Source organism: Haloarchaeobius iranensis (genome assembly GCF_900103505.1).
Taxonomy (GTDB): Archaea; Halobacteriota; Halobacteria; order Halobacteriales; family Natrialbaceae; genus Haloarchaeobius; species Haloarchaeobius iranensis.
On record NZ_FNIA01000004.1, the window covers coordinates 1 to 113,457 of the forward strand.

Below are 113,457 nucleotides of genomic sequence, written 5' to 3' on the forward strand. Positions count from 1 at the left end.
AGGGGTCGTGCCAATCGCTCCATACAACCCGCGAAACACTGACCACCCGAAAGATATCGAGTACAGAGTCGAAGACCGCATCACCGAACACAGCGAGGACGTTCAGCTCAAGCAGTCAGTCTTAGACGAGACGTACAACCACCGGACAGGGGTCGAACGGACCAACGACGCAGTCAAGGACTGCGGCCTCGGGCACGTCCGCGCCCGAGGCCGCGTCCACGCACGAACAGAAGTGTTCCTGGCACTGTGTCTCCGGCTCGTCATTGCTATCACCAACTACGAGCGAGGAAACGAACCGGGCTGTGAGAAACTATGAGATGGATTCTATGACACGCTCTGACGACGTTCTTCAGGAACGCGGTCATCTCGGTCTGCTGCTGTTCCGGGTCCTCGACCGCCCAGAAGTCGTGCATGAGCGGCGTGGTCACGACGAGGAACACCGCGATGGCACCCGCGCCGAGGGCCGGGTAGAACCCCAGCGCGATGGAGAGCCCCCCGAAGAGGAGCATGCCCCCGGTGAACGGGACCATCAGGCCCGGAGCCGGGACGCCCTTCATGCCGGCGTAGCCCGCCATGTCCTCGGCGTTCAGGAAGTGGTTCACGCCCATGAACGCGACGACGCCCCCGACGAGCACCCGGGCGACGAGGAAGACGACGGCCGCGGTGCCGGTTATCTCGAGCGTCATCGGTTCGCCTCCGTGCGGTTCTGGTCGGTCCGAGTCGATGCGAGTCTCGGGTCGAAATCTGGTATCATTACGTTACCTGGTTTTATTCCGAACCTATATATACTTCAGGCGACAATTGGGTAACCAGATACCATCGATGTCATCGGAAGCACTCGACTCGACGGAGAAGAACGGTACCGCCGAGAAGAACGCGGGCGCCTGCCCGGTCGTCAATTCGCTCGAACAGATCGGGTCGCAGTGGCGGCTCGTCGTCCTCCACGACCTCGCGGAGGGAGAGAAGCGGTTCAACGAGCTGAAGCGGTCGACCGGCGCGAGCTCGCGAACCCTCTCGCGCGTCCTCGACGACCTCGGCGAACTCGGCTTCGTCGAGCGCCGCGTGGAGGCCGACGCACCCATCGCGTCCTACTACAGCCTCACCGAGAAGGGTGCGTCGCTCTGTCCCGTCTTCGACGAGATCGAGAGCTGGGCGGCCGACTGGCTCTGAGATGGCTGCGGACCTCCAGGAGAAGACCGACCGGTACCACGACCTGCTCGCCGAGGCGCTGGAGGAGGTCACCGTCTCGGCACCCGGGGACACGCCGATGGGTGAGGCGGCGCTCGACTGCCTGGAGATGGCCGCCTCGTACCTCGACGACGGCGAGCACTTCCGCGAGAACGACGACCTCGTGAACGCGCTGGCGGCGTTCTCCTACGGGCACGCGTGGCTGGATGCGGGTGCCCGGGTCGGGCTGTTCGACGTCCCACGCGAGGGCCATCTGTTCACCGTCTGAAGACCCGTTCCTCCCGTCTCAGCCGTCCAACCCGCCGGAGAGCACGTCCTCGACGACGCTCTCCAGAATCGGGAGCGCCCGCTCCGCTTCGGCGACCGGGATGGACTCGTCGACGGTGTGGGCTTCGGAGAGCGAGCCCGGCCCCCAGACGACCGCCGGCGTGCCGTCCGCGACGAACTCCCGGGCGTCGGTCGCCGCGGCCATCCCCCACGGTTCGTCGGGGGCGAGGTCGCCGGTCCCGTCCCGGACGAGTTCCGCGAGTGGGTGGTTCGGCTCGATGCCCGCCGACGCGTAGTGCTGGACCGTCTCCCGTTCGGCGACGACGCCGTCCTCGCGCTCGGCGGCGGCGAGCAGATCGTCGACCTCGCGGTCGACGTCCTCGATGGACTCGTCGGGGAGGATGCGCCGGTCGAGCAGGAACTCGGCGCGGGCGGGGACGACGGCCATGTTCGACCCGGTGCCGGCCTCGAACGCGGTGACGTTCGCGTACGCCTGCCCGACGAGCGGGTCGCTGCGCTCGCGGAGTCGCGCGTCGTACTCGTCGATGCGGTCCATGACGTCCCGGGCCCCGTCGATGGCGTTCGTCCCCTCGTCCGGGTTGCTCGCGTGGGTGGACTCCCCGTGGACGCCGATGCGGTAGGTGACGACGCCCTTCGCGCTCGTCGCGACGCGGAGCTCGGTCGGTTCGAGGACGACGGCGTAGTCGCCACCGTATCCCTCCTCGATGAGGGTCCGCGTCCCGGGCAGGCCGGTCTCCTCGCCGGCGGCCGCGTGGACGACGAGCGTCCCGGGCGGCTCGGCGTCGGCGCGTTCGCGGTTCAGGGTCGCGACCATCGCCAGCGCCAGCCCGGTCTTCATGTCTGTACTCCCGCGGCCCCAGAGCCTCCCGTCCTCGACCTCGCCGCCGAAGGGGTCGTGAGCCCACTCGTCGGGGTCGTCGGCCGGTACCACGTCGGTGTGGCCGTTGAGCACGAGCGTCGGGTCGCCCGAGCCGACCGTCGCGACGGCGTTCGGCCGGTCCGTGTTCGGCGTCGGCACCAGCTCGGCGTCGACGCCGTGCTCGGTGAACCAGTCGACGACGTACTCGGCGCAGGGGCGCTCGTTCCCCGGCGGATTCTCGGAGTCGACCCTGACGAGACGGGCCGCGAGGTCGACCACGTCGTCCGGGTACTCGGCGTCGGATGCCTCGACCATGGCTCAGTCCAGTGCCACGTCGAGCGCCTGCGCCAGGTCCGCGACGAGGTCCTCGTGGTGTTCGATGCCGACGCTCAGCCGGACCAGCCCCTCGTCGATGCCGGCCTCGGCGAGCTCGTCGGGCGAGAGGTCCTGGTGGGTCATCAGCGCGGGCACCTCGACGAGGCTCTCGACGCCGCCAAGGCTCTCCGCGAGCGCGAACACCTCCAGCCCGGCGGCGAACTCGGTGACCGTCTCCCGGTCGCCGTCGAGTTCGAACGCCACCATCCCGCCGAAGTCGGCCATCTGCCGGGCCGCGACCTCGTGGTTCGGGTGCGACTCGAGCCCGGGGTAGTACACCGGGTCGACGCCGGGCTGGTCGTCGAGGAACTCGGCGACCGCGCGGGCGTTCGCGCAGTGCCGGTCCATCCGCGCCGAGAGCGTCTTCATCCCGCGGAGGACCAGGAACGAGTCGAACGGCCCGAGGATGGCGCCCCGGGTGTACTGGGTGTACTCGATGTCTTCGGCGACATCCGGGTCGTTCGTCGCGACCGCGCCGGCGAGCACGTCGGAGTGGCCGCCCTGGTACTTCGTGAGCGACTCGACGACGATGTCGGCGCCGAGTTCGAGCGGGCGCTGGAGGTACGGCGACGCGAACGTGTTGTCGTTCGCGAGCAGCGCGTCGTGCTCGTGGGCCGCTTCGGCGGCCGCCTCGATGTCGCCGACCCGCAGCACCGGGTTCGTCGGCGTCTCGAAGTAGACCAGCTCGGTGTCGGGCCCGATGGCGTCCGCGATGGCGTCGGCGTCGTTCACCGGGACGTGGGTCGTCTCGATACCGTACTCGGCGTAGACGTCGGCGAGCAGGTCGTGGGTCTCCGCGTAGAGGTTCTTCGCGGCGACGACGTGGTCGCCCGGCGAGAGGGTTGACGCGAACACGGCGTCGATGGCGGCCATCCCGCTCGCGAAGGCGAAGCCGTGTTCACCGCCCTCCAGCATCGCGAACGAATCCTCGAGCGCGCCACGGGTCGGTGCGGACATGCGCGAGTACCGGTGTTCGCTCTGCTGCTCCGTCGGCGACGCGTACTCGTAGGTGGCGTTCGCGTAGATCGGCGGCATCATCGCACCGTACTGGTCGTTTCTCGCGTGTGAGTGGACCTCCCGTGTCTCGAAGTGACGCTCGTCCATACGCCACCCACGACGGTCGCTGGTTTATACGTGTTCCCCGGAGCAGCCCCTGCCGCTGCCCGGAACACCGCCGCTCGTTGGCGATGGAATTACAAGGGGGGGCCGAGTCCAGACGTACTGATGGAGGCCGTTCTCTGGTACGTGATGACCGGAACTCGCGGCGGTGAGAACCGGGTCCGCATCCTCCGTGCCATCGACGAACGGCCGCGCAACGCGAACAAGCTCGCCGAGGAGCTGGACCTGGACTACAAGACCGTCCGACACCACCTCGACGTGCTGATGGAGAACGACATCGTCCAGAACAGCGGCGACGACTACGGCGCGGTGTACCTGCCGACGGGACAGGCGCGTGACCACTGGGACACGGTCGAACAGATCATCGAACAGGTGGAGTGAGCACTACTATGGCCGAAATTGGGAAAGAGTATTTCATTGGACCTTCCAAAGGGTGGAATAGATGAGCATCTGGGTGGACCTGGCGAAGGTTTCGACCGGCGTCAACGTGCTGTTGTTGCTGGTACTCGGCTACATCTGGGGCCGCAACTACCTGAAGTTCCGGTCGAAGCACACCCTCGGGCTGCTCATATTCTCCATCTTCCTGCTGGCGGAGAACGCGCTCGTGCTGTACTACTACCTCGTGGACCCGACGCTGTCGGGCTGGTGGCACGACCAGGTGTCGCCGGTCTGGCGCGCACAGATGATAATCCACGGGCTCCAGACGCTCGGCCTCGCCTTCCTCGTCTGGGTCAGCTGGGACTGATTCGGGGCGATACTCGGCGGGCTGAAACGACCGACTTATTACCGGAACCGTTTATGCTGCCGTTCAGTCCCACTCCGAGCGCCACCGTCAGACGGCGGCTGCCGTGATAATCGCGGGACTGCGGACATATGTGGAACGAAATTGGGTGAGAGGCGGGCCGCAGTTCGGAAAATTCCTTTTTAATACCTTCCCGTCGGTCCGGGTATGCGAGACAGATTGACGGTACTGATCGTCGTCGTCGCACTCTGCACCAGCGCGGTCGCAGGGGTCGCGGCGGCAGGCACCGACACGACGGCCGAGTCGAACCACGCCTCGGTCACGTTCGAAGCACAGACGTCCGGCGGCCACACGGTGACCGTCGACGAGGTGACGATGGCGGAGGGCGGCTTCGTGACCATCCACGACGCCAGCGTCACCGAGGGGAACGTCTTCGGCAGCGTGCTGGGTACCTCGACGTACCTGGAGGAGGGCACGCACGAGAACGTGACCATCACGCTCGACGACCCGGTGAGCGAGGACGCGACGCTCGTCGCGATGGCACACCGGGACACGGACGGCGACCGCTCGTACTCGTTCGTCGCCTCGAACGGTGAGGCGGACGGGCCGTACACGGCTGACGGCAGCGCCGTCGTCGACACGGCCGCGGTCACCGTCTCCGCGACGGTCTCGATGGACGACGGCGCCGTCGCGAACGACACGGTCGTCGTCGACCGCGTCGCGCTCTCGGAGGGTGGCTTCGTGACGGTCCACGACGCGACCGTGACCGATGGTGCCGTCTTCGACAGCATCCGCGGCACCAGCCAGTACCTCGAGGCGGGCGTCCACGAGAACGTCCGCGTCACGCTCGACGAGCCGCTGACCGAGGACACGACGCTGGTGCCGATGGCCCACGAGGACTCCGACGGTGACGGGACGTACACGTTCGAGGAGTCCGAGGGCGCCGCCGACGGCCCCTACACCGCGAACGGGAGCGCCGTCGTCGACACGGCCGCGGTCAGCATCGGCACCGAGGCGACCGTGAGCTTCGCGAACCAGTCCACCGGCGGCGAGCGCGTCGTCGTGGACGAGGTGTTCCTGCCCGAGGGCGGCTTCGTGACGGTCCACGACGCGACCGTGACCGAGGGTGCGGTGTTCGAGAGCATCCGGGGCACCTCCGCGTACCTCGCACCGGGCACGCACGAGAACGTCGAGGTCATCCTCGAGGAGCCTGTCACCGAGGACACCACGCTGGTCCCGATGGCTCACAAGGACACCGACGGTGACATGGAGTACACGTTCGAGGAGTCCGAGGGCGGTGCCGACGGCCCGTACACGGCTGACGGCGGCGCCGTCGTCGACACCGGGATGGCGACGCTCGGCGCGAGCGTCTCGATGGCCGACCAGGTCTCGGACGGCCGCACGGTCGTCGTCGAGGATGTCGACCTCGCGGAGGGCGGCTTCGTGACGGTCCACGACAGCTCGCTGTTCGCCGGAGCGGTGTTCGAGAGCGTCGTCGGGACGTCCGAGTACCTCGAGGCCGGCCACCACGAGGAGGTGACGGTCACGCTCGACCAGCCGGTCCGCTCGACGGGGACGCTGGTCCCGATGGCACACATGGACTCCGACGGTGACGAGACGTACACCTTCGCCGAGACCGAGGGTGAGGCGGACGGTCCGTACACGTACGACGGCGGCGCGGTGGTCGACACCGCCCGCGTCCAGGTCGGCGCGTTCGTCAGCATGAGCGACCAGGAGACCGACGGCACGACGGTCGTCGTCGACTCGGTGACGCTGCAGGACGGCGGCTTCGTGACGGTCCACGATGCGACCGTGACCGAGGGCGCAGTGTTCGAGAGCATCCGGGGTACCTCCGCGTACCTCGGTCCGGGCACGCACGAGGACGTCGAGATAACGCTCGACGCCCCCCTCGAGGAGGACACGACGCTGGTCCCGATGGCCCACTACGACAGCGACGGTGACGGGACGTACACGTTCGAGGAGTCCGAGGGCGCCGCCGACGGCCCCTACGTCTCCGCCGGCGGCGCTGTCGTCGACACCGCCAGTGCGACCGTGACCGGCGGGATGGACGACGGGACCGAGACGACGACGACGGACGACGACTCGATGGAGACGACCGAGATGGACGACGGGACGACGATGACGGAGGAGACGACCGCGATGGACGGCACGGAGATGGACGGTGAGGGCGAGTCCGACGACGGTGGCTCGCCCGGCTTCGGCATCGCCGTGGCGCTCGTGGCGCTCGTCGCGGCTGCCGGCATCGCGCGGCGGCGCGCAGACCGGTAAGGCAGCCAACCGGCACCCAACCCTTTTATACCAGCACGTCAGCGAGTGGCATGGCAATATATAAGGCTTTCACCGTCGAGCGGTATCGAGATGTACTCATCGGTGCTATACTTATAAACTAGGGCTAAAGTTTATATACTTGCCGCACTAACTAAGGGTGAAGAGTACTCCGACGAGGGCGTTCTTTCTTTCTGGCCCGAACGGAGGCGAGCTTCAGGAGATCAACATGAGCGATTCAATAACCACCCGTTTCACAGAGGAGACACAGACGACAGAGACGAACGAGCGAACACGGACGGAGACGAGCGAGGCCGAGATGACCTGCCCCGAGTGTGGCGGTGACGTGCGGTTCGACGCCGAGCACGGCGAGACCGTCTGCACCGACTGCGGGCTCGTCGTCGACGACCAGAACATCGACCGCGGGCCCGAGTGGCGTGCGTTCGACGCGAGCGAGCGCGACTCGAAGTCCCGCGTCGGCGCGCCGACGACGAAGATGATGCACGACGACGGCCTGTCGACGAACATCGGCTGGCAGGACAAGGACGCCTACGGGCGCTCGCTGTCCAGTCGCCAGCGCAAGAAGATGCAGCGCCTGCGCACCTGGAACGAGCGCTTCCGCACCCGCGACAGCAAGGAGCGCAACCTCAAGCAGGCCCTCGGCGAGATCGACCGGATGGCCAGCTCGCTCGGTCTCCCGAAGAACGTCCGCGAGACGGCGTCGGTCATCTACCGCCGCGCACTCGCGGAGGACCTGCTCCCCGGCCGCTCCATCGAGGGCGTCGCCACCGCCGCGCTGTACGCCGCGGCACGCCAGGCCGGCACGCCGCGCAGCCTCGACGAGATGGCGGTCGTCAGCCGTGTCGACAAGATGGAGCTGACCCGGACGTACCGCTACGTCGTCCGCGAGCTGAAACTCGAGATCCAGCCCGCCGACCCCGAGAAGTTCGTGCCGCGGTTCGCCAGCGACCTCGACCTCAGCGACGAGGCCGAGCGCCGGGCGCGCCAGCTGCTCGAGAACGCCCGCGACGCGGGCATCCTCTCGGGGAAGTCGCCGGTCGGGCTCGCCGCGGCGGCCATCTACGCGGCCGCCCTGCTGACCAACGAGAAGGTCACCCAGAGCGAGGTCAGCGAGGTCGCGAATATCTCCGAGGTCACCATCCGCAACCGGTACAAGGAGCTGCTGGAGGCCTCGGATACGGGCTTCGCTTCCGCCTGATCGGGCGGGTCTCCCACGAATCGCTCCGGCTTCGGGGTTAGCCTCAACCTTTTTCTCCCCAGGTGGTGTTATCCCGTGCCATGGTGGAAACCTACGTCCGGCTTCTCTGTCCTGAGTGTAACAAGGAGTGGGAGCTGGGACCGGACGAGCTCCCCGGCCCGAAGCGTAACTACAGCTGCCCGACCTGCCACGCGACGCGTCGCGTGGCGGAGTTCATGCGGACGGAACGCGACCTCGAGACGCTGAAACAACTCCGGTGACTACAGGTCGGGGACCGCCGAGAGCGCCCCGCACGCATCGCACTTCAGTACCGTCGTCCCCTGCTCGGTGACGAGCCGCGTGTCCGGCGAGGCACACTCCGTACAGCGGACGAACGAGTCGACGTACTCGGCGAGCGCGTCGGCGATGCGGTCCTGGCGGAACTCGCCCTTGAGCCGCGCCCGGCCCCGTTCGTCGATGTGGCCACTGGTCCCCAGTTCGTCCTGGAAGAACTTCATCACGTGCGACGGCTCGCGGTTCAGGGTGTCCGTCGTCGCCTTGAAGTTCTCGTAGACGGTCATCTTTCCCTCCTGCCGGACCTCGGCGTCGGGGACGCTGAAGCGCTCGCCCGTGGAACTGATCTCGGGCGTCTCGTCCATCGCGCGGTCCAGTTGGTCCTCGTAGTCCATACCTACAGGGACGTGCCGACGGAACTAAAATTGCTTCGTACTTCGAGCGGAACGGCTACGGACCGTCGCCGAACCGCTCCTGCAACCAGTCGAGCTGCCGGGTCAGCTCCGTGGAACGCTGTCGCTTGATGACCGTCGCGTCGAGCACCTGCCCGACGATGGCGACATCGAGCGCGAACTCGGTCTCGGCGGTGACCTCGCACGATTCGGTATCGCCGGTGACGGTGTACCAGGTGGTCATCGACTCGAAGATGCCGTCGCGTTGCTCCAGCACCAGCGTCTCGGGGTCGTCCCTCGTCACGACGAGTTCGAGCTGAATCTCCAGCAGGCCGACGTGGTTCGTGATGGTGACGACGTCGTCCTCGACGGTCACCCCGTCGAAGCCGGCGGCCTCGGTGAACGCCTGGAGGTCGCCCACCGCGTCCCTGACGGCGTCCGCCGACCCGTCAATCGACCGCGTGAGACTGACCGTGTTCATGAACGACCCTCCTCGCCCCGGCTACAAAGCTTCGAGGGCGGCCCGAACATATTCGAGTCGTCTGGTTTCAACCCGTGGACCGGCCGGGTCGCGCGGCACTCAGTACGCCGCTTCGAGCACTGCTTCGATATCCGACTGTGTCGCGTCGAGCCCCGGTGGCGCGTTCCTCATGAAGGAGTCCGAGAGGATCGCCTCCGCGACCGCCGGGAACTCCGTTGGCTCCGGCCCGTCCACGTCGCGGAGCTGTGTCGGCAGGTCGAGCGCGTCACGGACCGCGGTGACGGTCTCGACGACCGCAGTCGCCGGCTCCGCCGCGTCCCCGACGCCGAGCGCGTCGGCGAGGAGCTCACGCCGGGCATCGACGTGCTCGAACAGGTACTCGAGGACGTGGGGGACGACGACGGCGTGGGCGACGCCCTGCTGGACGCCGTAGCCCCGCGTCAGCCCGTGCCCGAACGCGTGGACGACCGAGAGCGTCGTCTCGGACGGGCGCGAGATACCGTACTGGACGAGCGTGATGCCCTCCACGACGGGGTCGAGGACGGCCGGTGTCGCGCCCTCGCGTCCGAGCCGCGGGAGGTGCTCGGCGAGCAACCGGAGGCCGCGACCCGCGGTGCCGTCGGTCACCGGCGTCCGGGTGCTCGCGTACAGCGTCTCGACGCCCTTGTCGAAGCCGTTCATGGCCGAGCCGACGAGCACGGACTCGGGCGTCGTCGCGACGAGTTCGGCGTCACCGACGACGGCGGTCGGCATCAGGCGCTCGTCCCAGACGCCGCCGGCGACGAACGCATCGACCAGGCTCGACGACGGGTGGGCCGTGATGCCGGCCACCTGCGAGAGGTCGGCCCCGGCCAACGTGGTCGGCACCGCGAACACCGGCGCGAGGTCGCCGTCGGGAATGGAGACGGTGCCGGTCTCGGCGAGTTCGGCACCGACCCGGTCCGGAGGGCGTTCGTCGGCGTGCAGGACGCTCATCACTTTCGCAACGTCGATGCTGCTCCCGCCACCCACCGCCACGAGTGCGTCCGCGTCGTGTCGTTTCATCGCAGCCACCCCGTCGTACGCGGTCGAGAGCCGTTTGTCGGGTGTCGTCTGCGGGAACTCGCCGGCGAGGCGGTCGCCCAGGCCCGTACGGACCGGCTCCATCACGGCGGCAGTCCGGCCGACCGTCGAGCCACAGACGACCAGCGCACGCTCACAGCCAGTCGACGCGAGCTCCGGCCCGAGGGAGGCGACCGACCCGGACCCGAGCCGGAGCGTCGGCCCGTCGTACTCGAACCGGACGCCGCCGGGGGTGTCGTGATGCATGGTGGCCAGACGTACGTGCCCCCGCCGTATGTCGCTTCGCCCACCGGCGACGCTGGACCAGTGGCGGGCTACAGTTGCACCGCCGACACATCTCCCACGCCTCCTTCTACCAACCGTTTACGCCTGGCGGCCGCCGAAGCGGGGGCCGCGGTGGCAGCGGTCGTCCACCTCCACGCCCGGAACCCGAACCTCCGACAGCCGGGGCACCGCTCAGCGGGACCGCCACAAGTTACCTACGGCGTGACTGTCAAGAGGTATCTAACCGCAGACGCGGTGCACGCCACGATGGGAGACGACACACTACAGACCGACCTGGAGGGCCTCGTCCAGCACGCGCCGGGGCTCGCGATGGTCATCGGCCGGGACGCGCGTATCCGACGGACGAGCGAGCCCGTCGAACAGGTGCTCGGGTACGTCCCGGCGGAGTTGACCGACCGTCACCTCGGCGAGTACGTCCACCCGGCCGACCGGGCGGCGGCCATCGCCACCGTCTCCGAACCGGGGGACCCGACCGACGAGCCGACGGAGTGCCGTCTGGCGACCGTCGACGACGGCTGGGCCCGCGTGCGCGTCGTGCCGAGCGCCGGGCCGAACGGTGGCTACGTCATCGTGGACGGGACCGACACGGGCCAGCCCGACGACGGCCGGACGGCACTGCCCGAGGGGACGAGCGACGGCTTCCTCGCCGTGGACGGCGACCGGGTGGTCACCCGGCTCGACGACCGGGCGGTCGAACTCCTGGGACGCGGCCGGGAGCAACTCGTCGGCGATGCCCTCGCGACCGGACTGCAGGACGAAGCGGGCGAGACGCTCGACGACCGTCTCGCGACCGCAATAGCGACCGGCGACTCGGCCTCGTTCGACCTCGACTACGGCCCCACGGGCTCGCTGCTCGCGGTCCAGGTGTACCCGTCCGGGGACGGGGCGACCGTCTCCCTCCGCGACGTGACCGAGGAGCGACGGGTGGCCACGGAACTCGAGGAGAGCGTAGCGGCGCTCCATCAGCTCTACAAGCTGGCGTCGAACACGGAGCTCAGCTTCGAGGAGAAACAGTCGCGGGTGCTCGAACTCGGCCGCTCCTACCTCGGCCTCCCGTACGGCTTCGTCTCGAAGACCGACGATTCGACACAGCACATCGTCACCGCGACGGGCGACCACGAGCTGCTGCAGCCGGGGGAGAGCTGTCCGATCGAGCGGTCCTACTGCCGGAAGACCGTCGAGACCGACGGCATCCTCGCGATGCACGACGCCCTCGCGGCCGAGATAGGTCCCGACGACCCGGCCTACGAACTGTTCGAGCTCGGCGCCTACGTCGGGGGGAAGCTCGTCGTCGACGGCGGGCTGTACGGGACGCTCTGCTTCGCGGCGACGGCACCCCGCGACCGCGAGTTCACCGGGAGCGAGCGGGCGTTCGTCGAGGTCGCCAGTCGCTGGCTCGCCTACGAGGTCGAGCGCCACGAGTACCAGGCACAGCTCGAGGAGCGCAACGAACGGCTGGCGGAGTTCGCGAGCTTCGTCAGTCACGACCTCCGGAACCCGCTGAACGTCGCCGAGGGCGAACTCGAGCTCGCGATGACGGCGGTGGAGAACGAACACCTCGAGGAAGTGGCCTGGGCCCACGAGCGGATGCGCGAGCTCATCCAGGACCTCCTCTCGGTGGCCCGCGGCGGCGACGAGGTCCAGGACCCCTCGACGGTCGACCTCCCGTCGTCCGTCGACGTCTGCTGGCGGAACGTCGAGACGGACCAGGCGACGCTGGTCGTCGAGGCCACCGGCGTCGTCGAGGCCGACGAGGGGCGGCTCCGCCAGCTGTTCGAGAACCTCTTCCGGAACGCCGTGGAACACGGGTCCTCGGACGCTGGTTCGGCGACGCGCGACGCCGAGCAGGCCGGCGCGGACGTGACCGTCACCGTCGGCGACTTGCCTGACGGGTTCTACGTCGCCGACGACGGCCCCGGTATCCCCGAGGACGAGCGCGACCAGGTGTTCGAAGCCGGCTACACGACCGCCGCGGACGGCACCGGCTTCGGCCTGCGGATCGTCGAGCAGGTCGCCCAGGCCCACGGCTGGACCGTGACGGTGACCGGGAGCGCGGCCGGCGGGGCCCGGTTCGAGTTCACGGGCGTCGACGGTCGGTGACCCGTCAGCCGGCCTCGTTCTCCTGGGTGTCGCCTTTGTCGGTGTCGATGTTGAGCTCGGCGAGCAGCCGGGCCGTGACGACCTGTTCGACGATGTCGACGAGGTGCCGGTCGTTGGACGTGTAGTCGGCGAAGATGCCGAGCGGTATCTCCGCACCAGCCATCTCCCGATGCCCACCGCCGCTGCCCGCGTCGTCGAACGCATCGTGGAGGACGCTGCCGACGTTGACCCGCGAGTCCGTCGTCCGGCCGCTCAGCTGGATGGAGTCGCCGACGATGCCGAAGACGAACGTCGTCCCGACACCCTCGAGCGTCGCGAGGTAGTCGGCCGCCTGTGGCAGCGCGTCGCGCTCGCTGGTCCGGCCGACGTTCGAGAGCAGCACCGCCCCGAACACCTGCCGGTTCTCGATGGCGTCGGCGATGGCATCGACGGTCGCGCTGCTGACCGCAGGACTGGAGAGCTTCCTGAGGAGGTCGCGGTCGGCCTGCCCGTGGAGGAACCCCGCGGCCTCGTACTCGGCGGCGGTCGCCCCGCGCAGGAACCCGAGCGTCTCGCGCCGGATGGCGAACAGCAGCGCCGTCGCGAGCTGGTCGTCGAGCTCGGTATCGAGCTCGCGGACGTACTCCGTGAGGATGGTTGCCGTCGCGCCGACGTCGTCGCGGTGGTCCTGGAAGCCGGCCTCGATATCGTCGGTCGGGTGGTGGTCGATGACCACGTCCACCAGCGTGCCGTCGGGGACGTGGTTGTTCACCCCGGGGACGGCGTGGTCGACGAACGCGAGCAGCGACCCCGGCTCGCGGTCACGGACGATGTCGGCGTCGAACTCCTGGAGCTCTATCTCCAGCAGGTTGACGAGCGCGCGGTTCTGCTGGTGCGAGATGTCGCCGCTGTAGAGGATGCGTCGCTCGTCGATGCCCGCGTCGGCGGCGATGCGACCCAGGGCGAGCGCGCTCGCGAGGCAGTCGGGGTCCGGGTTGTTGTGGCAGACGATGGTCAGCTCGTCCCCCTCGGTGAGGATGTCCCGAAGTTCGGTGGCAGCACTCATTGTCGGGACGTTCGCAGCGAGGCATCAAGCCTCTGGTGCCGTCAGCCCTCCTCGACGAGCGCGAGTCGCCGCACGTACCGACGGATGAGGTCGCCCTCGCCGTCGCGAAGCTCGACGGTGAACTGCTGCTGACCGCGGACCGACCGCACCTCGCTGGCCCGGATGGTGAACTCGTACGGCGGGTCGTCGTCGACGTGGATGTCCTGGCCGCCGCTGCGGACGACGACGCTGTCGACGCCACGGGAGTCAGAGAGGTGGCAGTGCACCGCCACGTCCTCGTCGACGTCGGACTTGACGCAGTGGAGGTCCGGGCTGATGTCGGCACCGCTCGACTCGAGGGTGCTCCGGAAGTCGACGGTCATCGCCCCGACAGGGACCGTCCCGAGGACGAGGACGGCGACGAAGAAGACGACGAGCATCGCGTTCGGGAGCCGCTGTCCGAGCGTCCGGAGCCAGCCGCTCGCCCGCCGGAGGCGGTAGGCCAGCGGGAGCGTGACGAGGTGGTGTATCGGCCCGTACGCCAGGAGCAGGAACCCGTAGGCCATCGGGTAGCGGAGCAGCCAGAGGTCGGGGTTGTACGAGTAGAGGATGTTCGAGCCCGCCCAGCAGAACAGCCCGAGGAACAGCAGACCGCCGCTCTTCATGACCCGCCAGCTGACCGAGTCGGCGTAGTACACCGTCTTCAGCGTGCTCCAGGCGTTCCCGACGAGTCCGAGCAGGAACGCGACGGGGGAGGCGGCCTCGTCGGCACCGGTCGACTCGGTCGGGTCGTCCGTCATCGGTTGGAGTTATCGGCGGGGTGGCGGTGGTCGTTGTCCCGAACGTATTCCCGGAGCACGACCGGGAGCTCGTCGACCAGCGCACGGACGACCGGCCGCCACTCGTGGCCGGGGGCCGCCCGGACGCCCCGGAGCGCGGGGCGGGCGTTCCAGAGACCGACGAACAGCGCCGGGACCGCGACGAGGGCGACCGCCGCGAGCGCCGGCTCGGCTCCAGAGACGAGGCCGCCGACGCCCCAGGCGACGAACAGCGTCGACAGGAACAGGTTCGAGGTGAAGAAGGCGCGCACGGCGTCCGGCTCGCTGCCGGTCCGGCTGAACCCGCGATAGCCGAGCAGGAGCGCGCCCCCGGCGGCCGCCAGGGTGACGGCGTACAGCAGGCCAGCGAACGGGACGAGCAGCGCCGCGACGGCCAGCGTCGCCCAGACGGCGTACCACACCGCCCGGCGGACGACCGCCTCGTCGGCGACGACCGGCAGCGTCGGCACCCCGGCGGCCGCGAAGTCCGACCGGTAGACGTGGGCGAGCGCCCAGGCGTGGGCCGGCGTCCAGGCGAACACCAGCGCCGCCATGAGGACCGCCTCGACCGAGAGCGGAGCGACGGCCGTCCACCCGGCCAGCACCGGGAACGACCCGGCGGAGCCCCCGAGTACGACGCCGGTCCAGTGGCGGCGCTTCAGTCCGACCGTGTAGAGGCCGACGTACGCGGCGACGCCGAGCCACATGTAGCCGCCAGCCACGAGCGGGAGCGTCGCCAGCCCGACCGCACTCCCCGCGACGAACAGGGAGAGTGCGAACGCGAGCGCGACCCGGTGATCGAGCCGCCCGCTGGGGAGCGGTCGGTCCGCGGTCCGCTCCATGTGGCGGTCGAGCTCGCGGTCGTACCAGCAGTTCAGCGCCGCCGAGCTCGCCGCGATCAGCGCCCCCGCGACCACGAATCCGGCGACGACGCTCGGCGGGCCGCCACCGGCCGCCAGGAGCGCGAACAGCCCCGTGACACAGAGCAGCGCCACGATGCGGGGCTTGACCAACGACCAGAGCTGTCGCGGGAGCGCCCGGTCCATCGTCAGGGACCTATCCCCCAGATGTTCGAGAGCAGGTACCAGTTCAGCGCCGTCAGCACGACGAACGTCGCGAAGAACACCAGCGTCAGCACGAACGTCCCCCGCATGCTCTGCTCGTGGACCGGCTCGTGGTCCGACCCACCGCCGTCGGCGACGGTGCGACTCAGGTCACCGACCGGTCCGCCCTCGAACTCGTCGCCCGTGAACAGCGTGGCGAGGGCGACGACGACGAACAGCGCGCCACCGACGATGGAGACCAGCGCGCCGACCCCGAAGATGGCGAAGAACGGCGCGGCCGCCTCGAAGCTGAACTCCGTCCCGGGGATGTCCATCACGGTCGGGTGCCGTCGCGGGACGCCGAACAGAACGCCCGCGTACATCATCATCACGACGGTCACGCCCATCGCGCCGCCGTAGAGGAACGGCTGTATCTTCGCGATGGGGCCGAGCGACCACTCGCGGCCGAACACCAGCCGGAGCACGTAGTAGCCCAGGCCCATGAACGCGAGCGTCGTTCCGGTGGCGACCGTCGCGTGGAAGTGCCCCGGCACGGCGAGCGTGTTGTGCCAGGTCATGTTGAGCTGCATCTGGCCCATCATGACGCCGGTGATGCCGCCGAGGAAGCCGAAGAGGACGATGCTCAGGATGGTCGCCGAGAACCCCGGGTCGTCCCACGGGCCGCTCCAGAGCCAGCCGAACAGGCCGCCGCCCTTGCCCTTGGCGCGGCGGCCGGCCTCCAGCCCGGCGGGGATGGCGAAGGCGTGGATCATGCTCGCCAGCACCGCGCCGTAGGCCGCGTACGACGTGTTCCACATCCGCCAGCCGGTCGAGACCACGGGGTCGGACATGAGGTGGTGCGCCGCCCCCATGTTGATGAAGAAGATGTAGAGCACGAACGCGGTCCGGGAGACCTTCTGGCTGGCGACCTCGGCCCCGCCGACGACGTGGGTGATGAAGTACCAGACGGTTATCATCGCGAGCAGGTTGATCTGCTGGCTGCCGTGCCCGATGATCCAGTACATCTGGCGGTAGAACGCCGAGTCGAGCGTCGCCAGTATCTCCAGCCGCCAGAGCAGCGCCGGCCCGTAGGTGAGCACGCCGCCGACCAGCGCCTCGAAGGCGATGATGCTGGTCGCGAACGCCCCGAACGCGACGAGCGGGAGCGTGGCGTTCGGGTTCTCGCGCTTCTCCCGCCACATCGTCGCGAAGAACGGCAGCGCGGCGACGATTGCGCCGAGGACGAACACGAGCGCCCCGAGGTAGAACTGCCAGCTCGACTCCAGCGGGACGTAGGAGGTCAGCAGCGGCGCGTTGTTCGGGTAGCTCGTCAGCCAGATCGCGGCGTTGACCGTCACCGCGCCGGCGAGCATGGCGACGTAGCCCGCCTTCGCCAGCGACGGGAGCGCCAGCTTCCTGCCGAGCACGAACGGGCCGCCGACGTAGAGGATGGCGATCTCCATGAACACCATCCAGAAGATGAGCAGGTTCCACGCGTGGATGCTCAGGTAGGTGTAGAAGTCGCCGGGCGAGAGCAGCCCGACGACCTCCCAGCGCGTGAGCGCGACGAACACCGCGAAGACGCCGCCGACAGCGAGCGCCAGGATGGCCGTCAGTCCGTACAGCTTCACCATGTCCTCCGCCGACCGGTGGATGTCGAGCCCGGTCACCGAGCAGCGGCGGAAGCCGTCGTCGTCGTAGTCGTAGGTGCTGCGTCCGAACATGTCACCCCTCCACGTGGATGGTGCTGTGCATACTCCGGTGGCCGTTGCCACAGAACTCGTTGCAGACGACGTGGTACGTGCTGGGCTCGTCGAACTCCATCTCGACGACCCACTCGTAGTCCGGCAGTATCTGCAGCGACATCTGCTGGCTCAGGTTCTCCTCGTTGCGCACCGAGAAGCCGTGCTGGACGTCGTAGGAGCCCAGGTGGAACCGGTACGTCTCACCAGCCTCCAGCACGACCGGCAGCCCGTCCCAGCCCCACTGGAGCGCACCGACGTAGACGTCCTCGTCGGCGGGGACGAGCCCGCGCTCGGTGTCTTCCGCCCGGTCTTTGAAGTCGGCGACCTTCGTCTGGAACTCGTCGGGCGTGATGCTGTAGGTCTGGCCGACGTTGTTCTGGTCGCCGAACTCCGTCCAGCCGATCATCCAGCCGAACAGGGAGAGGGCCCAGCCGGCCGAGAGCGCGATCCACAGCGTCTCGCGTCGGTTGACGGCCTCGTCCCACCAGTTCCCCTCCGGTTCGTCGAGTGGTGAATCCATCCGTGGTCACCCCATGGGGACGCTGAAGATGTCGATCAGTCCCCAGACGATGTACGAGAGCACCCAGTAGACGATTGCCGCGAGCGCGAGCAACCAGATGCTGTCGAGAAGTCGCTGGGGCCACGGTACGTCCTTGGCGGTCGAGTCCGGGTCCGTCGCCATGGGGGATAGTCGGTCGAAATCGCCCGAGTAGCTGTTCCCGAACGTATTCGTCGACCCTGTCACGGGCTGGGAATCCGCCGCACGCACACTCGACGCGTTCCCGAATCATTTAGGACACCCGGCGTACAAATCCGGGGCATGACCGAGGAGATACCGGATGAAGTCGCCGCGCTCGTCGACAAGATGGCCTCGGAGTACGTCCAGTCCGAGTACGAGATCGCCGAGGCTCTCGCGGCCGCGGAGGGCCCACTGACACTCGACGAACTCGTCGAAGAGACGGGGTACACCGAACGAACCGTGGAGAAACGAACGGGCACCCTCGAGGACCGGCTCGGCGGCGAGCCGCTGTTCCAGCGCGACGAGGACGACAACCCGATGCTCCACCCCGTGCTGGCACGCGCCATCCGCGACGACACGGACGAGTAACGCCACACAGCGAGGCCAGCCCGACGGCCACAGCGGCCGCGCTATCGCTCGTCGCCGCGGGAGGGCGGCGACAAACGTTTTCATGCAACCCGTCTGATGTGTGGGTATGCAAGACGGACAGCTGTTGCCGTTCGCCGGGTGGGGGCTCGCCGGACTCCCCGTGGTGGGGACGTTCCTGCAGGCAGCGTTCGCGCTCGCCGGCGTGGAGGCGCGCACACTCCCGGTCGTCGGTGGCGTCGTCGACGCGTTCATCTCGCTGCAGGTGTTCAAAGAGGCGGCCATCCAGTTCAAGGCGAGCACGGCGGTCGTGCTGGTCCTCTTCGTGCTCATCGCCGCCGCGTGGGTGGGACAGGGTGTCGCCATGGGCTTGCTGCGGAACCGCGACGTGACCTTCGCCTGCGCCGGGCTCGTCTCCGTGCTCTTTCTCGTTCTCTTCTTCGGGGTCTACTCGTCGCTGTTCGGCAGCGGCATCGGCGTCGCACAGCTCGCGCTGTTCTTCGCCGTCCCGTTCGTCGCCAGTGCGGGCGCGCTGGGCGGTGCCTGGCTCCGCGACTGGACGGTCGACCTCGAGTCGGCGGCGGCCGAGGACCTCGCCGAAGCGGCGGACCTCGTCGACCGGAAGCGAGAGACGTTCGAGTCCGAGTACCGCCGGACGATGGGCGACGAGACCCTCGACGCCCTCGCGGACCTCGCCCCGAACGCCGTCAGCGAGGCCCGGGCCGCTGTGGACCGCGAGCGCGAGGCCTACGACGAACTCGCATCGAAAGTTGAGAGCGTGCGGTCGTCCGTCACGGACGCCAGCGAGGGGCGGCGGCGGGCCGCGGAGCTGCTCGACAGCGCGAAGCGACGCGACCCGGAGGGCGCGGTCGACCGCGTCCAGGCCGACCTCGCCGACGGCGTCGACGCGGCGGTCGAACGCGGCGACGTGGACCTGACGGTGCGCTCGCGCTACGGCCGGACCTACGAGGTCGTCAACCTCCGGAGCACGTTCCGCGAGGTCAGGCTCCCGCCGAGCAACGAGCCGACCCACGTCGGGGAGGTCGACCGGACCGTCCGGCGGCTGCTCGACCGCGACGACGTCGACCTCGCGACGGTCGCCGATGTCCTCGACGAGATACGGGTCCACCAGGAGCGCATCGAGCGCCACGTCGCCGACACCGAGGAGTCCTTCGACGAGGCTCACGATGCCGCGGAAGGCGATGTCGAGCGGGCCCGCGACGAGCTGGAACGGCTCGAGGGCGCGGTTCGCGAGCGCGTCGAGTCGAAGCTGGTCGAGGGGCACGACCCGGGCGTCGATAGCGTCCACAGCGTCGAGACACAGCTCCGCGAGGCTCGCGAAGCGCTCCACGACTGTCGCTTCGACGAGGCAGAGCGGCTCGTCGAAGACGCGCGGCGCACCGCCGACGGCCTGCTGACCACGGTGCAGTTCTTCGGCAGCCTCGCGGGTGCGCTCGACCACGGACAGGACCGCGTGAGCCTCCCCGGCGAGGTCGACCCCGAGTTCGCCCGCGACCTCGCGCCGGCCTTCGAGAGCGAGTACGGCGTCGAGTACCGCGTCGCGGACGGCCACATCAGCGTCAGCAACCGCGGCGACCCGGCCTCAGTGGAGTCGACGAGGGACCGGGACCGTTCGACGGGCCGTTCGTCGTCCGCCGCCGGCAGTGCCAGCGGCGGCCGTGAGGAGTACGTCGACCCGGAGGAGGTCGTGGACGAGGTGTTGCTCCTGTTCGACGAGCTGTCGGCCGTCGCCGAGGCCGGGTCCGACACCGTCCACCTGGAGACCGGCGACCTCCCCGACTACGCGGTCCAGTCCGAGGCGCTGGCGGCCATCGAACGGTTCTCCAGCCGACAGAACGACCTCGTGGAGTCGTTCGACGTGCCGGCTGGTGCGCCGCCCGGCATCGTGGACGTTCGCTTCACCGACCGAACCGACGCCCCCGACGCGCTGGATACGCTCTACGACCGCTTCAAGGAGCAGTACGTGTAGGCGGGGACGGAAGTCTCGGCTCCCGGTACGAGTGCCCCCAGCACATCGGGGGCGCGTACTACTCCACTCTCCCGTGGTATCCGCCATCCTCCCGAGGGTCCGTGACTCCGCGCAATGGGGGTCCCTTCCGGCGCCGATCACGAACCGTCTCGGTCGGGGTCGTTCTCTCGGCGGGCCAGTACGTTCATATCTCAGGCTACACCACTTCCCCACAGTGACCGTCGGCTATCATGTCTGAAACATGTAAAATATGTGTCTCGCCGCGTGGGGAGTGGGACCACGACACGCTGGAGAGCCACATCGCACACGAACATCGAGACGAACCGAAGTCGGTCGAGCAGGTGTATCCTGACCTCTACGAACCGATCTTCGTCGAGGAACGGTACTGGGAGGACGAGGTCGAGGAGCCGGACGACGAACCGTTCCCGGGCGGCGGCAACGGCAACGGGGCGACCGCCAACGGGGAGACCGATTTCGGGCTCTCCTCGGTCGGGAAGAAGTGGTACGTCATCGGCGTCGGTGGGGCCGGGAACCACATCGTCGACGCCATCCTGCTGCGCCGGAACACGCTCGCCGACGAGAACGAGGACCGGGTCCGTATCTGGCAGGGTGGGCTCGCGGGGGCGGGCGTGCTCAACACGAACGTCGCCGAGATCGAGGAGACGTACTACGCACAGGAGGAGAAGGGCTACAACCGCCACGACATCGTGGCGAACTGCATCATCGGGCAGGGCGTCCACAACTACGCCGGGGCCGGCTATCGCTGGGACCACGGCCGGGACTTCGTGCTCGCGGACTTCGAGGACGGCGGCAACCCGTTCCAGGAGCGCTGGGACATGAACCCGGTCGAGCTGCGCGACTCCCAGGCAGTCATGTTCGTCCACAGCGTGACGAAGGGGACCGGTTGTGGGTCGACCCCGGTCATCGCGGAGAAGCTCCGCGAGGCGGTGCTGGACGACGACAAGGTCGTCGGGAAACCGATATTCTCGTCGGTCGTCATCCCGAGCGAGTACGCCGACCGCTCCGGGCGGGCGATGGTCAACGGCGTCATCGGGATGGCCCGGACGGCGGCGAACGTCGACGCGATCATCCCGTTCGACAACCGCAAGCTGCGAGAGGCGACCCAGGACATCGAGCCGCGCATCCACGGCGTCGAGCGGTACAACCCGCCGGAGTTCGCCGACCTGAACAAGCCGCTGGTGGCGTTCCTGGAGGCGTTCACGATGTCCTCCATCCCGCAGGTGGTCGACCAGGACACCGACCTCTCCGTGCGCGGTGAGGTGTTCGACCCGGCGGACAGCTTCCGCCCGGTGCAGGACAAGTACCCGTTCGACCCGGACCGGGCGTACAACCCGGCGGTCGTGCTCGCGCCGGTGCTCGGGAAGATACACGCGAACTCGTTCGACCGGTCGAAGCTCCAGATGCTCGCCCGGAAGGCGCTGTTCCAGAACAAGCTCGCCGACTTCGACCCGACGACGGCCTGGGGTGGGACGTTCCTCATCTACGGGCCCGAGGAGAAGATGTCCAAGGTCGCGCCGCTCATCAACGACGGCGTGCTGACCGAGGTGCTCGCCAGCCCGGACTTCCTCGACCGGGACACCGTCGCCGGCGTTGAGACGGTGGACATCCACACGCACCAGCTTGTGACGCCGTACCTCGACGACATCTACCTCTGGGGGACGCTCTGGAACCCCGAGATGCCGTCGCTGGAGGAGATGTACGAGCACGCGCTGACGATGAAGCAGGACGGCAACAGCCAGCTCTCGGCCGGCGTGCGCGAGGTGTGGGACCAGGTGGAACCGCTGTTCGACTGCCTCGGCCGGAAGAACATGCCCTGAGGTGACCCGATGGGTGCAGCAATCGCGGCCGACCTGACGCTACAGCAGGCCGCCCAGACCGGTCACTCGACGCTGGTCCTCGCAGCGGCAGCCGTCGGCGCGCTCGTCGTCGGCCTCGGTGCCGGTGCCCTGGGCACGCACCTGCTCGGCGGCTCCGACGGCTCCGGAGGTTCGAGCGCGGCCGTCGCACGGTTCGCCCAGCCGCTCTCGACCGAGCCGGACGCCGACGCCGTCCACGACGAACTGCAGACGCTGACGGCGGCGACCGACACCATCCTGCGGGCGGCGAGCGACACGCCCGCCGTGGACCGCCGTGACTCCCGCTCGGACGCGCTGCAGTCGCTGGCGCGGGCGCTCTCGGGTGGCGACCTCCACCTCACCGAACGGCCACCCGACACTGCGGGGGCTGGCACCGGCGGACAGGAGCGGGCCGGGGGCCTGGCGGTCGACGCCGTCGCCACCGAGCTGCGCTCTGTGTGGTCGCCGGGCTCCCGGGCCGCCCGGGACCTGCTCGACACGCTGTCGGACCCGAACGCGCGGCGCGGCGACGCCTACGACGCGCTCGACCGGGCCGTCGAGGACCTCGAGCGCGCCCACCGTGTGACGGAGGCGGCAGAGCGTGCCGGGAGCGTCCGAGGACCGGACCAGGCCCGGACGTTCGACGACAGGCTGCACGAGCTTGACGGGCCGCTGGCGTCGTCGCTCCGGCCGGTCTCCGCTCGGCTGGCCGACGCACTGACCGAACTCGACGCGGAGCGCTCCAGCCAGTCGGCCAACGCGACGGCCCTCGCCGACATCTGCGACCGGGCGGAGCGCGACACGACGGTCTCGCTCCGCGGCAGTGACACGGCTGCCCGTGGCGACGACCTCGTCGAACAGCTCGAACGCGGCGACCTGTCGTTCAGCACGGGCGAGACGGATGTCGCCGCCGTCGCGGCCACGGTCGAGTCACGGCAGTCGCCCGACAGCGCGGCGGCGGCCCGGCTGCTCGACGAACTGAAGTCGGCCGGAACGACCGACGAGGACAGCCTCCGGGCGGCGCTTCGGACCGCCACGGGGGCACTCGACGAGCACGCCGCGACGAGACAGCTCGTCGCGGGCGTCGACCGGGAGTCGGTGACCGAGCTCGCGAACGCGGTGAAGCGTGACCTCGACCCGGGCGACCCCGTCGAATCGGCGTTGCTGGAGCGTGTCGCCGACCTGCAGGGCTCGCTCGACCGCGCAGGACAGTCGGACCTCGTCCGACCGTACGTCGTCAGGCACGAGCTCTCGTTCTACCGCGACACGCTGCTCCCGACGCTCGACTCGGCCCGCTCGGATGCGACGGCCGCGGAGACGCCGTCGGGGCTGGTGGCGCGGGTCGGCGACCGCATCGAGGAGGTCGAGGAGTACTACGAGCTGCGCGACGACCACAACCACACCATCCCCAGGCACTTCGTCTCGGTGGCGCGGTCGCTCCACGACGAGGGCGAGCGGCTCTCGACGCGGGACCCCGAGCGCGCCAGGGGGACGCTGGCGGCGGCGCTCGAACTGCTCGATGCGACCGAGCAGCTGTACGAACGCAACCAGTTCTCCATCATGTTGCGTCGGCTCCGGGGGTAGGACGGGCGTGCGTGACAGCGGGTGGACCGAAGAACTATCTTTCTTCTTACAATTTTCCGAAGCGTAGATTTCCTACAAAATACGAGTGACGTGAAACTATCCTTCGGTGGCCAGTACTGTTTTATTCCAGATAGCGGAACAGATACTCGAGTGAATCAATGACGTATCTGTTCGTGGGGGCCGGACAGGCAGGGAGTGCTATCGTCGACGCCGTGTTCGAGTACACGTCCGACTCGACGCTCGGACTGTTCGGCGGCAACGACATCACAGCGCTCGCCGAACCCATGGTGTTCAATTCGACAATTCGAGACCTGCAGAACCTCTCGAACGTGGCGGAGTCGGACCAGTTCGGCATCGCCGAACAGCACGGTATCGTCGACGGGACCACCGCCGGGTTCGAGGAGCGTGTCACCGGCGGTTTCGGCCGCGACCCGAAGGAGGCCGACGAGGTGATGAGCGAACACGCGGACGAGGTCGTCGACCTCCTCCGTCGCCGGTTCGGCTCGCGGGACGGACTCGCGACCGACGGCGGCGGCCCCGGCTGGGACGAGGCGGACCGGACCGACGACTACGACGACGGCTGGGCGGAGGAGCCGGCGGATACCCGCGGCGATGGCTGGGAGGAGGAGCCGGCCGACAGCCGCGACGACGGCTGGGGCGACGAGCCGGCCGACGAGTGGGCCGAGGACACCGGCGGTGGCTGGGAGGACGGCGAGGTCGACCGGGAGGTCGAGAACATCGAGGCCGAGATGAGCGGTGAGCCACGGGACGCCACGGAGAGCGAGGAGATACAGTTCGCGTTCGTCTGCCTCGGTCTCGGCGGCGGTACCGGTTGCGGCATCGCACCCCACATCGTCGACGCCATCGACGAGTACACGGACGGCCGGGCGAGCATCGTGGCGCTGGCCATCCTCCCGAACACGATGGGGCCGATGACGAGCGGCGGCGACGACGAGGACGGCGGTGCGGGCCGACAGGCCTGGAACGCCAGGTACGGACTCGACCGACTGGAGGACAAGGTCGACGGCATCGTGCTCGTCGACAACCAGCGCATCTCGTACCAGGCGGCGGCCGAGAGCCAGTTCGCGGAGTACAACGAGTACATCGCGGCGGGCATCTACGACCTCGTCGCCGGACCGGTCCTCTCGGGCATCGACCCGAGCGACTACGCCGACATCGACACGCCCGACATCGACGTGCAGGACATCGTCACGTCGCTGTCGTTCGGCGTCGGGGGCAGCGACTCCAAGGCGGGCTACGCCGCGCTCGGGCGGGCGGCGACGATGACGCGCTCGCTCTCGGGCTATCTCGTCCCGTTCCTGGGGAAGAAGGCGATCGACAGCGCCGCTCTCGTCCGGCTCGCGACGAGCAAGCAGTCCGTCTCGGACCTGGACACCGCCGACGCCCAGAAGGCGATCGGGCTCGTTCGTGCGCCGTCGGGCTATCTCGCCGGCGGGAGCAACCGCATCGAGACCTCGACCATCCGCGAGTACCTCCAGGCACAGTGTGCGCTCCAGGAGGTGAACCTCGGCGTCGCGCTCAACGACCGCAACCTCGCGACGGTGACGACGCTGCTGACCTACGAGCGCGAGGACATCTCCCGCATCGCGGAGATCGAGGAGAAGGCCGCGGAGTACGAGGAGCGAACCGAGGCGATGGTCCAGTGAGGTCGCGTCGGTTCGCGGTCGTCGGGCTGGTGTTCGCGTGTCTGCTGACCCTCGCGGGGGTCGGAGGGACGGCCGCCGCGCAGGACGACGCGAGCGTCGCCGACGCCATCGACCGCACCGAACGCGTCGCCGAACTGGAGTCCCTCGCCGAGCAGTCGCTGCTCCAGTACCTCGGCGGTGGCGGCATCGGGCTCGGCCTCGGTATCGTCCTCGGCAGCGTGGTGGTGTACCGGATACAGAAGTCGCGGATCGACGAGACCTACGAATGAACGGACGAGCCCTCCGAACGACCCTCGTCGTGCTCTGTGCGGTCTGGCTCGTCGCCGCACCGTTCGCGGGTGGCGGGGTGGCCGCCCAGGCGGCAGCGACGGGCGACTCGGCCGACGTGGCCGTCTGCGACTCGGTCGAGTCCAGCGGGACGGTCGCGGTTGCGACGGTCCCGGGCAGCGACGAGCCACTCCGGGACGACCGCGCGCTGTACGCGGGCACGAGGCTCACGATACGCCTCTGTGACGCCGACGGCGTGGTCACGCCGTACGGGGAGAGCGGGGCCTGGTTCCTCGCAGCCTGGGACGGCTACGAGATACAGAACACGACCGACTCGAGCGTCACCATCCGACTGACCGAGGGCTACGGGCAGCTCACGGTGGCGTCGCAGGTCCGGCCGACCGGGAAGGCCGAAACCGGGCCGACGGTCACCGAACCCACGCCGAACGTCGTCCAGCCGGCGTTCGGTGATGGGACGCTGTTCGTCCCGACTGCAGACGCCGTCGGGACCTACGGCGAGCACGAGGCCAGCTACCGGACGGCGCTGAACGAGACGGCGGCGACCACCGACCGTCTCGAGTCGCTCTCGTCTGCCGTGAACGGTAGCGGCCTGACAGACACACGGGCGACGAACGCGACGGAGACGCTCCGGGCGCTCGCCGCGGCGACGAACGCGACCGACCGGACCGGCGGCGAGTACCGCTCGTACCTGTTCCGGGTGGCCGCCGAGTCGCCGACGCCGGGGGTCGCCGTCGACGCCATCGACGCCTCCCGAGAGCGCGAGGATACGGTCGAGCAGGACGCCGCCGGCGCGGTCGAGAGCTACGAGTCGGCGCTCGACGCCCGGGCGAGCGACGCCCGCTCGACGGTCAAGACGAACCTCCTCGTGGGGCTGGTCGGCGGACTGCTGGTCGGAGTCGTCCTGGGCGGGGTCGTACCCTACGTGGCGGCGTCGAGCACCGAGGGCCGCATCCGGGTCGACTCCTCCGCGGAGTACAGCCGGAAGGCGCAGTGGCTCCCGGTCGGCGTCGGCGTCCTCGTCCTGCTGGCGACGGTCGGGCTGCTGGTTGCGACGGACGGGCTTTCGATACTTACGGTGATACTATGAAAGGACAGACTCGCGCCGCGCTCGGAATCGGCGCACTGACGGTACTGTTGGCCGCGGTGGGGGCCGGACTGTTCGTGTTCGCGGGCACGCAAATCGGCGTCTACTTCGTGGTCGCTGGCATCCCGGTCGTCCTGCTGTTGGTGGCCGTCGCGTACGTCCGCGGCGTCCTCAGCGGCGAGGACAACACGGGGCAGTACGTGGAACAGCGCACGAAACAGGTCGGCGAGTCGCTGCGGGACTTCTGGCGGTCGCTCTCGACCATCGAGGAGTCCTACCCCCGGTTCGACGCGGGCACGTTGCGCTCCCGGGCGGACTCGCTCGTCTCGGACTACGAGGCACAGGGGGGCGAGTTCGACCGGAGCTCCGGCTCGTTCAGCGTCGGCAAGGGCGCATCGAGCGGCGAACTGCAGGAGCTCGAACGCATCGACGCGGAGGTGACGACGCTCGCCGCCGACCGCGACGACCAGCTGTACGACTTCGTCCGCGACGAACTCGACGCGCTGCACGGCGACTTGCTCGCGCTTGCGGACGCCGACATCGCGTCCGACCCGGTCGCGCCGCCCGAGCCCCCGACCCCGGACGAGGGGGCACCCAGCGGGCTCGCGTACTGGGAGGCCGTCGGGGAGGACCTGGCGGAGTACCGGACCGAGGCCGACGCGACCGTCGACGAGGCCATCGCTCGCGTCCGGGACATCCAGCGGAACGCGACCGACACCTACGACGAGGCCGCCGTCGACCGACACCTCGAGGACGCCGAGGCGGACCGCCGCGACGGCGAGTACGGCCACGCAGTCGACGCGGTCCTCGAGGCCCGGGCTACCCTCGAGAGCGAGCTCTCGGGCTCGTTCGACAAGGACCGCGAGGACCTCGACGCGTTCGTCGACACCATCCTCGACTCCGGGGCCGAGCAGTACGTCGACGCCGAGCTGTTCGACCAGGTGCGGTCGGTCCAGCGCGAGCTCGACGCGCTCGACTCGGCGCTCGACGTCGGCTCCCTGAGCGAGCATCGACAGACCGTCAGGACGGCGGCCCTCGACATCGTCTCGGCCCTCCAGCGCGAGGTCGACCGTCACGTGGAGCGCCTCGCGGGCGAGGACCTGCCCGCAGGCTACTACAGCCGTCCGGCCGTCGCCGACGAGGACCACGGCGACGAACTGCGCGCAATCGGCCCCGTCCGCGAGCTCGACCGCGAGTGGGCGAGCGTTGTGGCCGACCTCGTCGACGCCGTCGGCACGGTGAAGACCAAGGCCACGGTCGTCGAGGCGTACGGCGACGTCAGCGAGACCATCGAACAGGAGCTCCGGCGGAACGGCAGCGTCACCGCGGACGACCTCCCGGTGCGAAACGCCGGCCAGTTCTTCGGGCTCTACTTCCGTCGCAACCCCGACGTGGAGTTCGACCCCGACGAACCCGCGCTCCACCGCGGTGACGTTGAGACGTACACCGTCGACGTGACCGTCTCCTACGACGAGGGCAGCGAGGCCAAGCGGCGAGCGACGGTGATGCTCGACGGCGGCGAGTACGACGGCCGCGAGGTCGTCGAGACCCACCTCGTCGGCACCGCCACGTTCGCCGACGTGCCCTTCGGTGAGTACGACCTCGTCGTCGCGCCCGGCGAGGACGACTACGGTCGCGTCGAACGGAGCGTCACCGTCGAGGGCGACAGCGACCTCTCGGTCGACCTCGAACCCGTCACGCTGGTCGAGCAGCTCGTCGGCGACCGCCGGGACGAGATCGCAGAGCACGTCACCGAGTTCGGGCCGCGGCTCCGCGACCGCTTCGACGAGGAGGGCTATCTCAGCACGGAGATGGCGTTCCCCATCACCGACGACTTCGTGCCCGGCCTGCTCGCCGAGTGGGCCGACCGGGAGGGGTACACCGTCACCCGCACCGACGACGGCACCGTCATCGTCTACGACGACTCGCAGCTCTCCCAGGAGATCATGAACGTCATCCAGTACAACCTCGACGAGGGGGATCGACTCAGTTACGAACGCATCCGGTCGCAGTACCTGTCGGTGCCGGTCCCGAACCCCGTCATCGAGGAGCTCGCCGCGTCGACCGGCCTGTCGGTGGAGACGACGCCGGACAGCCTGCTGAAGCCCGCCGGAGGTGAGGCCTGATGTCGCGCGGCCAGTTCACGCGGTGGGCCGTCATCGCCTCCGGCGAGGGCGGCGGTCGCATCGCCTCGCAGTTCTTCAACCGGGCGGAGAACCCCGGCATCGAGGACCGCATCCTCGTGATGAACACGAACCGGAACGACATCCGGAACACCATCGACCGCATCGACGCGAGCATCACCGACACCGGCGACATCGGGGAGAACCACGCGCTCGAGTTCGGCGACAAGCAGGGCGCGGGGAACTCCTACTACTACGGTCGGCAGGCCGCAGAGCAGGACCTCGACCGCATCACGAGCCACATCAAGCAGACGTTCACCACGGCGGACGCGTTCCTCTACGTCGCCACGCTCGGCGGCGGAACCGGCAACGGCTCCATCCCGTTCGTCGTCGACCAGTTCAAGCAGGGGCTCACCGTCAGCGAGAGCGAGCCCTGGATGGACAGCGTCATCCACGTCGCGATGGCGGTCTGGCCGTACTACTGGGAGCCCGACCAGCGGCACTTCAACGCGGTGTCCGGGCTCTCCCGCCTCCTCAGGAACCGCGACGGCGGGCAGAACGCCGACATGGTGATGCTCGCGGCGAACTCGCACCTCGACGCCGAGAACGGGAGCGACTACGACCGCGTGAACGAACTCATCATCGAGGCGGTCGACCTGATGATCGGTGCGGGCCGGGAGACCCACGGCGTCATCGACGTCGAGGACCTGGTGACCATCCCGCGCCAGTACGGCTCCTACCACTTCACGCCGGCCGTCGCCACGGAGATGAACGGCGACATCTACGAGCTGGAGTACATGTTCGACAAGGCGGCGGAGAACCCGTTCGTCCCGTTGGACGTCGCCACCTCCCAGATCGTCTTCCCGGTCGTCCGCGCGCCGGAGAGCATGATCGACAACGGCGACATCACCGAGCCGGAGGTGTACCAGGCGTTCAACCAGTGGCAGAACAAGCACGACCTCAGCGTCGCCGGGCAGGCGAGCCTGACGCCCAAACGCGGTCGCGGGTCGGACGTCGACGTGCTCCTCCTGTTGGGCGGGTTCGACCTGAGCCCGCTGTTGAACCACTCGATGGAGCAGTACGAGCAGGTCCGGGACAACCTGGCCCGCGGGAACACCGCGGGGGCGGAGGGACTGACCGAGCGCGAGGTGCAGGCGGTGCTCGACAACCTCGCCGACTATCGCGACCAGAACGAGGGGTAGTCATGTCGTGGGGAACTCGCGCGACGGCACTGCTCGCACTCGCGGTCCTCGTCGCCACGGTGGCCGGCGTCGGGGCGGCAGCGACGGCAGCGGACGGCACGACCGCCGCGGAGGCGTCGGTCTCCGTCGAACGGACGGGCCCGGAGACGCTCGACGTGACCGTCGAGTTCGAGAACGGCACGGAGAACCTCTCGACGGTCACGCTCGCTATCGCGGGCGCTGACGGCACCGCCGAGGCGAACGTGAGCGAGACCGCCGACGGGGACTGGGAGGCCGAACTCGGGGTCACAGACCTCGTCAGCGCGTCCGAGACCGCCCCGCTCGGCGGCGCGACGGTCGAGGTCAGCGCCGATAACGCGACGCTCGGCGAGGACACGGCCGACCTCCGGTACGCCTCCCTGGACGGGACGGCGGCGCGGTTCGAGGACGGCGCGGTCCACCTCACGCCCGTCGACGTTCGCGGCTTCGCCACCACCGCACCCGTCCCGGTGAGCGTCGGTGACGCGACGGTGAACGCGAGCTACGATGCCGAGGCCGGCGCGCTGGTGCTCGACGCCGACGCGCTCGGGGGCCTCGACCGGGCCTCACTGTTCGAGGACCGGCAGCTCCGCGTCGCGCCCGACGAGGGCGTGACGGCGACGCCGACCTCGGTGAACCTGCGTGCCGCCGCCGAGGCGGCCAGCGAACTCGTCGCGAGCGGCGACGGCGTCGCCATCTCAAACCCGCTCCTGTCGGTGCTCGACGCGGGGACGTACCACCTCGAGCTGACGACCGAGTCGCCCGACGGGCAGTTCGCCGGCCCGGTCGAACCGACCGACGCCGGCGTCGAACTCCCCCGGGCCGCACTCGCCGCGAACGTCACCGCGACGCTCTCGGTGGGTGACGCCGACGGTCCGCGGCTCCTCGACTCGTGGACGAGCCGGTACGCGAGCGAGTCCGTGGACGTGTACGTGAACGGGAGTCGCTTCGAGACGACGGTCGACGACGTGACCGAAGTGTTCGTCGCAACCGGTGACGACGTCACCAGCCTCGCGGTCAGCACCGAGAACGGCACCTACATGACGAACGGGACCCTGCCCGTCGACAGGCCGGTCCTGCTCGTCGCCGGCAACGACACCGTCTCCGGTCACACGGTCGAAGGACAGTTCGGGGCCGGCACCGGACAAGACGAGGAGCAGGGGCAGGAGGGGACCGCCAGCGAAGCGCCCGCCACGACCAATGGCCAAGGGGCGACGAACACGACGAACTCGTCGGCCGGTGGTATCGACATCGCGGGGCTGCAGTACAACGTCCTGACCATCCTCACGCTCGTCGGGGCACCGGTGTTGTTCGGAATACTGGTCGCGCTTCTCGTTCATTTCCTCATTGGGCCGACGGGCGTGTATCCGAAGACGCTCCGGGCGGGAACGTTCCTCATCGTCGCGGGCGGATTGCTGGGGGTGGTCGTAGATATCGGACTCGGTGCCTTCCTCCTGCAGCCACCGACGTACATCGATTACTGGCAGCCGGCACTGGTGGGCTGGGTGTTCGGAGCGGCCGCCTGCTGGGTACCGGCGTACGGGCTCGCGACCAGCGGAGCCGGCGCGGGTGGCGGTACCACGACGACCCCGGACCCGGTCGACGTGACGGTCACGCTCGTCGACGGCAACGGGCACCGCATCCGGGAGGGAGCGAACGTCGTCGCCAAGCCGACCCGGGGAACCGGCTCGAAGACCACGAAGGCGACCGAGTCCGGCAAGGTCGACCTGTCGCTGCTCCCCGGCGGCTGGCAGCTCACCGCGGCGGTCGGCACCCAGCAGCAGACCGACCGGCTCGAGGTCGAGGACGGGAGGCAGACCGGCGAGCAGGCGCAGCTTGCCTTCCCGCGACCGGGGGTGACGGTGACGATAACCGACAAGCAGGACGGGGAGCCGATTCCCGGCGCCCGCGTCACGGTCGAACCGGACGAGGGCGACACGAAGACGGACGACACCGGCCGGAACGGTCGCGCCGGCGTCACCCTGCCGTACGCCGCGTCCAGCGCGACGGTGCACGTCGACCACCCGAAGTACCACGCCGCGAGCAACGACCGCACGCTGGCGGACGACGGCCCGCTCGAACTGAACGTCGGGCTGGGCCGGCAGACGGGGCGGCTGTCGGTGACCGCGGAGGTCGACGGCGTCGCGACCGAGGGACTGCCGGTCTCCATCGGTCCCGCCGGCGACGACCGCTACCGCGTCGACGAGCGGCAGGGGTCGCGCCGGACGGACGAGCGCGGTCGGGTCAGAGCCTCCGACGTGTTCGTGGGCGACTACGTCGTCGGGCTGGACGTGGCCGGCTCGCAGTCGGACCTGTTCCGGACCCGGTCGACGGAGGTCGCAGTCCGCGAGGACGAGCCGACGAAGGTCACCGTCCAGGCGTCGTTCGAGTGGACGGTGCCACAGGCGACGCGGGACCGCATCCGCCGGCTCAGGCGCGAGGTCGACGGCCTCTCCGAGCAGTCGGGGCGGGACACGGCGTTCCCCGGCTACTACGGGAGCGTCGTCGACCGTCTGCTCGACCTGGTCGAGGGGCTCCCGCAGTACGGCCACCTGTTCGCGACCGGTGAACACCGACCCGACGACGTGGCCGACGCGCTGCTCGACGCGGCCGAGGACGGCATCTCGCGGGTGAACACGGCGATGACCACGAAGCGCAACGTCGACATGTTCGCCGCGTGCGCCGACATGCCCAGCGTCGACCCCCGGTGGGACGGCGACGAACTCACCCACGAGACGTACTTCGACTACGTCGATGCGGACGTCGACAGCGACCTGACGGGGCGGATCGAGCGGACCCGGGCGCGCATCGACGACGAACGGGCGGACCTGACCGAGGTGGAGCCGACGACCGAGATGTGGGAGCACGCCAGGGAGCTGTTCCAGGAGACGAGACGCGAGCGCGAACCGCTCGCGAAGGCGGCCCGTGCACTCCTCGTCGCCGGGCTGCTGGACGCGGTCGAGCACAGCTTCGACCGGCGAGAGCTGCGGGAACGGATGAAGCGGACGGTGTTCTGATAGATGGATGGACTGAAACTCCTCGTCGGGCTGGTCGTGTTGGCGTCCGTGACCGCGTCGCCGGCTGTCGCCGCGAGCGCTGGTGGGACACCCGGCGCATCGGCGACGACCGGTGACGCGGCCGTGACGACGACCCAACAGCCCGACACGACGGTCGGACAGGCACGGAGTGACCAGCCGCCGGAGACGGCCGACGAGTACCTCGCGGCGTTCAACGAGCTGTCGGGGACGCCGGCGTTCGAGCAGTACACCGAGTTCGAGACCATCCGGTCGCTCGCGGTCTCGAAGCTCCAGGTCGTCGAGTTCGACGACGAGACGGAGCGCGAGATGGCGACCGTACTGACGCTGCTCCGGTCGTTCAACGAGAGCTACACCGCGGCCGAGAACGGCTCCGTCCAGGCGAGCCTGGAGGCCGCGAACGGGACCGCACAGCAGGTGCAGGCGCTCGAGGAGCAGGGGCTCACGTACGCGCCGCTGGCCGACCTCGCGCTCAGCCGGTTCTACGAGAACCAGGGGGACGCACTGCTCCAGTCGGCATCGGCCGTGACGGCGACGCCCGAGAAGCTCCGGTTGCTCGAGCAGGCAGCGACGGCATTCCGTGCGGCCGGTGCCTCCCAGAAGTTCTCGCAGGTGAACCTGCGGGTCGAGGAGCTGCGCAACCAGTACGAGCGCGACGTGGCGCGGATGAACACCGCCGAGCAGCGCGCGACCAGCTTCCTCGAGAGCTGCTCGTCCTGTGACGGCGTGAGCGCGGTGGCGAGCGGCGAACTGTTCGGGACGTTCGCGCTGTATCTGGAGTCGGGCGGCACGCTCGCGGATGTCCGCGACGCCGAAGAGCGCGCGACCGAGAACGCGCTCTCGGACCGGCAGAGTCAGCTTGCCGGTCTGCGAAGTGATATCTCGTCGGCGCGGACGACGCTCGCACTCGCCAGCACCGCGTTGCTGGTCGGGTACGGCGCACTCGTCGCGCTGTTCGCGATGCTGGTGACCCACCGGCTCGTCGTCTGGCGGCGGACGGTCGACGCGGCGAACGTCGGCGACATCGTGGTCCTCCAGGGTGGTCACGATGCGTAGGACCGCCGGAACCGCGGTCGTGCTCGTCGTGCTGCTACTCGCCGGCGCTGCGGTCGCAGTGCCGGCGACGGCTGGCCACGCCGCACCCGCGGGGACCGGCGAGACGGTACTGGGCGACGAGCGCCAGTCGGCCGACGGGGCGACCGTCGTGCCACAGACGGCGCAGCTCGACCTCCAGCGGGCGTTCCCGGGTGAGACCGACACCGACATCGCGTCCATCGAGTTCACGGCCAGCAGCAACACGACCGTCACCGCGCCGCAGGAACGCACCGACGGCGAGGTGACGTTCGAGTTCGACCGCTGGTCGGGTGACGGCGACGCCGGGTCCAGCAACACGTTCGACGTGGTCCAGGGCGAGACGTACGAGGTCGAGTACGAGGCGACCGGGGCCTCGCAGGGGGACGCCGGCTACGACACGACGCGCTCCGTCTACATCTCGCGCAGTGGCGGCATGAGCGGGACGCTCGAAGCGAACGTCGAGTACGTCGAGCCCGCGTTCGGCGCCACCGACGCCGGGTCGACGGAGGAGGTCCGGTTCGAGGGGGCGAGCGAGCAGACGCTGAGCGTCACCGTCGAGTTCCGGAACAGCGGGGCCGGCGACATGGACCTCCAGTCGACCTCGGCGTCGGCCGGCGCGGACATCACGGCCTCGACCGCCAGCGCACCGAACCGCGTCGACGCCGGCGAGACCGAGGCCGTCACCGTCGACATCACCGTCGACGAGGCGGCCCGCGAGGGAGTCCACTCCATCGACCTCACCCTCGAGGACAGCCTGGGCAACGTCGAGACGGTCAGGTTCGACATCGACGTGGTGAAGGCGACCTCGGTCGAGTCGGACGAGCCCGTCGTCGACATCGGGGACGTGCTCGTCGGGACAAGCGAGAGCGTCCCGGTGACCATCACCGAGCAAACCGGGTACGACAGCGTCGACGTGTCGGTGAGCGACCCGAGCGGCGTCAACCGGAACGCAACCGCCTCGGTCTCCGGACTGGCCGGCAGGCTCGGGGCCGGCGACAGCAGGACCGGCACCGCGACGGTCGCCATCGACGGCGGCGCCGTCCAGCACGCCGAGAAGACCTGGACGGTCCGGCTAGACACGGACGACCCGGACGCCGAACGGGAGTCGTTCCGCATCGACGCCCGCGTCATCTACCCGGCGATGTTCGGCGACTCGACCGGCACCGGGGCCTCGTACACGTTCGACGAGCCGCGTGGCGAGTCGACGTTCACGCGCGAGGTCACGGCGACCGTCGAGAACGCGGGCGACCTGCCGCTGGCCATCGAGGACGTCAGCGTTGGCTCCCCCACCTTCGACGACGACTACGTCAGCGCCGAGATGACGCGCGGCTCGAACAGCATCCCGGGACAGGACAGTCGTGACTACGTCCTCGACGTGGCCCTCGACGGCGAGGTGCCCGAGGGCGAGCACACGCTGAACCTCCGGTTCACGTCCAGCAACGCCTCCGCGGGTACCCAGACCGTCGAGGTGCCGCTCACCGTCGAGCACGAGACCGAGCTGGGCGTCGATTCCGAGCGCGTCGAGTTCGGCCAGCTGGAGATCTCCCGGACCGACACCGGGACGGTGACGGTTTCCGAGGTGCTCGGCTACAACGCCATCGAGAACCTCGAACTCCGGCGCGTCGACGGCCCCGACGAGGGGTGGCTCACGGTCCAGCGCGACGTGCCGGAGCAACTCGCCGCCGGCTCCGAGAGTCAGACCGTCTTCAGTCTGCAGTTCGACACCGACGCCGAGGTACTGACCCCCTACGAGTGGACGTTCCGGGTCGACGGCGACGACGTCGAACCACGGACCATCACCGTGACCGCCGAGCCGGGCATCATCGAGGGCGAGGAGACCCACGAGCGGCTCCAGTCGTTCGAGGACCACACCGACCTCGGCGAGTCGGCCGGCTCGATGGACGAGATGCTGACCCGGCTGGAGGAGAAGATCGAGGACGGCGACCTCGAATCCGGCCAGGACATCTCCCGCGGGTTCACCGCAGCCCAGACGTTCGTCGAGTACCTCGACGCGGCCGAACGCGTCCAGGAGGTCCGCGAGTCGGAGGGGAACGATGCGGCCCAGGACGAGCTGGTCCGGGCGGCCTCGACGTACAACACCGTCGCACTGTACGTCTCCGAGCTCGAGGACCCGGAGCTCCGCGAGCTCGGCCAGCAGGCACTCGAAGAGGGCAACGCCGTGCTGGACGACGAGATCGCGACCCAGCGGTCGTACTACGAGGAGCGCATCGCGAGCGAGGAGACCTCCCTGCTGGAGGAGGCGATGTTCAAGCGCAGCCTCGCCCGCATCGCCGTCCTCGAGGGTGAGGACGAGCGCGCGACGCAGCTGCAGACCGAGGCCGACGCCGCGTTCGAAGCCTACTCGACGAACGTGAGCCGGGGGCAGGACAGCCTCCAGGAGGCCCGGTCCGCCAGGGAGAACCTCAGTGGGTCGACGTTGACCTCGGTCGGGGGGACGCCACTGCTGTTGAACCCGGCGAACCTCGGGCCGTTCGACGACCGGCGCGCGCACATCGAGTCGCAGTACGACGGCGCCATCGAGCACTTCGAGGCGGTCGGCGAGCAGGAGACAGCCGACTCCATCCGCGCCGAGCGCGACCAGCGGCTCTCGGCGCTCTCGACCGCTCGCACCGCGATGTTCGTCGTCACCGCGGGCTACGTGCTCGCGTTCCTCGCGCTGGTGCTCCACCTGATTCGGGGCACGCTGGCGTACGTCTCGGACGCCAACGAGGCCGTCAGCGGCGAGTTCCTGGTCTGAACCACTGGAACTCGCCCGAACGCCGCGCCGTCGCGACAGCGATGAGCCCCGAAGCACCCGGAACAACGCTTATCGTTTTTCATGAACAATCTCGAAGGACGATGCCCCGGGACCGCTCGGATGCCCGTGCTGACGACGCCGGCGGTGAGACCACCGCGGCCGGTCTCGCCGACGACCAGCTCTACCGTGGGCTCGCGGCGACCGAACGACGCCGCGTCCTCTACGCCCTGCTGACGGTCGGCCCAGCGACCGCCCAGCAGCTGGCGACGGTCCTCGCCGGATGGCAGGCCGGCGACAGCGGCCGGTTGGTGACGGCGGAGCAGCGCGAGGAGCTGCTGACCGAACTCGTCCACGTCCACCTCCCGCTCCTGGATGAGACCGGCCTGGTGGTCCGCGAACGACCGTCGAGCGACATCGAGATCGGGCCGCTCGACCCGCGCGTCAGGCAGCTCGTCCGCGACAGCATCGCCGCCGAGGCGGCGGAGGAGTGAGGATGCTCGACCGGATACTCGAGCGTCTCACGCGGAGCGACAGGCAGTTCACGGTGTACGGTCGGGACGGGGGGACCGACATCGAGGAGCAGTTCGCGGCGCACTCGGTGACCGTGGACTGCCGACAGCTCCCGCCGGACGGCCCGGACCCCTTCGTGGTCGTCGAGGAGGCCGGCGAGTTCGTGGGTGTCCTCCCCGTCACCGAGCTGGAGTGGCTGCTGACGCCGCCGGTCGTCCGGCCGACCTCCCCGGCGGCGGTCTCCCCGGGCTACCGCGTCCTGTTCGAGGTGCTCGACGAGACGGTGTTCACCGCGTTGAACCGTCGCCAGCTCGACGCGGTGAGCAAGGAGATAGAGGACCGCGCTCGTCGCGTGGGGAGCGGCCGGCTCCGGGCCAGCTTCCAGCAGCTCTCCACGTTCGCCGACCAGGTCGAGTGGTACTGGACGCTCGGGGAGGCCGGGCTGGACATCCACGTCTACGGTGCACCGGACTGGGAGCCGCCGGCGATACCCGGAGTGACGTACCACGGCTACGGCGACGGGTCAGTCGAACGCTACTGGGTCCTCACGTTCGACGGCGGGTCGGACCCGTCGCAGGCGTGTGGGTTGGCCGCGCGAGCGGACGCCGACTCGTTCGACGGGTTCTGGACCGACGACGCGGAACTCGTCGAGGAGATCGAGCACGCGCTGCGGGCCGAAGCCGGCGTCGACTGACACCGTTCAGTCGGTCTGTTCGAACGGCGTCGAGAGGTGGACGGGCACGGACAGCTCCTCCTCCGGCTCGTCGTCCTCCCAGGTCGCCGTCCACCCCTCGAGATGCGACCGGGACCACTCCTCCGGCGTGGCCGCGACCGGGCCATCGAGTGCGAGCCGGTCCGTCTCCCCGTCGCAGGTGACCAGCAGGTCGACCGCCAGCTCGCGGTCGCTCTCGGCGGGTTTCACGTCGACGAAGTGCTCGACCGTCTCGCCGGGCTGGAGCGACTGGACGGTCTCCTCGACGTAGATCATCTCGTTCAGTCGCTCGCCGGTGGCCGCGAGCTGGAGCTCCTGGATTGGCTCCTCGGAGACGTTCCGCAGGTTGCAGACGACCTTGCTGTAGGTGTCGGCGACGTGGGTCTCGCGACCGACGCCGGGGTCGAGCCGGTTCGCGACGGCGGTCCCAGGCCCGGCGTCGCGTTCGACGGTCGCGAGCGACTGGAACCGCCTGTCACCGCCGTACTCGACGGTGAGTGGCACCACCGCGTCGGTGTCGGAGAGCTCCGTCTCGGGTGCCGGAACGCTGCCCGACCAGCGGACGGTCTCGCCGGGGGCGAGCCCCTCGCCGTGGGGGTCGATATCCCAGGCACCGACCCAGGTCACGTCGACCCCTTCGACGGAGAGGTAGTCGTCGGTGCGGTTCTCGACGGTGCCGCGGACACGGACCGTCGGCCCGCTCGCGTCCACGCTCGCCCGGACGACGAGTGGGCCGTCGCGAACGTCGACGTCCATCGCGCCGGTCTCCGCGAGGTGACCGCCGTCCGCCGTCGCGGCGACGGGGGGGAGCTGGCTCCGGCCACGGCGAGCGAGCGCGTGGGCCCGCTGATAGCGGCGTTCCTCGCCCCGGTCGAAGGACCCGAGCCGGAACTGCTCGCCGTCTGCCACGAGCGTGAGGTCGTCGGTCTGCCCCTCGGTGTCGACAGCGAGGTACTCCAGGAACGCCTCCGTCGCGGCCGGCTCGTCGTCGGCCACGGCGCGACGGAGTGACACGGCCGGGGGAGCGCTGCCCCCCGGCGTGTCTCCCCGGCCCGCCTGCCGGCCGCCGCCGGGCTGTCTTGCCTGACCACCTCGCCCGCCGGCAGGCTGCCCGCGGTCCGCCCCCGTCGGAGCCTCGGCCCGCTGGTCGCGGCCACCGGGGGCAGCCCCCGCCGCGAAACTGTTGTCGAGAGTGAGGTCGTGCGTGTCCTCGACGCCGGCGCCGTCGAGCCGGACCCGGAGCACGTTCCCGTCGAGCCCGGCGGCGACGGCCCCCGGAAGGGCGACCGACAGCGTCCACGTCGCCCCCGGCGCGACGTCGACGGCGCGTTCGACCGGGCCGGCGTCTCCGACGCCCAGCAGGACGAGCGAGTCCGCGACCTTCGTCTCGGTCGGGTTCTCCACGGTCACGTCGACGAACAGGAACGACCCCTCGACCGTCGGCTCGACCGACACCGTCACCGAGCCGTCGGTCGCGCTCGTCGACGCGGTCGCGACCGTCGCCCCGGCGTCGTCCACGACCGTCCGCTCGACGGACTCGCCAGGGGTGTACCGCTCTGTCACCTCGACACGGCTCGTCTCTCCCGGGGCGACCGCGCCCACGTGGAGGTCGTCCTCGCGGACCCGGAGCTCCTGGAGCACCTCGCCCTCGTTGTGGACGAACAGCGTCGCGTGGACCGTCGCGCCCTCGACGCGGTCGACGGTCAGCTCGGCCGCGACGGACTCCTCGGGCGGGTCCGGCCGGTCGATGGCTATCGACTCGCTCGCCAGCGCCACGCCGTCAGCGGAGACGCTGACCTCGGCGGTCTCCCCGTCCTCGACGTCGGTCACTTCGAACTCCGCCGCCGTGCTACCGCCAGCCGGCAGGTCGACCGTCGTGCTCCGACGCGCCGTCGTCGCCCCCTCGACCGCGATTGTCACCGTCGTGCTCCCCGCCGTCTCGGCCTCGTTCGTCAGTTCGACGACGAGCGGCTCGCCCGGGCCGATCGCGTCGACCGGGAGCGTCGCGGTCACCGCGTCCACGTCGGCGCTCCGGCGATGGACCGAGAGCGTGTCCTCGCGGTAGACGCAGACGAGGTCGCCGTTCCGGGCCGGGTACACCGACCCCGCCGGCAGGCCGTCGACGGACTCGTAGGTCCCGTCGGGCTGCACCGCGAGCAGGCCGTCTGCGGTCCGCACGAGCAGCGTCTCGTCGCCACGTGGCGTGACCTGTGTGGGACGTATCTCCGTGCGCCAGTCAACCGACCCGGACGTGGGGTCAACCCCCACGAGCTGGTCGGACTTCAGCGCGGCGACGACCGTTCCACCGGTGCCGCCGACGCCCGTGAGTGCGCTGCCCAGGTCCGCGTCGAACACCTGCTCCCCCTCGGCGTCGACCCCGGTGACGAACGACCACGCACCGAGCAGGAAGCGTCCGTCGGCGGCGACGAACGACACGTCACCGGCCACGTCAGCGTACGGTCTGTCCACCGTCCAGCGGCGGGAGCCGCTCTCGCCGTCCACGCCGACGAGGCTCCGTTCCGTGAGCACGCAGACGACGCCCTCGTCCGGGAGCGCTGCGACGCCCTCGACGCCCTCGGCCCCGAGGTCGAGCGACCAGACGCGGGAGCCGCTTCCCCCCGGAGAGAGCGCGAGCAGCGCGTCGGCGGTCAGCACGTAGACGCGCTCGCCCAGCGCGACGTCGACCGGCTCGGCATCGACAGGGAGCGTCGTCCGGTCGGTGCCCCGGACGTAGGTCAGGTCACCGTCGCCGACGAGGGCGACGTCGTCGACACCGCCGTCGCTGGCCGTGACCGACGGCAGCTCGAACGCCGCGACTTCGGCGTAGCCGCTCACACTGCATCGCCTCCGGCGCCGTCGCCCGTCGCTCCGTCGCCCGCCGGTCCGTCAGCCGCCGCGTCGCCGGCACCGCCGTCCGGCGCGGCGTCACCGTTCTGGCCGCCCTCGCCCGCCGCACCGTCGTCCCCGACGGCGTCACCGCCGCCCGCACCGAGCAGGGATTCGAGCGCGCTCGGCTCGGTTCCGAGGCGCATCCCCAGCCGGTCGGCCTGTGCCTCGACGTAGCGCTGCATCTCCGGGTAGCCCTCCAGGTCGTCCGTCTTCTCGCGGACGCTGGCGACGTACTGCCGGACCGTCTTCGGCTCCGAGGCCGCGAGCTTCTCGAGCAGGTAGTCGGTGTCGGGGACGATGGGGTCGCCGTCGATGACGCTCTCGACCAGCTCGCGCTGGAACTCGCTGCCGAGGATGCGGTCGGCGACCTCGGCCGGCGTGTAGCCGACCGACGCCTCGCCGAGGCGCTCGTAGTCGATCTCGTTCGCGGTCGACAGCGAGTCGAGCTGCTTGCGCCAGACCTCCGCCATCACCGTCTCGTCCGGCTGCGGGATGAACTGCTGGATGGGAAACCGCCGGGTCGCCGCCGGGTCGATGGTGAAGGGCATGTTCGTCGCGCCGATGACGAGCAGGTTGTCCTCGACGTCGTTCATCTCCTGGAGGAACGCGTTCGTCAGCGAGCGCTCGTGGCGCTGGAGCGAGTCGTCGCCGCGGTCGGGGATGAGCGTCTCCACCTCGTCGAAGAAGAGCACGCAGAAACCCTCCTGTGCGATGCCGTGGGCCTTCTCGAACACCGCCGAGACGCGCTTCTCGGACTCGCCGGAGTACTTCGAGAGGATGTCCGAGCCACGTACCTCGAGGAACTTCACCGGCCCGTAGTTGTCCTCGATGCTCGTGTTGTACATCGCCTCGTGTGCGATGGCCTCCGAGACGAGCGTCTTCCCACAGCCCGGCGGCCCGTACAGCATCATCGAGCTGCCCCGTGACGCGAACGCCTGCCCGTAGCGACGCTCGACCTCGTTCCGCGTCTCGGCGTCGAACAGCGCGAGCAGCATCCGGGCCGTCTGCTTGACCTCCGGCAGCCCGGCCACGTCCTCCTCGAAGGAGACCGTCGGCTTCTTCGGTTCGAGGTTCACCTCGACGGCCTCGTCCTCGGCGACCTGCTGGCCGCCACCGGGGCCGCCGCCGTGGGTCGGGCCACCCCCACCGCGCGACCGGCTCGACTCCGTCGCCTTCAGCTCGCGGAGTTCGCCGGCCCCGATGAACTCGATGTCGGTGTCGGCGGTCACCCGGACCGTCGTGTAGCCGGCCGGCTCGACCGTCGCCGCGGTGAACGTCGCCAGGCTGTCCCCCTGCTTGACGACCTCCTCGAAGGGATGCAGGAGGTAGTTCGTCGAGCGCAGGAACGACTCCAGCTTCTCCGGGCCGTTGCCGCCGGCGTGTATCTTCACGGCGTCGCACTCGACCACGTCGTGGACCGATGCGTTCGGGTCCACCCGGAAGTCCCGCGAGGAGTCGATGCCGCCGAACAGCTCGGCGACGTTCCGGTGCATCCGAACTTTGTTCCCGATGGTCTCGCCTGCGAGCGGGCCGTCGTCGACCGGCTTCACGAGGAAATGTGCCGACCGGTTCTTGTGGCGGATCTCCACCACGTCGCTCGCGTTCCCGAGCTTCGATTCGCCTATCTTTACGTGTGAGGTCGGCTGGTCCTGTCGAAGTATCGGCGTCAGATTAAGCATTGTCTCCTCCGTTCAGTCGCCCGCCCGCCCACTCCGCGAAGGAGAGCGGCCGGGCACTCCGTCGGTCCGTTCGACGCCCGACGAACGCCGCGCCCGAGCTCGCCCGGACGAGCACGTCTCGCAGCGACGCGAGCATCCGCGAGAGGCTCTCGCAGGCGGCCTGCGCGTCCGAAGCGTCCACCGCACGACTCCGGCGCGCCAGCGTCTCCGCCCGCGCCAGCAGGTCCTCGGTCACCACCCGCAGCACCGCGAGCGTCGGTCCCCAGTTCCGGGCTGGCGGGCCGCTGTGCGCGAGCGGGACGACCAGTTCGCCGGCGTGGCGCTCGACCCGCCCTGCGTCGACGAGTGCGTCGACGAGTGCGTCGACGGCTTCATCCCTCGTCGACGCCGGGTCGGCGTAGCGCGCCTCGAGCACCCTCGTCAGCGCGTCGTCGAGGCCGTCGCCGGCCCGCCCCACCTGCGAGGGGAACGGCGCAGCGGCGACGAACGCCTCGCCCAACTCGGCCAGCGCGTCCGTCGCCTCGTCCGCGGTCCGGTACACCGACACGTCGTCGTAGGTCGTGGCCCCCAGCAACGTCTCCATCCGCTCGTCCACCCGTCTGAGCGTCCCGAAGAACGATTCAGCTCGGAGCACGGTCGACGTGGTCGACACGAGTCGTCCCCCTCAAACCTCGAAGTTGACCGCGTCCGCGTCCGTCTCGACCTCCTCGTCGGCCGTCTGCTGTGCACTCTCGGCGGCCTCCTGGACGTCGCCGACGGTGTCCTCCACCATCGACGCGAGGTCCGTCGCCGAGGTCTGGTCGATCTTCTCGTCGATGTCGCCGACGCCACCGAGCTTCGTCGCCAGCGTCCCCATGTTCTCCACGATGTTCGTCGCGTCGTTGGGGAACTCCCGCTTCTGGACGGCGACCACCCGGATCTCCTGTTCTTTCGTCACGAGCGCCTCCTTCGCGGAGTTCAGCATCGATATCTGGTGGGCGAGCTCGGACGTCCCCTCCTCGACCGTCTCGAGCAGGTTCTCCTTGTCGACCTCCTTCATCTGCTTGTGGTAGATGAACTGGCGTTTGAGCTGCTGGTACCGGTTCCGCTCGCTCTCGTCCAGCTGCGACGGGTCGTCGGGCACGCCAGGACCGTCGCCGAGCGCCTTCAGCTCCTGTGCGGTCTCCTGGATGCGCTCGTCGATGCGGTTCGACCCGGTGTCTATCTCGTCCATCTTCTCGTTCAGCTTGTCCCGGGCCCGCTTGACGCGCTCTTTCGTCTCGTCGATCTTGTCGACGCAGGCCTCGATGCCGGCGGCCCAGTTCAGCGCGGCCCGCCCGGAGAGGTCGTCGTCGCGCGGGTCCTGGAGCAGCACGACGTCGTTGCCGTCGAACCGCAGAATCTCCTGGTCCTCGAAGTACTCGAGCAGCGCGTCGGCCTGTCGCTCGCTGGAGACGACCCTGCCCTGTTCGTCCTCGGCCGCCGCGAGCGTCTCGATGGCCGTCTGGCGGTCGATGCGCCCGTTACCCGCCTCCAGGTTCATCTCCCCGAGGAGGTCGCCCTTGATGATGGCTCGCACCGCACGCTCCCATTCGCCCTCTACGTCGTCGCCGTTGGTCCAGTCCGCCTCCATGCGGACCATCTCGTCGGTCTCGTTCACCGGGTTCGCGATGACGTAGTCGACGCCATCGACGGTCGTGGTCTCGAACGTGTATTTTCGTGGCATTGTCTGAATCCTGACTGCTGGTTACGTGTCGACGCCCCCGAACTCCGCCTCGGCGACGACCGCTGCGTAGCGCTCCTCGACGGCCTCCCGGACGTACCGGTTGACCGACGGGTCGTTGCTCACCTGCATCTCCTCGACGTGCTCGCTCGCGGCCTCCTCGAACTCCGTCGGCGACGCCGGCAGCACGTCGCGTTCGGACTTCACGTCGGTCAGCACCCGTCGTGCCTCCCCCTCGACGTAGGCGTCGAACTCGTCCCGCATCACCACCATCTCCCGACCCACCTCGAGGTCGAGTCGGTCGGCGAGTGCGTCCTGCGTCGCCTCGACGATCTCGTCCTGCATCCCGTGGGCCTGCGAGAGCACGTCGAACCGGGCCTCTATCTCGGAGCGGACGACGCCCGGGAACTCCGCCGTGGGCACGAGGTACTGCGAGTCCTCGAACTGTGCCTCGACCTCGTCCTCGACCTCGCTCGCGACGTACCGCGCGAACTCGTCGAGCGCGCTCTTGACGAGGTACTCGCCGTCGAGGTCCACGATGAACCCCTCCTGTTCGAGGTAGCGGATGACGTCGGTCGTCGCCGCCACGTCGATGACCTTCTCCAGGTCGCTGTGGCTTATCTTCCCCCGCGCTGCCTTGCGTTCGAGCTGGGAGTCCAGCCCGACGTTGCCCGCGTGCTCCTTGAGCCGCGGCCCGATGGTGTAGTAGTCGCGCTCCCCTGCCGTGATACGCGCCACGAGGTCGCGGGACTCCAGCTCGGTGGCGAAGTAGTCCACGTCGTCTATCGCCAGGTCGAACCGCGACCGGAGCGTCTCGGACGTGATGACGATTCGTTGACTGAACACGCTCGTCAGTTCGTTGGTGACGGCGTCGGAACTCCCCACGCTGAACGTGTCGACGTAGTAGACGCCGTCGCGGATCTGCTCCAGGTCGGAGAACTCGTCCTCCGTCAGGTCTCGGAGTGCCTTCTTGAGGTCCGACGTGGACAGGTTGCTCGCGTTGAGCGTGCCGGTGTCCGCGCTCTCGTATCGCTTCTGGATCTCCCCCCGCTTGTCCGTCACGTAGAGAAACCCGTAGTTCGACATTGCAACGGACCGACATATGTCTTCAAGGGCGTCGGTGTCGACCGGCAGCAGTGACATACACAGGTCTATATCTATCCGAGACAAAATACTTCGGGCCGTGTGCCTCCGCACGCGAGGCGCGTGCGACGCTCAGAACTCGGTGCCCTTCCGTGCGCGCTGGCCGGCCTCGATGGGATGCCGCTCCTTCCGGACGTTCGTGACGAGGTCGGCCACGCCGTCCAGCCAGTCCGGCCGCTCGTGTCCGCCGGTCAACACCAGCTCGAGGTCGTCGGGCTTGCCCTCCACGAGCGCCACCACCTCCTCCACGTCGAGCAACCCCCGATTCGTCGCGTAGCACACCTCGTCCAGCACGAGCATGTGGACGCCGTCAGTCGGGTCGCCGTCGAGGCCGAGCGGGGCCGTCAGGTCGGCCGCCGCGCAGCCCTCCAGTATCTCCCGGGTCCGCGCCATCCCGCCGGCCGCCTGGGCCGCGTGCTCGTCGTCGTCCGAACCGTCCATGAAGCCGTGCCAGCCGTAGTGCCCCGTGTTCTCGTAGGAGGCCCCCGGCATGGCGTCGATTGCACTGTACTCGCCGCGGACGTCCTCGACGCTGTCCGCGCCGCCTTTCATGAACTGGAGCACGTGGACGCGGTAGCCGTGGCCGGCCGCCCGGAACGCCATCCCGAGCGCGGCGGTCGTCTTGCCCTTCCCGTCGCCCCAGAACGCCTGTACGAGCCCGAACTCCTCGGGCGCGCTCGGTTCGATGGTTCTCGACTCGGGTCGCCGCTCGTCGACCGCCTGCTCGCTGTCGGTCATCGTGACGGCCTACGGCACGTCCGACCTTGAATCTCCCAGTTCGACAGCGTCCCCGACGTGGAGCACGTCGCCCCACGACGACTCGGGGATCCGCGTGTTGACCATCAGCCGGTAGTAGTGGTCGAACCAGTCCCGGTTCGCCCAGTCCGGCAGCGTGACCTCGCGCTGCGCCACGAACGTCTCCCGAAAGCCGGGGGTCTCCGCGCCGGTGTCGGGGTCCCGCGTCGGGACGGCACAGCGCTGGCAGGGCTGGACGCCCTCGAAGTCGACCGCTCCGACGGTGAACTCCCTCACCGACCCGCGGTCCGCGTACAGCCGGTCCTCCCAGAACGGCTCCCCGGCGTCTACGACGAGGTTCGGCCGGAACCGGCGAAGCATCTCTGCCGCGTCGACCCCGTCGAACCAGCCGGCGACTGCCGCGGCCGTCTCCCGGGCGATGACCGTCGGGCCGTCGGCCTCGGTGTCGTCGGGCATCCCGCCGGAGGCATCGCGGACGACGCTGACCGGGTAGTCGAGGAACTCGCTCAGCCAGGCGTTCAGCGCGCCGCGTTCGGCGTCCATGCTGAACGTCGCCCAGTCGTCGTCGCCGCGCTCCCTGATGGAGAGCTCGCGGCGCTCGGGGTCGTAGTCGGACGCGAGCCGGTGGAGGGCCGGCTCGCGCTTCCCGTTGACGAACTCGCGGTCGCCGTCGACGATGGCGAACTCGCGGTCGTGTCGGAGCGCGCCGGCGTTGACCTCGACGGCGTCGAGTGAAAGCGGGTCGAGCGACTTGACGGGGTAGACGCGCAGGCTGGAGACGGTGGGCATGCCGGTGGTTTGGGAGCGGGGGGCGTCAACGGTTGCGGTTCCCATGGCCCCCCGACCCACCGATTTATCTCGGCGGTGGGCGAAGGCCGGGCCATGGCTACGGTCGAGGTCGACGGACACGATATCAGGTACGCCGAGGCGGGTGAGGGACCACCGCTCCTGTTGCTCCACGGGGGCATCATCGACGCCGGGCCGGTCTCGTGGGGCGATGTCATCGAGCCGCTGTCGGAGCGTTTCACCGTCTACGCGCCGGACATGCTCGGCTACGGCGACAGCGACGTACCGGACGTGGACTACACCATCGACCGACACGTCCGGACGATGGCGGGCTTCTGCGACGAACTCGGTATCGAATCGCCGTCGGTCTGCGGCCTCTCACTGGGTGGCGCGGTCGCGCTGGGCCTCGCGCTCGATACGGACGTCGAGGTCTCGCATCTCGTCCCGACGAGCTGCTTCGGGCTCGGCACCGAACTCCCGCGCGGGACGCTCTCGTGGGCGCTCTCGCGGCTGCCGTTTCTCAACAGAATCGCGGTCGCGCTGTTCCGGCGGAGCCGCGGCTTCACGAAGGCGAGTCTGGCGGGCATCGTCCACGACACGGACGGCCTGTCGGCGGACTGCGTCGACGCCGTCTGGGAGTACGCCCGGAAGCCGAACGCCTGCGTCGCGTTCCGGAACTTCAGGAAGCACGAGATGACCCGCGACGGCTACGTGACGAACTTCGCCCCCCGGCTGGGCGAACTCGACGTCCCGACGCTGTTCGTCCACGGTCGGCACGACGAGGTGGTCCCCGTGGAACTGGCCGAGCGGGCTGCGCCGCGGGCGCCGACCGCCGAGCTGACGGTGCTGGAGCGCTGTGCGCACTGGCCGCCGCGGGAGCAGCCCGACCGGATGGTCGAGCTGCTGACCGAGTTCTGCGTCGGGACGGACACCTGAACCGCCCGGGAGGTCCCGGCGACCGTAACCCAACCCAGGTGGCCGTTAGTGCAAAGCTACTTGTCATCGACAGCCCAAGCCCCGACAATGGCCCCCGACGCCGACCCGGAGGAGGAACAGAGCGTCCTCCAGAGCAAGCGCAACGCGACGCGCTACCAGATTCTCTCGGAGATCGCAGAGCGTCAGCCGGCGGTCAGCCAGCAGGAGATCGCGGACGAGATCGGTGTCACGGCACAGGCCGTCAGCGACTACCTCCAGGACCTGGTCGAACGGGACTACGTCCGCAAGCTCGGCCGCGGCCGCTACGAGGTGACGAAGGAGGGCGTGGACTGGCTCATCTCGCGTACCGAGGACCTCCGCGAGTACGTCACCCACGTCTCCGAGGAGGTCATCGGACAGGTGGACGCCGAGACAGCAATCGCGGACGACCCCATCGAGGAGGGACAGACGGTGACGATGTCGATGCGAGACGGCGTCATGCGGGCATCGACCGACGGCGACGGCAGTGCGACGGCTGTCGCCGTCACCAGCGCCGAGCCCGGCCAGGACGTGGGCGTGACCGACTTCGAGGGCGTGCTCGACTACGAGCTGGGGACCGTCACCGTCGTCTCCGTCCCGCGGGTCGCGAAGAACGGTTCGTCCACGGTGGCGCCGGCCGCTCTCGCGGACCACGCCGGCACCCACGACCTGTTGGCTGTCTCCGGGACGGAGTCGCTGGTCGCCTGTATCGAGGCCGACCTCGACCCCGACATCCGCTTTGGCTCCGCCGAGGCCGTCACGGAGGCGGCGACGAAGGGGCTGACCGTGCTGCTGGTGGTCGTCACGGACGAGCTCTCGCGACACACCGACCGGCTCCGCGACGGGAACATCGGCTACGAGGTCGTCGACGCAGCAGACCTCTGAGGCCGACGACCTCCCGGGAGATTACTACGACGTATTCGACAGACTGCGAGGACGCACCGCCGCTCATATCGATATATTTAAGTGATGGTTGCTTCTACGAGTTGACACCTCAATCCCGACTCTCGACCGGGAACGGGGTACCCACTGACGATGACCCGCTCGATGCTTACCATCTCGGCGTTCGCCACCGCGGTCACTGGCGAGGCCGCCACTGCCGGCGTGGAGGGTTCCTCCGCTGCCGGCTGCCAGCGCGGCGCTGGGGATGGTGAACCGAGCGGGACCCGTAATCCGACGGGGTATCCCGCCGTTCGGTTCGTCTCTGCCGGCGCCGCGTGACGGTGTTGACGCGGCCCGGCGGTGTTTCTGCCGATTCCTACGGCTCCTAGGCACCGCCGCTCGCGCCGGCAGTCGGGTTCTCCGAACCGAACTGGTTCCATCCTGACTGACCGGCGGGGTCGCGTCTCCACCTCGACCGCAGCGCCGACACGCGAACCGAGCACCGACTGTAGCGTCCGCTCGCATCCTCGACGTGAGGGACGCTACCGTCGGCCACACTCGCCCGTGCGGTTCGCCGCCGCCGGAGCCGGCCACCGCGGCCGGTGGGGTTCGACTCCCCACGGGCGGTTCGCCCCAACGGGGGCACGATGTTCGCTGCCGGGGCACTCGCCTCGTCGCAGAGAGGCATCGCTGGAGACTGGGGGTGTCGGTCCGACCGACCGGCACTCCCGCGAGTCGTCGCAGGCCAGCCTGTCACGGCTCGCACGCACGCCACACGGGTCTCGTACCCTCGCGGACGGCGACCACCGACCTCGCGTCGGCGACCGCGTTCGACTCGCGGCGAGGGAGTATGGCCCAGACAAGTCTCGGCCGAGAGACAGAAGCGACCGTCCACCTGCGCGTCCGCGTCCCCGACGGCGCGTCCGGCGACCTGCTCGCCGGCGCAGCGACCGTCGTCGCACGGATCGACGCGCTGGACGACGTCGACGTCGAGGAGATAACCGGCATCACGCCGAACCTCAACGCCATCGTCGTCGACGTCCGTGCGACCGTCACGCTTCGCTCGGAGGCCACCGACGACAGCACCGTTCGGGCCGACCTCGAGGACGGCACCGGCATCGAAGCCGTCCACGAGGTCGCGCTCGCGAACAGGACCGCAGCGACGGCGTAACGCGGCTTCCCCGCCCCGCTACGTCCGCCCTCGCGGACCCCACCGCGACTGCCGACGCCGTCCACACTGACGACGGCCCTCCGACGGTCGAGTGCGGCCACACCGGCGTGGCCGCGCCCGTCATCCCACCGCAGTCGTGCTTCTGCGGGCGATTCTGACGCCCGCGTCCCGCTCACCGGTAGCGTCAAGGCCGCTCCACGCGAGGTCGACGTAGGACGGAACCGGCGTCGACCCGGAACCAACTACCCCATGATTTATTATTTATCCGGTCGAACGGGTGCCTATGGCAGATGAAGATGACCTTCGCGAGCAGATGATCGACGCCTTCGGTGGCGCTGACTACCCAATCTCCAGCCCGATGGACCTCGTGCCGGCGCTCCCGAACGGCCCGGGCACCCGCTTCGAGTCCGGTGACTTCTCCATGACCGCGATGGAGCTCCAGACGAAGCTCCCCGGCGGCGACTTCCCGTACGACGACGTGGAGTCGTTCGTCGACGACATCATGGAGAACCTCGAGGACGCCGGTCACCTCGACTGAGCGACTCGCTACTCACTTCTTTCGACGCCACGGTCCGACAGCGACAGCGTCCGCGTGCCCGACTGCGACGGGCGAAGCCCGCCCTCAGCCGTCGCTTGCGACGTATCTGACCTGCCGGCTCTGCCGGCCGAGGACCGAGTTCAGGTGGTAGGTCATGTCGTGCTGGCCGTCGCCGAGCTCCCCGTCGCCCAGCGGGGTCGTGTCGAAGTCGCCGGTGTACTCCCACGTCTCGGAGCCGCCCGCGGGGACGATGAACGACGGGGCGGTGACCGGCGTGTAGGCGATCCGCGGGCCGACGCGGTTCAGGCCGGCGACGAACCGGGCGTCCACGTCGCCCTCGTTCCGGACCGTGAGGGTGACCGTCGGATGCTCGCCCTTGGGGACCGTCTCGGGGACGCTGAACGACATCGACAGCGCCGGGTACTCGGCGGCGAGTCTGGTTCGCAGCGACTCGCCCGGCCGCCACTCGCCGCCGGGCCAGCCGACGCGGGCGTGCTCTGCGGCCACGACCTCGGGCAGCTCGAACAGCAGCCAGCCGCTCTCGTTGCCGTCGCCGTAGCTGTCGTCCTCGTGGTACTGCCGCCAGAGCTGGCGTTCCACCGGGTCGACCGGGGAGTAGGCCTCGTCGCCGTGAACGAAGGTGAACTCGCCCCGGCCGGGCGGCGCGTCGGCCGCGGTCGCGTCCACCGAGAGGAACAGGTACCCACCGGCGTCGTCGATGACGTGGATGGAGTCCGTCGCCAATTCGACGATGGCTGGCTGGTACGTCGCGAGGGAAACGTCGACCGGTGATTCGGCGGGCTGTGTCGTGGTCGGCTGGTCGGTCGGTGTGACGGTGCCGTTCGTCGTGTCCGTTTCGTCCGCCGGGTCGTCGCCGGTAGAGCCGGACAGACAGCCGGCGAGTCCGGCGAGCGTCGCGCCGGCCGTAGAGAGGAGGGCTCTGCGTCGCATGCAAGAGCCGGTCCCGTGTTCTCGGGCATATGTCTTCTGTCGCGCCCGCCGGGCCGCCGTGTCGACGACCGACTTTTGCCCGGCCCACCCGAACGACGCCCATGGTCACGCAGGTCGCCCCCGACACGTACGCGCTCGACGCTCGGATGATGGACACTCCGGCGACGATGTCGCCCTACGTCGTCGACGCCGTCGAGCCGGTCGTCGTCGACCCCGGCCCCGCAGCCGGTATCGAACACGTCGTCGACGACCTCGCGGCGGTCGGCGTCGAGCCGGCCGAGGTCGCGTATATCGTGCCGACACACGTCCACCTCGACCACGCCGGTGCGACGGGCGCACTGGCCGAGCACTGCCCGAACGCGACGGTGGTCGTCCACGAGCGCGGGGTCGACTACCTCACCGACGCCGCGAAGCGCGACCGGCTGTACGAGAGCGCCCGCGCCGCCGTCGGCGACCAGATCGCGACGGGCTACGGCCGGCCCGAGCTCGTCGACCGCCGCCGCTGCCGCGTCGTCTCGGGCGGCGAGACGGTCGACTGCGGGGACCGCTCGCTCGAACTCGTGGACGCACCGGGGCACGCACCCCACCAGGTGGCCGTCCTCGACGACCGGACCGGCGCGCTGTTCGCCGGCGACGCCGCCGGGATGAGCCTGTTCGGCGAGCTGCTCCCGACGACGCCCGCCCCGGACTTCGACCTCGAACTGAGCCTCGAGACGCTGGCGCGGCTGCGCGAACGCGACGCCGAGACCCTCTGCTACGGCCACTACGGAGCCCACGACGACCCCGACGACGCGCTCGGCGCGTACACCGAGTTGCTGCCCGAGTGGGTCGCCGCCGTCGAGGAGGCCGCGGCGGCACACGAGGACCGCGACGCCATCGTCGCCGCCCTGTCGAAGGAGTGGTCCTCGCCGACCATCGAACGCGACGTCGTCGGCGTGTTGCAGACCCTGTGAAGGCGATCCACGACAGCCAAACCGACTTCATCTCCCCTTCTGGGTCCAGCCGATGTACGTCGTCCTGCCCTGCATCTCGATGGACCCGTCGCGTCGCATCGAGGCCCTCGAACTGGTCGCGGCGCCCACCGCCACCGTCGGCGTCGACGACCGCGACTGATTCCCACCGATGGAGAGTCGGGGGACGTTTTAAGCGCCTGACGGGTGACAGTTCAGATATGGTCGACAGAATCCTGGTCCCCTACGACGAGTCCGAACAGGCACGGTCGGCGCTGGAGCACGCGCTGACGACCCACGCCGACGCCGAGGTCGTCGTCCTGAACGTCATCGACCTCATGGAGGCGGGCTACAGCGCCCCCTTCGACGGCGGGCTGCCCGGCTACTGGGAGGAGTGGTACGAGCAGGAGGAGACGGTGGCCGAGGACCTGCTCGCGCAGGCTCAGGAGATTGCAGACGAGTACGACGTCGAGCTGGAGACGGACGTCGTCGTGGGACGGCCCGCTCGCGCCATCAACGAGTACGCCGACGAGCACGACATCGACCAGATACTCATCGGGAGCCACGGTCGCACCGGCGTCAGCCGCATCCTCCTCGGCAGCGTCGCCGAGGCGGTCGTCCGCCGAGCGCACTGTCCCGTGACGGTCGTCCGCTGATGTTCCCACTGAACGGGGCGTGGGCGCACGACGACGTGGCCGCGTTCCTCGACGACGCCCGCATCCCGGTCCGGCTGGCGTGTCGAACCCCGAAGGGCGGGCTCTGGATGCTCTCGCTCTGGTTCGAGTACGACCCCGACGCGGGCCAGCTGGCCTGTGCCACCGCCGCCTCGGCCGACGTCGTCCGCTACCTCCGCGAGGACGACACCGTCGCCTTCGAGATATCGACGAACCGACCGCCCTATCGCGGCATCCGCGGGCAGGGCATCGCGACCATCACGCCGGACGACGAGAAGGCCCTGCTGCGACGGCTGCTCGAACGCTACCTCGGCGGCACCGACTCCGGCCTCGCGCGGTCGCTGCTCGACCCCGGCCGCGAGGAGGTCCGCATCGAGCTCGACGTGACGAAAGCGTACACGTGGGACTTCTCCGACCGGATGCCGTCGGACGCGCCCGAGCCGGCGGAGTAACCTCGGGTGCGGCCTCGGACACGGTTTTAGGCCCCCACCCCGTAGCAGTCCCCATGACCGACCTGCTGGACGACGACGCCCTGCCGGCGACGCTGAGCCGCGACCGGTTCGAGCGGCTCGACGGCCTCGTCACGACGGCCGACGGGGGCCGTGACCGCCGTGCAGTCCTCGAGACGTTCACCGGCGAGACCGCGGCGACCGTGACTGAGTGCGAGCCCGCGGACGTCGAGTACGCCGTCGAGCGAGCCGCCGCGGCCCGGGAGCGGTGGGCCGACCGCGCCCCCGAAGAGCGCGCCGCCGTCGTGAAACGCCTCCACGACATCGTGCTCGACCGGCAGGACGAACTGCTCGACCTCGCTCAGCTGGAGAGCGGCAAGTCCCGGGCCCACGCCTTCGAGGAGGTGCTCGACGTGGCGATGACGAGCCGGTACTACGGCTCCCGCGCCCCCGAGATGCTGGCGACGGAGCGCCGCGACGCCGCGGTCCCGTTCCTCTCCTCGAAGGCCGAGGTCGTCCACCATCCCGTCGGCGTCGTCGGTATCATCGCGCCGTGGAACTACCCTATCACGCTCGCCATCTCCGACGCGCTCCCCGCGCTGCTGGCGGGGAACGCCGTCGTCCTCAAGCCCGCCGAGACGACCCCGTACACCGCGCTGGCTCTCGTCGAACTCCTGCGAGAAGCGGGGCTGCCGCACGACCTCGTCCAGGTCGTCACGGGCGACGGCGCGGAGCTCGGACCCGCGCTGGTCGACAACGTGGACTACGTCAGCTTCACCGGGTCGACGGCGACCGGGCGCGAGGTCGCCGCCGCCGCCGGCCGGAACCTCGTCGACTGCTCGCTCGAACTCGGCGGGAAGAACTCCGTCGTGGTGCTGGACGACGCGGACCTCGACGACGCCGTCGAGGGTGCCGTCGGTGCGTGTTTCACCAACGCCGGGCAGCTCTGTATCGGTACCGAGCGCGTCCTCGTCGACGAGTCGCTGTACGACGCGTTCCTGTCGCGGTTCGTCGCCGCCGTCTCCGACCTCTCGCTCGGCGCGAGCTACGAGTACGGCGTCGACGTGGGGTCGCTCGCCTCGGGCGACCAGCTCGAGACCGTCGAGGCACACGTCGCCGACGCCCGCGAGCGCGGCGCGACGGTCCACGTCGGCGGCGACCATCGGCCCGACATCGGCCCCTACTTCTTCGAGCCCACCGTCCTGACCGGTCTCCCGCACGACGCCCGGGCCGCCTGCGAGGAGACGTTCGGTCCGGTCGTGAGCGTCGCACCCGTCGCCGGCGAGCGCGAGGCCATCGACCGCGCGAACGACACCGACTACGGCCTGAACGCGAGCGTCTGGACGACGAACCGCGACCGAGGCCGGGCCGTCGCTCGCGAGATCGACTGCGGCACCGTCACCATCAACGGCGGCTACCTGGAGACCTGGGCGGCCGTCGACGCGCCCATGGGCGGCCGGAAGGACTCGGGCCTCGGCCGTCGCCACGGGACGGAGGGACTCATGCGGTACACGGAGTCACAGACGATCGCGGCGCGGAACTACCCGGTCGTGCCGCCCATCGGCATCGAATCGGAGTGGTACGCCCGCGCCCTCAGTGCGTCGCTCCGGCTCTGGCGGAAGCTGCCGTTCCTCCGGTAGTCAGAGGTCGTCGAACTGGGTGTACCACGGCCCCCGGTCGACGTGCTGGTCCGGCCCGTCGCCGTCCTCACCGTCGCTCGCGCCGTCGCCGCCGGACGCGAGCGCGGCGAAGCAGACGAGCGCGAGGAGCAGTAGCGCCAGTGCGCCGACGGCCCGCCATCTGGGCACGTCGACGGCGAGCGCGGCTGCCCCGATGAACTCGACGCCGAGCAGCGTGACGAGGACGGTGGCGGCACCGACCGCGAGCACGCCCGCCGCGTGGATGACCTCGCCACGACGGGTCTCGGCATCCCGGCCGACCTCGTTGCCGACCAGGGACGCGTTCACCGAGAGGTCCCACGTCGCCAGCGCGGCCGCCACCCCGATGAACACCACGGCTGCCGGTGCGCCCCCGAAACCGGCCGCGATGGCGCTGAGTAGCAACAGCCCCGCGCCGGCCGTCGAGCCGTTCTCGGCCGGGGCGGTCGCCTCGTCCCACACCACGAACATGAACACGGGGAGCGAGACGAGGACGGCACACAGGGCCATGACGACGAGCGCGAGGAACGTCGTCCCCATCCCGTATGTCGCGAAAGCGATGTCGAGCGTCGACCCGTCGGTGACGGACCAGTCGACGAGCCAGGTGACCGGCGGCAGCGCCGTCAGGACGCCGACGAGCACGGAGACGACGGCACCGCCCGCGGCGTAGCCCAGCGTCTTCGGCGGTTCCCGGCCGACCCAGCGCACGACGGCCAGCTGGCAGAGCCGGGCGACGAGGACGCTCCCGAACAGCAGGATTGCCGCGCCGAGCAGCGCGTGTGGCACCCACGACTGGAGGAACCAGCCCACGACCGTCCCGAAGGGACCGGTCTGGACCAGCAGGCGCGTGAACAGCGCCCGTCCCGTGCCGGTGGTCGCCAGCACGAACTGGAGTCCGAGCAGGACGTAGACGCCCTTCGGGACGTCGCCGGCTCGCACGCCGAACTGTCGGAGTGCGGTCTCACGACTGTCGAACCGACGACGGGGGAGCCAGCCGTCGACGACCGCGAGTGCGCGCTCGACGACGACGGCGAGGACGAGCACCTCGACCTGGAGCATGAGGAACCCCACGAGCGGGCCAGCTCCGACGAGGGCACCGTAGCCCGCGACGGTCAGGACCGCAGCCGAGCGGAACAGCGCCACGTGGACCCCGGCGAGCAGGACCGTCCCGGCCACGACCACGACCAGCGAGCGCGAGAGCGCGCCGCCGAGCGACCGGACCAGCCCCTCGTCGATGCCGACGGTGAGCGAGAGCCCGAGCAGCAGCACGGCGAGCGTGCCGAACGTCGTCACGGCCGCCGCCGCGAGCGACGGCTTGTACGCCACGATGGCGCCGCCGACGCCGAGGACGCCGAAGACGAACCAGACGCTCCCGACGGCCCGCTGCCGGCTCTCGTCCTCCGAGACGCCGGTTGCGCCGCGGACGAGCGCGCCGGTGCCGAGCAGTCCGAGCAGCAGCTCGGGCGCCTGCCCGAGCAGCCCGGGACCGGTGCCGAGTCCGAGCAGGAGCGCCGCGACGGCGGCGACGGCGAGCGCGAGCCGGCTGCTGAACCGCGCCGGCTCGTCGTCGAACTCGTACGGCGTCATCGCTGCCACCTCCGCGTCGCACGCTCGATGGCGGCGTACAGCGGCTCGTCCGGCGACCACTCGATGACATCGGTCGTCCGGTTCCGGAGCTGGGAGACGCGGCCCTGGCGCTTGATGGCCTCGACGACGCTCCCCGGCGTCTCCGTCGAGGTGACGTCCGGCGAGACGACCCGGAGCGCGTGGCCGGACGCCCGGAGTCGTTTCAGCAGGTCGAGCGGGGCGTCGTCGAGCAGCGGCGAGACGAACACCACCTGCGCGCCGTTGGGGACGCGACGGCGGAGCCAGTCCACCCGCCAGCCGCCGTCCGTGGCGGCCACTCCGCCCGTGTCCCCGTCACCCGGCGACGGGTCTGGGTCGCCGGAGTCGGCTGCAGCGGCGTTCGTCGCGGTCCCCGTCCCGCGGACCGGGATGGAGGTCGCGGACTGTACGTCCAGGTTGTTCCGGATGCGAGCCGCCTGGTCGTCGCCGGTGCCGGGGCGCAGGTAGCCGAGCGAGCTGCCGTACTGGGCCAGCCCGACGCGGTTGCCGGCGTCGAGCAGGTGGCCGGCGATACGCCCGGCGGCGTAGGTCCCGAGCTCGACGCCGTCTGGCTCCTCGGGGCGACGTGACACCCGTGCCACGCGCCGCGTGTCGACCACGACGACGATGGTCGCCGCCTGGTCGGTGCGGAACTCGACGGTCCGGAGCTCGCCGCTGCGGGCGAACTCCCGCCAGTCGATGCGGTTCATCGGGTCCGAGTGGTGGTACTGCCGGATGGAGTGGAACTCGATGCCCGACCCGGTCGAGTCCGTCTCGACGCGACCGGGGTACGGGATGGTCTGGTCGGCGAGGTGCATGTCCTCGACCGGCGCGTGACACGACAGCCGGCTCTCGACCGGGAGCGTCTCGGTGACCTCGACGCCGCCGCTGACGTTGCGCGCGACGACCGTCGGCTCGCCGAACGCGTGGACGCCACGGCGGACCTTCACCGAGTAGGTGAACGACTCGGTCTCGTCCGGCTGGAGTCCCGTCATGAACCGCGGCGACCCCTCGACGACCCCCAGCGTCTCGGGGACGCCGTCGACGATTCGCAGGTCGGCCAGGGGCTCGTCCGCGGCGTTCCGGACGGTGACGGTCACCTCGACCTCGTCGCCGGGCATGGGTGACGAATCCGAGAGCGACCGCTCGACGTCCACGTCGAGCGCCGGTGGGCGACTCGCGTAGCCGTACACCGCGTAGCCGAGGCCGATGGCGGCCGCGCTGAACACGACCGTGTTCCCGGCCAGCAGCCCCAGCGTCCCGGTGACGAGAGCGACGGTCAAGCCGATGTTCCACCGGCCGGTGTCCCTTCGTGTCATTCGGTCTCGACCCCCGTGAGGTCGGCTCGCGCAGCGATCTCGTCGACGGTGTGTTCGACGTGGCGGTCGTACGCCTCGCCGGACAGCCAGTCGTAGAACTGCATCTTGAGTGGTGGTTCGGGTGCGTCAGCGCCGCCGAGGAAGCTGCGTGCGCGGGGGTCGGTCGTCCAGGTACCCGCCTCGAGCATCGCCGCGGCCTCCTCGTGGCTGCAGTCGTGGCTGCGGGCGAGCACGCCGATGGCGGCCGCCCGTATCTCTTCCTCGACGCTGTTTCGCTCGCGAGCTTCCCACCACTCCGACGGCCCGGGTTCGCGGAGCGTGCCGTCGACGCTCTCGATGCTCTCGTCGAGGCCGTGGCCGGTCTCGCCGACCGAGTCGTAGTTCGCCGCTTCCGGCGTCCCGAACGACGGCGGCTCGGGTGCCTCGTCGTCCCGGCCCTGGACGATTCGGAAGACGCCGAGGACGGCGGCGGTGAGTCCGAGCAACGCGATAGTGGTCCCGTTGGCGAGCGCCGTGACGGGAGCGCGGAGCGTCGTGAGCGGCATCGGGAGGAACGCGAGCGCGACCGCGCCGAGCAGCGACGCGCTCCCGACGGCTGTCAGGAGCGGACGGACGGGCAGACCGAGGCGGTCCAGGATTCGGGGCGTCATCCGTCACCCTCCAGCCGGTCCCGGATCTCCGCGAGCGCCTCCCGTGCCGTGCGCTTGCGTTCGTCGCTCCGCGGGTAGCGGCCGTAGCGGACGTCGCGGAACACGGCCGTCAGCCGTTCGACGGCCGACCGCGGGAGGCCGCCGTCGACGGCCGCACGGGCGACCTCAGCTGGTGTCTTCGACTCGGCGCGGCGGAGCGGTACGGAGTCGACCATCGTCTCCCAGGCCTCGTCGATGCTCACCGGACCCTGGTCGACGGGTTCGCCGTCGGCGTCGGTGTCGGTCCGCGCACCGTCGCGCGGGTCGTCCGGTTTGTCGCCGCGCCGGGAGAGCCAGTCGCGGGTCGACAGCCCGGCCGTCAGCGAGGAGAGGCCGAGCGAGAGCGAGCCGAGCCCGCTCCCGAGTCCCCGTGGTATCGCGACGAGGCCCTTGCCGAGGGTCCTCGGGACGGCGACGAACGCCTTCCCAATGCCGGACGCGAGGTCGTCGAGCCCGGCGAACAGGCCGCCAGCGGTCCGCCCGAGCCCGTCGAGCACCTGCGGTGCCGACGCCGTCAGCCCGACGAGGACGGACATCGTCCCCTGCGGAATCGCGAGGAACGAGGCCCGTACCCGGAACGTCGGCAGGACGGGGAGGTCGACGACGTAGCCGTCGAACTCGCCCGTCTGCTGTCGTTCGACGTCGGCGATGACCGCGAGAACCGCCACGACGACGGCGCAACAGAGGAACAACACGAACAGCTGCAGGAGGAAGCTGAAGATAGGGAACCCGTCACCGCGGTCCGGTCCCGTGGCCCCGCCGGTGTCGTCGTCCTGCTGGTCGGTGGTCGCGGTCGGGTCCGCCGTCTGTGAATCGGTGGTCTGCTCCGGAGAGTTGGCGCCGACGGTGGTCTCGGTCGCCGCCGGTCCCTGCGTGGCCCTCGTGGTCGTGTCCGGGTTCTCGACCGTCCCGGCCGGCCCTTCGACGTCGGCTGGCACGTTCGAGTCCGACGGCTCCGCGAAGCCGTCGCCGACGGTGCCGGGGTACGTGCCGTACCCCGACGCCGGGAACAGCGACGCCGCGAGGAGGACCGTCAAGACGGAGACAACGACGAGGACCGCGCGACTCAGGTCGTATCCCACACGAACAGAGAAATGTCTAAGCGTTTAAATATATTGCTATTCAATCGTCGGGCGGGGTGGTGAAATAAGGGTGATGGGCCACCTCACATCAATCCACGAATATTTTTGTTTCTTCAGAAACGAGCCGCTACTAATGGAACGCGACACCGCCCTCACGTGGCGCATCCTCCTCTGCCTCCTGACGATACTGGTCGTCGACGTGGTCCTCGTCGCAGCCGCCGCCTACCTGGTCGGGCCCTGGGTCGCGCCGCTCCAGGTCGCAGTCGCGGACGCCGTCGGGCTCTCCGGGACCTCTCCCCTCGTATGGGGTGGCGTCGTCGTCCTCCCGGTCGCGCTCGCGTTCGGCTGGGCACAGCTCCAGTACAGCCGGCGAGAGCTGCTCGACGAGGTCGATGCTCCACTCGAGTCCGGTGGGACGTACCCGGCGGTGCAGGGCCGGCTCCAGCGCCTCGCCGTCGGCGCGGACATGGCCACGCCGTCGCTCGCCGTCGCGCAGACCGACGTCCCCAACAGCTTCGCCGTCGGCGGCGTCACCGACGGCACGGTCGTGGTGAGCACCGGCCTGCTCGACGCGCTCGACGAGGACGAACTCGACGCCGTGCTCGCCCACGAGCTCACACACCTCCGGAACCGCGACGCGCTCGTGCTCACGCTCGCCTCGTTCGTCCCCGCGCTCATCAGCGACGACTTCAGTCCGTTCGGCTCCCGCGCGACGAGCACCGCGGTCTGGACCGGGCTGGTCGTGGTCGCCTACGTCCTGAGCGCGCCGTTCATCGACGCCACCCCGTTCACCCTCGGCTACACCGTCTCGTTCGTGTTCACGCTGCTGGTCACCGTCGTCCTCGGCGGGGTCTTCCTCGGTATCGCGGGTGCCGTCGTCCTCGGCCTGAGCCAGCACCTCTCGACGTACCGCGAGTACGTCGCCGACCGGTCGGGGGCCGTCCTCGCCGGCCAGCCGACCGCCATGGCGACCGCGCTCAGGAAGCTCGACCAGTCGGTCGAGACCCCGACCGCCGACAAGCGACGCGAGTACGCGGGCGTCGCCGGCCTCTGTTTCCTCCCCCACGGCTTCTCGACCGACGACGAGCCCGTCGACGAGGGCGAGTTCACGGTGGAGACGCGTTCGCACCCCGCGACCGAGCAGCGTATCGAACGCCTCCAGCAGCTCGAGCGCAAGCAGTTCTGAGAACGGTCCGGGCGCGGTCCTACGTCGACAGCAGGTCCGCACCGCCCGTGATACCGATGACCTGACCGGTCACGTAGCGTGCCTGCTCGCTGGCGAGGTAGCAGACCATCGGCGCCACGTCGTCCTCGCGACCCAGCTCCTCCATCGGCGTCGCCTGGCGGACGCGCTCGAAGGACGGCTGGAACTGCTCCAGCGTCTCCGGGTCCATCTCCGCCAGCTCCTTGACGACGATGCTCGGCGCGAGCACGTTCGAGGTGACGCCGTCCGTCGCGCCCTCCAGCGCGAGCGTCTTCCCGAAGCCGACCAGGCCCGACTTGGTCGTCGAGTACGACAGCTGGCCGAAGCTCCCGTGGGTGCCCGCGATGGACGCCATCGTGATGACACGCCCCCAGCCCCGCTCGCGCATCTCGGGGAATATCTCCTTCGTGATGTTGTACGCCCCGGTGAGGTTCAGCTCGACGTCGCGGTCCCAGAGCTCGTCGTCGAAGTCGCCGACGCGCGAGACGGCGTCGACGAACCCGGCGTTGTTCACGAGGATGTCGACGCCACCGGTCGCCTCCCGTACCTCGCCGACGGTCTCGCGCACGTCCTCGCGGTCCGTCAGGTCGCAGGTGACCGCCATCGCGTCGCCGCCGTCCTCCTCGATCTCTTCGACGACGCGCTCCGCGCCGTCCGTGTCCACGTCGAGGACGGCGACCTCGGCCCCCTCCGCTGCGAGATGCCGTGCGTCCTCGCTGCCGAGGCGGCCAGCGCCGCCCGTCACCAGTGCTGTCCTGTCGTCGAGTCCGAGGTCCATGGGCGCGGAAACGGACCCGGGATTGTTAGTTGTTCGCATCGGTCGCTCGCTGTTCCGGTACTGGGCGTTCCACCGCTTTCTGCTGCTGTCGTGAGGAGCAGAACGTCGAACGGCCCGATAAGCCGTGCTGAAGTGTGAGTACTTCCTGGGCTCAACAGCCAGGCCGTCACTGCTGGCTCGGCTCGCGGGCCCCGCTCCGTCCGAGGTCGTCGAGCCAGCCACGCGCCGGCCGGTTTGGTAGTCAGCGCCGAGACGGCAGGAGGGCAGACCGTCAGAACGCGTCGAGCGTCGCGTCGACCATCGTCCGCTGGAGGTCCGCGGGCTCGGGTGCGGGGAAGGTGACGACGGGCGGCCGCCCGGTCGCACCGGCGACTGCCTCGTCGAGTTCGTCGAACAGTTGGCCGGTCGGGACGTCGTCGCGGTCGACGCCCGTGATGGTACACCACGCCTTCGTCCGGGTGAGCGCGACGAACGCCTCGTTCCGCCGCTGGACCACGTCGGACCGTCGGCCGGCGTCGGCGACGGTGTCGAGGCCGACGACGTACACCTGCGCGGCCTGGTTCCCCTTCGCACGGTTGACCCGGGAGACGGTGACCGCGCCCTCGCGGTCGAACACGTCCGGGTCGCTCTCCCAGACGAGGTTGGGGTCGACGCTCCGGCGGCGGAGGCGATCGGCGAGCGACTCGCCCCAATCCCGCGAGCGGTGGACGGGGCCGAGGACGACGACGGCGATGCGTTCCGGCGCGAGCCCGTGGCGGCTCACGTCGCGCTCGACCGCGTCGGCGACGGCGTCGAGCTCCGCGCCGCGGTCGGCGAACGTCTCCGTGACGACGAACGGCCGCGCGGCGTCGACACCGGAGAGCGGGTGCGGGGAGTGCTCGGGTGGCCGTCGCAGGGTGACGGGGGAGCCGTACTGTCTGAAGTCACCGTCGACCTCGTACCCGATGTCCTCCCAGCCCGACTGCGTGGTTAGCGCCTGGACCGCGCCGTCGTCGCGGAGCAGGCCCATCCCGAACACGTGCGCGAGCACGAGCACCGGGCGGGGCGTGCGGTACGCCGTCCGCATCACCTGGCTCTTCTGCACCCCGCCCTCGTAACTGCCCTGCAGGTCCACCCGTGGCGTGCCGTCGGCCTCAGTGCCGAAGACGTCCGTCGGCCGGGGTGCGGACAGCGTCTGGAGGCTCTGTGCCTCGTCGTAGGCCCAGACGAGTCGCTTCGGCGGTCGAAGTGCGGCGTGGCAGAGCCGGAAGAACGGCGGCTCGAAGTCCTGCGCCTCGTCGACCAGGATGGCGTCGTACCGTTCCGGAATCCGGTCGGCGTCGAGCACCTCCGCACAGCACTGCGCGAGCAGGTCGCCGTCGTCCCGATCGAACGTCGAGCGCGCGTCGCCGAACGTCCGCGGTTCGACGCCGGCGGCCTGTGCGACCTCGTAGTAGAGCCCGCGACGGGTGCGGCCACCCCAGCCGTGGAGCACCTCGAGACGGTCCCAGTCCGGCTCGGTGCCGGCGTAGTGCTCGTGGTACCGGCGGATGGTCTCGATGACCGTCGGGTACAGCGAGCGCGTCTGGAACGTCACGACGACCCGCCAGTCCGGGTGCCGGGCGTGCATCTGGGCCGCCTTCTGGGCGAGCAGCACCGACTTGCCCGAGCCGGCGATGCCCCGTATCTGCTGTGGTCCGTCGGGAATCTGCAGCCCGACCTCCTCCTGCTTGCCGTCGAGCCGTTTCAGGCCGCCCGCGACGTGCTCGTACAGCTCGGCCTTCGTGCCGGCCGCCTCCGGCGAGGGGCCGTCGCCGGCCGCGGGACGCGACTCGCCGCTGATCGGCTGTCCACCGCTCACCACCGCCCGTGCCGCCTCGTACGTCGCCGCGTCGAGCGGCTCGCCGGCGGTTCCGTCGAGTGCCTCGCGCAGCGAGCCGGGCGTCAACTCGTCGGCCGTCAGTACCGGCGGGGCCGACGGCAACGAGCCGAACCGGTCGTCCCAGGCGTCGCGTTCGACGTTCGGGAGCGCGACGAAGAAGTTGGCGGGCACGGTCGGGTTCCCGCGGTCGTCGGTCAGCGCGGGCTCGTCGTCGAGGTGGTTCAGGAGCCGGAAGCCGTGGTCGCGGGCCTGCGTGTACGGCGTCGCCGTCGACTGGCGGGTCCCCTGGAGCCGCCACTGGTCGCCCTCGATTGCGGCGACGTGGCCGAGCCGGTAGCCCTTGCACTCGACGACGACCAGCCCGAACTCCTCGTGCAGCAGGACGAAGTCGGCCTCCCGGTCGAACGCGTCCCGGTCGGGGGAGACGATGGGATACCGCCAGTAGGCGACACCGCGGTCGCCGGGTCCGAACGCCCGCGTGACCGCCCGCCAGACCGTTCGCTCGGCGTCGGCGCCGGCGTGGTCACCGCCCTCGCCGGACGCGATGAACTCCATGCCGGCGACTGGTCCCGGCCCGGCTATAAGCGTGTCGGGGGGCGCGCCGTCGGGCACTCGTTCGGTCCCCCCGCGGAACTGTAACCTCGCGATGGGGAACGAGAAACGATAATTGCGTGGTAACGAGTTGTAGAAAATTTAAGTACCGGTCGTTTATACGCGTAGCTGCGACGTGGCGTGCAGAGTCGGCAGCGGTTCATCACCCAACTCCCCCATCCCCCTCTGGTGTCCCGGTGAACCGATGGCGACGCCGTCCGCGTCCATCCGTGCCTCCTACTCCAGCGCCGCCGAGAGCGACTCGGAGACGGCGTCCTCGAGCAGTCCCGAACTGACCAGCGCCGCGACCCGGTCCATCTCGGGCGCGAGTTCGCGGTCGTCGTCGAGCGGGTCGACCAGTTCCCGGACCGCGTCGTAGGCCGCCGCCGTCCCAGCACCGGGTGCGAGGCCGTCGTCCACGAACTCCATGGCCTGCGCGCCACAGAGGAGCTCGACGCCGGCCACGGCCGTCGCGTTGTCGACGGCGGTGCGAGCGTGGTGGGCCGCCTGCGCCGACATGCTCACGTGGTCCTCCTGGCCGCCGGAGACGGGCGTGTTGTCGGTCGCTGCGCGGCCGAGCGACCGGGACTCGTTGACGAGCGAGGCCGCTGTGTACTGGGCGATCATGTAGCCCGAGCGCAGGCCGCTCTCGGCGGTGAGGAACGGCGGGAGGTGTGACTCCTGCAGGTTGGGGTTGACGAGCCGGTCGACGCGGCGCTCGCAGATTGCCGCGAGGTCGGTCATCGCCGCGGTCAGGTAGTCGAGTCGGTGCGCCAGCGGCGCGCCGTGGAAGTTCCCACCCGAGAGCACCGCGGCGGCGTCGGTGCCGGAGGCGCGGGCGTGGGTCGCGTCGGCGTCGAAGACGAGCGGATTGTCGGTCGCGCTGTTCAGTTCGACCTCGACCGCCTCGCGCAGGTGCGAGACGGCGTCGCGGACCGCGCCGTGGACCTGCGGGAGACAGCGGATGCTGTAGGCGTCCTGCACGCGGTCGCAGTTCCGGTGGGACTCGACGATCTCCGAGTCGTCACAGCAGCGCCGGACGTTCCGGGCGCTCGCCGCCTGGCCCTCGTGTGGCCGGACATCGTGGATGACCGGGGCGCTGCTGGCCGTGGTCCCCATCGTCACCTCGGTGGTGAGCGCGCCGGCCACGTCGGCCGCGCTGACCACGCGCTCGGCATCGACGACCACGAGTGCGGCCTTCCCGACGGTGAGCTGGGTGCCGTTGATGAGCGCGAGCCCCTCCTTGGCCGCGAGCGAGAGCGGTTCGAGGCCCACGGCCGCGAGCGCCTCGTCGCCGGCCAGCCGTTCGCCGTCGTGCTCCGCCTCCCCCTCGCCGATGAGCACGAGCGCCATGTGTGCCAGCGGTGCGAGGTCGCCGCTCGCACCGAGACTCCCGCGCGAGCGGACGACGGGGTGGACGCCCTCGTTCAGCATCGTCACGAGGTGGTCGACGACCCGTTCGCGGATGCCCGAGTGGCCCTTCACGAGCGCGTTGACCCGGGTTACCAGCATCGCTCGGACCTCCTCGGTCGTGCACTCGCGGCCGGAGCCGGCCGCGTGGCTCCGAAGCAGGTTCGTCTGGAGGTCGGCGACGCGCTCGGGCGGGATGCGCTCGTTGACGAGCTCCCCGAAGCCCGTGTTGAGGCCGTACACCGCCTCGTCGGAGTCGAGCACGTCCTCGACGCGTTCGCGTGCGGTCCGCACTCGCTCGCGGGCATCGTCCGCGACCGCGACGGGCTCCCGCTCGCGGACGACCGCGACGACGTCCGCCGGCGTCAGCGTCTCGCCGTCGAGGATGACTGTCACGGCCGACCACCTCTCCTCGGTTCGCGCTCTCGCTGTTCGTGCATAGGGTTCTCAACGACCGCCAGACCGAAGGGACCTACACCAGCTATAGGAGGCCAATTCAAGTGCCGCCGTCCGAGCCCGGTCGACGGACACCGTGCGACACTGTGGGGATTTTCATACGGAACCGAGTAAACGAGCCCGCGATTTTATGCCTGGTCGGGTTGTACGCCGGGGAAATGGCACTCCAAACTGTACTGCTCGCGGTCGGTCGCGGGGACAAGGACCGGGTCGACGCACTGGCGGAGACGGTGACCGACATCGCCGGGCCGGCGGGTGCGACCGTCGTGCTCGCGCACGTCTTCGGCGACGACGAGTACGCCGACGTGCGCGAGAAGCTCGACATCGCCCCCACCGCCGAGGTCACCGCCGACGACGTGGCGGAGCGGTACTCGACGGTGCGGGAGATACGGTCGACCCTCGACGAGGCAGGTCTCGACGTCGTCGTCAGGGGTGGCGTCGGCGACTACGGCGAACGCGTCGTCGAACTCGCGGAGGAGGAGTCGGCCGACCTCGTCGTCGTCGGGGGACGGAGCCGTTCCCCGACGGGGAAGGCGGTGTTCGGGTCGACTGCACAGTCGGTCATGCTGTCCGCGCCGTGTCCCGTGACCCTCGTCCGCGGCGAGTGAGCCGGCCGCGGTCAGGACCGGGCGAGTTCCGCCCGGCAGTCAGGACACTTGCGGACCGTGCTCCCGCCGTCGACATCGGGCTCCTCGACCAGCGTCGCTTCGCAGTCAGGACACTCGTCGAGGTGCTGCCTGAGGAGCGGCAGACAGGCCAGCCGGGCGGGCGGTGCGACGTCCGACCCGGCGAGCGTGTTGACCGCCGCCACGTCGGCAATCGCCGCAGCCCGGGACAGTTCGAGCGTCCCACCGTCCCAGCCGTCCGTGACGACGAGCGTCGGCCGACCGTCGCGGTCCTCGACCCCGACCGTCGCGTCCGGCCGGACACCCCGGATGCCGTCTGCGATCTGTTCCGGCGTCGCGTCGCGGAACGGAGCCATCGAGTCGAGCCAGCGGTCCCCGAACTCGTCGACGAGCACGTGGCCGTCGCCGACGGGTCGTAACACCTCGGCGTCGACGAGCGTCTCGGTCGGGCTGTCGTCCTCGGCCACCGTTCCCAGGATGGCCTCGGGCCCCGTCCTGACCCCGGTGCTCGCCAGGCCCAGTCGGACGGCCAGCCGTCGGACGGAGTCGCGGAGAGTCACGTTCGAAACTGGTCGGTCGGCGCGCGTAAACCTGTCGTCGTCGGGCCGGGCGAAGGCTTTACCCGGCGTCGGTCGTCGCCCCGGGTATGGACGACCCACTCTCCGTCGGTTTCCTCGGCTACCGGTTCATGGGGAAGGCCCACGCCAACGCCCTCGCTCGCCTGCCGATGTTCTTCCCGGACGCGCCGTCGGTCGAACGCGACGTGCTCGTCGGGACCGACGAGGACGCCCTCGCCGAGGCGAAAGAGCGCCTGGGCTTTGCCCGCACCGCGACGGACTGGCGCGACGTGGTCGACGACGTGGACGTGTTCTACAACCTCGGCCCGAACTTCCTGCACGTCGAGCCGTCGGTCGCCGCGCTCGAAGCCGGCACCCACGTCCTCTGCGAGAAGCCCCTCGCGCCGACGACCGAGGGTGCCGAGCGAATGGTCCAGGCGGCGCGAGACAGCGACGCCACGGCCGGCTGTGCGTTCAACTACCGGTTCGTGCCGGCGCTGCAGTACGCGAAGAACCTCGTCGAGGCCGGCGAGCTGGGCGAGATACACCAGTTCCGCGGGTGGTACCTGCAGGACTGGCTCGTCGACCCCGACGCCCCCTGGAGCTGGCGGAACGACGCCGAGCTCGCCGGCTCCGGCGCGCTGGGCGACCTCGGCGCGCACACCGTCGACCTGGCGAACTTCCTCGTCGGCGAGCGGACCGGCCCCATCGAGCGCGTGAGCGGCCACCTGCGGACGTTCGTCGACGAGCGACCGGACCCCGAGACGGGCGAACCGAAACCGGTCACCGTCGACGACGCCTACAGCGCGCAGGCCGAGTTCGCGAGCGGCGCGATGGGCACCTTCGAGGCCTCGCGGTTCGCCACCGGCCACAGGAACGACCACCACGTCGCCGTCCACGGCTCGAAGGGGAGCCTGCGCTTCTCGCTGGAGCGGCTGAACGAACTGGAGGTGCTCCGCGAGGGCGACCGCGGCTACGAGACGGTGCTCGTCACCGACGCGGACGACCCGTACGTCGACCACTGGTGGCCGCCGGGCCACGTCGTCGGTTGGGAGCACACGTTCGTCCACGAGAACGCCGAGTTCCTGCGAAGCGTCGCCTCGGGAACACAGTACGAGCCGGACTTCGAGGACGCGATGGCCGTCCAGCGCGTGCTCGACGCCATCGCCGAGAGCGACGAGACCGGAGCCTGGGTGAGCGTCGACGGATGACGGTGGACGCGAAGCTGGCACGGCTCGACGACCTCCTGGCGGAGCGGGGCCTCGCCTCCGTCTGGTTCGCCCGCCCCACCAGCTTCGTCTGGCTCACCGGCGGGGACAACGCGGTCGACCGTGCCGCCGATGTCGGCGTCGCTGCGGTGGGATACGACGGGACCGGCCTCCGCGTCGTCACGAACGACATCGAGGCCGACCGGCTGGCGGACGAGGAACTCGACGGCGTGCCCGTCGAGGCGTACCCGTGGCACGCGAGCGACCTCGCATCGGCCGTCGCCGAGCGGGCCTCGACCCCCGGAGCCGCCGACTTCGACGTGCCGGGGTTCGCGGATGTCGAGGCCACCGGCCTGCGACAGCCGGTGACCGACGACGACGTGGAGCGGTACCGCGAGCTGGGCGACGACGTGGCGGCGGCCGTCGAGACCATCTGTCGCGATTGCACTCGTTCCGACACCGAGCGAGCTGTCGCGTCCCGGCTCCGTGCCGAACTGACCGCGCGTGGTATCGACTCGCCGGTCGTCCTCGTCGGCGGCGAACGCCGCGCGGGGGCGTACCGTCACTACACGCCCACCGACGCCAGCCTCGACGGCTACGCGCTCGTCTCGGTGACGGCGACGCGGGGCGGCCTCGCGGCGAGCTGTACCCGGACCGTCGCGTTCGACGAGCCCGAGTGGCTGGCCGAGCGTCACGCGGCCGCCGCCAGGGTCGAGACGACGGCACTCGCCGCGACGCGGGCGGTCGGCCGCGACGGCGGCACCGCCGGCGACGTGTTCGACGCCATCGTCGACGCATACGACGCCGTCGGCGTCCCCGACGAGTGGCGCAACCACCACCAGGGCGGGGCCGCCGGCTTCGCCGGACGGGAGTGGATAGCGACGCCCGAGAGCGACGCGGTGGTCCACCTGCCCCAGGGCTACGCCTGGAACCCGACCGTCCGCGGCGCGAAGAGCGAGGACACCGTCCTCGTCACCGCGGACGGCTTCGAGGTGCTGACGAAGACCGGTGACTGGCCGACACGGAACCACGACGCCGTCGGCCACGAGGTCAGCCTGTCACGGCCGGCCCCGTTACGCTGAGTCCTGCATCGCCACCACAGCCTCGTGTGACGGGAGCGCGGCCATCGCCCCCCTGGCGGTGGTCGCCACGGCCGCCACCGCGTTCGCGTACGAGAGGACTGACTCGAGAGAGTCGTCGCCGGCGGTCGCCCGGGCGACGGCACCCGCGAAGAACGCGTCGCCGGCACCCGTCGTGTCCACCACGTCGACGTCGTACCCGCCGTGCTCGACCGTCGCCGGCCCCCAGGGCGCGTCGGCTGTCGCGTCGGCGAGCGCGCCGTCACCGCCCAGGGTGACGAGGACGGTGTGGGGTCCGCGCCCGGTCGCGGCCGTCGAGAACTCTCGTGGCGAGTCTCCCGCGAGGTCGAGCGCGCGGAGCTCCCGCTCGGTCGCTTTCAGCACGTCCACGTGGGCGAGCGCGCCGCCGACCACGTCGCCGAAATCGTCGGCGGGCCACAGCTCGGGGCGGTAGTTGGGGTCGAACCACGTCTCCTCACCGGCCGCCCGGGCGCGTTCGAGGAGGTCCCGCATCGCGGCCCGGGAGCGACCCGTCGCGAGCGGCACGCCACCGCAGACGACCCGGTCCACGGCCGCGAGGGTGTCGTCGGGGACGGTCCCGGGCTCGAACCGGGTGTCGGCGATCCCGTCACGGTAGAAGGTGAACGCCCGGTCGCCCGATTCGTCGTGGGTGACGAACGCGAGCGTCGTCTTCGCCCCGGAGTCACGCTCGACGAACCGGCCTGGGACGCCCTCGTCGGCGAGTGTGTCGGCGAGGAACGCCCCGAACTGGTCGGCACCGACGCGGGTCCAGAACAGCGGCGTGTGTCCGAGCCGGGCGAGCCCGACGGCGACGTTCGCGGGCGCGCCGCCCGGCCGGCGGTCGAACGTCTCCACCGTGGATAGCGGGCCCGGACGCGTCGGCAGGAAGTCGACGAGCGTCTCGCCCGCGACGAGAACGTGGTGGTCCGTCATGGAGTCGGATTCTCGGGCGGCGCACCTAAACGCCCGTCTCGTGACGGCGTTCGCGTGTCCGTGGTCGCGTCCACCCCAGGCCTGCCAGGCACCGGAGCTATATCCCCCCGGCCGGCCTTCGTCACCCCATGCGAGTCAGTCGCCGCCGTGTCCGCGAGATAGTCACGGCCGTCGTCCACGAGATCAGGGCCGAGAAGCTGACGTTCATGGCCGGCTCCATCGCCTACCACGCGTTCATCTCGATCCTGCCGCTGCTCCTGCTCGTCCTGACCCTCGTCCAGCAGCTGCGGAACGTCGCACTGGAGGACTCCGTGGTGTCGGTGATGCAGGCCGTCCTCACCGAGCAGTCGAGCGACATCATCCAGCAGGGCCTCGCCGACGCCGACGCGTCGGTCTCGCTGCTCGGGGTCGCGTTCCTCGTCTGGGGGACGCTCCGTATCTTCCGCGGGCTCGACACCGCCTTCTCGGACATCTACGAGACCGAACGCGAGAACACGTTCGCCGACCAGCTCGGCGACGGGCTGCTCCTGCTCGTCACCGTCGCGGTGGCCATCCTGCTCGCGAGCGCCGTCGGGAGCCTCGTCACGGTGCGGGGGGACGGGGGCCTCGCACTGGTACTCCGTGGCATCGCGACCGCCGCCGGGCTGTTCATCGTGCTCTACCCGATGTACTACGTCTTCCCCGACTCGGACGTCTCCCTCGTCGAGGTGGTCCCCGGGACCGCGCTCGCGTCGGTCGGTATCACCGTCGCACAGGTGGTCTTCACCGCGTTCAAGTCGGGCGGGAGCGGCGCGAACCTCGTCGCGAGCATCCTCGTCCTGCTGACCTGGCTCTACGTCGTCGGCCTGCTCATCCTGGTCGGCGCGGCGGTCAACGCCGTGCTCTCGAACCGCTCGCGCGACGTCGACATCGACCCGGTGTTCGGCGGCGTCGCCCGGGACCGGACCGACCGCGTGACCGACGCCGGCCGCGACGAGCTGCTGGCCGACCTGGAGGCGCTCGCGACCAGCCTCGAAGCCGAGGGCGCGACCCTGGTGGTGAGCGTGGACGGCGAGACCGTCTCCGTCGAGGCGCCCGAATCGGCCGTCGTCGACGAGGAGGACGGGCTGTTGGGCGTCGGCGGCTCGGTCGGGCTGGAGCTGCGCTGGTGGCCGGAGGACTGACGCCAATCTCCGCCCGCGCTCGGTTCAGTCCTCGTGCTGTTCGATGGCGGTCTGGGTCAGCGTCTTCGCCCGTTCGACCAGCTCGTCGGCCTCGGCGGAGCCGGTGCCCTCGACGTTCGAGAGCAGGTGTTCGACGTGGCCCAGGCGCTCGCGGACGACCTCGCCCGGCAGGTCCGCCGCCGCGAGGTCCCCGGCGACGGCCTCGGCCTCCCCGAGCCAGCGGTTGGCCACGCGGTCGACGGGGTACGACTCGGTCTCACGCAGCGCCGCGGCGAGTTCGGCGAGTGGGTCGTCGTCGCTCATGGCCCCCCGTACGGTCCGACGGGAGTTGAACGCAGCGCCGTTGCCCGCGTCCACCGGTGACACGGTGCGCGCTCACCGGCGACCGCGGCCGCTTCCAAAACCGGCTTTCCCGACGACCCGCTACTGCCGCCGTGAACTGGCGGTACGCGTACACCGCACTCGTCGCCTGCACGCTGGCGTTCGCCGCGACGATGGTCGCCCGACTGGCCATCAGCCCGGTGCTCCCGCTGGTCGTCGACGACTTCGGCGTCTCCTACGGCATCCTCGGGCTCGCACTCTCCGGCATGTGGGCGGCGTACGCGCTGACGCAGTTCCCCTCGGGCGTGCTCGGCGACCGGTACGGCGAGCGCCGGGTCGTCCTCGCAGCCGTCGGCTCGACCGGCGTCACCGCCGCCCTGCTCGCACTCTCGCCGACGGTCCCCGTGTTCATCGTCGGCGCGGTGCTCCTCGGTGCCGGTGCCGGGCTGCACTACTCGGTCGCGACGACGTTCCTCGCCAAGCAGTTCGACGACGTGGGTCGGGCCATCGGCGTCCACGTCGCCGGCGGGCCGATGGCCGGGCTGGTGGTCCCGCCCGTCGCCGCGCTCGTCGGTGCCCAGTTCGGCTGGCGCTGGGCCATCGCGCTCGGCGTCGTGACCGCCGTCCCCGTCTTCGCGCTGTTCGCCACCCAGGTCCGGCCGACCGAGCCGCTCAGGCCCGACCAGCCGATGCGCGAGCGGTTCGCACTGGAACCTCTCGTCGAGCTGCTCTCGCGGCCGCCCATCGCGTACACGACGCTGCTGGCGTTCCTCGGTGCGTTCACCTGGCAGGCGACGGCGTCGTTCCTCCCGTCGTTCCTCGACGAGGCCGGGAAGCTGTCGACGACGCAGGCGAGCCTGCTGTTCTCGCTGTACTTCCTCGTCCACGGCGCGACCCAGCCGCTGACGGGGTCGCTCTCGGACCGCGTGGGGCGCGACACGACGGCGATGCTGACGATGGGTGCCGGCATCGTCGGCTACTCGCTGCTCGTGGTCGGCGCGAGCCGGGGGGCCGGCATCGCCACGTTCGCCGTCGCGTCCGTGCTCGTCGGCCTCTCGATGTCGTGGGGCGCACCCATCCAGTCCCGGTTCATCGACCTGCTCGGGGCCGAGGAACGCGGGGTCGGCTTCGGGCTCGTCCGGACCGCGTACATGCTGCTCGGCGCGACCGGCAGCGTCGTCGTCGGCGGCGTCTCCGATGTCACGACGTGGCTGACCGCGTTCTCGCTGCTGGCGGTCGTGATGGCCCTGGGCCTGCTGACGCTGCTCGCGAACCGGACGCTCCGGCTGGGGCTGTGAGTTCGACCACCGGGGTGCGATGGCCTCCGACCGTCGGCCCGGCGCGCGCCTGGTGAGTGGCTGGGGCGTGAGGTGCGGTGCTGTGCGGGGCGGGAGGTCGGGCCGGTTCCAGTCCTGCTCCCGGCGATGTACGCATTCGAGCCGCCACGCCACCTGCAAAACGAGAAGCCGAGCACTAGCCGTGCACGCGGTCGCCGTCCTTCCAGACCGTCTCGACGACGTTGACGCCGTACTGGTACGGCACGTGGACGAACGACGGCGCGTCGAGCACGACGAGGTCGGCCGGTGCGCCCTCCCGAAGCGTCCCGTGCCGTGCCGGGAGGTCCAGCGCCTCGGCGGCGTTGTGCGTGCTCGCCAGGAGCGCCTCGGCGGGGGTCATCCCCATGCCGACGCAGGCGAGCGACTGGGCGAACCCCATGCTGTGGCTGTGGCAGTTCGGGTTGAAGTCCGTCGCGATGGCGACCGGGGCGTCGCGGTCGAGCATCATCCCGGCGTCGGCGTACTCCGCGCCGAGGCCGAACGCGGTGCCGGGGAGCAAGACGGGCACGACGCCGGCGTCGACCAGCGCGTCGACGTCCGCCTCGGTCGAGTGCAGGAGGTGGTCCGCGCTGGTCGCGCCGACCTCCGCGGCGAGCTGGGTGCCGCCGATGTGGGCCAGCTCCTCGGCGTGGACCTTCGGCGTGAGCCCGTGGGCCATCCCGGTCTCCAGCACCCGCCGGGACTGTGCGACGGAGAACACGTCCTCCTCGCAGAACACGTCGCAGAAGGTCGCGATGCCCTGCTCGGCGACCGCGGGGAGCTGCTCCTCGACCACCTCGTCGACGTAGTCGTCGGTGTCCATCCCCTGCGGGACCGCGTGGGCGCCCATGAACGTCGGCACGACATCGACCGGGTGCTGGTCGTCCGCGCGGTCGATGGCCCGGAGCATCCGGAGCTCCGTCCCGGTGTCGAGCCCGTAGCCGGACTTCACCTCGACCGTCGTGGTGCCGTGCTCGAGCATCACGTCGAGCTGGGACAGGAGGTTCGCGAGCAGCGTGTCCTCGTCGGCGGTCCGGACGGCGTCGACGGTCCGGAGGATGCCGCCACCCTGCGCGAGTATCTCCTGGTAGCTCTTCCCCCGGAGCTTGGCCTCGAACTCGTCGGAGCGGTCGCCCGCGAACAGCGCGTGGGTGTGGGGGTCGACGAAGCCCGGGAGGACGGCCCGCCCGGCGGCGTCGTAGGCCGCGTCGGCCGCCGATGGCGGGTGCTCCTCGGTCACGTCGTCGGTGTCGCCGACCGAGACGACGGTGCCGTCCTCGACCGCGACCGCCGCGTTCTCGATGGTCTCCATCGGTTCGTCCGTGCCGGGGCCGACCGCCAGCTCCGCGATGTCGTAGACGACGAGGTCCGTCACGCCGACCACCCCGCGAGGACGTGGGCGACGGCGCGGGCGGCCGCGTCGACAGTTCGGCCGTCGTCGGCGTCGAGCGAGGGTGCCGTCTCGACGATCTCGAAGCCGGCGACGCGGTCGTCGCTGGCGACGAGCCGCAGCGCGCGGTACAGCTCTCGGGACGTCAGCCCGCCGGGCGTCGGCGCGCTCGCGCCCGGCGCGGCCGCCGCGTCCAGCACGTCGATGTCCACGGAGACGTACACCCGGTCCACGTCGCCGAGGCCGTCGAGCGCGCTGTCGGCCGCCGCGACCGTGTCCTCGCCGACCTCCTCCGCGGTGACGACCTCGCCGCCCCGCTCGCGGAGGTCGTCGTGGTACGCAGTCGAGGTCTCGAAGTGCCGGACGCCGACGGGCGCGTAGGCGTCCAGACCGGCGTCGAACAGCTGGCGGTACGGCGTCCCGCTGGTCGGCCCACCCGCTGGAACCTCACGGCAGTCGAGATGCGCGTCGAAGTTGACGACGCCGACGCTTCCCGACTCGAGCAACGGACGGACGTTCGCCACCGTCAGGGAGTTGTCCCCGCCGAGGAAGACGGGCAGGGCGTCGGTCTCGTGGACCGCAGCGGTCGTCTCCGCGACCGCGTCCTGCACGGCCGCGACGCCGCCCGCCGCCGGGAGGGCCACGTCGCCGAGGTCGCCGATGGCCGAGGCCGGGCCGGCGTCGAAGTGGTGGCTCTTGACGCTCGCCAGCGACTCGCGGATGGCGGCGGGTCCGTCGGCGGCACCCTGCCGACCGATGACCGCGCCGTCGTAGGGCTCGCCGACGAGGACGGCGTCGTAGTCGTCGGCGGACGACAGGGTGGTCGACTCGACGACGTGGCCGAACTGCTCGTCGTTCGGGTCCGACGAGGTGCCCGACCAGTCGCGCGCGGCGGTGAACGCCGTCATTCGTCGGCGTCCCCACCGCTCGTGTCGTCGGTCGTCTCGCGGTCACGCATCGGCACCCGAACGTCCGATTCGCGGGCCTCGGCCAGCGCCTCCTCGTAGCCCGCGTCCGCGTGACGGATGACCCCCATGCCGGGGTCGGTGGTGAACACGCGCTTTGCCGTCTCGGCGGCCTGCTCGCTGCCGTCGAGGACGACGTGGTTGTTCGTGTGCAGCGAGTTGCCGATGCCGACGCCACCGCCGTCGTGGACCGAGACGATGTCCGCGCCGGCGGCCGTGTTCAGGAGCGCGTTCAGGATGGGCCAGTCCGCCACGGCGTCGGAGCCGTCGCGCATCGCCTCCGTCTCGCGGTTCGGGCTGGCGACGGAGCCGGCGTCGAGGTGGTCGCGGGTGACGACGACCGGCGCGGATATCTCGCCCTCCGCGACGAGTTCGTTGATCCGCAGCGCGAAGCGGGCGCGCTCGGTGAGACCATCGTCGTCGCCTGCTCCGGCGGCTTCGCCGCCTCCGTCTCGATTCGCCTCCGGCGCATCGCCTGCCTGATACCCCAGCCAGCACACCCGGCTCGGGAGACCCTGGAAGTGGACCTGCTCCTGTGCGAGCTCGATCCACCGCCGCAGGTGGTCCTTCTCGGGGAACAGTTCGAGGATGGCCTCGTCGGTCCGGTGGATGTCCTCGGGGTCGCCCGAGAGCGCGGCCCACCGGAACGGGCCCTTGCCGCGGCAGAACAGCGGGCGGATGTACGCCGGGACGAAGCCGGGGAAGTCGAACGCATCCTCCCGGTTGCGGTGGTCCTCGACCTGGCCGCGGATGTTGTTGCCGTACTCGAACGCGATTGCCCCCTCGTCCTGCATCGCGAGGATGCCATCGACGTGGCGCTCCATCGTGTCCACGCTCTCCTCGACGTACTGCTCGGGGTCGCGCTCGCGGAGTTCGTCCGCCTCCGCGACGGTGTAGCCCGACGGGTAGTAGCCCTCCAGCTCGTCGTGCGCGCTCGTCTGGTCGGTGACCACGTCGGGCACCCAGCCGCGCTCCAGCAGGCCCTCGAACATGTCGGCGGCGTTCATGTGGACGCCGATGGAGAACGGCTCGCCGGCCTCCGCGGCCGCCTCGGCGCGCTCGATGGCCTCGTCCAGGTCGTCGGTCTTCGCCATGCAGTACCCCGTCTCGATGCGGCGGTCGATGCGCTCCTCGTCGACCTCGGCCGCGATGCAGACGCCGTGGTTCATCGTCACCGCGAGGGGCTGTGCGCCGCCCATCCCGCCGAGCCCGGCCGTGACGACGGTCTTCCCGCGCAGGCCGTCGTTGTCGGGGTAGTGCTGGCGGGCGAGCTCGGCGAGCGTCTCGTAGGTGCCCTGGATGATGCCCTGCGTGCCGATGTACGCCCACGACCCCGCGGTCATCTGGCCGTACATGATGAGCCCCTTCGACTCCAGCTCGTGGAAGTGCTCCCAGCTGTCCCAGCGGCCGACGATGTTCGAGTTCGCGATGAGCACGCGCGGGGACTCCTCGCGCGTCCGGAACACGCCGACGGGCTTGCCCGACTGCACCAGCAGCGTCTCGTCGTCGTCGAGCTCCCGCAGCTCCGCCAGGATGGCGTCGTAGGCGTCCCAGCTCCGGGCCGCGCGGCCGGTCCCGCCGTACACCACGAGCTCCTCGGGCTTCTCGGCGACCTCGGGGTCTAAGTTGTTGTTCAGCATCCGCAGCGCGGCCTCCTGCCGCCACCCCTTGCACTCGATGTCGGTGCCAGTCGGTGCACCCTGGTACTCGCGCCACTGTTCGGACGGTTCGCCGACATCGTGGCCTCCTTCGTCGCTCCCGCCCTCGTCGTGCTGTTGCATACCTCCACAGACGGCGGCCAACCCGAAGGGAGATTACCAAGCTATGGGAGGCATTTTTAAATACTCCGTGCGAAACGTCGGCTATGCACGAGGTCACGGCCCGAATCGCCGACGACAGCCCCTACGCCGCCGCCACGGCCGGCACGGACGCCTCGGTCGAGCTCTGGTGCAACGACCACCGGGACCTGCTCCACGTGCGCGGCCCCGCAGAGGGCGTCCGCGAGCACGTCGAGGCCGCCGTCGGCGTCTCGGACGCCGTCGCCCACGACGACGAACTGCTGCTCGTCACCGCCGACTGTCTGCGCGAGCACGACGACACCATCGAGCCGTACGTCGCCGCCAACGACTGCCTGCTCGTCCCGCCGATCCGGTACGAGCGCGGCGCGAAGGTCGTCCGCGTGCTCGCGCTCGACCCCGCGAACCTCACCGGGTTCTACCACGACATCGCCGCGGACCACGACGTGACCGTCGAGGCAAAGCACGACCGTGCGCGGCCGTCTCGACGGTCGCCGCTTGTGGACCTCGACGCCGTCCTCCCCGACCTGAGCCCGCGCCAGCGCGAGGCGCTCGTGACCGCGTTCGAGGCCGGCTACTACGAGATCCCCCGCGAGGCGACGACGGCCGACCTTGGCGAGGCGCTCGGCGTGGACCGCCGTACCGCCGAGGAGCACCTTCGCCGCGCCGAGAACAAGCTGCTGGGTGCGCTCGCGCCGCGGTTGCGGTGAACTCGACGGTACCTCGTGTTACCCAGCGTCGGGTTCGAGCAGCTGGCGGAGGGCCCGGGCCGTACCGGGTCGAACGACGAACGGCGTCGACAGCGGTGCGTCCGCGTCGGTCGTTAGCTCGAACCGGACCACGGTCGCGACGCCGCACGACACCGTCCGGACAGACTCGACGTCCGAGACCGTCGTGCGACGACCGTTCACCTCGACGAGACCGGTATCGAGGTCAACCGACCCCGCCGAGCGGCAGGTCCCGTGGAGGAGCGCCGAGGGGACGAACACGACGAGGAACGAGCCGACGAGTGCGTCGAACGAGACGGTCGCGGCGGCCGCCAGCCCGACCACGCCGACGACTGAGGCGACGAGCAGGAGGTGGACGCTGTAGTCACGAAACGGCCAGAGGCCGTCCAGTTGCCCGTCGAGGCCGAGCCAGTACGCCACGGCGACGACCAGCCCGACCACGACCGAGAACGGCCGTTCGGCGACTCCGGCCACGCTCCCGAGCACGACCAGACTCAGGGTGTACGTGAGCAGCAGCGAAACACCGCCGAAGGAGGCGAACAGCAGGGCTGCCAGGCCCCGGTGCAGTGTCGACGTTGTCGCGTCGAAACGCCACTCAATTCGCCGCATCCTCTACTCGTCTATCTACAGGCAGTTATTGTAAACTGCTTCGTCCCGATTCACTCCTCGAAGTCGACCACCCGCGCCTCGGTGCCGCCGGGCCAGTCGAACGTGAACCGGCACTCCCCGCCGGTCCCCCCGGACAGCGACTCCGTCCGCTCTACCGTCACCGATTCGCCGGCACCGACCGGGACGTCCAGTGTTGCCAGGGGCGCGTACCCCGGTCCGCTCTGGTTGAGCGTCGCACGGAAGGCGCCGTCCACCTCGGCCGTGTTCTCGACGGTGGCGGTGAACGTGGCCGAGCCACGGCTGTCGGACGGCTCGACGTCGAACGCCAGAAGTTCGAACGACGGCGGTGCGCGCCGGAGCGACGCGAGCACGGCCGGCGGGAGCGTCCAGGCGACCGTCTCGCCGGCGACCGACAGCTCGATTCGACCCTCCTCGGCGTCGAGCGATTCGGGCACTTCGAACAGGAGCGAGCCACCGCCGTCATCGGCGTGGTCGTCCCCACGTCAAGCACGAAGGCGTCCTTGGTGGGTGCGACACCGTCGAGTGCGACCTGACCGAACACGTACTGCTGCTCGGCGGAGACGCCCTTGGAGTCGGGCGTCGTGAAGTGGACGAACGACTCCGTCGTCGCGACCGTCTCGACCGTCACGCTCCCCCCGCCTATCGTGGCCGACTCCGCAACCGTGACCGCGGTCTCGTTGGCTCCGCTCGCCGTCGTGCGCCCCGGTGTGGTCGCCGTCCAGGTCCGGGCCGTGTCCGTCCCGCCCCCCGGCGAGTCACCGTCCCCCAGACAGCCGCTCGCCGGGACGACAGCGCAACAGAGTGCGAGAAGCGTCCGTCGGTTCATACCCGGGAAACCGGGACGAACCGGTAAGTGCTTTCAGCAAGCTGAAACTCCGATCGAACCTACCGCAACCGCGAGACGGCCCGACTCCCCATCCCACCGTTTATGAACGATACCGGGACCAGTGACGGGTGGATGACACCGACCCCACGTCGTTCGGCTGCCAGCCCTCCGACCGCACTCTCGACGACGACGAGCCCATGGGCCACCGCGCGCTCGTAGCCTACGGCCGCGCCGACGGGACGTACTCGCTCCATCACTCGCAGTGGGGCGCGCTCGGGTTCGCGCTGTCCGACGACCTCGGCCCGGACAGCCCGTTCGGGGCCGACGCCGACTGGGAGCAGGCAGCGCACGAGGCGCTGGTCGACGGCGAGCGACCCGAGGTCCCGCCGGACCACGACGCGCCGGTCGACCCCGAACCGCGGGGCTCCATCCGCGCGCTCGACGGCCTCCCCAAACGCTTCGACTTCCTGGAGTACGAGGCCGCGTTCGTCGTCTCGCGGACCGGCGACGTCCGCGCGTTCCAGCCCTGCTGGTTCGCCCGGGCACTGGACGACGCAGAGCCCATGGGCGACGGCGCGCTGGTCTCGGTCCGGCGCGGGCGTGACCCAGTCAGGGATGCTGCCCGCATCTCGGCGTGGTTCCGGGGCGTCGCCGACACGGTGCGCGTGCTCCACGAGTGCGGGACCGTAGACGAGCCCACCGCCCGCGAGCATCTCCGGACCCGACTCCGGGAGTGGGCCGCCGAGGGCCGGACGGTGCTGCTGGCATCCTGAGAACGCGCCCCCGACGCGTGCGGCTTTTGTACCGCCGCCCCCGAGATAGGGGCAGTGTCACGGGAGCGAACCGGAAGCGGGGTCAGGACCGTCGTCGAGCCATCCCTGGCGCGGGCGGAGGCGGCGATGGCGGACGCGCTGGCGGGCGGCGACCTGCTCACCGTCTTCGGGCGCTGCGCGGTCGACTACGAGGGTCGGGCGTCGAGCACGCTCGGCCCGGGCGACCGCCACGTCACCGCCAAGCCCGACGGGACGGTGCTGGTCCACACCGACGAGGGGCAGCAGCCGGTGAACTGGCAACCGCCGGGGTGCTCGCAACGCGTCGAGCGGGACGCGGACGACGACGCGCTCCGGCTGGTCAGCACCCGGGCGAACCCCGACGAGGAGCTGGTCGTCGCGTTCGAGTCGGTCCGGCAGGTGTCCGCGTTCGCCGTCGACGACGGCGAGAGCCTGTCGCTGACCGGCTCGGAGGCGGACCTCCGGCAGCGCATCCTCGAATCGCCGGGGCTGGTCGAACCGGGGTTCCAGCCGCTCGTGACCGAGCGGCGGACCGCCGCCGGCGCGGTCGACATCTTCGGGGAGGACGCGGACGGCAACGTCGTCGTCGTCGAGCTCAAGCGCAAGCGCGTCGGGCCCGACGCGGTCGGGCAGCTGAGCAGGTACGTCGACGCCCTGGAGCGGGACCTCCACGCCGATGCCACGGTCCGGGGTATCCTCGTCGCGCCGTCGGTCACCGAGCGCGCGCGGCGGATGCTCGCCGAGCGCGGGCTGGAGTTCTCGGCGGTCGAACCCCCCGGCGAGGACTGAGTCGGACCGCCGACTCGTACCGAGCGCCTCGCCGCGACGGGTGGACTTTTCTGGCTGCCGGCCGCAGTCCGGCGCATGGAGAAGGTCGACATCGACGACGTGGAACCGGCGTTCATGGACGGCTCGGAGCTCGACCGGCGCGGCCTCTCGGACCCGCTGGGGACCGAGGACCTCGCCATCAACTACTACGCCATCGAGCCCGGGGAGTCGCTCTCGGGTGGGATGCACGCCCACTTCGACCAGGAGGAGGTGTTCTACGTGGTCGAGGGCGAGGTGACCTTCGAGACGCCCGATGACGAGTTCGTGGTCGGCGAACACGAGGTCGTCCGCTTCGCGCCGGGCGACTTCCAGACGAGCGTCAACGACGGCGACGAGGACGCGGTCGTCATCGCGCTCGGCGCGCCGAAGCCGAGCGAGGACATCCGCGTCCCGATGGCGTGTCGGGAGTGTGGCGACTCGGAGACGCTCCGGTTCCTCATGGACACGGAGGGCGGCGAGCACCGTCTCCGCTGTCCGGAGTGCGGGAACGAGTTCGACGCGCCGGTCTGACCGGCGGCGTCGGCCGTCACTCGGCCCAGAACGAGATCGGCGGCAGCCGCGACCAGTTCGCGGAGCTGCTTCCGGTGTGGAGCCGCTTCCTGGTGCGTAACTCGACGATGTAGCTGCACTCCTCGGGGACCTCGTCGGCGATGTCGAACTCGGCGTTGTAGTGGGTGGACTGCATGGCCTTGAGCTGCGAGCCCGACAGCGTGGCGCTGTAGAACGACACCTCTGAGTCGACGTCGCTCCCGGTCTCGGTGTCCTCGAGCTCGTTCCAGCCCGCGTTGTTCGGCTTCAGCTGTATCTCGGCGTCCCTGAGATGGGGATGGTGGATGGTGTAGGCCAGGTCGACGTCGTCCGTCGAGATGGGGTCACACGCACCGCTGGCCTGCTGGGGGAGTTCGAGCTTCCGGAACGCGCTGGTGTTGTCGACGACCGCACGGTTCAGCGTCTGGCCGTGTGCCGGGAGGTACGAGATGCCACCGCTGGGGGTCACCTCGCGCGCCTCGAACCGGAACGAGAACGTCTCGACGCCGATCTCGTCGGCCGGGTCGATGTCGTCGCCCGCCTGGGCCGCACCGTCCGGCACGTCCGACTCGGTCGTGAGGTGCTCGGTGTCGATACCCAGCAGGACGTCCGTGTCGAGCCAGCTGAACGAGCTTCGGGCACTCGGCGGGATGCCCTCCTCGTCGAACGTCCGCTGGATGGCGTCGTTGATGTTGAACCAGCCCTGGTTGTCCATGTCGTCACGCGTCGCCGTCACCGAGTAGCGCTCGAGCCCGCTCGCGGTGAACCGGACGAGCATCCCGACCTCGACGGACTGGGCGAGCAGGTTGGGGTTGTTCTGGTCGCCGACTGCAGCGGTGAACGCTCCGGAGGACAGCGGCGGGTCCGAGTTGTCCGCGGTCGTCGTCGAGACGAGGAACCGGTACTCGACGTCGTTGCCGCCGCCGGTCGACCGGGGGGTGCTCCCGGTCATCCGCAAGGTGCCGGTCAGCCCCCACTTCATCGAGCCGGCGTAGCCGTCGTCGTCGAAGTCGGCGTCGACGTCGAACGCGGTGCCGACGCGGGTCCAGGCGGTCGGGATGGGGTCGTCGCCGTCGCCCGGGGTGAAGTCCACACAGAGGTCGACGTGAGCGCAGTGCCCGACGTCCTCGCGGCCCGGCTCGCGCCCGTCGCTGGGCTCCTCGTCGATGAGGGTGCTCCCGCCGGACGAGGCGACCCGGAAGAACAGGTCCGGCCCGCCCCTGAACTCGATGGGCATGAACGGTGCGGGGGTCTCCTCGAAGTCCTCCCGGGAGTAGTAGATGCTGTACCAGCCACCCGAGTCCGTCGTTGCCGTCCCCAGCTCGTCCCGCTGGATGATGTCGGCGTCGAAGGCGGTCACGCTGAGGTCGGGCACCGGGACCGTCGGTTCCTCCTCGTCGGCGCAGGTGGTCACCTGCCCACAGACCATCCACGTGTCGAAGGCCTCGAGGACCGAACACCACTGGCTCTCGGTCAGACACTCGTCCCACTCCGCGACCATCCCCTCCTGGCCCTCCATCCAGTCGGGCTGGACGACGGTGACTGTCGCGTGGACGACGTCGTCGCCGCCGGCGGGGTCGGGAATCCGGGCCGCAACGACGATGGGGTCGCCGAAGTACTCGTCCGCCTTCTGGTCGAGCGTCACCGAGAACGAGCCCGAGCCGTCGGTCTCCGCGCTCGCCAGGCGGCCACGGGTCTGCTCTTCCAGCTCCCCCTCGGTCCCGACCCTGAAGGTCTGCTTGGTGCGCGCCGATGCCGCCCTCGTTATCCCCTCCTCGTCCGGGGCACGGTAGAGCACCACCGTCGTATCTGCCATCGGTTCTTCCATCCCGGGACACGGCCGTCTGCACAGGGTTCCGTTGAACGTGTATTGCATCGGTATCCTCCACTAGCTATCGCCGCTAGCAACCGTACGTTCACGACTGTTCTATTTAAAGACAGGAGTAACTTTTCGTAGGTTAGAAGAAGAATCAGGGGTAGCCGACCGTTTCGAGGCCCTGAGGACCACAACAACCAGGCCGTACTACGACGGGCATCCGGGTACCTATCTATCTCTTTGAATATTCTGGACAGCCGCTACTCCAGTTCGCGCTTGAGTTCGTCCAGCAGGCGGAGTGCCTCCATCGGCGTCGTATCCGCGACGGTTATCGCCCGGAGGCGGTCCGCGACGGCGGCCCTGACGTCGTCGTCGTCGTCCGGCGACCGGTCCGGCGTGGCTCCGTGCTCACCGGGTCCGCCCGGGTCCGGCACGGCACGCTCGTCCGCAGCCTCCGCACCGTACTCGTCCGTCGTCCGCGCCAGCAGCTCCCGCGACCGGTCGAGCACCGAGGTCGGGACGCCGGCCGCACGGGCCACCTCGACGCCGTAGGACGCGGTGGCTGGGCCGCGGCCCACCTCGTGGTTGAACCGCACTTCGTCGTCGGTCTCCGTGGCGGAGAAGTGGAGGTTGAACGCGCCGTCGAGTTCCCGGGCCGTCTCGGTCAGCTCGTGGTGGTGCGTCGCAAAGAGCGTCGTCGCCCGGAGCTCGTCGTGGACGTACTCGGTGACGGCGCGGGCGATGGCGAGCCCGTCGGCCGTCGAGGTCCCGCGGCCGACCTCGTCGAGCAGGACCAGCGAGTCCTCGCTGGCCTCCCGGAGGATGTCCGCGAGCTCGGTCATCTCGACCATGAAGGTCGACTGCCCGCCGGCGATGTCGTCGCTCGCGCCGACGCGGGTGAACACCCGGTCGAGGATGCGGAGGTCGGTCGCGGCCGCCGGGACGAAGCTGCCGGCCTGGGCCATGATACAGATGAGAGCGACCTGCCGCATGTACGTCGACTTCCCGCTCATGTTGGGGCCGGTGACGACGGCGAGGTACTCGTCCCGGTCGAAGCTGGCGTCGTTCGGGACGAACGAGTCCTGGGTGCGCTCGACGACGGGGTGGCGGCCGGCCTCGATGTCGATGCCGGTCTCGGAGAAGGTGGGGCGCGAGTAGTCGTACTGCGCTGCCGCCGTGGCGAAGGCGACGAACACGTCGAGCGCGGCGACCCGGTCGGCGAGGCGCTGGACGCGCTCGGTCTCGGCGGCGACCGCCTCGCGCACCTCGCGGAACAGCTCGTACTCCAGGTCGTCGGCGCGCTGCTCCGCCCGGAATATCTCGTCCTCGCGCTCCTTCAGCTCCGGCGTGTAGAACCGCTCCGAGTTCTTGAGCGTCTGTCTGCGCTGGTAGTCCTCAGGCACGGCGTCGAGGTTCGGGTTCGTCACCTCGATGTAGTAGCCGTGGACCTGGTTGTGCCCGACCTTCAGCGAGTCGATGCCGGTGCGCTCGCGCTCCTGTGCTTCGAGCTCGTCGATCCACCGCTTGCCCGACCGCTCGGTCTCGCGGAGCTCGTCGAGCCGGTCGTCGTAGTCCTCCCGAATCACACCGCCCTCTGTCACCTCGATTGGCGGTTCGGGGCGGATAGCTCGCCCGACGAGGTCCCGAACGTCTTCGAGTTCGTCGAGCCCGTCGCGCAGGCCGACGAGGCGATCGCAGTCGGCGTCGGCGAGCGTCGCCTTCAGCTCCGGCACCACGTCGAGGGTGTCGTTCAGCGAGCGGAGGTCCCGAGCGTTGGCGCGACCGCGGGAGACGCGGGCGATGAGCCGCTCCACGTCGTACACGTCCCGCAGCAGTTCGTGGAGCTGCTCCCGCGTGGCGGGGTCCCGGCTGAGCTCGCCGACGGCGTCGTGGCGACCGGCGATGCGCTCCTCGTCGACGAGCGGCCGGCGGAGCCAGTCCGTGAGCCGACGGCGGCCCATCGCGCAGGCCGTCTCGTCGAGCACGTCCGCCAGCGTCGCGCCTTCGACGCCTCGCACCGCGCGGCGCTCGAACAGCTCGAGGCTGGCGAGGGCGGTCGGGTCGAGCACCATGTACTCCCGCGGGTCGTACCTCGTGAGGTGGTTGAGGTAGTCGAGGTGGCCGTCCGCCGGGGCAGTTGTGTCCGCCGAGTCGTCCGTCGCCGGCTCGCCGGCCCCACCGCGTGCGTACTCGGCGTACGCGAGCAGCGCGCCGCAGGCCCGGACCTCGGCCTCGCCCGCGAGCAGGCTGTCCGGGTCGCCGAAGTACTCGCGGACCTTCTCGGCGGCGGCGTCGACGTCGAAGGCGGTTCGGTCGAACGGCGAAACCATGCAGTCCGCCGGGAACGCGTCGCTGCCGACCTCGGGGCCGACGATGGCCTCGGCGGGGTCGAACCGTCCGACCTCGTCGGTGACGGCCGCCGGCGACGGCGGCGCGGTCGCGTAGAAGTCGCCCGTCGACACGTCGAGCACCGCGAAGCCGTACTCCTCGGTTGTGGCGGGGTCGTCGTCCGGGTCCGCGCTCCGGGTGAGACAGGCGACGAAGTTGTTGTCCGCCGAGGCGAGCAGTTCGTCTTCGGTGAGCGTGCCGGGCGTGACGACCCTGGTGACCGCCCGGTCGACAACCCCCGTCGTCTCCGCCGGCTCCTGCACCTGGTCCGCGACCGCAACCCGGTAGCCGGCCTCCAGCAACGACTCGATGTAGCTCTCGGCGTTGTCGATGGGCACGCCCGCCATCGGGTAGCGGCCCGTCGAGTCCTCCCGCTTGGTCAGCGTCACCTCGCAGATTCGGCTCGTGACCTCTGCGGCCTCGCAGAACGTCTCGTAGAAGTCGCCGACCTGGAACAGCACGAGCGCGTCGTCGTAGCGCCCGGTCAGCTCGAAGTACTGCCGCATCATCGGCGTCAGCTCGTCGGCCTGCTCGGCCATCTTCTCGGGCGGTCCGAGCGCTCCGTCCATGGGTGCGGCTCAGGAAGCCGACCCACAAGAGCGACCCGGTCTGTGATGCCGAATCGGTGACGGGCTCCGGTCAGATGGTCGACGGGCGAACGTGGAACTCGAGGTCCACCGGGCGGCGTTCGCCCTCGAGGTCGGCGACGGCCCGCTCGAACACCTGCTGTGCCTCGCGGGCGGCGAGAGGTTTGATGCGCCGGAGCACCCAGTCGGTCGAGACCATCGGCGGGAGGCGGAGCCGGCCGAGGCGGGACCGCTGGCGGTCGAACTCGATGCGGAGTCGGATCCGGGTCGCGGGGCCGTCCTCCCCGGTCGACCGGCCACCGTCGGCTGCAGCGTCCGCCGCGTCCGGTCTCTCGTCGGCGGGCTCCAGCCCCCAGTAGCCCCTCGCGTGCACGTCCTTCGGGATGCGCCAGTCGATGCGATTCGGGCGGTCGAGCCCCGTCACGGCCGGCGTCAGCGTGTAGGAGAGCTTCCACCACTGGAGCGTGATGTCGAAACGGGTCCCGACGGAGCCGTCGCCGCGTCTGGTCACGTCCGAGACGTACTCCGAGTAGCGCTCGTGGTTCGTGAAGTCCAGCAGGAACTCGAACGCCTCCTCGCGGGGCACGTCCACGACGGTCGAGAGCTCGACTGCGTCCACGCCCGCACTGAGGACCGGACCACAAAGAAGCTGTCTCCGGGCTGCATCGCCGTCGACCGGGTATGCCCGTCGCCCTCAGCCCTTGATGAGTCCGAACATGCCGATGGTCTCGCCGATGACCCACCCCACGAAGATGATGTAGGCGAGCAGTAAGACGTAGGATTCGACCGTCGTGAGCCGCAGGTCGGTCCGGAGCAGCGTGAACAGGAGTATCGTCGCCACCGTCAGGACACCCATCATCGGTGCCGCGACGGTGAACGAGACGGTCGAACTCCCGGCGATGAGGACCCCGATGGGGATGGCCACGAGCAGGTCGAACGTGTTCGAGCCGAGGACGTTCCCGAGACTGGTGATTCCCCGCCCGTCGCGTGCCGCCCTGACGCTGACCAGTGCGTCGGGGAGACTCGTCGCGGCGGCGATGATGGTGACGCCGGCGATGAACTCCGGGATGCCGAACGCGGCGTTCAGCCCCTCGACCGCGCCGACGAGCGACTCCACGGCGACCAGGATGATGAGCAGGCCGCCCGCCAGTCGGCCCCACTCGCGGACGACCGCTACCCCGCTGCCGCTGTCGTCGCTCTCGTGGTCGCCGACGTCCTGCCACTGGATGAACAGGTACAGCCCGTAGAGGAGGAGCGGAATGGCCGCGAGCGGCCGCGTCACGCTCCCCTCGAGCTCCGTCGCGCCCTCGACGGGGAAGTAGATGACTGCGAACGCGAACGTTATCACGAGTGTGGAGACCGCCAGCATGTAGAACTGGGCCTCCTTGTAGACGATAGTGCGGTTCGAGTCGAGCGTCTCATCGACCGCGATGCCGGAGAGCGCCGGGATGACGAGGATGTTGAAGATGGCCGACCCGACGACCGCGCCGACGCCCATCCCGAACGACCCACCGAGTGCGGTGACGACGACGCTCGCCAGTTCCGGGAAGCTCGACCCGACGGCGACGACGATAGAGCCCTGCACGACGTCCGGCAACCCGTAGTACGCCGACAGCTCTTCGGCGGAACTCTCCAGCCAGCCACTGCCGAACCAGATCATCACTGTGGTGACGACGAGGACCGCCACGTGCACTGGCGTCGTGTCGGGAAGGAGACCGCCGAGTACCATTATCACAACAACCGACTGCGGTGGTCTTACGAGTTGCGAACCGTCGCAGACGGCACGCCAACTCCTGTGGATTCCGACGGGGAGCGTCCCAGGCGAACCACCCACCGGTGTCGAGCCGGACCCCCCGTCGGCCTCACGGCAGGACCGTCACCTGATACTCCTGTGCGTCCAGTACGGTCTTGGCCGCGCTCCCGAGGACGTACTCGTCGACCCCGGAGCGGCCGTGACTCCCCATCACGATGTGGTCGACACCGCGTTCCTCGGCGAGCTCGAGTATCCGGCCGCCGACCTTCGTCGCGTAGTGGAGCCGCGACTCGTTCGTCGGTTCCGGGACGGCGTCGACCGTCGCGTCGACACCGGCCTCCCCGCACTGCTCGCGGGCATCCTCGAGCAGCTGTTCCGTCACCTCGACCTCGGGGTCCCCCACGTGGACCACGTCGAGTTCCCCGTCGAACCGGCCCGCCAGGTCGATGCCGAACGCCAGCGCACGGGTGCTCGGCTCGGACCCGTCGATCGGGACGAGTACGTGCATATCCGAGGCAGTGTCTGGATTCGGGTTAACTGTTGGGTGTCCGGTCGCGCAACCTGACCGGTCAGCGGTGGGAAACCAGTATAGATAACCGTAAGACATCGTTAACCGGCGGTTGTGGCCAGTAACGAGCTGTTGTGGCCGGTTCGCTGAAACCGGAGCTGTATATAAACGTGTTGGCCATACAGGGCGTAGAGCTATAACGGTTGATACCCTGTTTCACACCGGGGGAGAAGAGAGGTGTCAATCAGCACGCCAGCGATTAGTCGTACCGAACGCGCTGTCGACGCGACAGCGCTCGAAGAGGGGGAGATACATTCCGTACTGAGCAACGAGCGTCGGAGACTCGTACTCAAACAGCTCCGTCGAAACGGGGGGGCATCGACGCTCCGCGAGCTCTCCGAGTCCATCGCCGCCGAGGAGACCGGAGAGTCGCCGCCACCGCGGAACATCCGCGACAGCGTCTACGCATCCCTGCACCAGACCCACCTACCGAAGCTCGACGGGCTGGGCATCGTGAAGTACGACTCGAACACGAAGTCGGTGGCGCTCACCGACCTCGCGGACGAGCTCGTACCCTACACGGCGGTCATGAGCAACACGGGGCTGCCGTGGTACCAACACTATCTGCTGCTCGGGCTCGCGGCGATGGCGAGCGTCATCGCCGCGGACCTCGGCGTTCCGCTGCTCGCGGACGTGGGTCCCATCGGGGTCGCACTCGTGTTCTCCGTCGCGATGATCACCTCGCTCCTGGTCCAGCTGTACACCGGGACGAGGCCACTTCAGCGGCTCGGACAACGGGTCCGCGACGGCCGCACCAACTGACCGGCGAGTCCGAAAGGGGGCTTCCTGGTCCGTTGTTTCTGCGTGGGAACCGGCTAGCGAGCCATTAGCGCCGCGGGCAGAACGGTCTTTATGTTTCGATACGTTACATCGAACGACTGATGAGTGCGATCCGAACCGAGAACCTCCGGAAGACCTACGGTGACGTCACCGCGCTCGCCGACCTCACGCTCGACATCGAGGACGGCGAGCTGTTCGGGGCGCTGGGACCGAACGGCGCGGGCAAGACGACGACCATCGGCATCCTGACCGGGCAGCTGCAGCCCGACTCCGGCACCGCGTCGGTGCTCGGCCACGACCCCGTGGCCGACCCGGTCGAGACGCGACGCCACGTCGGCATCCTGCCCGAACAGGAGTCGCCGCCGAGTTTCATGACTCCCCGGGAGTACTTCGACTTCGTCGCGACCGTCCGCGACGTCCCGGCCGACGTGCTGGACGAGCGCGTAGAGCAGTGGGCACAGCGACTCTCGTTCACCGAGAAGCTCGACACGCTCAGCACGGACCTCTCTCGGGGACAGCAGCAGAAGGTGATGATTACCCAGGCCTTCCTCCACGAGCCCGAGGTCGTGTTCATCGACGAGCCACTCGCCAACCTCGACCCCATCGTCCAGGAGCGCGTGAAGCGCTACCTGCAGGACTACCGCGACCGGGGGAACACGCTGTTCATCTCGACGCACCACATCGAGGTCGCCGAGGAGATCTGCAGCCGCGTCGGCATCGTCTACGAGGGCCGTCTCATCGCGGACCGGCGGCCGGGCGAGATGGACGCCGAGGAGTCGCTGCTCGACACGTTCGTCGCCAACGTCGGGAGCGACGAGGAGTGGACCGAACCCGCGGCGACGCCCGGCGATGACTAGCCTGAACCGCCGGCTGTTCGTCGAGATGCTCCGCGAGGAGTGGCGGCTCCACAGCGAACTGTTCGGGGGCAGCCGGTTCGCCGGCTTCCCCGTGTTCGTCGCGCTGCTGACCGCGGGGGCGGTGTCGCTGCTCACTACCACCGGCACGGATATCACCGCGATACTCGCCGGCGTCCACGGGCTCGCGCTCTTCTTCGGCCTGCGCACCGGCTCGACCGGATTCGTCGGCCAGGACGCGATGCGTGACGTGCTCGGCGACGTGACGATGCTGGTGTTCAGTGCCCGCACGCTGCCGGTCTCCCAGCGCCGGCTCCTGAGCGTGTTCCTGCTGAAGGACGCGGTGTACTACGCCGTGCTGTTCCTGTTCCCCATCGCGGTCGGCTTCACGCCGGCCGTCGTCTCGGGCGACCTGGCCGCGCTCGCGATTCCCACGGCGTGGGCGACCACGACCGCGATGTTCCTGCTCGGCGTGACCATCACCTTCGCCGCCATCGGCCTCTCGACGCGCGGGACGTCCGGCCGACTCCTCCTGCTCGGTCTCGCCGCCGGTGCGGGACTGGCCTTCGTCTCCGGCGTCGACTTCGTCCGGTTCACGCCGTACGGGCTGTTCGACGGGGCGACCCTTCCGGAGGTCGTCGTCGCCCTCGCGCCGATTCCGCTGCTCGCGGCCGCCGGCATCGCCGTCTACGACACCGGCTACGAGCGCGCCGCCCGGACCGCCGGCCGGACGTTCCCGCGCTGGCAGGCCCGGCTCCCGTTCGACGCCGACGGCCTGACCGTCAAGACGTTGCTGGACGTGCAGCGGTCCAGCGGCGGCCTCGGCAAGGTGCTGTTCTCCGGCGGTATCCTCTTTGCGGTGAGCTGGCTGCTCATCGACCTCGCCGAGACCATCACCGGGCTCGAACCGTCGACCGGCGTCTCGTTCGGGGCCATCCTCGCGCTCTCGGCCTTCACCACCTACAACTGGATCACGATGTACGACGACGTTGCCAGCTACCAGCTCTATCCGGTGTCGGTCGCCGACGTGGTCCGGGCGAAGTTCCGGGCGTTCCTCGTGCTCGGCATCCCGACCTGCGTCGGCTACTTCCTCCTCGCGGTCGTCTGGCAGGGTGCACGGCTTCCGGAGGCGGTCGTCGGGCTCGTGCTGCTGGTCGGGCTCGCACTCTACCTGTTCGGCGTGACCGTCGCGCTGGCGGGCTTCGACCCGAACGAGTTCCTGTTCGACACGGTGCTGTTCGCCGGGTTCGGGGTCGCACTCGCCGTCGTCCTCGTCCCCATCCTCATCGTGGGGCTGGTGCTCGCACCCGTCTCGACCGAACTGCTGGTCGCACTCGGCGTCGGCGGTGTCCTCGTCGGCGGTATCGGCATCGCCCTCTACCGACGCTCGGTGCCGAAGTGGGAGCGCCACTACCGGCGCTGACCCGGTTACAGTGGCGTCACCTGCGTCGTTTGGAGGCAGGTATATTCGTCTTCGTGGACTACACCGGATACCATGGGAGACGACCAGATTCCGGTCACGGCCGAGGCACCGGACAGTCCGTTCCGCACCACCGGCACCGACCACATGACCATCATCGGGAGCAACGAGGAGGACACCGTGGCGTTCTACCGCGACCTGCTCGGGATGCCACTCGTGCTCCGACAGCCGAACCTCGACGACCCGTCACAGACGCACCTGTTCTTCGACACGGGCGACGGGCGCATCCTCACGTTCTTCGTGAGCGACGACCGCCCGTCGAACGCCGGCCCGCAGCGGACCGGCGTCGGCGGCGTCCACCACCTCGCGTTCAGCGTCGCGCCCGACCGGTTCCAGGAGATGGTCGACGCCATCGAGGCGGACGGCCGCGGCTACAACATCTTCGACCGGGGCATCTTCCACTCGCTGTACACCACCGACAACAACGGGCTCGTCATCGAACTCGCCACCGACAAGTACGAGTTCCCCGACGAGCGGCGGGCCGAGGTGCTGGCGACGACCCAGCGCATCCGCGAGGCGGACGGTGCGGAGTACGCACAGGACGAGCACATGGCGGCCGCGCTCGAGGAGCTCGGCATCGAGGTCGAGAAGCACGACCTCCCCGACGCAGACAGCGGGGTCGGGGGCGTCTCGTAACCAACCCGTGCAAATCACCCCCCAAAGATAAGCCACCCACGGGTGTAGCGGTGGGTATGTACGAGGTACTGCTGGCACTCGACACGGCGGAAGAGCGCGCACGTTCCCAGGCTGAGGCGGTCGTCGACCTTCCGGACGCTCCGGACTCCGTCCGCGTCACTATCTTCCACGTCTTCCGGGACAACCCCGAGGGGGCGTCCGTGACCCAGCTCGCCACGGTCCACGCGGTCCGTGACGTGCTCGACGAAGCCGGTATCGACTACTCGCTCTCGGAGTCCAGCGGGGACCCCGCCCCGGAGATTCTCGACGAGGCGGCCGACAGGGACGTCGACTGCATCTGTGTGAGCGGCCGCCGGCGCTCGCCCGCCGGAAAGGCCCTGTTCGGCTCGACGACGCAGGGCATCATCCTCGACGCGGACCGTCCGGTTCTCGTCGCGCCGCCGCAGAACAAGTAACGAGCAGCTCCGACCCCGTTTCTCGACGGAATCTCAGCCCCATCGACATCTCTGTCCGATAGACTAAAATGAATGCAGTGTCCTGTGAAATATATGTCTGGGCAACGTTCACGTCCGTCGGGTGCTGCGACGGGTGACGGGGGCTCGCCGACCGTCGTCAGGACGGACGCGGTGCGCGTGGCAAAGCGCCTCTCCGACGACGCGGCGGCCATCCCGGTCGTCAGGTACGAGATCGAGTCGAACGCCGACACCGCCGTCGCGGTCTCCCTCCGGGACACGATGCCCCCGGGTATCGAGTCCGACGACGTGGGCTTCCACGCCGACTACGAGGCCGACCAGTGGCAGAAGACGAGCGAAGGGGTGGAGTTCCGCTGCTCGCTCGCCCCGAACGACCGGGTCGAGACGGTGGTCGGCCTCCGCACCGCGTCCGTCCCCGACCCGGCCGCGTTCGCGAGCGAGCCCGAGCTCACGGTCCTCGGCGGGGACGGAGCCAGCCGGTCCGCCTCGAACGCCGACGAGGACACCGACGCACCGTCTGGTCCCGAGGGGCCGACTCTCGACGACGAACCGGCGGACTGGGAGCGCGATATGGACCTCTCGTCCATCGAGCAGTCGTTCGCCGGTCGAGATACCGCCAGCCGGAGCGACGACGACACCGCGTCCGCCGCGCCCGCCGACGACGCGTCCGACGAGGTCGACGGCGACCCCCCGACACTCGACCTCGAAGAGCCCGCGGGCGCGGCACCCGCGAACGACGACCCGAACTCGGGCGACACGCCGACCGACAGCTCGAGCGAGGCCGACGGCGACAGCGAGCCACCCGCAGCGGACCGGCGGCTCGACGCCGAGGACGACGTGGTCGGCGCGCTCGTCGCGGCCTTTCGGAACGACCGCGTCGACGAGGCCGACCGCGAACTGCTCCGCAACGAGCTGAACCTCGAGCTCGCCGATTCGACCTCCTCCTTCGTCGACCACCTGCAGTCCCGGGCGAAGCGCAAGCGGGACCAGCTCACCGCGGAGCTGGACGGACTCGAGGAGAGCATCACCGACCTCTACGGGTTGAAGGCCGACGCGAGCACCGTCTCGACCGTCCAGGAACGCCTCGACGCGCTCCAGCGGACCGCCGCCGAAGCCGAGCGCGTCCAGGCGCTCGCGGCGTCGCTGCGCGACCTCGACGACCGCGCCGCCTCGGAGTCAGCGGTCGGCGAACTGGCCGACAGACTCGACCACCTCGCGGACGACGCCGCCCGGGCCGACGACCTAGAGCGTGTCGCCCGGGCCGCCCGCGAACTGGAGGAGCGCAAGGCCGAGGCGCGGACGGTCGCGGCGCTAGAGCGCTCGCTGGCGACCGACCTCGAAGCAGTCCGGACGGGCCTGGAGTCCGACATCGAGACGACGGGGACCGAGCTCGACGCCCGCATCGACGATGTCGTGGAGGCCCACGCCACCGTCTCGGAGCTGAACGAGCTCGAGGGGCGGGTCGCGAAGCTGCGCGAGCGCGTCACAGCGCTCGAGGAGTCCGCCGCGGCCGCGGCGGACCTGCAGGACGCCGAAGAGCGCCTCGACACCGCCATCTCGACGCTCGCGGACGAGGTGGAGGCGCTCGACGAGCGCGCGGCGGCCGCGGACGACCTCGGCGCGGTCGAGGAGACGCTCCGGGCGGAGTACGTCACCGAAGCGGACGTCGAGGGCGTCGTGGCGGCGCGGCTGGATCAGGGCGTCGGGCGCTTCCTCGCCCTCGCACTCGGGAGCGGCGCGCTCATCTCGAGTGTCTCGGTGGGGGCGACGACCAGCCCGACCGCGGGGGGTGCCGTCGCCGCCGTCGGCGTGGCACTGCTCGGCGTCTGGTGGTACCTCGGGCGACGCCGAACCGACCCCGAGAGCGTCGGCGTCTGAGACTGGCGGAGGGCCGAGCGTCGGCGGGTTGAGGGCCGAGCGTCGGCGGGTGGTCATCCCGGGTCCGCTCCGCGGGAGTCGTCCCCGTGTTCAGGCACGCTGCAGGTCGATGCACGGCTCGAACCCACCGCCGACGACCGTCTCGGCGTCGACCGCACGCTGCTCGTACGCGTCCCGTTCTCGGTCGGCGAGTGACTCCCACTGGTCCGAGAGCCGGCGCGTCGCCGTCGAGAGCGGGCCGCGTTCGTCGGCGACGAGCGCCTCGTTGAGCGCGACCGCGACCGCGGCAGGTGTCGAGCGAGCGAGACAGGCGTCAGCGGCGGCGTCGGCGTTGACGCTCTCGCCCGTCGGTCCCTCCACGGCGACCCGCTCGCGAAGCTGGTCGCTGAACCAGACCTCGCGCCCGGTGAGCGGGAGTCGCTCGACGGCGACGCGGGGGTCACCGGTCCAGGCGGGGAACTGCGGTGCGCGACGGTAGGCGTCGCCGAAGCCGCCGATTCTGTCCGTGCAGTCCGTACTGAGCAGGTCGTAGCAGGGCTCGCAGACGGCGACGAGGGTGCGGAGGGCCCAACTGTCCTGGTCCTCGTCGGCGACGCTGAACAGGTACGCGACCTCGGCGTCGCCGTCGCTCCCGGTGTCGACCCGTGCGGCACAGCGACCGCACCGGTGGCCGTAGAACGCGACGACAGCGCGGCGACGGGCGCCGAAGTCCGGGGGTGCGTCGCGGCGGCCGGTGTCGGGGTCGACGACGCCGTCGTCGTGCGCCGGGTCCACGTCGAACCGGTGGTAGCAGTAGCTGCGGTCGTCGACGAGGTACGCGAGGTTGTATGGGGCGTGCTGGGCGTCCGTCTCGAAGGTGAACTCGGTCATGGGTTCGTGGAGTCGGCTCTGGCGGTCGAACGGCGGTGCCTCCACACGTGGTCGCCTGGCAGCAGCCGCGACGGCGTGCTGACAGTGGAGCAACGTGCTGCCGGGCGTCGGGGGCCGGCGTGACGGGGCCTCAGCGAGAAAGCGGCGTACCCGTCACCGTGGTCGACGGCTTGTCGCCGTGTGCGGCGTACCGGTGGTCGCCACCGGTACGGGACTCGTTCCGCACGACGAGAGTACGCGTCATGTACCTCGATAGTCATGCTATGGGGTATTAAAATTTTCCATCGTCGAGTTATACCGCTTATAACTGGTGCTGCTCCGATTCTGTCTCCGATTATCCAATGAACACCCAATCCGTTCCGAGTTCAGTGGCGTCGCCCCGGACCGGCGTAAGAAACAAGTAAATCGTGGTACAGTTTGTACCGATGAACGAGCCAGTCATCGTGGACGCGGTGCGGACACCGTTCGGGAAGCGCGACGGTGCGTTCCAAGACACCCACCCGCAGGACCTCGCGGCAGCACCGCTCCGTGCGCTGGAGGAACGCAACGGCTTCGACCCCGCGGTCGTCGACGACGTCGTCTACGGCTGCGTCACCCCGAAGGGCGACCAGGGGTCGAACATCGCTCGCATCGCACCGCTCGTGGCGGGCTGGGGCGAAGAGATACCCGGAGATGCCGGCCCCGGTGCGTCCTACGAGGGCCGCCATGGCCCGCCTGGCGTACAGCTCAACCGGATGTGCGGCTCGGGGCAGCAGGCCATCAACTTCGCGGCCGGGCAGGTCGCCGCGGGCTTCCAGGACGTGGTCGTCGCCGGCGGCGTCGAGCACATGACCCGCGAGCCGATGGGGTCGGACGGGGGCTCGATGGCCGACACCTACGGCGAGCACTACTCCGAACCCGTCCCGCAGGGCGAGTCCGCCGAGCGCATCGCCGAGACGTGGGGCTTCGACCGCGACGACCTCGACGAGCTCGCCGTGGACTCCCAGCGACGCTGGGGCGAGGCGTGGGAGGCAGGCCGCTACGACTCCCAGGTCGTCCCGGTCGAGACGACGCTCGACGGCGAGCCCATCACGGTCGAGCGCGACGGGCACGCAAGACCAGGCACCGACATGGAGACCCTGGCCGACCTTCCGCTCGCGTTCCGCGAGGAGGGCGAGGGCGTCATCCACGCCGGCAACAGCTCCGGCATCGTCGACGGCGCGGCCGCCACGCTCGTCTGCTCGCGCGAGGTCGCCGAGGCCAACGGCTGGGAGCCGATGGCCCGCATCGTCGCCCAGGAGGTCGTCGGCGTCGACCCCGTGATGATGCTCACCGGCCCCATCCCGGCCACCCGGCAGCTCCTCGATTCTGCGAACGTGACGGTCGACGACATCGACCTCTTCGAGGTGAACGAGGCGTTCGCGAGCGTCGTCGCCGCGTGGCTCGAGGAGACGGGCGCACCGTGGGAGCGAACGAACGTCAACGGCGGCGCCATCGCCCACGGGCACCCGCTCGGTGCGACCGGGGCGGCTCTCGTGACGAAGCTGGTCCACGAACTCGAACGGACCGGTGCGGAGACGGCCCTCTCGACGATGTGCATCGGCTTCGGGCAGGGTATCGCGACGCTCATCGAGCGCGAATAGGGGATTCGCTCGGCGGTCGGTCAGCCGAGGGTGCTCGTTTTCGAGTGCGCCCTCCGCGCGAAGCGACCGCTGGCGGTTGGCGTGCTCGAAAGAGAAGAACCGCCGAATCAGGCGAGTCGGGCGAACGCGAGCGTGCCGGAGATGTTCTTGATGTAGATCTGGACCACGTCGCCCTCCTGCGCGCCGGGCACGAAGATGGTGTACTTGCCCTTCTCGGCTACACCGTCGCCCTTGCGGCCGGTGCCGGTGATCTTGACCTCGTAGGTACGCCCCTCCTCGACCTCGTCGGGGTTGACGTCGGCGCTGCTCGGGGACTTGCTCTTCGAGACGGGCTGGAAGGCACCACAGGCCTCACAGCGCAGCATGTCGACGCCGTCCTCGGTCACGAGGCGCGTGTCGGGGAGGCCGCACTCGCCGCAGGTGACGTACTCGTCGATGTACTGCTGGATGGCCGCGTCGAAGTCCGAGACGGAGAACGAACCGTTGTAGCGGGCGCGGTTGCCGTCGAACTGACCGTTGGTACCGAGCTCCCGCTGGATGGTCCGGTGGAGGTGCTGGGAGTCCCGCGAGAGGGCGTCGGCGATGGCCTGGAGGTTGGTGAGTCGTGTGAACGCGCCGTCGGTCTCGCCCGCGGGGTCGGGAACGGAGAGGCGGCTGCCCGCGTCCTGCGGTCTGTCGGGGAGGTCGGCGTGTGCTCGGTCGAGAAGTGCCTCGTATTCCATATACGCTGGAGGTGATGGGCGCGTTTCAACCTTCGGATACTGCTGTCGGCGGCCGTCGGGCGGTTCGCGGATGGCTGGCGGGTGGTGAGAGGGTTCGTGGCGATCTACTCGCGGTGTTCGACGGCGACGTCCGTCGACTCGCCATCGGGGAGCCCGTGGAGCAGGTCGACACCGGTGACCCGGTCTGAGAACGTGACCCGGGTCTCGTAGGTGCAGACGGGCTGGTCGTCGCAGTGCTCGCAGCTGGTGGTGGTTCCACGCGGGCGAACCGGCATGACCTCCACGACGGCCTTCCCGCGCTCGCGCTCGGCGTTCGAGGTGAACACGTTCACGTTCACCGCGTCGCACCGGGTGTGCAACAGGAGGTCGCCCGTGACGACGACTGCGTCCCGACCGTCGAAGCGGACCGACCCCTCGGTTTCGGCTCCGTCGATGCACCGGTGCTCGGTCACAGTCGTCTCCGCCCCCTCGACAGCGAAGTCGCTCCCGAGCAGACAGCCCGCCAGTGGGAGCGTTCCACAGGCAGCTGACAGGACCTGGCGGCGCTCCATAGCCGGGTATCTGTCCCACAAGTAATCAAACCCGTCACTCTCCGTCGAACTGGAACAGTGTCGGGCCGTCCCGCGCCAACAGGTGCTTTACCGACGGAGACCGATACACCGGGCATGACCGACCCGGACACCGTCGCGGCCGCGATCGCCGACGCCGACGAGGTAGTCGCACTGACCGGCGCGGGCCTCTCCACCGCCTCCGGTATCCCGGACTTCCGGAGCGAGGGCGGCCTCTGGGACGAGTTCGACGAGCAGGCGTTCACCCTCCGGCGCTACCGCGCACAGCCGGACCGGTTCTGGGCGGACTGGCTCTCGCTGCACGACCACTTCTTCGACGGCGAGGTCGCCCCGAACCCGGCCCACGACGCGCTGGCACGACTGGAGGAGACCGGTCACCTCGACGCGCTGCTGACCCAGAACGTCGACGGGCTGCACGGCGAGGCCGGCTCCGAGACCGTCGTCCACCTCCACGGCACCGGGACCAGCGCCACCTGCCCGGACTGCGGCGCGTCCATCGCCGTCGAGGCGGCGAGAGAGCGTGTCGACGCCGGCGCGGGCGCACCGGCCTGCGACTGCGGCGGCGTCTACAAGCCCGACACGGTGCTGTTCGGCGAGCAGCTCCCCCGAACCGCCCTCCAGGCGGCGAGACGGCGGGCGGAGACGGCCGACGTGTTCCTCGCCGCCGGCTCCTCGCTCACCGTGGACCCGGCCGCCCTGCTGCCCGACAGCGCGCTCCGGAACGGCGCGACGCTCGTCGTCGTCAACCTCGACCGCACGAAGTACGCGGACCGGGCCGACCACGTCGCCCGCGAGCCCGTCGAGGAGTTCCTGCCCGCGGTCGCTGACCGGCTCCTCGACGGCGAACACGACTGACCCGTCACTCAGTCCCCGGCCAGCCGCGCGGTGACGACGGTGCTCGTCAGCTCGTCGAGCGTGGCGGTGACGGTGTAGTCCGGTGTCTCGACCTGTAGCCTGGACGCCGGCGTGACGTCCGCGAACCGGACGTGGACCTCGTAGCTGCCGTCGCGCTGGACCGGTGCGGCCTCGACCCGGTCGCTCCCGACGTGGCGCGCCAGGACCATCTCGCCGGCGTACCCCGGTCGGGTCCGGCCCTGAATCCGGTAGAGGGTGCGGTTCGACGCGTCGGACCCGACGACGGGATAGGACTGGTCGACCCACTCGAAGAAGCCCTCGTCGATGACGGAGACGTTCTCGTAGCCCGCAGCCTGGAGTTCCGCCGCTCGCATCGAGGAGAGGTGGTGCGGGCAGCCGCAGTAGCAGACGATACGCTCGTCGGTCGCCCAGTCCCCGACGTGGGTGTCGTCGATGCCGGCCCCGACCGGGCTCGCGACCGCGCCGAGGATGTGCGATTCTCGGTACTGGCTCAGCCCGCGTGCGTCGGCGACCCGGACCTCCTGACGCGCCCACCAGTAGTGGACGTCCTCGATGGGTGCCAGCTGTATCTGCTCGCCGTCGACGTCGATGGTCCGGTAGCTCGACGTGTCGACCTCGCGCTCCGCGGGTACCTCCGCGGGCTCCGGCGGGAAGCCGTCGGTCGGGTTCGGGTCGCCGGGGTTCGCGGTCACGTCGCGCGGGGAGTCGGGCGAGCCGCCCGAGGCGGTCCCGTCCCCGCCGATCTCCTCCGGCGTGTTCGCGTCGGTCGTCCCGCTGGTCGCCTCCGTCGGGGCCGCCGTGCCTGTCGTCGGGTCCGTCCCAGCGGGGTCGTCCCCTTCACCCAGACAGCCGGCCAGACTACCGAGCGCGACCAGACCGGAGCCGAGCAGGGCGCGTCGTTTCATATCGGGGAAATCTGGCCGGAACAAAAAATGCGTTCCGGTCAGGGAACGGGTATCAGGACGTTCAGGGGTCACCCGATCCGTCAGGTCCCCTCAACTGCTCCGGATGGTGGATTCGTCGACGTCGTCGACGGCGTCGTAGCCCGCGAGCGCGACGGTCAGGTCGAGGTCCGCGAGGAAGTTCTCGCAGACCGTCGCCACGCCGTCCTCGCCGGCGAGCGCCAGCCCGTACACCCATGGACGACCGACCGAGACCGCGTCGGCGCCGAGCGCGAGCGCGACCAGGGCGTCGGCACCGCGGCGGATACCCGAGTCGAAGACGACGGTGGCCTCCTCGTCGACAGCCTCGACGATGCCGGGGAGCTGGTCGAGCGCGGCGACTGCGTTGTCGACCTGTCGCCCACCGTGGTTCGAGACGACGACGCCCCGCGCACCGTTGTCGAGGGCCGCGCTCGCGTCGTCCGGGTGGAGGATACCCTTCACGACCACCGGCAGGTCCGTCAGCTCGGCGATCCAGGCGAGGTCGTCCCAGGTGAGCGTGGCGTCGGAGAACACCTGCACGAACTCCTGGGCTGCGGCCCGCGGGTTCTCCTCGGGCGGCTGCGCGAGACGGTCGCGGAACACCGGGTCGCTGGTGTAGTTCGCGATGCCGTCGCCGTCGAGGAACGGCAGGAAGCCGCGGTCGAGGTCGCGCTCGCGCCAGCCCAGATGTGGCGTGTCGAGGGTCACGACGATGGCGTCGTAGCCGGCGTCCTCGGCGCGCTGGACCAGGCTCCGCGTCAGCTCGCGGTCCTCGCTGGCGTAGAGCTGGAACCACTTCGGTGTCTCACCCAGCGCGTCGGCGACGTCCTCCAGTGGCTCGGAGGCCTGCGTCGAGCAGACGTACGGAACATCCCACTGGGCCGCCGCCCGGGCGCTCGCGAGGTCGCCATCCTCGTGGACGATGCCCTGGGCGCCGATAGGTGCGAGGAGGACGGGGGCCGCGAACTCCTGTCCGGGCACGGTCGTCGAGAGGTCACGCGTCCCCGTGTCGCGCATGACCCGCGGGCCGATGCGGTAGTCGTCGAACGCCCGTCGGTTGGCCCGCATCGTGGACTCCCCGCCGGCCCCGCCGGCGACGTAGTCGTACGCCCGACCGTCCAGCTCCTCCCGGGCGCGCTCGGCGAGGCGGTCCGGGTCCGCGGGGAGATCCGGCACGGACCCCGTGAGCATCCCGGTCGTGTAGACGCTCGTCTGTCGGTGCCGTCCGTACGGAGTCGAGGCGTCCTCGTCGTCGACCATACGGAGGGGTCGCTCGGTCGTCGCATCAGTCTAGGGTCGCTCTCCCGCCCTGGAGCCTACACCGGGCCGGGCGAGCCGTCGTCGGCCCCGTCGGTGGGCCTGTCCCCCTCGAAGCCGTCCCCGTCGTCGAACCCGCCGGGGCCGCCTCCGTCGCCGGGGGTCGCGCCGCCCGAGCCGCCCGCGTCGGACGGCCGGCGGTCAGCGACGAGGTCGTAGCCCGGCAGGATGTCACCGAGGACGAGCAGTGCGTGGTACCGGTGGTAGGACTCGACGGGCACGAGGACCACGGCCCAGACCGCGAACAGCGCGGCGACGTAGACGGTGCCGACCACGACGAAGGTGGCGGCGACGAGCAGGCCACTGGTCGCCGAGAGCACCTCGGCGACGGCGAACACGACCAGTGCGGCCGGGAGGAGCAGGACGAGCGCGGTCACGCCGAGCACCATCGCGGCCGCGGTGCCGCTCACGAGCCTGATGACGTAGTTGATGACCGCGAACCCGATGTACTCGACCGTCTCGTCGGTGATGGACGGCCAGAGGGTCCGCCAGCCGTCGAGGACCCCGCAGTCGTCCGCGAGCATCACCGGGACGACGAAGACGCTCGTGAACCCGTTGACGATGCCGACGACGAACGCGAGGACGAACAGGAGCGGGATAGCGGCCAGCAGCAGGATGAGGCCGAGCTCGACCCCGTTTCCAGCCAGGACGGGGAAGAGGAACGCCGCGACGAGCCCGACGACGACCAGCAGCATCGGCAGGGTCACGGCGAGCCGGAAGCCGAACAGGCGGAGGCCGCGCCGCCAGTACTCGCGGAAGTGGCGTCTGATCCGTACCTCGCCCGAGACGAGCGCCTCGACGAAGACGAACTCCATGGCCGCGCCGACGACGCCGAAGAGGAGGAAGAACCCGACGACCAGTGCGACCAGGGCGATGACGGCGGGCAGCAGCAGACCCTCCTCTACGATACCGCCGGCGTCGACGGTGCCGGACGGCTGGGCGAAGTTGAAGGCGTAGGACGGGAAGCGGGCACCGCCACTGACGAACAGCACCACGAGCGCGAGCTTGAGCCAGTGACGGAGGTCGAAGGGCAACAGGAGCCCCTTCGTCACGTCGATGGCGTCGTCTAGTTCGTCTACTGCGTGGAGGGACATGCACGAGCAATTCGCCGGGACCACCATAGATGTACCGGAGAGCCGACAGGAACGGCTGTCGAACCCGGAACACGTTTCCGCCGACCGGCCGTGGTGACTACCATTCGATGGCAGACGTACGACGGATACAGGTCTCCGGCGGGTCGGACGGCAGTGCGGAGGGCGGCAACAGCGCGTACCTGCTCCCGGACGAGAAGGTCCTCGTCGACCCGGGGCCGCCGACCGAGTCGGCGTGGGACCGCCTCCGCGACGGTGTCACCGCCGCCGGACTCGCGCTCGAGGCCATCGACCACGTCCTCGTCACCCATTGGCACGCCGACCACACCGGGAACGCGGCACGTCTCCACGAGGCCGCCGACGCGACCCTCGCGATGCACGCACACGACGCGCCGCTCGTGGCCGACTACGCAGCCGAGCGCGCGCGCCGCCTCGACCGCGACGCAGCCACGCTCGAACGCTGGGGGGTCCCCGCGGACCAGGTCGCGACGCTGGTCGACTTCGACAGCCCCTCGCCGGTGCCGGACTCGGTTCCCGTGCGCGAACTCGCGGACGGTGAGACGGTCGCCGGAATCGAGGTCCTCCACACACCCGGCCACACGGCCGGGCACGCCGCCTTCGTGCTCGACGACGTGGGGTTCGTCGGCGACGCCGTCCTGCGGACCTGCACGCCGAACGTCGGCGGTGGCGACACCCGGCAGGACGACCCGCTGACGGCGTACCGACGGACCCTCTCACGGCTCGAAGCGCGGGTCGAGGTCGCCCGGCCCGGCCACGGCGGGTCGTTCCCGCTCGCGCCACGCGCCGCGGAACTGCGCGCGCACCACCGCGAGCGCTCCGGCCGCGCGCTCGCTGCACTCGCGGCCGTGGAGCCGGCGACACCGTGGGCACTCGCCGAGCGCCTGTTCGGCGAGATGGCGGGCTACCACGTCAAGTTCGGTGCCGGCGAGGCGTATGCACACCTCGAACACCTCCGGAGCGCCGGGCTCGTCGCCCGGGTCGCGGACGACCCGCTCGCGTACGAGACCGCCCACGATGCAGCAGGCGACGACCCCGAGAGGCTCGCCGACGCAGCGGCCGGGGTCTGGAACGCCGACGCACCGGACTGACCCGAGACGCCGGCCGAGGTCGCCGGTACCGCAACCCCGAAGCGACCGCCCCCCGTGGAGCCGGTATGCCAGCAGCAGTCGTCACCGGCTCCTCACGAGGGCTCGGCCGCGCGATCGCGCTCCGCTTCGCCAGCGACGGCTACGACGTCGCGGTGAACTACCACAGCAGCGACGAGGCCGCCGCCCAGGTGGCCGACGTGGTCCGCGAGCGCGGGCAGGAGGCCGTCGTCGTCGGCGCGGACGTCTCGGACCCCGATGGTGCCTCGCGGCTCGTCGAGACCGCGGCCGACGCGTTCGGCGGCGTCGACCACGTCGTCAACAACGCCGGCATCGACCAGCACGTCTACACCGAATCGCTCTCGCCGGGCGACTTCGACCGTATCATGGACGTGAACGTCAACTCGGCGTTCAACGTCACGAAGGCCGCGCTCCCGTATCTGGAGGCCTCCGACGACGACCCGTCGGTGACGAACGTCTCCTCCATCCTCGCACACACCGGCGCGCCCGTCGAGTGCCACTACGCGGCCTCCAAGGGCGCGCTCATCTCGTTGACCCGGAGCCACGCGGGGGACTTCGCGCCCGAAATCCGCGTCAACGCCATCGCGCCCGGCCACATCGAGACGGACATGACCGCCGACCGGACGCCCGAGGAGAAGGCCGAGGAGCTGGCGGGAATCCCGGTCGGCCACTTCGGGCAGCCCGAGGACATCGCCGAGGCGGCGGCGTACCTGCGCGACGCGACGTTCGTGACGGGCGAGACGCTGAACGTGAACGGTGGCGAACGGATGGGCTGAGAGTAGTAGGCGGCTCGGGTTACGACTGGACGGGAAGATTCTCCGTCGTGGGAGTTGCTTGCACCACAGACAGCCAGAAAGCCCCGAGCGTCTCGACTCCCAGGACTCGCTGCGCTCCTCGTACCTGCGGTGCTTGCTTCGTCCGGGTTCGTCGAGACGCTCGCCCCTTTCAGTCCTGCCCCCGCACAGCACCGCACCTCACTCCTCCCCAGCCGATTCGCTCGGTCGCAGTACTCCACGGCTCGCTCCGCTCGCCGTTCCGTCTGGAGACACTCCCTCGCTCATCCCTCGCACGAGTGCAGCGAGCGGCCTCACTTCGTTCGGCACGCTCGCCAGCCGTGCGCCACACCAATCGGTTGCCAGAACCCGCGTCGCCTACCGGTCCCGGTACGCACGCAGCCCGGCTTCCAGCCGGTCGAAGCCCTCGTGCAGCCGTTCCTCGGAGTTGGCGAAGGAGAGCCGGAGCCGGCCCTGCCCGGTGTCGCCGAAGCCGCTGCCGGGCGCGAGGACGACGCCGTGCTCGCGCAGGAGGAACTTCGCGAGGGCGAGGTCGTCCTCGACGCCGGGGTCGAGGAAAGCGTAGAACGCACCCTCCGGCCGCGGCGCGGTGAGCCCGTCGATGCCGTCGATGCGGTCGACGACGAGGTCGCGGCGTGACTCGAAGGCGTCGTACATCGCCTCGACGGGCTCCTGGGGGCCCGTGAGCGCGGCGACGGCGGCGTGCTGGGCGACACTGGAGGCGCAGGCAGTCGTGGACTCGTGGGTCTTCACGACCTGGTCGATGAGGTGCGAGTCGCCGGCGAGCCAGCCGAGCCGCCAGCCCGTCATCGCGTACGTCTTCGAGCACGAGCCGACGGTGAGGACGTGGTCCGGGTGGCCTGTGTGCGCGGCGATGCCCGTCGGATCGCCGTCGTAGGCCAGTCCGAGGTACACCTCGTCGGCGACGACGTACGCGTCGTGGTCGGCGGCGGCCTCGACGACGGCGCGGCACTCCTCGGGGTCGAAGACGCGCCCGGTCGGGTTCGACGGCGTGGTGAGCACGACCGCGGCTGTGTCCGCGCCAATCGCGTCGATGACGCGGTCGGCGTCGAGCGCGTAGCCGTCCTCGGCGGGCATCGGCACCTCGACGAACTCGCCGTCGGCGAGCGTCGCCTGCGTCTCGTAGTTCGGCCAGGTCGGGCCGGGAACGACGAGCTCCTCGCCGGGGCCGACGGTGGCGAGAACGGCGAGGTGGAGCGCCTCCATCCCGCCGACGGTGACACAGACCTCGTCAGGGTCGTGGTCGACGCCGTACTGTTCACGCATCGTGTCCGCGATGGCCCGACGGCACTCGGGGAGTCCGGCGTTCGCGGTGTAGTGTGTCCGCCCGGCGCGGGCGGCCTCGCTGGCTGCGTCGACGACGTGTGGCGGGGTGTCGAAGTCCGGTTCGCCGACCTCCAGCCTGACGAGGTCGCCGTCGTGTTGCTCGGCGAGGTCGAACATGACCCTGATGCTCGACCGCTCGACCGCCTGGACGCGCTCCGTTGGCCCTACCATACCTCGGCATGTGCGGGCGGCGAGAAAAGCGATTGGGAGCCGGTGGTCTGGACGGGAGCGTCAGAGCGAGTCGAGCCGGTCGGGTGCCTCCGGGTCGTGGCCGGTCAGCACGACCGCGTCGTGCCGACGGCGCAGGTCGGCGAGCCGGCCCAGGCTGTCGAACCAGTCCGCCTTGCTCCAGAGCAGCGAGCCGTCCATCGGCCGGCGGTCGGTGACGTTCTCGTCCACGAAACCCACGTCGCCCGCCAGAATTACCGTGTCGGCGTCGCGGTGCAGTACCGTCGCGACGAGCCCGGGTGAGTGGCCGGGGAGGTGGACGAGGGCGATATCGCGGAACGGCGTGCCGCGGTCGCCGGTGACGAGTCGCCAGTCGATGTCGTGGTCGAAATCGTCGGCGAGGTAGGCCACGTCACCCGAACCCGTCTTCGCGCTCACGTACGCGAACTCGAACTCCTCCCGGTGGACGTACACCGGGACGTCGGTGCCGGCGAAGGCGGAGAGCCCGCCCGCGTGGTCGAGGTGCAGGTGACTCTGGACGACGGCGTCGATGTCTGTGAGTTGGTAGCCCGCTGCGTCGAGGTCCGCGGCGAGCGGGCGGAGCCCCTCGTGGGTGAACGCGTCGTACAGCCCGGCGGGCCAGTGGCCGTCGGCCGCGTCCGGGTGCGAGCCGGTGTCCCAGAGGACGGTCGCATCGGGGTGCTCTACGACGACGTTGTAGACTGGGCACTCGACGCGCTCGTGGACGGGGTCGGGTGTCGATGCCGTCCCGAGGCCCACGTCCTCGAACAGGTAGCCCTCGTCGACGACGAGCCGGCCCCGTCGGACCGGAGTGAGCGAGATGTCGGCCATGGCGTCGGTCGGTGTGCCAGCATCCTCAAACCCCGGGGCGTGGGGAGACGGCCGAGAGCCGACGCTCGCCAGAGCGTCGTCGCGTTCCGGCACCGATTTTTACCCTGGCCCCGTCGGCCGAGTCATGTTGGACGGATTCGAGCACGCGGCGGGGGCCCACTGCGGTTCCACGTCGCTGACCGACGTGGCGACGTACCGGCGCTGGGGGCTCTCCGAACCGATGTGCTTCGGCATCGGTGCCGGTCTGGGGTTCAGCTTCATCGAATCCGAGGACGGCCCCACGAAGCAGTTCGTCGGCCGCACGCCGTGGCTGGAGACCGCCTTCCACGAACACCTCGGCGTCACGGTCGAACAGGGCTCCGGGCAGTCCTTCGAGGCGGCGTGGGACGACGTGACCGCTCACCTGGACGCCGGACGTCCGGTCCTCCTGTTCGTCGACATCTTCTACCTGCCCTACTACGACTCGGACGTCCACTTCAGCCCGCACGTCGTCGTCGCGGTCGACTACAACGAGGGGTCGGTGACGCTCGCCGACAGCGAACACGACGACCTCCAGCGGCTCTCGCGGCCGAACCTCCGGCAGGCGATGGGCTCCGAACACGGCTTCTTCGGTGAGCTGACGAACGACTGGCTGGTCGCGATGGACGACCCGACCCGGTCCGTCACCGACGCCGCCCGGGACGGCCTCCGGACGACCGCACGGGCGATGCTCGAACCGGACTCGCTGACGTGGGCGGGCGACGCGACGAACGGGCTCGACGGCCTGCGCGCGTTCGCCCGCTCGCTCCCCGACTGGCCCGACCTGCCAGACGCCGAGTGGTGCACCCGGTTCGCGTACCAGAACGTCGAGAAGCGCGGGACCGGGGGGAGCGCCTTCCGCGGCCTGTTCGCTCCGTTCGTCGCGGAGGTCGCGCCCGAACTCGAGGCGGTCGACGACGCGGTCGTCACGGAGGCCCGCGGCATCGACGACGACTGGGGTGCCGTCGCCCAGCACCTGAAGCGGGCCGGCCTCGCGGACGACGCCGAGGAGAGCCAGCGGGCCTACGACGCCGCGAGCGAGGCCCTCCTGGCGGTCGGTGACCGAGAGGAGGAGCTGTACGAACGCCTGCTCGACCGGCTCTAGCTCGCCTCGCGCTGCCCCTCGACCGTGTCCCGGAGGTCCTGCACTCGCTCCCTGACGGCCGCGACGACGTCGCCCATCTCGGCCCCGCCCTCGTCGCGCTCCTCGTCGGGGTGGCCGAAGTAGTACGGCTTCGCCGGCGCCAGCTCCTCGACGAGCTTTTCGTTCACCACCGCGCCGACGACGACCGCCGGGAACAGCAGCCAGCTCGGCAAGAGCACGACGAGCAGTACGGTCAACGGGGCGTAGGCGAAGTACGCCAGCAGCGTGAACTCGGGCCGGTTGACGACGGTGTTCTCCGCGTAGGCCCAGACGCCGAACAGCACGAGAAGCAGCCCCAGGTCGAGGGACAGCCCGGTCCAGATGGAGGACTCGCCGGAGACGAGCACGTGGACGAACACCGCCATCGCCCCGGTGAACGGGGTCACACGGTTGACGTACGTCCTCTCGATGGCGATGCCACCCAGCAGTAACAGGAGCTGTGCGAGGGGGACATCGAGCTACCAGGGACGGTTCTCGGCGACGACGAGCGGTATCGTAGCGCTGAGTAGCCCGGGTGTAACTCGTCCGTCCCTGGGCCGAACCCGATATCAAGATTTCTGCCGAGCAGAGACGTTTCAGGCCCTATGCAAATGTATTTTACAACTTTGGCTTTTGCTAAACCCTGCCGAGTAGTTAAAAGCAAATGCTGAAAGTTAATTTTATATGTATTCGAATATCGAAACTAAGTGAGGATGTATCGGGAGCCAGACGACACCAACGACCGGCACTCAGCATGAAGTCGACCACAGTCACCGTAGAGAAGATGGACGTCCTGTTCCTGAAGTGGAACTCCCACATCAACGCCTCCGGGCTGTACAGACAGGCGATCCGGGAGGTCATGCAGGACCACGGCATCGAACCCCACGAGCTACGGCAGCTGGTCGACCAGGCCGAGGACGCCGGTCTCGAACTCGACGACCTCGTCGAGCAGACGGACCGACCGAGCGACCTCGAGTCGCTCGTAGAGAACGACATTCACTCCGAACAATGACAGACACCAACGACTCCGACGACAGCAGCAATGGATGGTTCACCGCACGAAGAGCGTTTCTGGCCCTGTTCACGCTCTCCGTGCTGAGCATGGTCGCAGTGCAGCCGGTGATGGCACAGTCAGACAGCGTCGTGTGTGAAGCGCCCAGTTCGAGCGGTGGGACCTGGACTACGACCGGACTCGGCGACCTCGTCGAGCGGTTCTTCCAGATCACCACGCTGGTCGGCCTCATCGGCATGTTCGCCATCTGGCAGGGTGGCTCGCTCGCCGAGATCCTGACCTTGAGCCAGCGCCAGAAGCGCAACATAAAGGAGTACAAGAGCAGCTCGCTGAAGGCGGCCATCACGCTGGTCCTCATCGGGCCGATATTCACCGTCGTCGGGAGCAGCTTCATCGGCAGCAAGATGAGCTGCCTCGACCTGACCTCCCTGTAGTCGACGGGACCCAGAACGATGAACCGGTCCCTCTTCGCGATGGCTGTCGCCGCACTCCTACTGGCGAGTTCGGTCCAGGGGGCCGGCCTGCTTGCCCCGTCTCCGGCCGACGCTGACGATGTGGCAGCGACCGCCGACGACGTACCGCCCGACCCCGAAGCACAGTACGGGCTCTCCCGGCAGACGGTCGCGCTGATGTGGTCCCACGACGTGGACGACCCCGCGGACCCCTCGGGGAGCGAGTCGTTCCTCCAGTTGGCGAACGCGACCGACGTTTCGTACAAGGAGCCGCCCGCGGCGGCCTCGGTCTGGTCCGAGAACGACCACCTCGACCTCACCCGGTCGTACGACCTGCAGGACCGGAACCGGTCGGTGGTTCCGCCCGACGCGGCCAGTGCTCGCGACTTCCAGAGCACCTTCAGCTTCAGCGACGGCACCCAGGGTGGACTGAACGACCACTGGGGCGACGGCGTCGCCTCGGCGGTCGTCCTGCGCGACGCCCATTCCACGATTTTCGGGGTCCACCCCTCGACCATCGGCCACGTCTCGCCCGACGAGCGCCACCACTACGTCCGGCCGAACGGTAGCATCCGCTCGCTCGTCGACTACCGGGTGGTCGTCCCCGAAGGCCAGGACCAGAGCCTCGCACCCGGGTACTCCGACGACACCGCCGTCGACATCGAGTGGGAGTTCGTCGAGAGCGAGATCGTCGACGTGACGCTGCTCCGCGACGGCGTCGAGGTCGACCCCTCGAACGACAACGGCGACTACGACGCCGACACGAACGAGGACGGCCACCTCACCGTCTACGAGTACCAGGAGTTCTACGGCCGCGACACGTCTCTGGTCGTCCGCGCGACGATCAACGTCACGCTGGAGCGGTCGGTCACGACCCGGCAGCGGGACTGTACGTACTACACCCCGAACAACTCGACCAACTTCTGGGACTGCGACATCGACACGACGTCGCGGTCGGAGGCGGTGACTATCAGTCATCGGCCGGAGTCCGACCCGATGGCCGTCCGTATCTACAACCTGAAGGCGTACCCGTACTACGCGGAGTACCCCGGTCGGGACAGCGGCGTCGTCGTCTTCCAGTCCCGTCCGTGGCAGGGGCTCAGCTTCGACGGGACGCCGGTCGAAGTGACCGGCAACTGGCGGTTCTACACCGGCAGGGACACCGACTGGGACACGGTACAGGTCCGGTCACGCACGGGAAGCGACACGCGGACGTCGGTGGCTCTGCCCTCGTACGTCCACGCGTTCCCGTCGGCGACCGGGGCGACGCTCGAGCCGAGCGGCAACCAGTCCGAGATACTCGACGTCTGGGGGTCGACGTTCGACTCCCCGGCCTCGAACGTCGCGAGCACCAACGTCAACGTGGACATCGCCCAGGACAGCTACGAACCGTCCTACGGCGTGGCCATCCGTGCGGACGACATCTCGCGCGACAGGCTCCGCGTCCACGGCATCGTCCGCGGCGAGGAGGCCTACCTGGTCAACCTCTCGAACGTGGACGCCTCCGTGCTCGGCGACGACGTGGACATCGTCCGCGACGTGAACCGGAGCAACGTCACGGTCGAGGTCGTCCCCGGCCGCTCGAACGACTCCCACACGACACTACATATCGAACTCATGGACAACCAGACGGGTGACCCGATCGACCTCCGCGAACAGGCACCGGACCCGCTGCGTGGCCCCAGCGTGCAGAACCGCTCGGGCTACCTGGCGGTGAACGGCGAACGCGTCCGTATGGACGAACCCGGCGTCGCGAACGTGACGCTGAACCGGACCGGTCGGTTCAACGTCCGCTACGAGCCCGGGTCCTGGCTCCGTGCCGACCCGGCCTACACCGGCGACTCGGCGGTGGTGAAACACCGCTCGATCGACACGCTCGGTGAGCTGGTCGACTACGTGACCCAGGTCCTGCTGTACGGCCTGCCGCTCCTGCTGGTGCTGTTCGTGGCGAAGAACGTGTTGCGCAAGTTCGGCCGGACACGGGGGCGCCGATGAGCCGGCTCCCGGCCGGTCCGACATCGGTGTTCGACCGACTCCTGGTCCTCCAGGACCTCAGCGACTACGGCCTCCAGTGGTTCCGCGACATCGTCGCGTGGCTCATCAACTGGCTGCGCATCGCGACCATCCAGGCGTTCGACGATTTCAGCGCCGTGAGCGGGAGCCTCCACCAGGGCGGTGGGAACCCGTCGCTGCTCGGCACACCAGTTCCGAGCACCGCGTACAACCCGGGCGTGATATTCCAGGACCCGGGCGGGTCGAACCAGATCTTCGGCCGGATATACGACGCGACGACCCTCGGCGGGAGTTCGCCGGAGATGCTCGTCTTCGGTATCGTCCTGCTGGTCGTCTGTGTGCAGGGCCACACGGTGGCGAAGGTGTTCAACTACGGGAACACGAAGCTCGCCCGCCGGACGCGGAAGTCGGCGTGGGTCGGCTTCTTCGCCATCGTGACGTGGTACTGGCTCGGTGTGCTGGTGCTCTACCTCGCGCAGGGGTTCACAACGGTGCTCATCCCAGACCTCACGGTCAACGGCGGGTCGTACAACACGATACTCGACTACATGGCCGAGTACGTGAACGTGGTCATCAACTCGAACGACATCCAGCAGCCCGGTACGGGGTCGGTCGGCGGCGCGACGGGCGTGAACGTACTCAGGAATCCCGTCTTCCTGCTGCCGCTGTACGCCGTCGGCGCGCTGGCGGCCTTCGCGGTGCGGACCATCTTCATGCTCCGCTGGCTGGTGCTGTACGTCTACCTGTACGCGATGCCCATCGGCATCGCCCTGCTGTTCGGGAACGTGCCGTACGTCTCGACCGTCGCCAAGCGGTTCGTGAAGCACTTCTTCACCTGGGTGCTCCTGCCCCTGCCCGCCGGTGCGCTGTTGATGGTGTACGACGTCCTGTTCAACGACCTCCAGCTGCTCGGACAGGTGTCCGGGTCGCCGTCGACCGTCCAGTTCCTCGTCGGCATCACCTTCCCGGTGCTCCTGTTGTGGGTCACCTGGAAGACCTTCGCGTACGCGGAGCCCATCCAGCAACGGGTCGAGGCCGGCGCGGTCGAGGTCGCCTCCCACGTCAGCGCGGAGGTGACCGGCACCGGTGCGACACAGCGGGTTATCGAGCGCAACGTGGAGACCGAGTCGTATCGACGAACGAACGACGACGCGAGTGGT

105 protein-coding genes (1 of these 105 only partly in view) are annotated in these 113,457 nt (G+C 69.8%); 56 read left to right on the plus strand and 49 right to left on the minus strand.

The features are described from left to right. The coding region (locus BLT27_RS04180; RefSeq protein WP_139172245.1) for a transposase at positions 1–316 on the plus strand (316 nt) is incomplete at its 5' end. On the opposite strand, the gene BLT27_RS04185 is transcribed toward BLT27_RS04180, so the two are convergent. Continuing rightward, complete coding sequence (locus BLT27_RS04185) at positions 270–686, minus strand: DoxX family protein (RefSeq protein WP_089731784.1); 417 nt, start codon at positions 684–686, stop codon at positions 270–272. The genes BLT27_RS04180 and BLT27_RS04185 overlap by 47 nt on opposite strands. A 136-nt stretch (positions 687–822) precedes the next feature. Here BLT27_RS04185 and BLT27_RS04190 point away from each other — a divergent pair, with 136 nt between their 5' ends. After that, positions 823–1,170 (plus strand): winged helix-turn-helix transcriptional regulator, encoded by a 348-nt coding sequence (locus BLT27_RS04190; protein ID WP_089731785.1) that lies wholly within the window; start codon positions 823–825, stop codon positions 1,168–1,170. A gap of 1 nt (position 1,171) precedes the next feature. Beyond that, positions 1,172–1,456 carry a DUF357 domain-containing protein gene (locus BLT27_RS04195; RefSeq protein ID WP_089731786.1) on the plus strand — a complete coding sequence of 95 codons (285 nt, stop codon included), beginning with the start codon at positions 1,172–1,174 and terminating at the stop codon, positions 1,454–1,456. An 18-nt stretch (positions 1,457–1,474) separates the two neighbouring features. On the opposite strand, the gene BLT27_RS04200 is transcribed toward BLT27_RS04195, so the two are convergent. Further along, positions 1,475–2,650, minus strand: coding sequence for a M20 family metallopeptidase (locus tag BLT27_RS04200; RefSeq protein WP_089731787.1), 1,176 nt, complete (start codon positions 2,648–2,650; stop codon positions 1,475–1,477). 3 nt (positions 2,651–2,653) lie between these two features. Then, positions 2,654–3,814: a trans-sulfuration enzyme family protein gene (locus tag BLT27_RS04205; protein WP_089731788.1), complete on the minus strand. Its 1,161-nt coding sequence runs from the start codon at positions 3,812–3,814 to the stop codon at positions 2,654–2,656. Positions 3,815–3,934: 120 nt separating this feature from the next. Between BLT27_RS04205 and BLT27_RS04210 the strand changes: the two genes are divergently transcribed. From BLT27_RS04210 to BLT27_RS04230, 5 genes are all read left to right on the plus strand, one after another. Next, positions 3,935–4,210 carry an ArsR/SmtB family transcription factor gene (locus BLT27_RS04210; protein ID WP_089731789.1) on the plus strand — a complete coding sequence of 92 codons (276 nt, stop codon included), beginning with the start codon at positions 3,935–3,937 and terminating at the stop codon, positions 4,208–4,210. 61 nt (positions 4,211–4,271) lie between these two features. After that, entirely contained in the window at positions 4,272–4,574 is a 303-nt protein-coding gene (locus BLT27_RS04215; RefSeq protein ID WP_089731790.1) for a DUF8036 family membrane protein, read from the plus strand. Between the two features lie 204 nt (positions 4,575–4,778). Continuing rightward, positions 4,779–6,860, plus strand: a complete 2,082-nt coding sequence (locus BLT27_RS04220) for a DUF7282 domain-containing protein (protein ID WP_089731791.1) — start codon at positions 4,779–4,781, stop codon at positions 6,858–6,860. A 226-nt stretch (positions 6,861–7,086) separates the two neighbouring features. Then, entirely contained in the window at positions 7,087–8,076 is a 990-nt protein-coding gene (locus BLT27_RS04225; RefSeq protein ID WP_089731792.1) for a transcription initiation factor IIB, read from the plus strand. 80 nt (positions 8,077–8,156) lie between these two features. Beyond that, positions 8,157–8,336, plus strand: coding sequence for a DUF7836 family putative zinc-binding protein (locus tag BLT27_RS04230; protein WP_089731793.1), 180 nt, complete (start codon positions 8,157–8,159; stop codon positions 8,334–8,336). On the opposite strand, the gene BLT27_RS04235 is transcribed toward BLT27_RS04230, so the two are convergent. The 3 genes from BLT27_RS04235 to BLT27_RS04245 form a co-directional block, all read right to left on the minus strand. Next, positions 8,337–8,744, minus strand: coding sequence for a translation initiation factor IF-2 subunit beta (locus tag BLT27_RS04235; RefSeq protein ID WP_089731794.1), 408 nt, complete (start codon positions 8,742–8,744; stop codon positions 8,337–8,339). A 55-nt stretch (positions 8,745–8,799) separates the two neighbouring features. Then, positions 8,800–9,222: a hypothetical protein gene (locus tag BLT27_RS04240; protein ID WP_089731795.1), complete on the minus strand. Its 423-nt coding sequence runs from the start codon at positions 9,220–9,222 to the stop codon at positions 8,800–8,802. A gap of 99 nt (positions 9,223–9,321) precedes the next feature. Beyond that, the gene (locus BLT27_RS04245) at positions 9,322–10,530 is read right to left on the minus strand and encodes an iron-containing alcohol dehydrogenase family protein (protein ID WP_089731796.1); all 1,209 of its coding nucleotides are present in this window, start codon (positions 10,528–10,530) and stop codon (positions 9,322–9,324) included. A 285-nt stretch (positions 10,531–10,815) separates the two neighbouring features. Between BLT27_RS04245 and BLT27_RS04250 the strand changes: the two genes are divergently transcribed. Further along, complete coding sequence (locus BLT27_RS04250) at positions 10,816–12,669, plus strand: ATP-binding protein (RefSeq protein ID WP_175526379.1); 1,854 nt, start codon at positions 10,816–10,818, stop codon at positions 12,667–12,669. A 4-nt stretch (positions 12,670–12,673) separates the two neighbouring features. Here BLT27_RS04250 and BLT27_RS04255 read toward each other — a convergent pair whose 3' ends face one another. From BLT27_RS04255 to BLT27_RS19645, 6 genes are read right to left on the minus strand one after another with little or no spacing between them, the layout of a single operon-like run. Beyond that, complete coding sequence (locus BLT27_RS04255; protein ID WP_089731798.1) at positions 12,674–13,714, minus strand: DHH family phosphoesterase; 1,041 nt, start codon at positions 13,712–13,714, stop codon at positions 12,674–12,676. 41 nt (positions 13,715–13,755) lie between these two features. After that, positions 13,756–14,493, minus strand: coding sequence for an Ig-like domain-containing protein (locus BLT27_RS04260; protein WP_089731799.1), 738 nt, complete (start codon positions 14,491–14,493; stop codon positions 13,756–13,758). After that, a complete protein-coding gene (cyoE, locus tag BLT27_RS04265; RefSeq protein ID WP_089731800.1) occupies positions 14,490–15,557 on the minus strand; it encodes a heme o synthase in 1,068 nt (355 codons plus the stop codon). The genes BLT27_RS04260 and cyoE overlap by 4 nt, the downstream gene beginning before the upstream one ends. Positions 15,558–15,559: 2 nt before the next feature. After that, on the minus strand, positions 15,560–17,278 hold the full coding sequence (locus BLT27_RS04270; RefSeq protein WP_089731801.1) for a cytochrome c oxidase subunit I: 1,719 nt from the start codon (positions 17,276–17,278) through the stop codon (positions 15,560–15,562). A gap of 1 nt (position 17,279) precedes the next feature. Beyond that, entirely contained in the window at positions 17,280–17,819 is a 540-nt protein-coding gene (locus BLT27_RS04275; RefSeq protein ID WP_089731802.1) for a cupredoxin domain-containing protein, read from the minus strand. Positions 17,820–17,825: 6 nt separating this feature from the next. Further along, a complete protein-coding gene (locus BLT27_RS19645; protein ID WP_175526380.1) occupies positions 17,826–17,981 on the minus strand; it encodes a hypothetical protein in 156 nt (51 codons plus the stop codon). A 138-nt stretch (positions 17,982–18,119) separates the two neighbouring features. Between BLT27_RS19645 and BLT27_RS04280 the strand changes: the two genes are divergently transcribed. From BLT27_RS04280 to BLT27_RS04345, 14 genes are all read left to right on the plus strand, one after another. Beyond that, positions 18,120–18,407 (plus strand): hypothetical protein, encoded by a 288-nt coding sequence (locus BLT27_RS04280; protein ID WP_089731803.1) that lies wholly within the window; start codon positions 18,120–18,122, stop codon positions 18,405–18,407. A gap of 106 nt (positions 18,408–18,513) precedes the next feature. Continuing rightward, complete coding sequence (locus tag BLT27_RS04285; RefSeq protein ID WP_089731804.1) at positions 18,514–20,394, plus strand: hypothetical protein; 1,881 nt, start codon at positions 18,514–18,516, stop codon at positions 20,392–20,394. Positions 20,395–20,624: 230 nt separating this feature from the next. Next, positions 20,625–22,232, plus strand: coding sequence for a cell division protein FtsZ (locus BLT27_RS04290; protein ID WP_089731805.1), 1,608 nt, complete (start codon positions 20,625–20,627; stop codon positions 22,230–22,232). Positions 22,233–22,241: 9 nt separating this feature from the next. Beyond that, entirely contained in the window at positions 22,242–23,834 is a 1,593-nt protein-coding gene (locus tag BLT27_RS04295) for a hypothetical protein (protein ID WP_089731806.1), read from the plus strand. 158 nt (positions 23,835–23,992) lie between these two features. Continuing rightward, positions 23,993–25,501: a cell division protein FtsZ gene (locus BLT27_RS04300; RefSeq protein ID WP_089731807.1), complete on the plus strand. Its 1,509-nt coding sequence runs from the start codon at positions 23,993–23,995 to the stop codon at positions 25,499–25,501. Further along, positions 25,498–25,770: a hypothetical protein gene (locus tag BLT27_RS04305; RefSeq protein WP_089731808.1), complete on the plus strand. Its 273-nt coding sequence runs from the start codon at positions 25,498–25,500 to the stop codon at positions 25,768–25,770. Before BLT27_RS04300 ends, BLT27_RS04305 begins: the two co-directional genes overlap by 4 nt. Then, entirely contained in the window at positions 25,767–26,876 is a 1,110-nt protein-coding gene (locus BLT27_RS04310; protein ID WP_089731809.1) for a hypothetical protein, read from the plus strand. The genes BLT27_RS04305 and BLT27_RS04310 overlap by 4 nt, the downstream gene beginning before the upstream one ends. Beyond that, a complete protein-coding gene (locus tag BLT27_RS04315; RefSeq protein WP_089731810.1) occupies positions 26,873–28,999 on the plus strand; it encodes a hypothetical protein in 2,127 nt (708 codons plus the stop codon). Before BLT27_RS04310 ends, BLT27_RS04315 begins: the two co-directional genes overlap by 4 nt. Further along, entirely contained in the window at positions 28,999–30,198 is a 1,200-nt protein-coding gene (locus BLT27_RS04320; RefSeq protein ID WP_089731811.1) for an FtsZ/tubulin family protein, read from the plus strand. Before BLT27_RS04315 ends, BLT27_RS04320 begins: the two co-directional genes overlap by 1 nt. Before the next feature lie 2 nt (positions 30,199–30,200). Next, positions 30,201–33,233: a carboxypeptidase regulatory-like domain-containing protein gene (locus BLT27_RS04325; protein ID WP_089731812.1), complete on the plus strand. Its 3,033-nt coding sequence runs from the start codon at positions 30,201–30,203 to the stop codon at positions 33,231–33,233. A 3-nt stretch (positions 33,234–33,236) separates the two neighbouring features. Next, positions 33,237–34,307, plus strand: coding sequence for a hypothetical protein (locus BLT27_RS04330; protein WP_089731813.1), 1,071 nt, complete (start codon positions 33,237–33,239; stop codon positions 34,305–34,307). After that, positions 34,300–37,083, plus strand: a complete 2,784-nt coding sequence (locus BLT27_RS04335) for a COG1361 family protein (protein ID WP_089731814.1) — start codon at positions 34,300–34,302, stop codon at positions 37,081–37,083. The genes BLT27_RS04330 and BLT27_RS04335 overlap by 8 nt, the downstream gene beginning before the upstream one ends. A gap of 101 nt (positions 37,084–37,184) precedes the next feature. Further along, on the plus strand, positions 37,185–37,574 hold the full coding sequence (locus BLT27_RS04340; RefSeq protein ID WP_089731815.1) for a DUF7344 domain-containing protein: 390 nt from the start codon (positions 37,185–37,187) through the stop codon (positions 37,572–37,574). Between the two features lie 2 nt (positions 37,575–37,576). Continuing rightward, positions 37,577–38,287 carry a DICT sensory domain-containing protein gene (locus BLT27_RS04345; protein ID WP_217639093.1) on the plus strand — a complete coding sequence of 237 codons (711 nt, stop codon included), beginning with the start codon at positions 37,577–37,579 and terminating at the stop codon, positions 38,285–38,287. A 6-nt stretch (positions 38,288–38,293) separates the two neighbouring features. On the opposite strand, the gene BLT27_RS04350 is transcribed toward BLT27_RS04345, so the two are convergent. The 7 genes from BLT27_RS04350 to BLT27_RS04380 form a co-directional block, all read right to left on the minus strand. Continuing rightward, positions 38,294–41,140 (minus strand): outer membrane protein assembly factor BamB family protein, encoded by a 2,847-nt coding sequence (locus BLT27_RS04350; RefSeq protein WP_089731817.1) that lies wholly within the window; start codon positions 41,138–41,140, stop codon positions 38,294–38,296. Next, entirely contained in the window at positions 41,137–42,783 is a 1,647-nt protein-coding gene (locus BLT27_RS04355; RefSeq protein ID WP_245707621.1) for an ATP-binding protein, read from the minus strand. The genes BLT27_RS04350 and BLT27_RS04355 overlap by 4 nt, the downstream gene beginning before the upstream one ends. A gap of 82 nt (positions 42,784–42,865) precedes the next feature. After that, complete coding sequence (locus BLT27_RS04360; protein ID WP_089731819.1) at positions 42,866–43,525, minus strand: hypothetical protein; 660 nt, start codon at positions 43,523–43,525, stop codon at positions 42,866–42,868. A 12-nt stretch (positions 43,526–43,537) separates the two neighbouring features. After that, the gene (locus BLT27_RS04365) at positions 43,538–44,578 is read right to left on the minus strand and encodes a hypothetical protein (protein ID WP_089731820.1); all 1,041 of its coding nucleotides are present in this window, start codon (positions 44,576–44,578) and stop codon (positions 43,538–43,540) included. 21 nt (positions 44,579–44,599) lie between these two features. Then, entirely contained in the window at positions 44,600–45,718 is a 1,119-nt protein-coding gene (locus tag BLT27_RS04370; RefSeq protein ID WP_089731821.1) for a hypothetical protein, read from the minus strand. Between the two features lie 72 nt (positions 45,719–45,790). Then, positions 45,791–46,456 carry a cob(I)yrinic acid a,c-diamide adenosyltransferase gene (locus BLT27_RS04375; protein WP_089731822.1) on the minus strand — a complete coding sequence of 222 codons (666 nt, stop codon included), beginning with the start codon at positions 46,454–46,456 and terminating at the stop codon, positions 45,791–45,793. Between the two features lie 9 nt (positions 46,457–46,465). Further along, positions 46,466–47,263, minus strand: coding sequence for an MOSC domain-containing protein (locus BLT27_RS04380; protein ID WP_089731823.1), 798 nt, complete (start codon positions 47,261–47,263; stop codon positions 46,466–46,468). A gap of 93 nt (positions 47,264–47,356) precedes the next feature. Between BLT27_RS04380 and BLT27_RS04385 the strand changes: the two genes are divergently transcribed. The 4 genes from BLT27_RS04385 (at position 47,357) to BLT27_RS04400 (ending at position 50,805) form a co-directional block, all read left to right on the plus strand. Further along, on the plus strand, positions 47,357–48,196 hold the full coding sequence (locus tag BLT27_RS04385; RefSeq protein WP_089731824.1) for an alpha/beta fold hydrolase: 840 nt from the start codon (positions 47,357–47,359) through the stop codon (positions 48,194–48,196). A gap of 87 nt (positions 48,197–48,283) precedes the next feature. Further along, positions 48,284–49,099 carry a DUF7839 domain-containing protein gene (locus tag BLT27_RS04390; protein WP_089731825.1) on the plus strand — a complete coding sequence of 272 codons (816 nt, stop codon included), beginning with the start codon at positions 48,284–48,286 and terminating at the stop codon, positions 49,097–49,099. A gap of 847 nt (positions 49,100–49,946) precedes the next feature. Then, a complete protein-coding gene (locus BLT27_RS04395; protein ID WP_089731826.1) occupies positions 49,947–50,267 on the plus strand; it encodes a hypothetical protein in 321 nt (106 codons plus the stop codon). A 283-nt stretch (positions 50,268–50,550) separates the two neighbouring features. Further along, positions 50,551–50,805: an MTH865 family protein gene (locus tag BLT27_RS04400; RefSeq protein WP_089731827.1), complete on the plus strand. Its 255-nt coding sequence runs from the start codon at positions 50,551–50,553 to the stop codon at positions 50,803–50,805. Between the two features lie 84 nt (positions 50,806–50,889). Here BLT27_RS04400 and BLT27_RS04405 read toward each other — a convergent pair whose 3' ends face one another. Next, a complete protein-coding gene (locus tag BLT27_RS04405) occupies positions 50,890–51,756 on the minus strand; it encodes a hypothetical protein (RefSeq protein ID WP_089731828.1) in 867 nt (288 codons plus the stop codon). 101 nt (positions 51,757–51,857) lie between these two features. On the opposite strand from BLT27_RS04405, the gene BLT27_RS04410 reads away from it, so the two are divergent. The 4 genes from BLT27_RS04410 to BLT27_RS04425 all read left to right on the plus strand — a co-directional run bounded on the left by BLT27_RS04410 (position 51,858) and on the right by BLT27_RS04425 (position 55,469). After that, positions 51,858–52,709: an MBL fold metallo-hydrolase gene (locus tag BLT27_RS04410; RefSeq protein WP_175526381.1), complete on the plus strand. Its 852-nt coding sequence runs from the start codon at positions 51,858–51,860 to the stop codon at positions 52,707–52,709. A gap of 218 nt (positions 52,710–52,927) precedes the next feature. Continuing rightward, a complete protein-coding gene (locus tag BLT27_RS04415) occupies positions 52,928–53,362 on the plus strand; it encodes a universal stress protein (protein WP_089731830.1) in 435 nt (144 codons plus the stop codon). After that, positions 53,362–53,832, plus strand: a complete 471-nt coding sequence (locus tag BLT27_RS04420; RefSeq protein WP_089731831.1) for a pyridoxamine 5'-phosphate oxidase family protein — start codon at positions 53,362–53,364, stop codon at positions 53,830–53,832. Before BLT27_RS04415 ends, BLT27_RS04420 begins: the two co-directional genes overlap by 1 nt. A 53-nt stretch (positions 53,833–53,885) precedes the next feature. Next, positions 53,886–55,469, plus strand: coding sequence for a succinic semialdehyde dehydrogenase (locus BLT27_RS04425; protein ID WP_089731832.1), 1,584 nt, complete (start codon positions 53,886–53,888; stop codon positions 55,467–55,469). On the opposite strand, the gene BLT27_RS04430 is transcribed toward BLT27_RS04425, so the two are convergent. The 4 genes from BLT27_RS04430 to BLT27_RS04445 are packed head-to-tail and all read right to left on the minus strand — an operon-like array spanning position 55,470 to position 60,182. Next, the gene (locus BLT27_RS04430) at positions 55,470–57,074 is read right to left on the minus strand and encodes a DUF7519 family protein (protein WP_139172246.1); all 1,605 of its coding nucleotides are present in this window, start codon (positions 57,072–57,074) and stop codon (positions 55,470–55,472) included. Further along, positions 57,071–58,411: a DUF58 domain-containing protein gene (locus tag BLT27_RS04435; RefSeq protein ID WP_089731834.1), complete on the minus strand. Its 1,341-nt coding sequence runs from the start codon at positions 58,409–58,411 to the stop codon at positions 57,071–57,073. Before BLT27_RS04435 ends, BLT27_RS04430 begins: the two co-directional genes overlap by 4 nt. Then, on the minus strand, positions 58,408–59,061 hold the full coding sequence (locus tag BLT27_RS04440; protein WP_089731835.1) for a DUF7269 family protein: 654 nt from the start codon (positions 59,059–59,061) through the stop codon (positions 58,408–58,410). The genes BLT27_RS04435 and BLT27_RS04440 overlap by 4 nt, the downstream gene beginning before the upstream one ends. Then, on the minus strand, positions 59,058–60,182 hold the full coding sequence (locus BLT27_RS04445; protein ID WP_089731836.1) for a DUF4129 domain-containing protein: 1,125 nt from the start codon (positions 60,180–60,182) through the stop codon (positions 59,058–59,060). Before BLT27_RS04445 ends, BLT27_RS04440 begins: the two co-directional genes overlap by 4 nt. 133 nt (positions 60,183–60,315) lie before the next feature. Between BLT27_RS04445 and BLT27_RS04450 the strand changes: the two genes are divergently transcribed. Continuing rightward, positions 60,316–61,368: a M48 family metalloprotease gene (locus tag BLT27_RS04450; RefSeq protein ID WP_089731837.1), complete on the plus strand. Its 1,053-nt coding sequence runs from the start codon at positions 60,316–60,318 to the stop codon at positions 61,366–61,368. A 19-nt stretch (positions 61,369–61,387) separates the two neighbouring features. Here the strand turns inward: BLT27_RS04450 and BLT27_RS04455 are convergent, their stop codons facing one another. The 3 genes from BLT27_RS04455 to hutH all read right to left on the minus strand — a co-directional run bounded on the left by BLT27_RS04455 (position 61,388) and on the right by hutH (position 66,422). Further along, positions 61,388–62,164 carry an SDR family NAD(P)-dependent oxidoreductase gene (locus BLT27_RS04455; protein ID WP_089731838.1) on the minus strand — a complete coding sequence of 259 codons (777 nt, stop codon included), beginning with the start codon at positions 62,162–62,164 and terminating at the stop codon, positions 61,388–61,390. Between the two features lie 271 nt (positions 62,165–62,435). Continuing rightward, on the minus strand, positions 62,436–64,580 hold the full coding sequence (locus tag BLT27_RS04460) for an NERD domain-containing protein (protein WP_089731839.1): 2,145 nt from the start codon (positions 64,578–64,580) through the stop codon (positions 62,436–62,438). A 273-nt stretch (positions 64,581–64,853) separates the two neighbouring features. Then, positions 64,854–66,422 carry a histidine ammonia-lyase gene (gene hutH, locus BLT27_RS04465; RefSeq protein ID WP_089731840.1) on the minus strand — a complete coding sequence of 523 codons (1,569 nt, stop codon included), beginning with the start codon at positions 66,420–66,422 and terminating at the stop codon, positions 64,854–64,856. 218 nt (positions 66,423–66,640) lie between these two features. Between hutH and BLT27_RS04470 the strand changes: the two genes are divergently transcribed. Continuing rightward, positions 66,641–67,090 (plus strand): universal stress protein, encoded by a 450-nt coding sequence (locus tag BLT27_RS04470; RefSeq protein ID WP_089731841.1) that lies wholly within the window; start codon positions 66,641–66,643, stop codon positions 67,088–67,090. Positions 67,091–67,101: 11 nt separating this feature from the next. Here BLT27_RS04470 and BLT27_RS04475 read toward each other — a convergent pair whose 3' ends face one another. Further along, the gene (locus tag BLT27_RS04475) at positions 67,102–67,668 is read right to left on the minus strand and encodes a DUF8054 domain-containing protein (protein ID WP_089731842.1); all 567 of its coding nucleotides are present in this window, start codon (positions 67,666–67,668) and stop codon (positions 67,102–67,104) included. 86 nt (positions 67,669–67,754) lie between these two features. Between BLT27_RS04475 and BLT27_RS04480 the strand changes: the two genes are divergently transcribed. Next, a complete protein-coding gene (locus BLT27_RS04480) occupies positions 67,755–68,876 on the plus strand; it encodes a Gfo/Idh/MocA family protein (RefSeq protein ID WP_089731843.1) in 1,122 nt (373 codons plus the stop codon). Next, positions 68,873–69,955, plus strand: a complete 1,083-nt coding sequence (locus BLT27_RS04485) for a M24 family metallopeptidase (protein ID WP_089731844.1) — start codon at positions 68,873–68,875, stop codon at positions 69,953–69,955. The genes BLT27_RS04480 and BLT27_RS04485 overlap by 4 nt, the downstream gene beginning before the upstream one ends. Here the strand turns inward: BLT27_RS04485 and BLT27_RS04490 are convergent. Beyond that, a complete protein-coding gene (locus BLT27_RS04490; RefSeq protein WP_089731845.1) occupies positions 69,947–70,906 on the minus strand; it encodes a carbohydrate kinase family protein in 960 nt (319 codons plus the stop codon). The genes BLT27_RS04485 and BLT27_RS04490 overlap by 9 nt on opposite strands. A 128-nt stretch (positions 70,907–71,034) precedes the next feature. Between BLT27_RS04490 and BLT27_RS04495 the strand changes: the two genes are divergently transcribed. Next, a complete protein-coding gene (locus BLT27_RS04495; protein ID WP_089731846.1) occupies positions 71,035–72,069 on the plus strand; it encodes a YihY/virulence factor BrkB family protein in 1,035 nt (344 codons plus the stop codon). 24 nt (positions 72,070–72,093) lie between these two features. Here the strand turns inward: BLT27_RS04495 and BLT27_RS04500 are convergent, their stop codons facing one another. Further along, positions 72,094–72,372, minus strand: coding sequence for a DUF8152 family protein (locus BLT27_RS04500; protein ID WP_089731847.1), 279 nt, complete (start codon positions 72,370–72,372; stop codon positions 72,094–72,096). A gap of 131 nt (positions 72,373–72,503) precedes the next feature. On the opposite strand from BLT27_RS04500, the gene BLT27_RS04505 reads away from it, so the two are divergent. Next, positions 72,504–73,688 (plus strand): MFS transporter, encoded by a 1,185-nt coding sequence (locus BLT27_RS04505; protein WP_089731848.1) that lies wholly within the window; start codon positions 72,504–72,506, stop codon positions 73,686–73,688. Positions 73,689–73,863: 175 nt separating this feature from the next. On the opposite strand, the gene hutI is transcribed toward BLT27_RS04505, so the two are convergent. From hutI to hutU, 3 genes are read right to left on the minus strand one after another with little or no spacing between them, the layout of a single operon-like run. Beyond that, positions 73,864–75,018, minus strand: coding sequence for an imidazolonepropionase (hutI, locus tag BLT27_RS04510; RefSeq protein ID WP_089732007.1), 1,155 nt, complete (start codon positions 75,016–75,018; stop codon positions 73,864–73,866). A gap of 59 nt (positions 75,019–75,077) precedes the next feature. Then, on the minus strand, positions 75,078–76,004 hold the full coding sequence (gene hutG / locus BLT27_RS04515; protein WP_089731849.1) for a formimidoylglutamase: 927 nt from the start codon (positions 76,002–76,004) through the stop codon (positions 75,078–75,080). Beyond that, on the minus strand, positions 76,001–77,842 hold the full coding sequence (gene hutU / locus BLT27_RS04520) for a urocanate hydratase (protein ID WP_089731850.1): 1,842 nt from the start codon (positions 77,840–77,842) through the stop codon (positions 76,001–76,003). The genes hutG and hutU overlap by 4 nt, the downstream gene beginning before the upstream one ends. An 83-nt stretch (positions 77,843–77,925) precedes the next feature. On the opposite strand from hutU, the gene BLT27_RS04525 reads away from it, so the two are divergent. After that, positions 77,926–78,567 carry a helix-turn-helix domain-containing protein gene (locus BLT27_RS04525; protein ID WP_089731851.1) on the plus strand — a complete coding sequence of 214 codons (642 nt, stop codon included), beginning with the start codon at positions 77,926–77,928 and terminating at the stop codon, positions 78,565–78,567. 18 nt (positions 78,568–78,585) lie between these two features. Here the strand turns inward: BLT27_RS04525 and BLT27_RS04530 are convergent, their stop codons facing one another. Both BLT27_RS04530 and BLT27_RS04535 read right to left on the minus strand, forming a co-directional pair. Further along, a complete protein-coding gene (locus BLT27_RS04530) occupies positions 78,586–79,194 on the minus strand; it encodes a hypothetical protein (protein WP_089731852.1) in 609 nt (202 codons plus the stop codon). A 50-nt stretch (positions 79,195–79,244) separates the two neighbouring features. Then, entirely contained in the window at positions 79,245–79,649 is a 405-nt protein-coding gene (locus BLT27_RS04535; RefSeq protein WP_089731853.1) for a hypothetical protein, read from the minus strand. A 520-nt stretch (positions 79,650–80,169) separates the two neighbouring features. Between BLT27_RS04535 and BLT27_RS04540 the strand changes: the two genes are divergently transcribed. The 3 genes from BLT27_RS04540 (at position 80,170) to BLT27_RS04550 (ending at position 82,170) form a co-directional block, all read left to right on the plus strand. Further along, on the plus strand, positions 80,170–80,814 hold the full coding sequence (locus BLT27_RS04540) for a DUF6735 family protein (protein ID WP_089731854.1): 645 nt from the start codon (positions 80,170–80,172) through the stop codon (positions 80,812–80,814). A 54-nt stretch (positions 80,815–80,868) separates the two neighbouring features. Further along, positions 80,869–81,621, plus strand: a complete 753-nt coding sequence (gene nucS / locus BLT27_RS04545) for an endonuclease NucS (RefSeq protein WP_281241449.1) — start codon at positions 80,869–80,871, stop codon at positions 81,619–81,621. Between the two features lie 75 nt (positions 81,622–81,696). Beyond that, positions 81,697–82,170 (plus strand): cupin domain-containing protein, encoded by a 474-nt coding sequence (locus BLT27_RS04550; RefSeq protein ID WP_089731855.1) that lies wholly within the window; start codon positions 81,697–81,699, stop codon positions 82,168–82,170. A 16-nt stretch (positions 82,171–82,186) separates the two neighbouring features. Here BLT27_RS04550 and BLT27_RS04555 read toward each other — a convergent pair whose 3' ends face one another. From BLT27_RS04555 to BLT27_RS04575, 5 genes are all read right to left on the minus strand, one after another. Beyond that, the gene (locus BLT27_RS04555) at positions 82,187–84,004 is read right to left on the minus strand and encodes a hypothetical protein (protein WP_139172247.1); all 1,818 of its coding nucleotides are present in this window, start codon (positions 84,002–84,004) and stop codon (positions 82,187–82,189) included. Between the two features lie 260 nt (positions 84,005–84,264). Next, positions 84,265–86,961 carry a DNA mismatch repair protein MutS gene (mutS, locus tag BLT27_RS04560; RefSeq protein WP_089731857.1) on the minus strand — a complete coding sequence of 899 codons (2,697 nt, stop codon included), beginning with the start codon at positions 86,959–86,961 and terminating at the stop codon, positions 84,265–84,267. A 70-nt stretch (positions 86,962–87,031) separates the two neighbouring features. Then, entirely contained in the window at positions 87,032–87,598 is a 567-nt protein-coding gene (locus BLT27_RS04565) for an SRPBCC family protein (protein WP_089731858.1), read from the minus strand. 75 nt (positions 87,599–87,673) lie between these two features. Beyond that, the gene (locus BLT27_RS04570; RefSeq protein WP_089731859.1) at positions 87,674–88,708 is read right to left on the minus strand and encodes a sodium:calcium antiporter; all 1,035 of its coding nucleotides are present in this window, start codon (positions 88,706–88,708) and stop codon (positions 87,674–87,676) included. A gap of 133 nt (positions 88,709–88,841) precedes the next feature. Beyond that, complete coding sequence (locus BLT27_RS04575) at positions 88,842–89,240, minus strand: universal stress protein (RefSeq protein WP_089731860.1); 399 nt, start codon at positions 89,238–89,240, stop codon at positions 88,842–88,844. 237 nt (positions 89,241–89,477) lie between these two features. Between BLT27_RS04575 and BLT27_RS04580 the strand changes: the two genes are divergently transcribed. From BLT27_RS04580 to BLT27_RS04605, 6 genes are all read left to right on the plus strand, one after another. After that, the gene (locus BLT27_RS04580; RefSeq protein WP_089731861.1) at positions 89,478–90,062 is read left to right on the plus strand and encodes a DUF7344 domain-containing protein; all 585 of its coding nucleotides are present in this window, start codon (positions 89,478–89,480) and stop codon (positions 90,060–90,062) included. Positions 90,063–90,181: 119 nt separating this feature from the next. Continuing rightward, a complete protein-coding gene (locus tag BLT27_RS04585; protein ID WP_089731862.1) occupies positions 90,182–90,937 on the plus strand; it encodes an ABC transporter ATP-binding protein in 756 nt (251 codons plus the stop codon). Then, complete coding sequence (locus BLT27_RS04590) at positions 90,930–92,357, plus strand: hypothetical protein (RefSeq protein ID WP_089731863.1); 1,428 nt, start codon at positions 90,930–90,932, stop codon at positions 92,355–92,357. Before BLT27_RS04585 ends, BLT27_RS04590 begins: the two co-directional genes overlap by 8 nt. 72 nt (positions 92,358–92,429) lie before the next feature. Continuing rightward, on the plus strand, positions 92,430–93,050 hold the full coding sequence (locus BLT27_RS04595; RefSeq protein ID WP_089731864.1) for a VOC family protein: 621 nt from the start codon (positions 92,430–92,432) through the stop codon (positions 93,048–93,050). Between the two features lie 56 nt (positions 93,051–93,106). Next, positions 93,107–93,505 (plus strand): universal stress protein, encoded by a 399-nt coding sequence (locus tag BLT27_RS04600; protein WP_089731865.1) that lies wholly within the window; start codon positions 93,107–93,109, stop codon positions 93,503–93,505. Between the two features lie 93 nt (positions 93,506–93,598). After that, positions 93,599–95,401 (plus strand): coiled-coil domain-containing protein, encoded by a 1,803-nt coding sequence (locus BLT27_RS04605; RefSeq protein WP_089731866.1) that lies wholly within the window; start codon positions 93,599–93,601, stop codon positions 95,399–95,401. Positions 95,402–95,491: 90 nt separating this feature from the next. Here BLT27_RS04605 and BLT27_RS04610 read toward each other — a convergent pair whose 3' ends face one another. Continuing rightward, positions 95,492–96,316 carry a hypothetical protein gene (locus BLT27_RS04610; protein WP_089731867.1) on the minus strand — a complete coding sequence of 275 codons (825 nt, stop codon included), beginning with the start codon at positions 96,314–96,316 and terminating at the stop codon, positions 95,492–95,494. Between the two features lie 380 nt (positions 96,317–96,696). Here BLT27_RS04610 and BLT27_RS04615 point away from each other — a divergent pair, with 380 nt between their 5' ends. Then, positions 96,697–97,893, plus strand: a complete 1,197-nt coding sequence (locus tag BLT27_RS04615; protein WP_089731868.1) for a thiolase family protein — start codon at positions 96,697–96,699, stop codon at positions 97,891–97,893. Between the two features lie 107 nt (positions 97,894–98,000). Here the strand turns inward: BLT27_RS04615 and BLT27_RS04620 are convergent, their stop codons facing one another. Both BLT27_RS04620 and BLT27_RS04625 read right to left on the minus strand, forming a co-directional pair. Then, the gene (locus BLT27_RS04620; protein ID WP_089731869.1) at positions 98,001–98,615 is read right to left on the minus strand and encodes a translation initiation factor IF-2 subunit beta; all 615 of its coding nucleotides are present in this window, start codon (positions 98,613–98,615) and stop codon (positions 98,001–98,003) included. Between the two features lie 104 nt (positions 98,616–98,719). Then, entirely contained in the window at positions 98,720–99,166 is a 447-nt protein-coding gene (locus BLT27_RS04625) for a hypothetical protein (RefSeq protein WP_089731870.1), read from the minus strand. Between the two features lie 114 nt (positions 99,167–99,280). Here BLT27_RS04625 and BLT27_RS04630 point away from each other — a divergent pair, with 114 nt between their 5' ends. Next, positions 99,281–100,039, plus strand: a complete 759-nt coding sequence (locus BLT27_RS04630) for an NAD-dependent protein deacylase (protein WP_089731871.1) — start codon at positions 99,281–99,283, stop codon at positions 100,037–100,039. An 8-nt stretch (positions 100,040–100,047) separates the two neighbouring features. Here the strand turns inward: BLT27_RS04630 and BLT27_RS04635 are convergent, their stop codons facing one another. The 3 genes from BLT27_RS04635 to BLT27_RS04645 form a co-directional block, all read right to left on the minus strand. Continuing rightward, a complete protein-coding gene (locus tag BLT27_RS04635; protein WP_089731872.1) occupies positions 100,048–100,965 on the minus strand; it encodes a rhodanese-like domain-containing protein in 918 nt (305 codons plus the stop codon). Positions 100,966–101,055: 90 nt separating this feature from the next. Then, positions 101,056–102,243 (minus strand): alpha-hydroxy-acid oxidizing protein, encoded by a 1,188-nt coding sequence (locus tag BLT27_RS04640; protein WP_089731873.1) that lies wholly within the window; start codon positions 102,241–102,243, stop codon positions 101,056–101,058. Positions 102,244–102,299: 56 nt separating this feature from the next. Next, complete coding sequence (locus tag BLT27_RS04645; RefSeq protein WP_089731874.1) at positions 102,300–103,394, minus strand: DUF7544 domain-containing protein; 1,095 nt, start codon at positions 103,392–103,394, stop codon at positions 102,300–102,302. Positions 103,395–103,501: 107 nt separating this feature from the next. Between BLT27_RS04645 and BLT27_RS04650 the strand changes: the two genes are divergently transcribed. Together BLT27_RS04650 and BLT27_RS04655 are read left to right on the plus strand one after the other, a co-directional pair. Further along, positions 103,502–104,500, plus strand: coding sequence for an MBL fold metallo-hydrolase (locus BLT27_RS04650; protein WP_089731875.1), 999 nt, complete (start codon positions 103,502–103,504; stop codon positions 104,498–104,500). A 65-nt stretch (positions 104,501–104,565) separates the two neighbouring features. Beyond that, positions 104,566–105,294, plus strand: coding sequence for a 3-oxoacyl-ACP reductase family protein (locus tag BLT27_RS04655; RefSeq protein WP_089731876.1), 729 nt, complete (start codon positions 104,566–104,568; stop codon positions 105,292–105,294). A 375-nt stretch (positions 105,295–105,669) separates the two neighbouring features. On the opposite strand, the gene BLT27_RS04660 is transcribed toward BLT27_RS04655, so the two are convergent. Continuing rightward, complete coding sequence (locus tag BLT27_RS04660) at positions 105,670–106,830, minus strand: pyridoxal phosphate-dependent aminotransferase (RefSeq protein ID WP_089731877.1); 1,161 nt, start codon at positions 106,828–106,830, stop codon at positions 105,670–105,672. Positions 106,831–106,890: 60 nt separating this feature from the next. After that, positions 106,891–107,679, minus strand: a complete 789-nt coding sequence (locus BLT27_RS04665) for an N-acyl homoserine lactonase family protein (protein ID WP_089731878.1) — start codon at positions 107,677–107,679, stop codon at positions 106,891–106,893. A gap of 124 nt (positions 107,680–107,803) precedes the next feature. On the opposite strand from BLT27_RS04665, the gene BLT27_RS04670 reads away from it, so the two are divergent. Beyond that, entirely contained in the window at positions 107,804–108,802 is a 999-nt protein-coding gene (locus BLT27_RS04670; protein ID WP_175526382.1) for a BtrH N-terminal domain-containing protein, read from the plus strand. Here BLT27_RS04670 and BLT27_RS04675 read toward each other — a convergent pair. Further along, on the minus strand, positions 108,799–109,227 hold the full coding sequence (locus tag BLT27_RS04675) for a hypothetical protein (RefSeq protein WP_139172250.1): 429 nt from the start codon (positions 109,225–109,227) through the stop codon (positions 108,799–108,801). The two genes, BLT27_RS04670 and BLT27_RS04675, sit on opposite strands and share 4 nt — an antisense overlap. A 347-nt stretch (positions 109,228–109,574) precedes the next feature. On the opposite strand from BLT27_RS04675, the gene BLT27_RS04680 reads away from it, so the two are divergent. The 4 genes in view from BLT27_RS04680 to BLT27_RS04695 are tightly spaced (at most 18 nt apart) and all read left to right on the plus strand, a layout consistent with a single transcriptional unit that may run on beyond the window. Continuing rightward, positions 109,575–109,832, plus strand: coding sequence for a hypothetical protein (locus BLT27_RS04680; RefSeq protein ID WP_089731881.1), 258 nt, complete (start codon positions 109,575–109,577; stop codon positions 109,830–109,832). Beyond that, positions 109,829–110,266 (plus strand): DUF7985 family protein, encoded by a 438-nt coding sequence (locus tag BLT27_RS04685; RefSeq protein WP_217639094.1) that lies wholly within the window; start codon positions 109,829–109,831, stop codon positions 110,264–110,266. The genes BLT27_RS04680 and BLT27_RS04685 overlap by 4 nt, the downstream gene beginning before the upstream one ends. An 18-nt stretch (positions 110,267–110,284) precedes the next feature. Beyond that, positions 110,285–112,279 (plus strand): DUF8186 domain-containing protein, encoded by a 1,995-nt coding sequence (locus BLT27_RS04690; protein ID WP_139172251.1) that lies wholly within the window; start codon positions 110,285–110,287, stop codon positions 112,277–112,279. Further along, positions 112,276–113,457: the 5' portion of a TrbL/VirB6 family protein gene (locus tag BLT27_RS04695; RefSeq protein WP_089731883.1), read on the plus strand. It continues 6 nt past the right edge of the window; the window shows 1,182 of its 1,188 coding nt (coding positions 1–1,182); it begins with the start codon at positions 112,276–112,278; its stop codon lies beyond the right edge, outside the window. Before BLT27_RS04690 ends, BLT27_RS04695 begins: the two co-directional genes overlap by 4 nt.

Bases quoted from the DNA above. Each gene is read 5' to 3' on its own strand.
- BLT27_RS04585 (WP_089731862.1), top strand. From the start codon at position 90,182: ATGAGTGCGATCCGAACCGAGAACCTCCGGAAGACCTACGGTGACGTC.
- BLT27_RS04375 (WP_089731822.1), bottom strand. From the start codon at position 46,456: ATGACCGACAGCGAGCAGGCGGTCGACGAGCGGCGACCCGAGTCGAGA.
- BLT27_RS04435 (WP_089731834.1), bottom strand. From the start codon at position 58,411: ATGACACGAAGGGACACCGGCCGGTGGAACATCGGCTTGACCGTCGCT.
- BLT27_RS04430 (WP_139172246.1), bottom strand. From the start codon at position 57,074: ATGACGCCGTACGAGTTCGACGACGAGCCGGCGCGGTTCAGCAGCCGG.
- BLT27_RS04530 (WP_089731852.1), bottom strand. From the start codon at position 79,194: ATGCGGCGAATTGAGTGGCGTTTCGACGCGACAACGTCGACACTGCAC.
- BLT27_RS04655 (WP_089731876.1), top strand. From the start codon at position 104,566: ATGCCAGCAGCAGTCGTCACCGGCTCCTCACGAGGGCTCGGCCGCGCG.
- BLT27_RS04280 (WP_089731803.1), top strand. From the start codon at position 18,120: ATGACCGAGGAGATACCGGATGAAGTCGCCGCGCTCGTCGACAAGATG.
- BLT27_RS04295 (WP_089731806.1), top strand. From the start codon at position 22,242: ATGGGTGCAGCAATCGCGGCCGACCTGACGCTACAGCAGGCCGCCCAG.
- BLT27_RS04345 (WP_217639093.1), top strand. From the start codon at position 37,577: ATGCTCGACCGGATACTCGAGCGTCTCACGCGGAGCGACAGGCAGTTC.
- BLT27_RS04385 (WP_089731824.1), top strand. From the start codon at position 47,357: ATGGCTACGGTCGAGGTCGACGGACACGATATCAGGTACGCCGAGGCG.
- BLT27_RS04635 (WP_089731872.1), bottom strand. From the start codon at position 100,965: ATGAAACGACGCGCCCTGCTCGGCTCCGGTCTGGTCGCGCTCGGTAGT.
- mutS (WP_089731857.1), bottom strand. From the start codon at position 86,961: ATGGACGGAGCGCTCGGACCGCCCGAGAAGATGGCCGAGCAGGCCGAC.
- BLT27_RS04640 (WP_089731873.1), bottom strand. From the start codon at position 102,243: ATGGTCGACGACGAGGACGCCTCGACTCCGTACGGACGGCACCGACAG.
- BLT27_RS04250 (WP_175526379.1), top strand. From the start codon at position 10,816: ATGGGAGACGACACACTACAGACCGACCTGGAGGGCCTCGTCCAGCAC.
- BLT27_RS04200 (WP_089731787.1), bottom strand. From the start codon at position 2,650: ATGGTCGAGGCATCCGACGCCGAGTACCCGGACGACGTGGTCGACCTC.
- BLT27_RS04460 (WP_089731839.1), bottom strand. From the start codon at position 64,580: ATGGAGTTCATCGCGTCCGGCGAGGGCGGTGACCACGCCGGCGCCGAC.
- BLT27_RS04370 (WP_089731821.1), bottom strand. From the start codon at position 45,718: ATGTCACTGCTGCCGGTCGACACCGACGCCCTTGAAGACATATGTCGG.
- BLT27_RS04615 (WP_089731868.1), top strand. From the start codon at position 96,697: ATGAACGAGCCAGTCATCGTGGACGCGGTGCGGACACCGTTCGGGAAG.
- BLT27_RS04245 (WP_089731796.1), bottom strand. From the start codon at position 10,530: ATGCATCACGACACCCCCGGCGGCGTCCGGTTCGAGTACGACGGGCCG.
- BLT27_RS04195 (WP_089731786.1), top strand. From the start codon at position 1,172: ATGGCTGCGGACCTCCAGGAGAAGACCGACCGGTACCACGACCTGCTC.
- BLT27_RS04480 (WP_089731843.1), top strand. From the start codon at position 67,755: ATGGACGACCCACTCTCCGTCGGTTTCCTCGGCTACCGGTTCATGGGG.
- BLT27_RS04315 (WP_089731810.1), top strand. From the start codon at position 26,873: ATGAAAGGACAGACTCGCGCCGCGCTCGGAATCGGCGCACTGACGGTA.
- BLT27_RS04215 (WP_089731790.1), top strand. From the start codon at position 4,272: ATGAGCATCTGGGTGGACCTGGCGAAGGTTTCGACCGGCGTCAACGTG.
- BLT27_RS04685 (WP_217639094.1), top strand. From the start codon at position 109,829: ATGACAGACACCAACGACTCCGACGACAGCAGCAATGGATGGTTCACC.
- BLT27_RS04260 (WP_089731799.1), bottom strand. From the start codon at position 14,493: ATGACGGACGACCCGACCGAGTCGACCGGTGCCGACGAGGCCGCCTCC.
- BLT27_RS04665 (WP_089731878.1), bottom strand. From the start codon at position 107,679: ATGGCCGACATCTCGCTCACTCCGGTCCGACGGGGCCGGCTCGTCGTC.
- hutI (WP_089732007.1), bottom strand. From the start codon at position 75,018: ATGGAGACCATCGAGAACGCGGCGGTCGCGGTCGAGGACGGCACCGTC.
- BLT27_RS04320 (WP_089731811.1), top strand. From the start codon at position 28,999: ATGTCGCGCGGCCAGTTCACGCGGTGGGCCGTCATCGCCTCCGGCGAG.
- BLT27_RS04450 (WP_089731837.1), top strand. From the start codon at position 60,316: ATGGAACGCGACACCGCCCTCACGTGGCGCATCCTCCTCTGCCTCCTG.
- BLT27_RS04235 (WP_089731794.1), bottom strand. From the start codon at position 8,744: ATGGACTACGAGGACCAACTGGACCGCGCGATGGACGAGACGCCCGAG.
- BLT27_RS04240 (WP_089731795.1), bottom strand. From the start codon at position 9,222: ATGAACACGGTCAGTCTCACGCGGTCGATTGACGGGTCGGCGGACGCC.
- BLT27_RS04220 (WP_089731791.1), top strand. From the start codon at position 4,779: ATGCGAGACAGATTGACGGTACTGATCGTCGTCGTCGCACTCTGCACC.
- BLT27_RS04570 (WP_089731859.1), bottom strand. From the start codon at position 88,708: ATGGTACTCGGCGGTCTCCTTCCCGACACGACGCCAGTGCACGTGGCG.
- BLT27_RS04485 (WP_089731844.1), top strand. From the start codon at position 68,873: ATGACGGTGGACGCGAAGCTGGCACGGCTCGACGACCTCCTGGCGGAG.
- BLT27_RS04670 (WP_175526382.1), top strand. From the start codon at position 107,804: ATGTTGGACGGATTCGAGCACGCGGCGGGGGCCCACTGCGGTTCCACG.
- BLT27_RS04495 (WP_089731846.1), top strand. From the start codon at position 71,035: ATGCGAGTCAGTCGCCGCCGTGTCCGCGAGATAGTCACGGCCGTCGTC.
- BLT27_RS04405 (WP_089731828.1), bottom strand. From the start codon at position 51,756: ATGCGACGCAGAGCCCTCCTCTCTACGGCCGGCGCGACGCTCGCCGGA.
- BLT27_RS04380 (WP_089731823.1), bottom strand. From the start codon at position 47,263: ATGCCCACCGTCTCCAGCCTGCGCGTCTACCCCGTCAAGTCGCTCGAC.
- BLT27_RS04575 (WP_089731860.1), bottom strand. From the start codon at position 89,240: ATGCACGTACTCGTCCCGATCGACGGGTCCGAGCCGAGCACCCGTGCG.
- BLT27_RS04410 (WP_175526381.1), top strand. From the start codon at position 51,858: ATGGTCACGCAGGTCGCCCCCGACACGTACGCGCTCGACGCTCGGATG.
- BLT27_RS04205 (WP_089731788.1), bottom strand. From the start codon at position 3,814: ATGGACGAGCGTCACTTCGAGACACGGGAGGTCCACTCACACGCGAGA.
- BLT27_RS04415 (WP_089731830.1), top strand. From the start codon at position 52,928: ATGGTCGACAGAATCCTGGTCCCCTACGACGAGTCCGAACAGGCACGG.
- BLT27_RS04275 (WP_089731802.1), bottom strand. From the start codon at position 17,819: ATGGATTCACCACTCGACGAACCGGAGGGGAACTGGTGGGACGAGGCC.
- BLT27_RS04185 (WP_089731784.1), bottom strand. From the start codon at position 686: ATGACGCTCGAGATAACCGGCACCGCGGCCGTCGTCTTCCTCGTCGCC.
- BLT27_RS04290 (WP_089731805.1), top strand. From the start codon at position 20,625: ATGTCTGAAACATGTAAAATATGTGTCTCGCCGCGTGGGGAGTGGGAC.
- BLT27_RS04660 (WP_089731877.1), bottom strand. From the start codon at position 106,830: ATGGTAGGGCCAACGGAGCGCGTCCAGGCGGTCGAGCGGTCGAGCATC.
- BLT27_RS04470 (WP_089731841.1), top strand. From the start codon at position 66,641: ATGGCACTCCAAACTGTACTGCTCGCGGTCGGTCGCGGGGACAAGGAC.
- BLT27_RS04420 (WP_089731831.1), top strand. From the start codon at position 53,362: ATGTTCCCACTGAACGGGGCGTGGGCGCACGACGACGTGGCCGCGTTC.
- BLT27_RS04525 (WP_089731851.1), top strand. From the start codon at position 77,926: ATGCACGAGGTCACGGCCCGAATCGCCGACGACAGCCCCTACGCCGCC.
- BLT27_RS04550 (WP_089731855.1), top strand. From the start codon at position 81,697: ATGGAGAAGGTCGACATCGACGACGTGGAACCGGCGTTCATGGACGGC.
- BLT27_RS04335 (WP_089731814.1), top strand. From the start codon at position 34,300: ATGCGTAGGACCGCCGGAACCGCGGTCGTGCTCGTCGTGCTGCTACTC.
- BLT27_RS04500 (WP_089731847.1), bottom strand. From the start codon at position 72,372: ATGAGCGACGACGACCCACTCGCCGAACTCGCCGCGGCGCTGCGTGAG.
- BLT27_RS04440 (WP_089731835.1), bottom strand. From the start codon at position 59,061: ATGACGCCCCGAATCCTGGACCGCCTCGGTCTGCCCGTCCGTCCGCTC.
- BLT27_RS04325 (WP_089731812.1), top strand. From the start codon at position 30,201: ATGTCGTGGGGAACTCGCGCGACGGCACTGCTCGCACTCGCGGTCCTC.
- BLT27_RS04340 (WP_089731815.1), top strand. From the start codon at position 37,185: ATGCCCCGGGACCGCTCGGATGCCCGTGCTGACGACGCCGGCGGTGAG.
- BLT27_RS04690 (WP_139172251.1), top strand. From the start codon at position 110,285: ATGAACCGGTCCCTCTTCGCGATGGCTGTCGCCGCACTCCTACTGGCG.
- BLT27_RS04600 (WP_089731865.1), top strand. From the start codon at position 93,107: ATGTACGAGGTACTGCTGGCACTCGACACGGCGGAAGAGCGCGCACGT.
- BLT27_RS04270 (WP_089731801.1), bottom strand. From the start codon at position 17,278: ATGTTCGGACGCAGCACCTACGACTACGACGACGACGGCTTCCGCCGC.
- BLT27_RS04395 (WP_089731826.1), top strand. From the start codon at position 49,947: ATGGCCCAGACAAGTCTCGGCCGAGAGACAGAAGCGACCGTCCACCTG.
- cyoE (WP_089731800.1), bottom strand. From the start codon at position 15,557: ATGGACCGGGCGCTCCCGCGACAGCTCTGGTCGTTGGTCAAGCCCCGC.
- BLT27_RS04225 (WP_089731792.1), top strand. From the start codon at position 7,087: ATGAGCGATTCAATAACCACCCGTTTCACAGAGGAGACACAGACGACA.
- BLT27_RS04650 (WP_089731875.1), top strand. From the start codon at position 103,502: ATGGCAGACGTACGACGGATACAGGTCTCCGGCGGGTCGGACGGCAGT.
- BLT27_RS04590 (WP_089731863.1), top strand. From the start codon at position 90,930: ATGACTAGCCTGAACCGCCGGCTGTTCGTCGAGATGCTCCGCGAGGAG.
- BLT27_RS04390 (WP_089731825.1), top strand. From the start codon at position 48,284: ATGGCCCCCGACGCCGACCCGGAGGAGGAACAGAGCGTCCTCCAGAGC.
- BLT27_RS04230 (WP_089731793.1), top strand. From the start codon at position 8,157: ATGGTGGAAACCTACGTCCGGCTTCTCTGTCCTGAGTGTAACAAGGAG.
- BLT27_RS04425 (WP_089731832.1), top strand. From the start codon at position 53,886: ATGACCGACCTGCTGGACGACGACGCCCTGCCGGCGACGCTGAGCCGC.
- BLT27_RS04645 (WP_089731874.1), bottom strand. From the start codon at position 103,394: ATGTCCCTCCACGCAGTAGACGAACTAGACGACGCCATCGACGTGACG.
- BLT27_RS04620 (WP_089731869.1), bottom strand. From the start codon at position 98,615: ATGGAATACGAGGCACTTCTCGACCGAGCACACGCCGACCTCCCCGAC.
- BLT27_RS04605 (WP_089731866.1), top strand. From the start codon at position 93,599: ATGTCTGGGCAACGTTCACGTCCGTCGGGTGCTGCGACGGGTGACGGG.
- hutG (WP_089731849.1), bottom strand. From the start codon at position 76,004: ATGACGGCGTTCACCGCCGCGCGCGACTGGTCGGGCACCTCGTCGGAC.
- BLT27_RS04630 (WP_089731871.1), top strand. From the start codon at position 99,281: ATGACCGACCCGGACACCGTCGCGGCCGCGATCGCCGACGCCGACGAG.
- BLT27_RS19645 (WP_175526380.1), bottom strand. From the start codon at position 17,981: ATGGCGACGGACCCGGACTCGACCGCCAAGGACGTACCGTGGCCCCAG.
- BLT27_RS04490 (WP_089731845.1), bottom strand. From the start codon at position 70,906: ATGACGGACCACCACGTTCTCGTCGCGGGCGAGACGCTCGTCGACTTC.
- BLT27_RS04300 (WP_089731807.1), top strand. From the start codon at position 23,993: ATGACGTATCTGTTCGTGGGGGCCGGACAGGCAGGGAGTGCTATCGTC.
- BLT27_RS04310 (WP_089731809.1), top strand. From the start codon at position 25,767: ATGAACGGACGAGCCCTCCGAACGACCCTCGTCGTGCTCTGTGCGGTC.
- BLT27_RS04595 (WP_089731864.1), top strand. From the start codon at position 92,430: ATGGGAGACGACCAGATTCCGGTCACGGCCGAGGCACCGGACAGTCCG.
- BLT27_RS04400 (WP_089731827.1), top strand. From the start codon at position 50,551: ATGGCAGATGAAGATGACCTTCGCGAGCAGATGATCGACGCCTTCGGT.
- BLT27_RS04285 (WP_089731804.1), top strand. From the start codon at position 18,514: ATGCAAGACGGACAGCTGTTGCCGTTCGCCGGGTGGGGGCTCGCCGGA.
- BLT27_RS04680 (WP_089731881.1), top strand. From the start codon at position 109,575: ATGAAGTCGACCACAGTCACCGTAGAGAAGATGGACGTCCTGTTCCTG.
- BLT27_RS04330 (WP_089731813.1), top strand. From the start codon at position 33,237: ATGGATGGACTGAAACTCCTCGTCGGGCTGGTCGTGTTGGCGTCCGTG.
- BLT27_RS04210 (WP_089731789.1), top strand. From the start codon at position 3,935: ATGGAGGCCGTTCTCTGGTACGTGATGACCGGAACTCGCGGCGGTGAG.
- BLT27_RS04365 (WP_089731820.1), bottom strand. From the start codon at position 44,578: ATGCCACGAAAATACACGTTCGAGACCACGACCGTCGATGGCGTCGAC.
- BLT27_RS04625 (WP_089731870.1), bottom strand. From the start codon at position 99,166: ATGGAGCGCCGCCAGGTCCTGTCAGCTGCCTGTGGAACGCTCCCACTG.
- hutU (WP_089731850.1), bottom strand. From the start codon at position 77,842: ATGCAACAGCACGACGAGGGCGGGAGCGACGAAGGAGGCCACGATGTC.
- BLT27_RS04555 (WP_139172247.1), bottom strand. From the start codon at position 84,004: ATGGCAGATACGACGGTGGTGCTCTACCGTGCCCCGGACGAGGAGGGG.
- BLT27_RS04455 (WP_089731838.1), bottom strand. From the start codon at position 62,164: ATGGACCTCGGACTCGACGACAGGACAGCACTGGTGACGGGCGGCGCT.
- BLT27_RS04255 (WP_089731798.1), bottom strand. From the start codon at position 13,714: ATGAGTGCTGCCACCGAACTTCGGGACATCCTCACCGAGGGGGACGAG.
- BLT27_RS04190 (WP_089731785.1), top strand. From the start codon at position 823: ATGTCATCGGAAGCACTCGACTCGACGGAGAAGAACGGTACCGCCGAG.